This window comes from Qipengyuania sp. RANM35 (assembly GCF_041021145.2).
Taxonomy (GTDB): Bacteria; Pseudomonadota; Alphaproteobacteria; order Sphingomonadales; family Sphingomonadaceae; genus Qipengyuania; species Qipengyuania soli.
Map to the genome: position 1 here is coordinate 1,533,090 of NZ_CM196433.1, position 110,183 is coordinate 1,643,272.

Below are 110,183 nucleotides of genomic sequence, written 5' to 3' on the forward strand. Positions count from 1 at the left end.
ATCCTGATCCTCTTCGCAGTCCTGTCCGTGCTCGGCGCCCTGCTTGGCTGCATCCTGATGTTCCGCCGCCGCAAGGCGCGCGTCGCGGCATGAACAGCGAGGTCCTGACGCCGGTCCTCGACTGGCTCGACCTCGCAGGCGTGGCGATATTTGCTTTGACCGGTGCCCTCGTTGCAGCGCGCGAGAAGCAGACCATGGTCACGCTGTCGTTCTTCGCGCTGGTGACCGGCGTTGGCGGAGGTACGATCCGTGACCTCCTCATAGGGGCACCGGTATTCTGGATCCACGACGCCTGGGTGGCCGCAATCTGTCTCGGCGTCGCGCTCTTTGCCTGGTTCACACCAACGCGCTGGTGGGAAGGAACATTTCTCTCGATCGCGGATGGCCTGGGGCTGGCTGCGTATGCGGTGCTCGGCACGGCAAAGGCGCTTGAATACGGCGTGCCTCCGATCCCCGCGCTGTTGATGGGGATCATCACAGGCTGCGCCGGCGGGATCATCCGCGACGTTATCGCGGGTCGCCCGTCAATCCTGATGAAGCCGGAACTCTATGTCACAGCGGCGGCACTATCGGCGAGCGTCACCGTGCTCGGCGAAACGATCGGGATACCGCGAGAGCTCACATGGGTGCTGGCGACGGGCTCAGGTTTCGGCCTGCGCCTCGCCGCAATCAGGTGGAAGCTCGCGCTCCCGGCCTACGGCAGGGACTAGGCGCCCTTGCCCTGATAGCCAGTGCCGAACTCGATGTCGGCATCGACCGGGGCCCCAGCCGAGGGACCTCCGGGATAGGTGGCGTCCGTCCCACCCTGTGCATCCGTACGCGCCCGTGCGGCGGCATAGTAATCATCGCCGTACTGGCTATCGTCACTGGCCTGGTCGCCGCGATCCTCCTCGTCGCGTTCTTCCCAGGACTGGTCGCCCCGATCGTCGTCGTTGCTGCCCTGGTAGTTGCGATCCTCGCGACCGCGACCATAGTCGATCGCTTCGATCCGGCCGTCCTGGCCGATCGAGCAGGTCCATCCATCGCGATTGTAGAGAGTGCCGGTCACTTCCCACCCGCGCGCGTTGCGATTCACCGTATCGACGGTCTCGATGCGGGCATTGCGTTCGACCTCGTCGACGCAGGTGTTGATCGCGCGATCGATACCGCGCGTGTCGTCGTAGCCCGAATTCCAGTCGCCACGGCGCTGATCGGGATAGGGACGCGGATAGTCGCGGTCGCGATAGCGGCGGTCCTGCGAATTCTTTGCTGCACTGGCGATCGCGGCGATCCCGCCAAGGATCAGCACGCCGGCCAGGATGTCGCCACCATCGACGCGATTGCGACGATAGCGGTACCAGTGGTTGTGAACGACGTCCTCACCCGGGGCCCAAGCCATCGGAGCGTCTACCGACACGGCCGGGACCGGTGCCGGAAGATCGGCGGCGAGAACGGGAGTTGCGGTGAGCGAGAGAGCGGCAAGGATTGCCGGTGCGGCGGAAAGCTTGAAGACCTTGGTCATGGCCCGATTACCCCAGAGTGCCCGCCCCCACCAAGACGCGCGGATGATACGATGGCAAAAAAAATAGGCGGTCCAGGCTGCATGGAGCCTGAACCGCCCGTGGTGGTCATTGCACGGTTCGTCGCTTAGCCGAGACCGCGAATTCCCTTGAAATCGACGTCGGTCACGCGACCACGCTCGATGTAGCAGGTGAACTTGCCACTATCGCGGTCGTTCCACCGGTTGTAGCGGTTGTAGTTGTCGCGATAGCCGTAACGGTCATAGCGTCCGCCGCGATAATTGCCGTCGACCATGATGCGACCCTTTACGCGCCAGCCGTAGCGGGTGTCCTTGACGTCGTTGATGTCGGTGACCTGGGCGTAGTTATAACCATAGCGACGGGCATCCTGGCGAGCCGCATTGACGCAGCGTTCCACGGCAGCGCGCGGATTCCCGCGGCTCGACCAGCGGTCACCGCGATAATCGCGGTCGTTGTAACGGTAGTCGCGGTCGCCATAACGATAGTCGTCATAGCCGTAACCACGGTTCTTGCTGGCGGCACTGGCAACAGCGGCGATGCCGCCGATGATCACGGCCCCGGCGATCACGTCGCCGACGGAGATCCCGTCATTGTCGCGGTGGCCGGCGTAGGCAGGCGTAGCACCCGCAAGCGCCATTGCGCCGACGGCTGCCGTTGCGATCCCACCCTTCGCAAAGGTCTTCAGGTTCTTGGTCATGTGAGGCTCTCCTCGAAAGCACCGTGGCGGGACTGCCTCGGTTGAGCCTCTTCTAGGTGATTCGCTCTGAGGTCACGCTGAACCCGGGCGACAGCCCTTGTTCAGCATTTTGGCAATTTTTATGAATGTCATTTTGTTCTTAGAATCCGATGCTTACCCAAGAAGGCGCTCCGAATGCCCCTCTTCGAAGCCTCCGCGCGGAGCTGTGATCGGTAAGGGCTCTGTTAATATTGGAAGCATTTTATCTGAACTTTACTGCCCTGCACGGACAAAACAAAAGGGCCGGAAGGTTTCCCTTCCGGCCCCGCTTGTCTTGCTACGAAGGCGCCTCAGGCGTCTTCGAACTCTTCCTCGTTCATCACCGGACCCGAATCCTGGCCCTTGGCATCGACGTCGCGATCGACGAGCTCGATGACGGCCATCGGAGCGGCGTCGCCAGCGCGGATGCCGGCCTTGATGATGCGGGTGTAGCCGCCGTCACGGTCCGAATAACGCTCGGCCAGGACGTCGAACAGCTTCTTGAGCTGGGTTTCGTCCTGCAGGCGGCCCTGTGCGAGGCGACGGTTCGAAAGACCGCCACGCTTTGCCAGCGTGATCAGCTTTTCGACATAGGGACGCAGTTCCTTCGCCTTGGGGGCGGTGGTCATGATCTGCTCGTGCTTGATCAGCGCGGCAGCCATGTTGCGGAACATGGCGTTGCGGTGGCCGGTCTTGCGCTGCAGCTTGCGGCCGGAAAGTTTGTGACGCATTTCAATACTTCCTTCGTTCGAAAAGGGCCCGTTTCAGGTAGCCCAGTGCTGGCGGCGCTTCCCCTTGCGGGAGGTGCGCCGCCGGTACCTTGATTAGCCCAGCAGCTCCTGTTCGAGCTTCTTGGCCATTTCCTCGATGTTCTCGGGCGGCCAGCCGGGGATGTCCATGCCGAGGCGCAGGCCCATCGAGCTCAGGACTTCCTTGATCTCGTTGAGCGACTTGCGGCCGAAGTTCGGCGTACGGAGCATCTCGGCCTCGGTCTTCTGGACCAGGTCGCCGATGTAGATGATGTTGTCGTTCTTGAGGCAGTTGGCCGAACGCACCGAAAGTTCCAGTTCGTCGACCTTCTTGAGAAGGTAACGATTGAGCTGGTTGGTGTCGCTTTCCTGCGGCTCCGCAGCCTGGCCGATCATGGCCGAAGGTGCCTGCGGGATGCCGTCCTCGAAGTGGACGAACAGCGTCAGCTGGTCCTGGAGGATACGTGCGGCATACGCCACGGCATCTTCCGGAGCCACGGTGCCGTCGGTTTCGACGGTCAGCGAGAGCTTGTCGTAGTCCAGTTCCTGGCCAACGCGCGCGTTCTCGACCTTGTAGCTCACCTGGCGAACCGGCGAATAGAGCGAGTCGACCGGGATCAGGCCGATCGGAGCGTCCACGGGACGGTTCATCACGGCCGGGCGATAGCCCTTACCGGTGTCGGCGGTCAGCTCCATGTTGAGCGTCGCACCTTCGTCGAGGTGGCAGATCACGAGATCCTTGTTCATCACCTCGATATCGCCCGAGACGGCGATGTCGCCGGCCTTCACTTCGGCAGGGCCGGTGGCGGAAAGCTGCAGGCGCTTCATGCCTTCGCCTTCCATCTTCAGCGCGATCTGCTTCACGTTAAGGACGATGTCGGTGACGTCTTCGCGGACACCGGCGAGCGACGAGAATTCGTGCAGCACGCCTTCGATCTTGATCGAGGTGATCGCGGCACCTTGGAGCGAGCTCAGGAGCACGCGGCGCAGGGCATTGCCGAGCGTCAGGCCGAAGCCACGCTCGAGCGGTTCAGCAACGAAGGTAGCCTTGCGGGCCTTGTCGCCGGAATCCTTGATATCAAGGCTATTGGGTTTCTTGAGTTCCTGCCAGTTCTTGATGTTGACGGACATGAAAATCCCCTGGTTCGGATGCGGGCGGGACCGGAGCTCTTTGGCAAGAGCGCCCGGTCCGTGGAGGGTGTCGGCGGCCCGCTAGCGAGCCGCCAGGCAGGTACGGATCAGACGCGACGACGCTTTGAAGGACGGACCCCGTTGTGCGGGATCGGCGTCACGTCGCGGATCGAGGTGATGGTGAAGCCCACCGCCGCAAGACCGCGCAGCGCGCTCTCACGACCCGAGCCCGGGCCCTTCACTTCGACCTCGAGGGTGCGAACGCCGTGTTCGGCGGCCTTGCGGCCCGCGTCGTCGGCAGCAACCTGCGCGGCATAGGGAGTCGACTTGCGGCTGCCCTTGAAGCCCATCATGCCGGCGCTGGACCAGCTGATAGCATTGCCCTGAGCGTCGGTGATGGTGATCATGGTGTTGTTGAAGCTGGCGTTGATGTGCGCAACGCCCGAAGAAATGTTCTTCTTGTCGCGGCGCCTGATACGGCCGGGTTCGCGTGCCATGGTGTTCTTTCCTTACATTCTCTCAAGAAGGGAAAAGCGTTCGGGACAAAGCCCCGAAGCTTACTTCTTCTTGCCGGCGATCGGCTTGGCCTTACCCTTGCGGGTGCGGGCGTTGGTGTGGGTGCGCTGGCCGCGGACGGGCAGGCCGGCACGATGACGAAGGCCGCGGAAGGACTTGAGGTCCATCAGGCGCTTGATGTTCATCGCGGTGTTGCGGCGCAGGTCGCCTTCGACAGTGTAGTCGGCGTCGATCGTCTCGCGGATGCGCAGCACTTCCTCATCGGAAAGGTCCTGCACGCGGCGAGCGTGGTCGATACCGAGCTTGTCGGCGATCTCGAGGGCCGTGGTACGGCCGATACCGTGAATATAGGTCAGCGCGATGATAACGCGCTTGTTGGTGGGGATGTTTACCCCGGCAATACGAGCCACTTACTTCTCCATGCTCCACAGGGACGTACCGGAAGGCCGGCACCCCTATCTCATCGCTCAATCCACTCGGCGCAGGCGGCATGCTAACGCAAAAAGCCCGGTTGGCGCGCACATTGGCTATCGCCTGCCGGACTCACCGCAAGTGTCGAATGAAAGGCGCGCTTAGGAGGATTCGCCTTGGGCGTCAACCGCCTTGCGCACGCGACACGACGAACCGCCGATATGGGCGGCTCGCCTCGTGTTTCAAGCCTGTTACACCAGCCGCGAGGCGAGGTCAAAAGTCCTCGCGGCCAATTGAACGACAACCGCGCAAATGCTGCAGCTGTTCAATCAATCCTGCCCTAGGCTGTCGATTTCCGCCTCCAGGCTGTCAGGAGAAGGGTTCTCGGTAGCCGCGGGCTCCCGGTCCTCGGCGGTATCTAGCGGCCCGAGGTGATCGCCAAGCGCCCGCAGTTGCTGCGTCATCACGCCGTCAACCGCCTTCGAGATCTCGTCGATCTTGTAGCGCATGGGGCCACCGACATTGTATTCCCACAGCACCCGGGTGCCCCCTTCGACCTCTTTCAGTGTGATGGTGAGGACCCCGGTGGCAGGTTCACCCTGCAGCGGGCCAAGCCCGCCGCGCATGCGCAGGACCTTGAGCGGATAAGACTGGATGACGGTCATGTGCTGGACACTGCCGTCGAGCGAGAAACCATCCTTGCGGTCCTCGCCAGGCACCTTTTCGCAGAAGCAGCCCCCGGCCTGCGGTACCAGAGTCATGTTTGAGGCATCGCCCGACCAGGTATGGGCGTCAGTCCACCAATCACCCGGCTTGGTCAGTGCCAGCCAGGTCTTCATGCTTGTAGCCGCGACCGTAACCGTGTCACGGGTCACGAATCCATCTGCGCGAGTTTCAACGACTTCGGCTGCCACAGGTGCGGCAGAAAACAGCGCTATGGCGGTGGCGAAACGGTGCATCCCTCACTCCCCTCTGGATCGAGGTCCTAAGCGATGGACGCAGGCTTGAAAAGGTCGGCTCGGATCAGCGCGAGAGGATCGCGTCGATCGCGTGCGTCACTTCACCGATAGCGGCCATGCCATCGACACGGCTGACGATGCCGCGCGCTTCGTAGCCGGGCAGGATCGGCGCGGTTTCGTTGCGATAGACCGCCATTCGATTGCGGACGGTCTCTTCGTTGTCGTCGGGGCGACGCTTGAATTCGGTCGATCCGCACTTGTCGCAAACACCGGGCTTCTCGGGTTGCTTGAACGTATCGTGATAGCCTTCGCCACAATTGGCGCAGGTAAACCGACCGGTGATGCGCTCGACGAGCGCGTCTTCGTTCACTTCCAGTTCGATCACATGGTCGAGCTTGCGGCCATGCCTTGAGAGGATACCGTCAAGCATCTCGGCCTGGGCCTCGGTGCGGGGATAGCCGTCGAAAATAGCGCCCGTGTCTGGCCCCATCGCGGTCAGTTCCGCATCGATAAGCTCGCTCACGATGTCGTCCGAAACGAGGTCGCCGCGATCCATGATCGCCTTCGCCTTGATGCCGACCGGGGTCCCTGCCTTCACTGCCGCGCGAAGCATGTCGCCGGTCGACAGCTGGCGCATCCCGTGATGCTCCTCGAGGCGTTGTGCCTGCGTGCCCTTTCCAGCGCCCGGAGGGCCAAGAAGGATAATGTCCATCGCGTTAAATCCCCTTCACCTGCGTTGATGCCTTAACGCAGGCGCCCCTTCAACTTGGCCTTTTTGATGAGATCGCCATACTGATGCGCCAGCAGGTGCGACTGGATCTGGCTGATCGTGTCGACCGTGACGTTGACCACGATCAGCAGGCTGGTCCCGCCGAGGAACAGCGGCACGCCCGTCTGCGCGATGCCCCATTCGGGAATGACGCAGACGATGGTCAGGTAGATCGCGCCGATCACGGTGATACGCGTCAGCACGTAGTCGAGGTACTCCTCGGTCCGCTTGCCCGGACGGATGCCCGGGATGAAGCCGCCATTCTTCTTCAAGTTCTCCGACGTCTCTTCGGGATTGAAGACGATCGCCGTGTAGAAGAAGCAGAAGAAGATGATGCCGATGGCGTAGAGCGCCATGTACAGCGGCTGGCCATGCTGGAGGTACTGCAGCACGGTCTGGAGGATCGAGCCAAAGGTCGTATCGGTGTCCACGGAATTGCCCGCGAACTGGGTGATCGTCAGCGGCAGCAGGAGCAGCGAGCTGGCGAAGATCGGCGGGATGACACCTGCAGTATTGAGCTTGAGCGGCAGGTGCGAACGGTCGGCCTGCATCATTCCGCGCTGCGTCGCGCGCTTGGGATACTGGATGAGAAGGCGCCGTTGGGCGCGCTCGAAGAAGCAGATGCCAAGGATCAGCAGCACCGCCATAACGATGAAGCCGACGATCGTACCGGTCGAAATCGAACCTTCCGAATAGCCCTTGCCCATGTTGCTGACGAATGTCGGGAACTGGGCGACGATACCGGCCATGATGATCAGCGACACGCCGTTGCCGATGCCGCGACTGGTGATCTGTTCACCCAGCCAGAGGAGGAACATGGTCCCGCCGACAAGGCTGATGACGGCACCTACACGGAACATCAGGCCCGGTTCGACGACGGCCTGAAGGCCGCTTTGCGCACCGTAGCTTTCAAGGCCGGATGCAAGGAACCAGCCCTGGATCGCGCACAGGAAGACCGTGCCGTAGCGGGTATACTGGTTGAGCTTCTGGCGCCCTGCCCCGCCCTCTTTCTTCAGCGCGGCGAGACTCGGATGCAGTGCAGCCGCCAGCTGCACCACGATCGAGGCCGTAATGTAGGGCATGACGCCGAGCGCGATGAGACTCATGCGCTCAAGGCTGCCGCCCGAAAAAGTGTTGAACAGGTCGAGGATGCCACCGCGCGTCTGATCATACAGGTCGCTGAGGATGAGCGGATTAACGCCCGGCAGCGGCACGAAGCTCAGGAAGCGGAAGACGATCAGCGCGCCGATGGTGAACCAGATACGGTTCTTGAGCTCGGTGGCTTTCGAGAAATTGGCGAGGCTGAGGTTGCTCGCGATATTGTCGGCGCGTGATGCCATTGGTCGTATTCGATCCTAGCTTGTCGCCGGCCCGTCCCGGCGCTGACCGGACAGATAGGGAGAGGGGGGCGGAATGTCGAACCCCGCCCCCCGCTTTTTTGTCGGTTACTTGGCCTTCTTGGCCTTGTTGGCTTCGGCGCGAGCAGCCTTTTTCTCGTGCTCGGGCTGGGCCTTCTCGATGATCTCGACCTTGCCGCCAGCCTTTTCGACTGCCTCGATCGCGCCCTTCGACGCGCCGGCAACCTTGAAGGTGACCTTGGTCTTCAGTTCGCCCTTGCCGAGCAGGCGGACGCCGTCCTTGCCACCACGTGCGAGGCCGGCAGCCTGCAGCGCTTCGTGGTCGAGGGTCTTCTTGGTGTCGAGCTTCTTGGCGTCGATGAACTTCTGGACCATGCCCAGGTTCACTTCGGCATAGTCCTTGGCGAAGAGGTTGTTAAAGCCACGCTTCGGCAGGCGCATGTGAAGCGGCATCTGGCCGCCTTCGAAGCCCTTGATGGCGACGCCCGAACGGCTCTTCTGGCCCTTCTGGCCACGGCCGCCGGTCTTGCCCTTGCCCGAGCCGATGCCACGGCCCACGCGGATGCGGGACTTACGGGCGCCTTCGTTGTCGCGGAGATCGTTCAGTTTCATAGTGTGCACTCGCTTTCGCTTTAGTTCGCGCTGAAAAATGGAAGCGGCCCGCTATCGCAGCAGGCCGCCTCCGTCAATTGTGCTGTCGCAGATCAGTCGACGATCTGGACGAGATGCGGGATCTTCGCGATCGCGCCACGCACCTCGGGGGTGTCCTGGCGCTCGACGATCTTGTGCATCTTGTTCAGCCCAAGACCGATGAGGATCTTGCGCTGGCTTTCCGGACGGCGGATCGGCGAACCGACCTGCTTGATCTTGATGGTGCTGTTCTTGGCCATCGATCTTACTCCGCGATAGCGGCGGCGTCGGCTTCAGCCTCGGCCTCCGATGCCCCGCCGCGACCCAGGAGGTCGGCAACCTTCTTGCCGCGACGCTGGGCCACCGACTTCGGCGAAGTCTGGTCCTGCAGCGCATCGAAGGTGGCGCGGATCATGTTGTAGGGGTTCGAGGTGCCGACCGACTTGGTCACCACGTCGGCAACGCCGAGGCTCTCGAACACGGCGCGCATCGGACCACCGGCGATGATGCCGGTACCTGGAGGCGCGGTGCGGACGGTGACCTTGCCGGCACCGAAGCGACCGTTGCCGTCGTGATGGAGGGTACGGCCCTCCTTCAGCGGAACGCGGATCATCTTCTTGCGCGCCGAGGCAGTCGCCTTCGAGATGGCTTCCGGCACTTCGCGGGCCTTGCCGTGGCCGAAGCCGACGCGACCCGAGCCGTCACCCACGACGACCAGCGCAGCGAAACCGAAGCGCTTGCCGCCCTTCACCGTCTTGCTGACGCGGTTGATGTGGACGAGCTTCTCGATGATGCCGTCGTCTTCTTCCTCGCGCTTGCCGCGACGGTCATCACGACCGCGACCGCGACCGCGGCCTTCGCCACGCTCGCCACCGCGACCACGGCCACGGCCCTGGCGTTCCTGCGGCTGGCCTTCGTCGCCCTGGGCAGCCGACTGGTTGTCGGCAGCTTCGGACGGCGTGTCGGCGATTGCCGGCTGCTCGTTGGTCACCGCGTGCTCGGTCTCGGCAGCCACGGTTTCTTCGTTCTTGTTTTCGTCAGCCATCATCAGAACTCCAGCCCGCCTTCGCGAGCGGCGTCGGCCAGCGCCTTGACGCGGCCATGGAACAGGAAGCCGCCGCGATCGAACACGACGGTGGTCACACCGGCCTTCTTGGCTGCGGCGGCGATGTCGCTACCAACCTGCTTGGCGGCGTCGACATTGGCACCCGAGTTCTTCGCACCGAGCGTCGAGGCGGCGGCGAGGGTCTTGCCCGCGGCGTCGTCGATGATCTGCGCGTAGATGTGCTTGCCGGTGCGGTGGACCGAAAGGCGCGGCTTGCCGCCCGAAACGCTCTTGAGAGCGGTACGGACGCGGCGGCGGCGGCGTTCGAAGAGGGAAAGCTTTGCCATCTTACTTCTTCTTCCCTTCCTTGCGGAAGATGTATTCGCCGCGGTACTTGATGCCCTTGCCCTTGTAGGGTTCGGGCTTGCGCCAGCGGCGGACTTCGGCGGCAAACTGGCCAACGGCCTGCTTGTCGATGCCGGAAATCTCCACGGTGGTCTGGTCGGGGGTCTTCACTTCGAGACCTTCGGGAACGTCGAGGTCGACGTCGTGCGAATAGCCGAGCTGAAGCTTGAGCTTCTTGCCCTGCGCATTGGCACGGTAGCCGACGCCGGTGATCTCGAGGACCTTGGTGAAACCGTCGGTCACGCCTTCGACGAGGTTCGACACGAGCGTGCGCTGCATGCCCCAGTGGCTGCGGGCAGCCTTGGTGTCGTTCGCCGGCTTGACTGCGATTTCGCCGTCTTCGAGCTTGTACTCGACCAGGTCCGACAGACCCATCGAAAGGGTGCCCTTGGGACCCTTCACGTTGAGCATGCCGTTATCGATGGCGGCAGTGACCCCGCTCGGGATCGCTACCGGCTTCTTGCCGATGCGGCTCATCAGAACACCTCCGCCAGCACTTCGCCGCCGACGTTCTGCGAACGGGCTTCCGCGTCGGAAAGCACGCCCTTCGGCGTCGAGACGATGGTGATGCCAAGGCCATTGCGCACAACCGGGAGTTCCTTCGAACCCGAGTAGACGCGGCGGCCAGGCTTGGAGACGCGAGCGACATGCTTGATCGCAGGTTCGCCCTCGAAATACTTCAGTTCGATCCGCAGCTGCGGGTGCTTGCCCGAGGTGTCGTCGCTGAAGCCACGGATGTAGCCTTCACGCTGGAGCACTTCGAGGACGTTCGCACGCAGCTTGCTGGCGGGCGAAAGGACGCTGTCCTTCTTCGCGCGCTGGCCGTTGCGGATACGGGTGAGCATATCACCCAGGGGATCGGTCATAGCCATCTGTCTTTACCTCACCAGCTCGACTTGGTCAGGCCCGGAATCAGGCCCTTGTTGCCGAGGTCGCGCAGTTCGACGCGGCAAAGCCCGAACTTGCGGTAGTAGCCGCGCGGGCGGCCGGTGGTGGAGCAGCGGTTGCGAACACGCGTCGGGTTCGCATTGCGCGGCAATTCAGCCATCTTGAGGCGGGCCATCAGGCGCTCGGTCTCGTCGGCATTCTTGTCGTCAGCGATAGCCTTCAGCTTCGCGTACTTGTCCGCATACTGCTTGACGAGCTTCTTGCGACGCTCGTTCTTGTTGATCGAACTCAGTTTCGCCATTGGACTTAAGTTCCTCTATTAGCGGCTCACGCCGCTTCCTTCTCTTCCGACGCTTCGGCCGGGAACGGGAAACCGAACAGACGGAGCAGCTCGCGCGCTTCTTCGTCGGTCTTCGCCGTGGTGGTTACGATGATGTCCATGCCCCGGACCTTCTCGATCTTGTCGTAGGAGATTTCGGGGAAGACGATCTGTTCCTTCAGACCCATGGCGTAGTTGCCACGGCCGTCGAACGACTTGGGGTTCAGGCCACGGAAGTCGCGGATGCGGGGCATTGCGACGGTGACGAGACGGTCCATGAATTCGTACATGCGTTCACGGCGCAGGGTGACCTTGCAACCGATCGGCATGCCTTCACGCAGCTTGAACTGCGCGATCGACTTCTTGGCCTTGGTGATGACCGGCTTCTGACCAGCGATCAGAGCCATTTCCTCGGCGGCCGTCTGGACCTTCTTCTTGTCCTGGCTGGCTTCGCCGACGCCCATGTTGAGCGTGACCTTCTCCAGCTTCGGAACTTCCATGGCATTCTTGTAACCGAACTTCTCGGTCATCGCCTTGACGATCACGTCGTCGTAGCGCTTGCGCATGCGGGGGGTATAATCAGCCATCGATGGTCTCCCCGGACTTGACGGCAACGCGCACCTTCTTGCCGTCCTTCGAGGTTTCGAAGCGGACGCGGGTGGGCTTGCCGGACTTGGGATCGGCCAGCGCGACCTTCGAGATGTGCATCGGCGCTTCGAAGCGATCGATGCCACCCTGCGGGTTCTGCTGGGTCGGCTTGCGGTGACGGGCAGCGACGTTCACGCCTTCGACGACGACCTTGCCGTCCTTCGGCATGACCTTCGCGACGGTGCCGGTCTTGCCCTTGTCCTTGCCGGACAGGACGACGACGCTGTCACCCTTCTTGATCTTTGCGGCGGCCATTACAGCACCTCCGGAGCAAGCGAGATGATCTTCATGAAGCCGCGGCCGCGCAGTTCGCGCACGACGGGTCCGAAGATACGGGTACCGATCGGTTCCTCGTTCTTGTTGACGAGAACCGCGGCGTTGCTGTCGAAGCGGATAACGCTGCCGTCGGGACGACGGACGTCCTTCTTCGTGCGCACGATGACGGCGCGATGGACATCGCCCTTCTTCACCTTGGTGCGCGGCTGGGCTTCCTTGACGGAAACCACGATCACGTCGCCCACGGAAGCAGTCCGGCGCTTCGACCCGCCCAGTACCTTGATGCACTGGACGCGCTTTGCGCCGCTGTTGTCCGCGACGTCGAGATTGGATTGCATCTGGATCATCGATCCGGTTCCTTCTCACTGGCTTGCCGGAACCAGTCCGGCAGTTCCTTACGTCTAACTGCTCAGTTACCTGCGGCTGCGACGTCGAGGTCAGCCTCGACAGCCTGCGTGCCACCTGCGGTAACGCGATCGATCACCTGCCAGGTCTTGGTCTTGGAGATCGGCTTGGTTTCTTCGATGCGCACGACGTCACCGAGCTGGTACTCGTTCTTCTCGTCATGGGCATGGTACTTCTTCGAGCGACGGATGATCTTCCCGTAGAGCGGGTGCTTCACCTTGCGCTCGACGAGCACGGTCACGGTCTTGTCGGTCTTGTCGGAGGTGACGGTCCCGATCAGGATACGCTTGGGCATGGTCTACTCCTTAAGCCTTGGCTGCGGCGCTGGCGGCGCGCTCGGTCTGCAGCGTCTTGATCTTGGCGATCGAACGACGCACTTCGCGAATGCGGGCCGGAGCCTCGAGCTGGTTCGTGGCCGCCTGGAAGCGGAGGTTGAACTGCTCGCGCTTGAGCGTGGTCAGTTCCTCGGCCAGCTGGTCGTCCGACTTCTGGCGCAGGTCTTCAATCTTGGCCATCATTCGCCTCCCAGGTGCGAGGTGTCGCCCAGGCGGGCAACGACCTTGGTCTTGATCGGCAGCTTCATCGCTGCGCGCTCGAACGCTTCGGCGGCCAGCGGGCCGGCAACGCCGTCGAGTTCGAACAGGATGCGGCCCGGCTTCACGCGAGCTGCCCAGTATTCGATCGAGCCCTTGCCCTTACCCTGACGGACTTCGGCAGGCTTCTTCGACACCGGCACGTCGGGGAACACGCGGATCCACAGGCGTCCCTGACGCTTGATGTGGCGAGTGATCGCACGACGAGCGGCCTCGATCTGGCGCGCGGTGATCCGCTCGGGCTCCATCGCCTTCAGGCCGTACGACCCGAAGTTGAGCGTGGTGCCGCCCTTGGCGTTGCCATGGATCTTGCCCTTGAACGCCTTGCGGTACTTGGTTTTCTTCGGTTGCAGCATGGTTCTTTCCTAATCCTGCAATCAGCGAGCCGGGCGGACGCCGGAAGTCTGGGCTTCCATCATCAGGCGGTCCTGTGCGGTCGGATCGTGGGCGAGGATCTCGCCCTTGAAGATCCAGCACTTGATGCCGATGATGCCATAAGCGGTCAGAGCTTCGGCTTCAGCGTAGTCGACGTTGGCACGCAGCGTGTGCAGCGGAACGCGACCTTCGCGATACCATTCCACACGGGCGATTTCCGCACCGCCGAGACGGCCGCCGCAGGTGATCTTGATGCCTTCCGCACCGAGGCGGAGAGCCGACTGCACGGCGCGCTTCATGGCGCGACGAAAGGCGACACGGCGGACCAGCTGGTCGGCGATGCCCTGGGCGACGAGCTTGGCATCGATTTCCGGCTTGCGGATTTCGACGATGTTCAGCTTCACTTCGCTGTCGGTCATCTTCGACAGCTGCGAACGCAGCTTCTCGATGTCCGCGCCCTTCTTGCCGATGATGACACCGGGGCGGGCAGCGTATATCGACACGCGGCACAGCTTGGCCGGACGCTCGATCACCACCTTCGAAATCGCCGCCTGGGTCAGGTTCTCGACGATGAACTTGCGGATCTCGATGTCTTCCTTGAGCAGCTTGGCGTAGTCGCGCCCTTCGGCGTACCAGCGGCTGTCCCAGGTGCGGTTGATCTGCAGGCGCAGACCGATCGGATTGCTCTTATGGCCCATCTTACGCCTCTTCCTGCTCGCGAACCACGATACGCAGCCGGCTGAACGGCTTGAGGATGCGCGTGGACTTGCCACGGCCGCGCGTGTGGAAGCGCTTCATGGTGATCGACTTGCCGACCGACGCTTCCGCAACGACGAGTGCATCGACGTCGAGGTTGTGGTTGTTTTCCGCATTGGCGATCGCCGAAGCGAGAACCTTGCTGGCGTCACGCGCCATCGCCCGCTTCGAGAAGGCGAGGATGTTCATGGCCTCTTCGGCCTTCTTGCCACGGATCAGGGCGGCGACGAGGTTGAGCTTCTGCGCCGAACCACGGATCGTGGTACCGACGGCCAGCGCCTCGTTATCCGCAACGCGGCGGGGTGCTTTCTGCTTGCTCATCAGCGCTTACCCTTCTTGTCGGCAGCGTGACCCGGGAAAGTGCGCGTAGGAGCGAACTCGCCGAGCTTGTGGCCGACCATTTCTTCCGAAACGGACACGGGGATGAACTTGTGGCCGTTGTAGACGTTGAACGTGAGCCCAACGAACTGCGGCAGGATCGTCGAACGACGCGACCAGGTCTTGATCGGTGCACGACCACCATTGTCCTGTGCGTCCTCCGCCTTCTTGAGAAGGCTGAGCTCGACGAACGGACCTTTCCAGACGGAACGAGCCATGTCGGATTACCTCTTCTTCTTGGCGTGGCGCGAACGGATGATCATCTTGTCCGTCTGCTTGTTGTTGCGGGTACGGGCGCCCTTGGTCGGCTTGCCCCACGGGGTAACCGGGTGACGGCCACCGCTGGTGCGGCCTTCACCACCACCGTGCGGGTGGTCGACCGGGTTCTTGGCGACACCGCGGGTGAGCGGCTTCTTGCCCATCCAGCGACGACGACCGGCCTTGCCCATGTTCTGGTTCTGGTTGTCGGGGTTCGACACGGCGCCAACGGTGCCCATGCAGTCGGCGCGCAGGTAACGCTGCTCGCCGCTGTTGAGGCGCACGATGACCATGCCGCGGTCACGACCGACCAGCTGGACGTAGGAACCGGCGGCGCGGGCGATCTGGCCGCCCTTGCCCGGCTTCATCTCCACGTTGTGGCAGATGGTGCCGACCGGCATCTGGCCGAGCAGCATGGCGTTGCCGGGCTTGGTGTCGGCCTTCTCGGCTGCGATCACCTTGTCACCGACGGCCAGGCGCTGCGGCGCCAGGATGTAGGCCAGTTCGCCGTCCTCGTACTTCACCAGGGCGATGAAGGCGGTGCGGTTCGGATCGTACTCGAGCCGTTCGACAGTGCCTTCGACGTCCCACTTGCGACGCTTGAAGTCGACGTAGCGGTACTTCTGCTTGTGGCCGCCAGCCATGCCGCGCGAGGTGACATGACCCTTATTGTTGCGACCACCGGTCTTGCGCTTGCCTTCGACGAGCGACTTGACCGGCTTGCCCTTGTAGAGGCCCGACTTGTCGACGAGGATCAGGCCGCGACGGCCCGGGCTCGTGGGTTTGTAGTTCTTGAGTGCCATTTCTCTCTAGCCCCTCAGATACCGCTGGTGACGTCGATGGAATCGCCGTCCTTCAGGGTGACGATGGCCTTCTTCATGTCCGTGCGCTTGTAGGTCTTGCCCTTCCAGCGCTTGGTCTTGCCCTTGGCCACGATCGTGTTCACGCCGGTCACGCCGACACCGAAGATCGCCTCGATGGCTTCCTTGATCTGCGGCTTGGTGGCGTCGTTGGCGACCTTGAAGACAACCGCGTTGTTCTCCGAAGCCAGCGTAGCCTTCTCGGTGATGTGCGGCGCAAGGATCACGTCGTAGTGACGCGCGTCGATTTCCTGCTTCTTAGCCATTGAAACGGGCCTCCAGCTTCTCGACCGCGTCCTTGGTGAGGACGAGCGTGTCATGCTTCAGGATGTCGTAGACGTTGGCGCCCACTGCCGGCAGCACGTTGACGCCGGGGATGTTGCGGGCAGCCTTGGCGAAACCGTCGTTGACGCTCTCACCGTCGATCACCAGCACCTTGCCGCTCCAGCCGTTCTTGCCGAAGGTGGCGACCAGCGCCTTGGTCTTGGCGTCCTTGAGCTCGAGGCTGTCGACGACGACGAGGCCGTCCTTCGCCTTGCTCGACAGGGCCATCTTGAGACCCAGGGCGCGGACCTTCTTGTTCAGCGACTGGTTGAAGTCGCGCTTGCGGGCACCGTGGGCCTTGCCGCCGCCGATGAAGATCGGCGCGGCGCGGTCACCGTGGCGAGCCGTGCCGCCGCCCTTCTGGCGACCCCACTTCTTGCCGGTGCGGGCAACGTCCGAACGCTCGCGCGTCGGGCGGGCAGTTCCGCGGCGGTTTTCGAGCTGCCACGTAACGACGCGGTGCAGGATGTCGGCGCGCGGCTCGACGCCGAAAACGGCATCGTTCAGCTCGACGTCGCCAGCAGCCTTGCCGTCGATTTTCTGGACCTTCACCTTCACGGATCAGCCCTCCTTGTTTTCGTCCGAGCCGGTGTCGGCTGCGGGCGTATCGGTGGTGGTTTCGGTGTCCGCACCAGCTTCCTGAGATTGCAGCAGGGCTTCCTGCTGCTCGGCGGAAATTTCGGTGCCGACTTCATGCTCGGCTGCGCTCTCGACCATGCCGGCAGCAGCTTCTTCCGAAGCGAACTCGTCCTGGTTGCGATACATCACACCCGGGAACGGCAGGTCGGCGTGGTCGATCTTGACCGCGTCCTTGACCAGCAGCCAGCCGTTCTTCGCACCCGGGACCGAGCCCTTGACGAAAAGGAGGCCGCGATCGGCGTCGGTGCGGACGATCTCGAGGTTCTGCTGGGTGCGCTGACGGTCGCCCATGTGGCCGGCCATCTTCTTGCCCTTGAACACGCGACCCGGATCCTGGCGGTTACCCGTCGAACCGTGTGCACGGTGGCTGATCGAGACACCGTGGGTGGCGCGCATACCGCCGAAGCCCCAACGCTTCATGGCGCCGGCGAAGCCCTTGCCCTGCGTGTGACCGGTAATGTCGACCTTCTGGCCAGCAACGAAGTGCTCGGCCGAAATGCGCGCACCAACCGGAAGCAGAGCCTCTTCGGTCTCGACGCGGAATTCGGCGACCTTCATCTTCAGCGAAACGCCAGCCTTCGCGAAAGCTTCGCGCTGCGGCTTGTTGACGTTCTTCTGCTTGGCTTCGCCCGAGCCGACCTGGACTGCGAAATAGCCATCGCGATCTTCGGTACGGTGAGCGGTAACCTGACAATTCTCCAACGCGAGAACGGTGACCGGCACGTGCCGACCGTCCTCCTGGAAGAGGCGGGTCATCCCGACTTTCTTTGCGATAACGCCTGTGCGCATCGTCAAACTCCTAAACAGAGGCACGTGGGGCCCATCCCCAAGTGCTTGCCAGCCCAATTTGTGATGCGTCGCCCCGTCCGGGCTGATTGCCCCCTCGCCAGTGAAGGCTGCGGGAGCGAGACGGGGGACGCAGACCCGGATCAGATCCGGCGGTATCCCGATGTCTTGCCGGTCCTACGGACCAGCGGGGCAATCGAGGGCCCCAGAACTTCCGGCCGGTTTAAGGTCCTGCCGGGGACCGGATCAGCGGCTTAGGCCAGCTTGATCTCGACGTTCACGCCAGCTGCGAGGTCGAGCTTCATCAGCGCGTCGACGGTCTGGGCGTTCGGCTGCACGATGTCGAGCAGACGCTTGAAGGTGCGCACCTCGAACTGCTCGCGCGACTTCTTGTCGATGTGCGGGCCGCGGTTCACGGTGAACTTCTCGATACGCGTCGGCATGGGAATGGGGCCACGAATAAGGGCGCCGGTGCGACGTGCGGTTTCGGCGATTTCGCCAGTTGCCTGGTCGAGAACGCGGTGGTCGAACGCCTTGAGGCGAATGCGAATATTCTGAGCTTCCATTACCTATACCGATGCGAAAGAGCCAAACGGGCCGTTTCCAACCCGCAAAAAAAGAAAGGCCCGCCCTGCTTGACCCCGGTTTCCCGGTACGGGCGACCTTCCCTTGAATTCTTGCGACAGGGACGAATCCCCGTCTGTGGGCGCGCATATACGGAGGAGACCCCCATCTGGCAACCCCCAAATCCAACAGCTTTTCGCCGAGTGGAAACGGGTCAGACGAACCGTGCGCGCGGGCCGTCCAATGCCTTCATTAAAAGCGAAGGCCCGCCCCTCTATCTGAGGAGCGGGCCAACGTTTTTCAATCGCTTGCGCGAAGCTTACTTCGTGATCGAAGCAACAACGCCCGAGCCGACGGTGCGGCCGCCTTCGCGGATTGCGAAGCGCAGACCTTCGTCCATGGCGATCGGAGCGATCAGCTTGACCGAGATAGTCACGTTGTCGCCCGGCATCACCATTTCGGTGCCTTCGGGAAGGATCACTTCGCCGGTCACGTCGGTGGTGCGGAAGTAGAACTGCGGACGGTAGTTAGCGAAGAACGGCGTGTGACGGCCGCCTTCGTCCTTCGACAGGACGTAGACTTCTGCGCTGAACTCGGTGTGCGGGCTAACCGAACCGGGCTTGCAGAGGACCTGGCCACGCTCGACGTCTTCACGGCCGATGCCGCGAATGAGGGCGCCGATGTTGTCGCCAGCTTCACCACGGTCGAGCAGCTTGCGGAACATTTCCACGCCGGTGACGGTGGTCTTCTGGGTGTCCTTGATGCCGACGATTTCGACTTCGTCGCCAACGTTCACGATACCGGTTTCGACACGGCCGGTGACGACGGTGCCACGGCCCGAGATCGAGAACACGTCTTCGATCGGCATCAGGAACGGCTTGTCGACCGGACGCTCCGGCTGCGGGATGTGCTCGTCAACGGCGTTCATGAGCTCGATGATCGAGTTCTTGCCGATTTCGTCGTCACGACCTTCGAGAGCGGCGAGAGCCGAACCCTTGACGATGGCGATGTTGTCGCCGTCGAAGTCGTAGCTCGAGAGCAGTTCGCGGACTTCCAGTTCGACGAGCTCGAGGATTTCCTCGTCGTCAACCTGGTCGACCTTGTTCATGTACACGACGAGAGCCGGAACGCCGACCTGACGGGCAAGCAGGATGTGCTCGCGGGTCTGCGGCATCGGGCCGTCGGCTGCGTTCACGACCAGGATCGCGCCGTCCATCTGGGCAGCACCGGTGATCATGTTCTTGACGTAGTCGGCGTGACCCGGGCAGTCGACGTGCGCATAGTGGCGCGCAGCGGTTTCGTACTCGACGTGTGCGGTCGAGATGGTGATGCCGCGCTCGCGCTCTTCGGGAGCCTTGTCGATGTTTGCGAAATCGACCGCCGAACCGCCGTGCTCTTCAGCCATCACCTTGGTGATCGCCGCCGTCAGCGTGGTCTTGCCATGGTCGACGTGACCGATGGTGCCGATGTTGCAGTGCGGCTTGTTCCGCTGGAATTTTTCCTTCGCCATTTCTCAATTTACCTCTGTCTGAAGAGTTGAATTTCCGTGGTGCGGGCGGTGCCTGACGGAATCAGGCGCCGCCCCTAGACCTTGAAGCTGCCTTAGGCAAGCTTCTCCTTGACTTCGGCCGCGACGTTCGCCGGGACCTCGTCATAGTGGCTGAACTGCATCGTGTACTGCGCACGTCCCTGGGTGAAGGAACGCAGTTCGTTCACGTAGCCGAACATGTTGGCCAGAGGCACATTGGCCTCGACCGCCTGGGCGTTGCCGCGGGTATCGGTACCCTGGATCTGGCCACGACGGCTGTTGAGGTCGCCGATGACGTCGCCGAGGTAATCCTCGGGAGTCACGACCTCGACCTTCATGATCGGTTCGAGCAGCTTGATGCCGGACTTCTCGGCAACTTCGCGCATCGCACCGCGACCGGCGATTTCGAACGCGATCGCGCTCGAGTCGACGTCGTGGTACGCACCGTCATACAGGGTGACGGTGAAGTCGATGATCGGGAAGCCGACGAGGTAGCCGCTCTCGGCCTGCTCGCGGAAACCCTTTTCGATCGCCGGGATGTATTCCTTCGGAATGTTGCCGCCCTTGATCTCGTCTTCGAAGACGAAACCCTGGCCGCGCTCACCCGGGGTGACCTTGACCTTGACGCGACCGAACTGGCCCGAACCGCCCGACTGCTTCTTGTGGGTGTAGTCCACGTCGACCGGACGCGCGAGATACTCGCGATAGGCCACCTGCGGTGCACCGACATTGGCTTCGACCTTGAACTCGCGCTTCATGCGATCGACGAGGATGTCGAGGTGAAGCTCGCCCATGCCCTTGATGATCGTCTGACCGCTTTCGTGGTCGGTCGAAACGCGGAAGCTCGGATCCTCGGCGGCCAGGCGGTTGAGGGCAACGCCCATCTTTTCCTGGTCGGCCTTGGTCTTGGGTTCCACCGACAGTTCGATGACCGGCTCGGGGAATTCCATGCGCTCGAGGATGATCGGCTTGGCCGGATCACACAGCGTGTCGCCGGTGGTCGTGTCCTTCATGCCCGCCAGAGCGACGATGTCGCCGGCGAATGCTTCTTCGATGTCCTCGCGGTTGTTCGAGTGCATCAGCAGCATGCGGCCGATCTTTTCCTTCTTGTCCTTCACCGAGTTCAGGACCGAGCCCTTGGAGAGCTTGCCCGAATAGATGCGGGTGAAGGTCAGCGAGCCGACGAACGGGTCGTTCATGATCTTGAACGCCAGCGCAGCGAAAGGCTCGTCGTCGCTCGACGGACGGGTTTCTTCCTTGTCGCTGTCGGGCAGGACGCCCTTGATCGCGGGAACGTCGAGCGGGCTCGGCATGTAGTCGACGACGGCGTCGAGCAGGGGCTGAACGCCCTTGTTCTTGAACGCCGAGCCGCACAGCACGGGCACGAACGCACGGTCCATGGTACCCTTGCGGATCAGCTTCTTCAGCGTCGCTGCATCGGGCTCGTTGCCTTCGAGATAGGCTTCCATGACGTCGTCATCGAGTTCGACGGCGGTTTCGACCAGCTGCTCGCGGTATTCGGCAGCCTTGTCGGCCAGGTCTTCCGGAATGTCGACGAACTCGTACTTCGCGCCGAGGTCTTCGGCCTGCCAGACGATGCCGCGCATGTTGACGAGGTCGACGACGCCCTTGAGGTTGCTCTCCGAACCGATCGGGAGATAGAGCACCAGCGGCTTGGCGCCGAGGCGGTCGATGATCGACTGGACGCAGTAGTAGAAGTCGGCGCCGGTGCGGTCGAGCTTGTTGATGAAGCACATCCGCGGAACGCCGTACTTGTCGGCCTGGCGCCAGACGGTTTCGGACTGCGGTTCGACGCCGGCGACGCCGTCAAAGACCGCGACCGCACCGTCGAGCACGCGCAGCGAGCGTTCGACTTCGATGGTGAAGTCGACGTGCCCGGGGGTGTCGATGATGTTGATCCGGTGCTTCGGCTGGTTGGCGCGAAGGTCTTCCGGGTTCGAACGCGGATCCATGGTCGGATCCTCGGCGGTCCAGAAAGTGGTCGTCGCGGCCGACGTGATGGTGATGCCGCGTTCCTGCTCCTGCTCCATCCAGTCCATGGTGGCGGCGCCATCGTGGACTTCGCCGATCTTGTAGGACTTGCCGGTGTAGTAGAGGATACGTTCGGTCGTGGTGGTCTTGCCGGCATCGATGTGGGCCATGATGCCGATATTGCGGTAACGCTCCAGCGGATACTCGCGGGCCATGTGGAATTCCTCGGGTTCGGGGGTGAGCTAGCTCGCGCCCCATGTAGGGATTAATGTGACCGCTTGAAGACCCGGGAGAGAGCAGCGCCCTCCCCCGGCCTCCAAAACGGAACGCCTTACCAGCGGTAGTGCGAGAAGGCGCGGTTCGCGTCCGCCATGCGGTGCGTGTCTTCGCGCTTCTTGACGGCGTTGCCGCGGTTGTTGGCAGCGTCCATCAGCTCGCCCGACAGGCGTGCGGCCATGGTGGTTTCCGGACGACCGCGCGCGGCGGTGATCAGCCAGCGGATGGCCAGCGCCTGGGCACGCTCGGGGCGCACCTCGACCGGCACCTGGTAGGTCGCACCACCGACGCGGCGGCTGCGCACTTCGACCTGCGGCTTGATGTTGTCGAGAGCAGCATGGAACAGCTCGACCGGGTTCGCCTTGGCCTTGGCTTCGACGGTGTCGAGCGCGGTGTAGACGATACCTTCGGCGACGGCCTTCTTGCCGTCATACATGAGGTTGTTCATGAACTTCGAAAGGACCTGATCACCGAACTTCGGGTCAGGCAGGATTTCCCGCTTCTCGGGACGACGACGACGTGACATCTTCTATATCTCCTGAGATGCGTTCTTACTTCGGACGCTTCGCGCCGTACTTCGAACGGCTCTGCTTGCGGTCCTTGACACCCTGCGTGTCGAGCACGCCGCGAAGGACGTGGTAACGCACGCCGGGAAGGTCGCGCACACGGCCGCCGCGGATCAGCACGACGCTGTGTTCCTGCAGGTTGTGGCCTTCGCCGGGGATGTAGGAGATGACTTCGCGCTGGTTGGTCAGGCGAACCTTGGCCACCTTGCGCAGAGCCGAGTTCGGCTTCTTCGGGGTCGTCGTATAGACGCGGGTGCAAACGCCACGCTTCTGCGGGTTCTGCTCCATCGCAGGGACCTTGCTCTTGGCCTTCTGCGGGGTGCGGCCCTTGCGGACCAGCTGGTTGATCGTCGGCATGATTACTCACTTCACCGGTTGGTGGTGACACTGATACCGAAGGGTGAGGAGTGTGAGGGTTCGCGCTGCCGTCATCCCCGCGCAGGCGGGGAACCAGCGAACCAAAACATCCGCGAAGCGGACATTTTGCGCGCGAGCCTGAAACGCTCCACCCATCGGCCACGGCCACCGGGTTACTTTGACGGCTGCCCCGAGCGCCCCTTCCCGTCACCCCCGCGAAGGCGGGGGTCCAGCATGGGGAGCTTCAATAGAAAAGAGCCTCATCGCATCAGCGACAGGCCCCCGGGTCATGACCGGCAATGTTCAGCTCTATCTGACCGGAGTTGGACGAATCCTACGCCGGATGGGCGCGCACATAGTGGGGTGATGGGGGGAGGTCAAGGTAACTCGAAGAAATCCGGCTCCAGAACAGGAAGGAACCCGCCACCTTCGATCATTCGCAAGTACGCATCATGGGCCTCTCCCGGGCTACATTCCCCCGCATTTACCAAGTGCTTCAGGAGACCGATACTGCCTGTAACCTGAGCAGCTCCCAGAACTTCACGGCCTACTCGCCGACCTTTTGCATCGTCACAGCATATCGAACCGATGGCATGCTCTGCCAGCGTAATGCACTCAGTTTCGCCAGCACCAAGAAGCCTTTCCTCCTGAATTTGAAGAAACCTTTCAGCAGGGAATCCGTCGTCCCCGAAAAATTCAATTGCGCCGTGAGCCTCCAGGTCAGACAATTGCCCAACAAGCGGTGGATTGCATTCTCCTAACACAATAGGCCCGACTGCAATTCCGTCGTCCCAGCCTATAAGGCTGGCTTCGAGTAGGCCAGAATTCCCCAAATTTATCAGGGAACATGTGTCAGGGAAAATCAAGAGTTAGAACGCCGTTGGCGGTGCAGATCGAGAAGTTGTGAAATTGAAATGTCGAAGTTCTCAGACACCCAGCCTGAGGACACGTCGCCAAGCGAAAGTGCCTCTTCAATTTTGCTCAGGAGCAGTCCACTGAGGCGGGGAAACTCAATGGGTTGCCTCTTAGGCAAACCTAACGATGCTGCTCGCTTCTCAGGAGACCCATGATTTTTCTTTATATGGTTTGAGAGGGAAAATGCTCCTCCTTCAGGTAGCAAGCCTAAATTCTCGCATCGCATCGCGGCGGCATCAAAACTTAGGCCGAAGAAAATAGCTAAGTACAATATTTCGATGTCGCCAAGTTTCTCGTGTTGCATGATTCCCAGTTGCCGACGTAGCGACCGTAAAAACTTAGCCAACGCGAGTTCAGGTAATAAAAAATCTGAAGCAAATTTGTCAGCCAATCGCTCTCGAGTCTTACTCTTGCGTATATTTCCAATTGCGCTTGGCAGATCGAAGATTGGTTCTCCCGCAGCAAAATCTCCGTTAACAGCATGCCCAATTTCGTGAGCAAGAGTAAATAGCATTCGCGGAGAAAATCGCGGCGATACAAAAATAAATAGATAATTACCTTCAATAAGGGACACACCTTCAAACCGAGATTTATTGAGCAAAGATAGAACTATTCCATCTTGTCGTGCGACTCGTTGCGGAAGATCAAACATCGGCATGAATGGATCATCATATCCTAAGTGGAATCTGACATCATCCGCTCCCGAGAAAATATTCTCGAAGTTCGCCAATTCGGGACCAAAATTTCTGACAGGCAGCAGTTTCAATGCCGAAGTTACGAATGCCTCGACCTTGCGAACTGAATGGTCGACCCCTTCCTTACTTTGGGCAGTGGCCCGAAATTGCATGCGGAGTTGTTCAGATCTTTCGCTCTCCGCTGCCGAAAAGTACGATAGTGGCAGTTGCAAGCCAGCCGCTAATGCTCTGAGCTCTCTCATCGACGGAACAGCGCCGTTCAACAACTCAGCTATCCGTGCCCTGGATAGAGAAGTACGCTCAGCAATCTGCTCTGAAGAAAACCCAGTCCGGTGAAGAGCGTTAACTACAGCCATCGGTTAGGCCGATGCGCGGTCTTTCAAGCCCTTGAGCCAATCCAACAAGTCCGCAGATTGTTCACTTTCGAGCTTAGCCCAGCGCCCCATGATGTCGATAGGACGGTTCCCCTTCTTGCCGAAAATGTCCGACAGCTTTTCTAGGGTGTGCTGTCTACCGAGTTCGACTTCCTTCTGAGTATCCAGCGAGACAGGGTTTTTACCGACCACGAAGTTCTTGATCCGATTCTCAAAGGTGGCAGGGTCATGCCTATCAAGCGGGTGTTGCGAACCATCTGAGTTGATGATGATGTTGCCCTTCAGCAGACCATCTTGGCCTATGTGCAGCCTGTTGGCAGGGAATCGCTGATAGGCCTCGATGGCCGATATTTTCTCTGCGACCTCCATACCGCCAACAACATATTGCTGCACGCCGTGGGATGACCCAGACACAACGAAAATATGATCCCCAATATCCACGAAGCGCCGAATATTCGGCATGCACGCCCCTAGGCTTGCGGCGTCGCCAAACAAGGGATCGTTCAGATTGCCATGGGCACCCGGATCGGTACCGGTACCGGTGATGTATATATAGTCAGGCATCTACCCCTGATGAGTCAACGCAGACACAGTGTCAACAAAGGGATTGCTAACGAACAACTTTCGCCTGTTCGGAAACGAAAATTGCCCATGGCAGTTAGTGCAGGTTTTTTCGAGCGTTGGCCGGAATGCAGCAACCCCTTCGTCAAAATGCGGCTCGGTACAATACGGGCAATTGATCGAATGAACCTTTCCACGAAGGTAATACAGTGATTGCTGTGCCATAAAGGTCCGCAATTGCGTTTCGTTCAATTGAATGCCGTCAATTACAACCTCAGCGAACGTATCGTCTTCAGCGGGCTTCGCTTTGTCCTTCCAAGCGTGAACATGGATGCCTTCCTCCTCACGCAATTTTGAGGTCCAAAGGATCGCGGGATTTGATGCCCAAATCTGAAACCCGCCAGGGAAATCGGCAGAGTCGACTATCAGTGTTTTCTTTGCCCTTCGTGGCTTCCGAGACTGTGGCAAACCAAGACTCATCTGCGCAGCGGCAAGAGGGTTCGAGATCGATTTTCGACCGGCTCGGAACAACTGATTACATTTATGACACAGGTGGACACGATGAGGTTTCACAGCAAACCAGTCAGAATCCAGATGTGGGGTTCCGCAATGCGGGCAAAATAGAGAGTCGAGTGGCTGATCGAGAAAACGGCAAAGATAGTAGGCGACTGCCGTATCCCTCGTGATCATCACGGATTTTCTGTCTTCGAGGAGGTTTTCGCGAACAACCAACTCGACAGCATCAAAATTTCGATCGATCGCCTTCTTCTTAGCCCCTGCTTCCAGGCGGGCGTGGACGTGAATTCCGCTTTCAACCCTGCGTTTGCTGGTATTGATTACTGGCTCAACAGCTCCCCAAAGTGCGACGCCACCTTGAAATTTAGATGGGTCAAGACGCAGTTTGTTGGTGGAAGGGATCGTACGGTACGCTCCCTCACAACGATCCATTTTTCCGCCATATCGTGCGGTCGCCGAAGCTTCGTGCGAGAGGCACCAATATTTCGGCCTGCCTTGCCTCGGTCGCGGGATAAGCTCAATTTGACAATCATGTTTACCAGCGTGTGACATAACTAAATCATATAGTATCCGAAATTTGGATTATAAGTAGAAAGCATTTTCCTACTCCGGAGTTTTTTGTTTTCGTCCCTCAAACGCCGGGCGCCGCACGTCCGTGCGGCTTGGCTTCGGCCTAACCGGCCGGCGGGCGGTCGCCCTTGCCTCGCCTGCGGCTCGGTTGATTTCGCCAGTTTGAGAGGTTCCGCTTTTGTCAGACCACCCCGCCCCCACCCGCAAGATCGCCCGCCAGGCCACCTCCGCCGTCGCTTTCACCGCCGAACCGCCTGACGAGGACGACCCGCTCCTCGCTTTCGCGCCCTATCTCCACGCCGCTCCCCGGCGCAATTCGATCACGCCCGATGTGCAGCGGCGCTTCGTCGCGGAGCTGGCTGCGACGGGCATCGTCAAGCAGGCGGCGCTTGCGGTCGGCAAGTCGCTCGAGGCGCTCTACAAGCTGCGTGCGCGGCCCGGGGCGGAAGGGTTTGCCGAGGCCTGGGACGCGGCGCTCGCCTACGGGGTCCAGCGGCTGGAGGATTGCGCGATGGAGCGGGCGATCAACGGCGGGCTGTACAATTTGCGCGCCAATTCGCTGCTGTGCTTCGTCCTCGCCTATCGCGGGCGCTACCGCATCGACGCGCGCGATATCGTGCCGGGGCAGTCGACCTACGAGCGCATTCGCGAGGAAGTGCTGGCCGAATACCACGCGCAGCAGCGCAGCTAGCCGCGCGCGCGAGCGCCTGCTCTACGCGCTCGAAAGCTGGAGCCTCGAAGACCTCATCGCGAAGATCGCCTGGTAGGCGGGCCTAGAACTTCTGCACCAGCGTCGTCGCGAGGAGGACGAGGAAGGTCGCCTCGGCAAAGGTCAGCAGCGCGTTGCGGAAACCGCTCCACAAGCCCACGCCCAGGCTTTTTGCGAACCAGCGGGTCTGCAGCACCATGTACCAGATGAAGGCGACGAACATCACGCCGAGCGCGGTCAGCAGCGCCTCCCCCGTGCGCCCCTGCGCGGAGAATGCCACCACCGGCGCGATGCCGGCGACCGCTGCCCACGGCGCGGCGACGTAGCACTGGGCGTAGAACGGCGGCAGCATCGTCTTTCGGTCGAGCGCAATGCCCTGCTTCCTCAGCAGCCGCACCGTCAGCACCAGCGGATAGACGCTGTAGATGAACATGCGGAAGGCGAGGAGGTTCTGGTCGTCCGCCAGCAGCCCCTTCTGGTCGGAGTTGAGCCCGGTCGACAGCTCCAGCGCATGCGAAATGCCCAGCGTGATGGCGAGGAAGATCGGCGGGCTGAGGCGGTCGGAATAGCGGTCCTCGTCCGCGTCATCGAGTTCCTCGTCGGCATAGGCCATCATCTCGCCCGGGCGGGTGATCACCTTCCACATGGTGAGCGGGTAGAACACCAGCCACACCATCACCTCGTAGAGCGCCTGTTCGAGGCTCTTGAGGATCTTCATGAAGTCCATCTGCGCCACCCTCCCCCTTGCTGGCCTTCGGAGGGTTATCGCCTCGCCCGATGGGAAATTGCAAGCTAGGGTGGGTTCGCGGGTCGCGCTGCGCAGGAGGTGACATGGCCGGAAACGAGCTGCGCTGGCGCGGTGCCTGCGGCGAGGCGTCGATCACGACGCGGCTGGAGGACGGGCGGCCGGTGTGCCTGCGCACGGTCGAGCTGGCGGACGAGCAGCGCCTGCGCGAAGGGATTGCGCGGCTCTCGCCCCGCTCGCGCTATTTGCGCTTCTTCTCCGGCGCCAGGACCCCGCCCGACTGGGTGATCGAGCGCCTCCTCGACGCGGACGGCGTGCTTCACCTCGCCTGGGGTGCGATCGACCTTTCCGACCCCGCGCAGCCCGCAATGGGCGTGGTCCACGCCATGCGCCCCGACCCCGAGGCACAGGTGGCCGAGTTCTCGATTGGCGTGGTCGACGACTACCACGGCCTCGGCGTCGGACGGCTGCTGACGGCGACGCTGCTGCTCGATGCGGAGGACGACGGGATGGACCACCTTGCCGCGCACGTGCTCTACGAGAACCGCGCGGCGATCGAGTTCATCAAGCGGCTGGGTGCGGAAGTGGTCGCCAGCGACGGGCCGACGCTCGAATACCGGCTGGAGATCGCGCAGGCGCTCGACCTGCTACGCGCCGAAACCGACCCGCCCGGCCTCGCCGACGTCTTCGCGCATTTCGAGGGGGTGAAATAACCGAGCCGCAGGCGAGGCAAGGCCGACCGGCCGCCCGCAGCGGGTGCAGCTTGCTGCACGTCTAGCGAGGACGCACCCGCGGAGGCGGGTGCGAAAAACTAGGAAGTAAGGAAACCGACCAGCGCCTTGACCTTCTTGGTCCGCCACTGCGGCGTGGGGGCGACAAGCCAGTAGGCGCGCGTCCCGGTGGTCGGGCCTTCGAGCACTTCGAGCTTGCCCGCTTCGACCGCGTCCTTGGCCAGCAGTTCGGGCAGGATCGCCTTGCCCAGCCCTGCCATCGCGGAGGACAGTGCCTGTCCGGCGTTCGACACGGTGATGTGTGCCGGCGTGTCCTGCTGCAGCGGCAGGCCCCAGTCGATCCACTTGTCGGGCGAACCCGGCGCGGCCACGGTCACGCGGCGCGCGGCATCGAGCTCGACGCCCTGCAGATCGCCCGGCCCGTCGACGAGGCGGATCGCGCAATCGAGGTTCGCCTCGGTGAAATCGGCGTTCTCGTCCGCCACGAAGGTGAACTTGATCTCGGGATTGGCCTTGCCGAATTCGGCGAGACGCGGCGCGAGCCACTGCGCGTAGAATTCGCGCGGGCAGGCGATGGTGTAGCTGTCGGAAGCCTGCCCCGCCTGCATGGCGGACACGCTCTCCTCGAACTTGAGGAAACCTTCGCGCAGCGCATCGAGCCCGGCGGCGCCTTCCTGCGTCAGTTCCAGTCCCTTGCTGGTGCGGCGGAACAGCACCGTGCCGAGGTGATCCTCGAGCGCGCGAATCTGCTGCCCCACGGCGGCAGGCGTGACCGCCAGCTCGTCCGCCGCACGGGTGAACGAAAGGTGCCGCGCGGCGGCATCGTATACGCGCAGGGCGTTCAGAGGCAGGTGCGTACGCTTCATCGGAAGCGCGAGTTAGGCGATGCTGCGTTGCGGCACAAGATGCTTGGCTCGCGAATACGGTTGTCACGCCAGCGTAACATGCGGCAAACAGTGCGCATGGTACGGATTCCAAAAGCGATGAACGACCAGCAGCCCATCGAGGAGGCCCCGCGCCTCGACACGCCCGAGGGCCGCTACGTCAATCGTGAGCTCAGCTGGCTGTCGTTCAACCGGCGCGTGCTGGCAGAGGCGGAGAATGCCGCCTTTCCCCTGCTCGAGCGGCTGCGTTTCCTGTCGATTTCGGCGAGCAACCTCGACGAGTTCACGATGATCCGCATCGCCGGGCTGGAAGGCCAGGCGACCCGCGGGCTGGAGACGCTGGGCATCGACGGGCGCGACCCGCGCCAGCAACTCGAGGCGATCCGCGCCGAAGTGCTCGAATTGGTCCAGCGCCAGCAGGGCATCCTCGACGACCTGCGCCAACTGCTTGCGGTCGAGGATATCTGGATCGCCACGATCGACGATCTCGAACAGGACCAGCTGACCTGGCTGGAAGAGTATTTCGAGAACGACATCCTGCCGATCATCACCCCGCAGGCAATCGATCCCAGCCACCCATTTCCCTTCGTGGCCAACATGGGAATGGGGGTCATCTTCCGGCTGAAGCGCGGCAAGCGCCAGACCGACCTCGTCGAGATGGTGCTGATCCCCAGCGGCGCGCCGCGTTTCGTGCGCGTGCCCGGCGAGAGTGGAAGCAGCCGGGCGATCTACATCTCCATCGAACAGCTGATCGTGCGCTTTGCCGGGCTGCTGTTCCCCGGCTTCAAGATCCTCGGCGATAGCCTGTTCCGCGTGCTGCGCGACAGCGATATCGAGGTCGAGGACGAGGCCGAGGACCTCGTTCGCTTCTTCCGTACCGCCATCCAGCGCCGCCGCCGTGGCCATGTCGTGCTGCTCGAACTCGACGATGAATGCGACGAGATTTCCGAGGCGCTGCTGCGCGAACAGTTCGACATCGATGCGGCGATGATCGTCAAGACGCCGGGCATGCTCGGCCTCTCCGACCTCGCCGCGATTACCGCCGAGCCTCGCCCCGACCTCAAGTTCGAGCCCTTCAGCCCGCGTTATCCCGAGCGCGTGCTGGCGCATGACGGCGACTGTTTCTCGGCCATTCGCGAGAAGGACCTCGTCATCCACCACCCCTACGAAAGCTTCGAGGTGGTGGTCGATTTCCTGCGCCAGGCTGCAGTCGATCCGGCAGTCGTCTCGATCAAGCAGACGCTTTACCGCGCGGGCGACCAGTCGCCGGTCATTGCCGCACTGATCGCGGCGGCGGAAAACGGCAAAGCCGTGACTGCCGTTGTCGAATTGAAGGCCCGCTTCGACGAAGAACGCAACATCCACTGGGCGAACGAGCTTGAACGCGCGGGCGTGCAGGTGATCTACGGCTTCACCGAATGGAAGACCCATGCCAAGGTCAGCCTCGTCGTGCGGCGCGAGGAAGACGGTTACCGCACCTACTGCCACTTCGGCACGGGCAACTACCACCCGGTCAACGCGCGCATCTACACCGACTTCAGCTTCTTCACCGCCGATCCTGCGCTGGGGCGCGATGCGGCCAAGCTGTTCAACTTCGTCACCGGATACATCGAGCCGACCGAGCTCGAGAAGCTGTCGATCTCGCCCATCGGGCTGCAGGACAAGCTCTACCGCCTGATCGACCACGAGATCGCCAATGCCAAGGCGGGCCAGCCGGCGGGAATCTGGGCGAAGATGAACGCGATCACGAACAAGGGGGTGATCGACAAGCTTTACGAAGCCAGCACTGCCGGGGTGCCGGTCACGCTGGTGGTGCGCGGGATCTGTTCGCTGCGTGCGGGCGTCCCGGGCCTCTCGGACAATATCGAGGTCAAGTCGATAATCGGCCGCTTCCTCGAACACAGTCGCATGTGGGTGTTCGCCAATGGCTACAACCTGCCCAGCAAGCGCGCCTCGGTCTATATCACCAGTGCCGATGCCATGAGCCGGAACCTCGAACACCGCGTGGAGGTTATGGTCCCGGTGACCAACAAGACCGTCCACGACCAGCTGCTCGACCAGGTGATGCTGGCCAATATCCTCGATACCGAGCGCAGCTGGCGGCTCGATCCGGATGGCGAGTACCGGCGCATGCGCGTCGATGTCGGCGGGTTCAACTGCCACGAATATTTCATGGCCAATCCCTCGCTGTCGGGTCGCGGCAAGGCCAGCTCGGCATCGGACGTTCCGCGACTGACGCTCAAGGGCAAACGCAAGTGAACCTGCGTCGCGGCGCTCGCCGCAGGCCACCCCCGCCGCCCCGTGCAGTAATCGACATCGGCTCCAACACGGTCCGCCTCGTCATCTACGAGGGTACCGCACGCGCGCCCGAAACCGTGTGGAACGAAAAGGTCGCCGCCCGTCTTGGCCGCGACCTATCCGAAACCGGCCGCATTCCCGAAGAGGCAGCGCAGGAGGCACTGGCGGCGCTTGCCCGATATGCGCTGATTATCGAGGACCTCGGGATCGGGGACGTGCAGACGGTAGCCACCGCCGCGGCGCGCGACGCGGAGAACGGGCGCGAATTCCTCGACCGGGTGGCGGCCCTCGGCCTTCATCCCCGCCTGCTTTCGGGCGAAGAGGAGGCCTGCGCTTCGGCCATGGGCGCGCTGGGCGCCTTCCCGGGTGCGCATGGCGTCGTGGCCGACCTTGGCGGCGGCAGCCTCGAACTGGTGTCGATTCACGGCAACGAATGCCATCGCGCAAATTCGCTGCCTTACGGCACGCTGCGCTTGCCCAAGATGCGCGCGGCAGGCGATTTCGAGGCGCACCTTCACGAAACGCTCGGCGAAGTCGGCTGGGCGGCACACCACGAGGGGCCGCTCTACATGATCGGCGGCACCTGGCGTGCGCTTGCCTCCTACGCCATGCGCGAGATCGACTATCCGCTGACCGACCCGCACGGCTTCGTCCTTTCGGTCGAAGATGCGGACCGGATGGCGGCGGAGCTGGTCAGGGCCAATCCGGTGGACTTGATGGACATCGGCGGCATCAGCGAAATGCGCGCCGGTTACCTGCCCGATGCGGCTGCCCTGCTGCGCCCGTTACTTGCCGAATTCGAGCCCGATTGCCTGGTGTTCTCGAGCTGGGGTATTCGCGAGGGGCTGCTCTATTCGCGGCTCGAGCCGCTGCAGCAGTCGCGCGATCCGCTGCTCGCGGGCATTTCCGCATTTGCCAGCGCGCGCGACGTCCATGTGACCGACGCCACGCTCGTCTCCGCATGGACCGCCGATCTCGTAGAGAATGCCAAGCCGGGGGACGAGAGAAAGCGTATCGCCGCTGCGCAGCTTGCCGCTTCGCTGCGCCGTGTGGAGCCTAATCTCCGCCTTAATTGCGCGATCGAATGGTCGCTCGACAAACGCTGGATCGATCTTAGCCCGCGTGGCAGGGCGATGATCTGCGCCGCGCTTGTCGGCGCACTCGGCCGGACCGAGCTGCCCGACCGCCTGCGCGTCCTCGCCAGCGATGACGACCTGCGCGAAGGCATGACCTGGGGCCTCGGCCTGCGCCTGGCCCAGAGGCTCGGCGGGGGGACGCGGGAATCGCTTTCGAACAGCAGGTTGCGGCGCAAGAAGCGCAAGCTGGTCCTCGAACTCGCAGCCAGCCACGCCGCGCTGGCAGCGGGTCCGGTCGAGCAGGAATTGACGATGCTCGCCGACTGGCTCGGCCTCGAACCCAAGATTAAGGTGGGTGAACTGGAGTAGGCGGAAACCTGCCTGCCTGGCCGACTGCAAAGATCCGCTGCGGAGGTCTGGTGCCGACTGGCCATCGCGTGGCGGAAACATCTTGTGCGCCAATCATTTTTCTAGGCTAAGGGCAGCGGCCTCGCAGCAAGCCCCCCGTGTCGTTCGCCAATGGAGAAAGCGCAGTTTCCGATCATGGCGCCAGTCTGAAACCGGGTGTCTCCGTCAGCTACGCGCTGCCGGCGAGCCCCTTGCGGCGTTACATTTCCACCTATTCGCAAACCGTCGTCGCTCCGGGTTCGCCGACGGTGTTCGACCAGGTCTATCCCGAATGGCCCAATATCCGCCTGACCGCGGGTGGCGACATGGCCGCCTGCACAGGCCCCGGACCGTTGCAGCCATGCAATCCGATCTGCGCGATCGGTCCGACCAGCCATTCGACCCACTTCTCGCTTGCACCGGGCCGTTACTGGACGATCAGCCTGCTCCCGCTTGGCTGGGCGCAACTGGTCGGCATTCGCGCAGCCGAGTTTGCCGACCGGTGGGAGGTCATCGGGCGCGAAAGCCCATTCGCGGCATTCGCTCCCTTGCTCGATTGCGCCGCGGACGGAGACGATTTCACCAGCATAGCGGCGCGCTTCGATGCACATCTGCTGGCGATGCTCAAACGCCCGGCGCGCAGGGAAGAGACCATCCTGAAGGCCCATGACGCCCTGCTCGATCCCGAAGTGACCACGGTCGATGCGTTTGCCGAGCGGGCGGGCACAGGGGTGCGGGCGCTCGAACGGCTGTCGCTTGCGGCGTTCGGCTTCAGTCCCAAGCTGCTGCTGCGCCGCCAGCGGTTCCTGCGAAGCCTCTCGCAGTTCATGCTCGACCCGTCGCTGGCGTGGATCGATACGCTCGATCACCAATATGTCGACCAGGCCCATTTCATCCGCGATTTCCGCCGCTTCATGGATACCACCCCGGGGGCCTTCGCAGCCGCACCTCACCCGGTGCTGTGGGCTGCGGCCGTGGCCCGCACGGCGATTGCGGGCAAGCCGATGCAGGTTCTCCAGCGCCCGGCCGAGAGCGTCTGATCCTGTTGGAATTGCCGCGACAGACCGCAAGCCGGCTATCGCGCGGCCCGGTGCGTGCTCAGTCCGCGGTCGCGGGTGCCGCCAGCGGGAAGAAGGGAATGCGCACCTCGAGCGGTGAGCCGTCTTCGGCGTGGAAGGTGTAGAAGCCTTCCATCGAACCGTGCGGCGTTTCCAGCGGACAGCCGCTGACGTAATCGTGGCTCTGGCCGGGCTTGAGGACAGGCTGTTCGCCGACCACACCGTCGCCGTCGACATGGCTGACCATCCCGCGTCCGTCGGTGATCCGCCAGTGGCGCGTCATCAGTTGCACGCGTTCGTGCGAGCCATTCTCGATACGGATGTGATAGACCCAGAACCACTTGCCTGCCTTGGGCTGGCTCTGCTCGGGAAGGAAGTTCACCGCGACCCTGACGGTAATCCCGTCGGTCGTGGCGGCATGCTGGAAAAGCTCCTTGATCACACCCCTAAACTAGTATCGCGCGCCCCTCGTGCAAGGCGTGCAAGCGGGATTTCCCCCGCAACGATATTTATCGCGCCCTGCCCGACATGGTTAAGATCGGTTTACCGCAAGGGCTGACAATCCGCTAACCGCATGCGGACTAGCCTCCCCGGCAGAATGGCTACCATTTCGCAAACGGGGAACAGGGCATGATCGCAGGTATCGCCAGGATGCTGAAGCGACTCAGGGGCGACGAACGCGGCAACCTGCTGCTGATGGCTGGTGCCGCGCTGACCGGGCTGATCGGTGCCGCCGGTATCGGCGTCGACACCGTGCAATGGTACCTGTGGAAGCGCCAGATGCAGCAGACGGTCGATACCGGGGCCACCGCCGGTGCCATCGCGCTCAGCTTCGGCCGCGACTACGATTCCTCCGCCCGCAGCGAGATCGCCCGCACGGCGAACACGGCCTACACCGTCGAAGCCATCCGCATTCCGCCGACCAGCGGCGCCTATGCCGGCGATACCGGCGCGGTCGAGGTCATCGCGACCACCAGCCGCAAGCTGCCCTTCTCCAGCGTGTTCCTCGCCACCGCACCCACCATCCGTACCCGGGCGGTCGCCACGGCCGTCGCTGTGGGTGACCCCTGCGTACTCGCCCTCGCGACTTCGGGCACGGGCGTGGAAGTCTTCGGTAGTGCAGACGTCTCGCTCGACTGCCCGGTTGCTTCGAACTCGCCGGTGGACGTGTCGGTCGACGTCGGCGGCAGCGCCTTCCTCGATTCAGGCCTGATCTTGAGCGTGGGCGGTATCGACTATTCAACCGGCAACCTGCCTGCTGATGCGGCGATCATCCCTTATGGCCTGCCGGTCAGCGACCCCTTGGCGGGCCGCGACCTCAGCTATTCGAGCGCGTCCTGCAATTACACCAACTACTCCGTCTCACCGAGCCAGAACGTCCAGGCCTATGGTGGGGTCTATTGCAACGGCATGAAGCTGCAGGGCACGGTGCGGATGCACGGCGGCGTCTACATCATTAAGAGCGGCACGTTCCAGGTGAACTCTGGTGCCAATATCTCGCTGTTCGGCGATGGCGGCGTGACCATCATCCTGACGGGCAAGAATTCCAACACAGTCGCCACGGTCTCGATCAACGGCGATGCCAAGCTCGACCTCAGGGCGCCTACCTCGGCGGAAAACTCGAAGTGGGCGGGCATCCTGTTCTACCAGGACCCGATGGGTTCGGCGACGCACACCTTCAACGGGGGTGCGGACATCGATATCGAAGGCATCATCTACATGCCCAAGGGCGACGTCACCTATAACGGCGACGCGACGCAGAACGCGCAGTGCCTGCTGCTGATTTCCGAGCGGGTGCGTTTCGGCGGAACCAACAACATCGAGAACAACTGCAACGTCGACATCGACCCGTGGGCCGGCAAGGCCAAGGTCGTCCGGGTAGTGGAGTAGGAGCGATGATCTACGCCTTCGTCCAGCGCCTGCTACGTGACCAGAGCGGCATCGGGTTCGTCGAACTGGCGCTGGTGGCGCCGCTGCTGGCACTGATGTTCCTCGGCATGATCGACATGAGCAAGGTCATCGCCACGCGCGTCGACCTCGAACAGGCGGCACAGCGCACCACCGACCTTGCACTCGGCAAGCGCCCGCCCAACGGCAATACCGCCTACCTCGTGTCGGAGGCCGTCGCTGCTTCGGGAGTGCCTTCGAGCGATGTAACCGTGACCCTGACCTGCGAATGCGATGGCGTGGTGCAGAACAAGTTCACCAACATGTGCAGCAGCGGCCAGGTGACCCGGCGCTTTGCCACCGTGTCGATCAAGAAGCAGGTTTCTACCGGGTTCAACTGGCGCATCGTCGGCGCCATGTTCACCGGTGGCTCCGCAACCTACACGCCGATCACGGTCATCGGCGACAGCGTAGTGAGGCTCCAGTGATGAAGCGCTTCCTTTCCGACAACCGTGGTTCGATCGGCCTCGAATTCGGCCTCGCCCTGCCGATCCTCGTCGCCATGATCATCGGCGTGCTGCAATTCGGCCTCGTCCTCAACGCCAACGGCGCGATGCGCAATGCCATGGGCGAGGGTCTGCGCCTTGCAAAGGTCAAGCCTACGGCGACGACCGACCAGGTCATCAAGCGGACCAAGGACACGCTGATCGGCGTCGATCACAACGGCATCACCAAGCTGACCTTCAACCGCGGCACGGTGAACAACGTGGCCACGGGCGAGATGACGATGACGATCACGATGAAGCCGATCATCCCCTTCGCACCGATCCCGCCGATCGTGCTGACGCAGACCAAGAAGGTCTACCTCCAGAGCTGAACGCTCTTCGGACCGCCGGCCGCAACGACGGCCTCGAAAATCAGGGTTTCCCGCCGCCGAGATACTCCTCGAGCTGGGCGAGGCGTTCCTTGCCGAACCACATTTCCTCGCCGACGAAATAGGTCGGGATGCCGAAAGTGCCGCGTTCGACCGCACCTTCGGTGTTGTCGATCAGGCGTTGTTTCACCTCTGGATCCTGGGTCGCTTCGAGCAGGCGCTGCGCGTCGAAGCCCGCCGCCGCGAGTTCCGCCGCCACGGCATCGACATCGCCGCAATCGAGCCCGCGTTCCCACACGGCAGGCAGCAGAGCGTCGATGAGGGCTTGCCGCTCCTCTTCGTCCGCAGCCGCCACGAGGACGCGCTGCAGCAGGATCGAATTGAACGGAAAGGCTTTGGGAATGGTGAAGCGCGTCATCCCGTGGCGGTCGAGGAAGCGGTTGAACTCCAGAGAAGCGTAGGCGACCTTCCCCTTCACATCGGCGTCACGCATCATCGGCGGCGAATTGCCGGTCAGCTTGTGCATCCCGCCCAGAAGAACCGGTGTGACCACCAGCGTCGCGCCGGTCCGCTCGACGATCTCCTTGAGCGGATACCACGCGAGGTAGCCGTTGGGTCCGGCGAAATCGAAGATGTATTCGACAGTCTTGGTCATAGTCCGGCCCTCGCAAGCGCCTGGTCGAGATCTTCCTTGACGTCGTCGACATCCTCGAGCCCGACATTGATGCGCAGCAAGCCTTCGGTCACGCCCATTTCGTCGCGCGCTTCCTGCGTCATCCCGGCGTGCGTGGTGCTGGCCGGGTGGCACATCAGGCTGCGGGAGTCGCCGATGTTGTTCGAGATATCGACCAGCTCGAGCGCGTCGAGAACGGCAAAGGCGGTCGCGCGGTCGCCCACGTCGAAGGCGAAGATCGGGCCGGTCGCAGCCATCTGGCGCGTGGCGATGTCGTGGCGCGGGTGACTGGGGAGCCCCGGGTGGAGCATCTTCGGCACGCGCGCCTCGATCGCCCTGCCCAGCGCGACCGCATTCTCGCTCTGGCGGCGGGCGCGCATGTCGAGTGTCTCCAGCCCCTTGAGAACCACCCACGCGTTGAAGGGCGACAGGTTGGGACCCGTGTTGCGCTGGAAGGGCAGCAGGACCTCGTCGATCCATTGCTGCGATCCGCAGACGGCGCCAGCAAGCACCCTGCCCTGCCCGTCCATCAGCTTTGTCGCGCTATAGGCAACGACGTCGGCGCCATAGTCCATGGGGCGTTGCAGCGCGCTGGTGGCGAAGGCGTTGTCGACCACGGTGGTGATTCCGTGCGCCTTGGCGATTCCGCAGACATGTTCGAGGTCGACCACGTCGAGTGTCGGGTTGGCCGGAGTCTCGAAGAAGAACACCTTGGTGTTCGGCCGGATCGCGGCTTCCCACGCGGCATTGTCGGCGCTGTCGACGACGGATGTCTCGATGCCGAAACGCGGCAGCAGGCTGTCGAGCAGCCAGCGGCACGAACCGAAAGCGGCCCGTGCGCCGACGATGTGGTCGCCCGCCGAAAGCTGGCACAACAGAGCCGTGGTCATGGCGGCCATGCCGGTCGCCTGCGCGCGGCAGGCCTCGGCCCCCTCCATCAGCGCGATGCGCTCCTCCAGCATCGCCACTGTGGGGTTCTGCAGGCGCGAATAGGTCATGCCCTCGGCCTCGCCCGCAAAGCGGTCGGCGACGATCTGCGCACTGTCGTAGGTGTAGCCCGAGCTGAGGAACAGCGCCTCGCTGGTCTCGCCGTGCTCGCTACGCCAGGTGCCACCGCGCACGGCCTGCGTCGCGGGGCGCCATTTCGAAGTAAGCGAGCGATCCATTCCGGTGGTCTTTTTCATGGCATGCGGGATAGCACGGCAAGCCCGCGCGGCAAGCGGCACGGCCTTGCAGCACGGCAAGCCCCGCTTCGCCGATAACGCTCGCAGTTTGGCGCGATCTGGATATAGCGGAACGACAAATCATTCCTGGGGGCCGCATGTCGCCTTACGAAATTCTCGCTGCGGGCGGCCTCGCCGCCGTCCTGATCGCTCTCGGTCTTATCGCTTCCGGGCGCCTGTCGGGCGGCAACGCGCTGATTGCCGCGATGTTTGCGGGCGCGTTCGCCGGCTTCACCGCGATCACCGTGTTCAAGGAAGGTGTGCTGCTGGTCTGGGCCAATCACACGACCAGCCTGTGGGGCGTGCAGGTCTGGTGGGACTTGCTGATCGCGGTCACCCTGGCGCTGTTCTTCATCGTGCCGCGTGCGCGGGCTGCGGGCATGAACGTGCTGCCGTGGATTATCTTCGTCGCACTCACCGCCAGCATTGGCCTGCTGGCCATGGCCGCGCGGCTGTTCTGGCTGGAGAAGCAGGCCGCCGCTTCTTAAGCGGCTTGCAGCGCGCGTGGCCATTTTCTAGGCCGTTCGCGATGAGCCGCGCGCCCCAGCAAACCCGCGATCCCCTTGGCTGGAGTGCCGCGATCACGCTGGCATTCTGGCTGCTCTGCCTGCCGTTCTTGACCGCGGTCACCAAACCCTATTTCGACGAGGTCCACTACCTTCCCGCCGCGCGCGAGCTGCTGGCGCTGGGCGAATTCACCAATCGCGAGCACCCGCTGGTCGGCAAGGAGCTGATCGCCGCGGGCATCTGGCTGTTCGGCGACAATCCGTGGGGCTGGCGCCTCATCCCCACCCTGTTCGGCGCGCTCGCCCTGTTCGCCAACATGCGTGCAATGTGGTTCGGCACGACCAGCCGCTTCGCCACCATCGCCTACGGCGTGCTGCTGGCGAGCGGCTTCCACCTGTTCGTGCACGCGCGCATCGCGATGCTCGACATCTTCTATCTCGCCTTCCTGAGCGTGGCTGCCTGGCAGTTCGCCGCCGCGATGCGCCAGCCCGAACAGGGGCGCTGGCGGCTCGCGATAATGGGGGTCGCGCTGGGCCTTGCCATGGGTTCGAAGTGGAACGCGGTGGTGGTGGCCATGCTGCCCGGCCTCGTCTTCCTCGTCGCTCGGTTCACGGCCGGCCGTCGCCGCCTGCTCCTAAGCCGCCGCGGAGCGCCCGTCCCGGGGATCACGCTGGTCGAGGCCGCGCTCTGGCTCGGCGCGGTGCCAGTGCTGGTCTATGCGGCGACCTTCGCACCTGGCTTCTGGTTCAAGATCAATCCGATTACCGAAGGACTGGTCTTCCATCACAGGTTCATGCTCGACCTGCAGGAACAGGTGCTGAGCCCGCACCCCTACCAGTCGACCTGGCCCGAGTGGGTCATCAACTGGCGCGCGATCTGGTACCTTTACGAACCGGTCGATGGCATCCAGCGCGGCATCATCCTGATCGGCAATCCGCTGACCATGCTGCTCGGACTTCCGGCGCTGCTGTGGTGTCTGTGGGCAGCACTGCTGCGACGCAACCACGCGGCATTGGGGGCGGTGCTGGTCTATGTGTCCAGCCTCGGTTTCTGGATCTTCGCGGCGAAGGCGGTGCAGTTCTATTACCACTACACCCTGCCCAGCATGGCGCTGCTCGCCGCGCTGGCGCTGGCATGCGACGCGCTGTGGCAGAAGGGCAGGCGCAAGCTTGCGCTTGCACCCGTGATCGGCAGCGTGCTGGTGTTCGCCTGGTTCTATCCGATCCTCAGCGCCGCGCCGCTCGAAGGGCCGAACAGCTTTGCCGTCTGGACCTGGCTTGCCAGCTGGCGCTGAGCCTCAGTAACGGCCCCAGACGAAGCGGCTCGACAAGGCGTAGTTCCACACCGAACCGATGCCGATGCCGACAAGGGCGGCAAAGACCGTGTGCATGCCGCGGTCGTGCAGCGTGGTCGCCACGGCGACATTGGCGAAGGCGCCGATCGAGCAGGCAACGATGAAGCTGACCCAGCCGAAGAAGACCTTCTTCGCTTCGGTCAGGCGCTTGTCGCGATAGGTCAGGAAGTTGTTGAGCCAGAAGTTGAAGCTCATCGCCCCGAAGGTTGCGACGGCCTGGCTCCAGCTGAAATTTGCCCCGCCGAGCAGCAGGAAGGCATAGAGGATCGCCATGTGCACGCCGACGCCGATGACACCGACGGTGCCGAACAGCGCAAAGCGGGTTGGAATGACCTTGCCGAAACTCTTGTCGTAGAGGCCGGCGAGGAAATCGAGCGCAATGGCGCGGTCGAGCTTCGATTCGCCGGAACGGCGGGCGGAGAAATTCATCGGGAAGTCCTTCACCTTGAGCGGCGTATCGGATGTGGCGAGAAGGTCGAGCAGGATCTTGAAGCCGATACCCGACAGGCCGGGCACCAGCTTGCGCGCGGTCGCTGCAGGCAGCAGGAAGAAGCCGCTCATCGGGTCGGACAGTTCGACACCCGTCAGCTTGCGGGCGAGCGTATTGGCGACCGAGGACAGCTTCTCGCGGTCGGGGCGGCCCCACTCCTCCATGCTCGCGCCGTCGGCGAAGCGGCTGGCGACGGCGACATCCGCCTCGCCCGACCTGACACAGGCGAGCATGTCGACGAGCAGCTTGGGATCGTGCTGGTGGTCGGCGTCCATCACCGCGACGTAGGGCGCGGCAGTGGCGCAAAAACCTTCGATGGCGGCGCTCGAAAGCCCGCGGCGGCCGATGCGCTGGATCACCCGCACGCGCGGGTCGGTCTGGGCGATGCGGCGCGCCTCGTCGGCGGTGCCGTCGGCCGAATTGTCGTCGACGATCAGCACTTCCCATCCGCCATGGCCCAGCGCACCCTCGATCCGCTCGACCAGCGGCTCAAGATTGTCGCGCTCGTTGAGCGTCGGCAGGATGATGGCAAGTTCGAGCGGCGTGGAACCTGCACGGCGTTCACGGACCACGGACGGCTGGCTTTCGGGTGTCATATCCATTGCTTGCCCCGATTAGGGGGCAATTCTCAAGATATGGTTAGCAGGGTGCTAACAATCGCATCGCCGATTTCGCTGGTCGAGGCCGTCCCGCCCAGGTCTCCGCCGCGGGTTTCGGAGGCCAATACCTGCGCCACGGCACGCTCGACGCGGTTGGCCTCCTCCTCGCGCCCCAGCGAATGGCGCAGTAGCATGGCGAGGCTGAGTACGGCGGCGACCGGGTTGGCCTTGCCCTGCCCGGCGATGTCGGGCGCGCTGCCGTGGATCGGTTCGTAAAGGCCGAAAGTGCCGAATTCGGTCTGGCGCTCTCCCAGGCTGGCACTGGCGAGCAGGCCGATCGAACCGACCACCGCACTCGCCTGGTCGGACAATATGTCGCCGAAGAGGTTGCCGGTGACGATAGTGTCGAACTGCCCGGGTGAACGGCACATCTGCATCGCGGCATTGTCGACATACATGTGCTCAAGCTCGACATCGGGGTACTCGGTGGCAATTTCGATCACCGTCTCGCGCCAGATACGACTGGTTTCGAGGACATTGGCCTTGTCGACGCTGGTCAGCTTTTTCCGCCGCTTCTGCGCGGCGCGGAAGGCGGTGTGGGCAATGCGACGCACTTCGGCCTCGTTGTAGGACATGGCGTCCCAGCCCTCGCGGCCCCCTGCGCTGTCGCGTTCGCCCTTGTCGCCGAAATAGACGTCGCCGTTAAGCTCGCGCACGACGAGGAGGTCGATGCCGCGGGCAATCTCAGGCTTGAGCGGGGAAAGGTCTTCGAGGCCCGGAAACCCTGCCGCGGGACGCAGGTTGGCGAACAGGGTCAGCTCGGCACGCAGGCCGAGGATAGCCTGTTCGGGACGCAGGTGGCGGGGAAGATCGTCACAAGAGAAGTCGCCTACCGCGCCGAACAGCACGGCGTCGGCCGCACGCGCCATTTCCAGCGTTTCGGCAGGAAGCGGGTGACCGTGGCGGCGATAGGCGACGGCACCGACATCGCCTTCGAACAAGGTCAGGCCGGGCAGCGAAAGCGCATCGAGAACGCGCAGCGCCTGCGCGGTGACTTCGGGTCCGATCCCGTCGCCGGGTAATACTGCAATCTTCATTCAATCATCCGTGCCAGCCGCTGCCTCAGGAGCTGTCTTGCGGCTAGAACGTCGGTACGCGTGTCGGCAAGCAGGTATCGGGCGATCAGACCCTCCTGCCGGTCGAGAATTTCCAAGGCCTGCCCAAGGTCCGCTATCGCAGGCCGTTCGCCGCCATAGCCAAGCTCGCGCAATAACAGCGCCTCGTAGGCAACCAGCGCCTCTACCCATTGCCGTGCGGAATCGGATGAACAGATCGCGTCGAGCAATCCACCCAGTGCTGCATAAAGGGTGGGATAGGGGTTGCGCTCGGGCAGGGCCGAGGCGGTCAGTGCGGTCGCCCAGGCGATGGCGGCAGCGGGTAGCGGCTCGGACAGCCACGGCCCCCGGCTTCTGACCAGTTCAAGACGGGCAAAGGGCAGCTGGCTGTCGGACTTCGCACGAATATCGGCAGCGACCACATTGCCGGGAATGACCACCGGCCGCAGCACCCTGCCCCGACCGCCCGCGACATAAGCCGCGACAAGCCCGCTCTCCTCGGTCAGCATCCGCGCGATAACTGCAGTCTCGCCATGCGGGCGCGCGGCGACGAGGATGGCGGGGGCGGACAACTGCATGCCCTTCCCCCTAAGCCCCGCAATCCCGAACGCAAAACCTCAATTGGCCGGCGTCTTGCCCTTACGGTAGCGGTCGAACCAGGTGATGATCGCCGATGCCTTGGCTGCACTCTGGCTCGGACGGCCGGCAATGCCATGGTGGCTCGCTTCGGGGACGATCACCAGCGTCGTGGGAACACCGCGTAGCTGGAGCGCGGCGTAATACTGCTCGCTCTCGGATGCCGGGGTTCGGTAGTCGTCCTCGCCCACCACGACCATCGTCGGGGTCTTGACGTTGCCCACCAGCGAAAGCGGGCTGCGCCGCCAGTATTCCATCGGCTGTTCCCACGGCATCGCCCCGAACCAGTAGCGCGGGGCAAAGGTGGCAAGGTCGGCCGTGAGCGACTCGCTGGTCCAGTTGATCACCGGTTTCTGCGTCGCCGCCGCCGCGAAACGATCGGTCTTGCCCACGGTCCAGCTGGTCAGCACCCCGCCGCCCGAACCGCCGGTGACGAACAGGTTGTCCGGATCCGCCACGCCGTCCGCAATCGCTGCATCCACAGCCGCCATCAGGTCGTCATAGTCGGGACCCGGATAGTTCTTGTCGATGAGGTTGGCGAAATCCGCCCCGTAAGAGGTCGAACCGCGCGGGTTGGTGTAGAGCACCGCGTATCCCGCCGCCGCATAGAGCTGGTAATCGGTCGAGAAACCGGGGCCGTATTCGGCATTGGGCCCGCCGTGGATCTCGAGGATCATCGGCACCCGCTCCCCGGGCCTGCGATGCGGCGGTTCGATAAGCCAGGCGTCGATGGCAAGCCCATCGGGGGCCTTCACCGCCAGCTTGCGCATCGGCGCGATGTCCTTGCCCTGAAGCCAGGTTGCGTTGAGGCGGGTCAGCTGGCGTGCCTTGCCTCCCGCGGCCTGCACGATGAGGTCGCCGGGCCGGTCGATCGCGGTGCCGGTGTAGGCGAGAGTGCCGTTCCGGCTCACGCTGAACTCGCCGGCGGCATAGGGACGGTCGGAGATCGCGCCGGGTTGCAACCCTTCGGCCACGACATTGCGCTTCCCGTCGAGCCCGATGCGGGCGAGCTTGGTCACGCCCTCGTCGGCATAGACCGCATAGATCGCGCCGCTGTCGGACCAGGCGAAATCGTTGATCGAGCGGTTGAGGCTGGCCGTGAGCGACCGCGGATTGGACCCGTCGGCGTCCATCACATAAAGCTGGGTGTCCTCGTATGCCTTCACACTGTCGTCGAACCCGAGATAGGCAATCTTGCGGCCATCGGGCGACAGCCTTGGCGCAAAGTCCGGGCCGACGCGATTGGTGACGGCGGTGATCCCACCCGAGGCAAGGTCGACGCGATAGATTTCGGATTCGCGTCCGGCGCGCTCCCAATCTTCCACGCGGTTGCCGGTGAACAGGATCGCACGACTGTCGGGCGACCAGGACAGTGGCCCGCCTGCATCCCATTTCCCGCTCGTGACCCGGCGCGATGCCCCGCCATCTGCACTAACGACGAAGACCTGGTCGAAGCCCGGCTTGGCATAACCGGCATCGTCGAAACGGTAGGTGACCTTGTCGATGATGGTCAGCGGCTTGGCCCACTCGGCGCCCTCTGGCTTGTCCGGAGCCTTGCCAAGGGTCGCCCCCTCGCCGGGCACGCGCATGCTGTAGGCGATTTGCCGCCCGTCGGGCGACCACGCGATCGAGCCGGGACCGTCAGGGAGCCCGGTCACGCGCGCACTGGTGCCGCTGTCGAGCCACATGACGTGAATCTGCGCGCCGTCGCTGCCGGCGGATACATAGGCGATGCGCTTGCCATCGGGGGACCAGCGCGGGGAGAAGTTCGCCCCGCCATCCGCCGCGAGCGGGCGCTGCGCGCCGCTCTTCACATCGACCAGCCACAACGAGGGCCTGTAAGTGTCCTTCATGACGTCGCCCGTCATGCGGACATAGACGATCTGGCTCCCGTCAGGGCTTATCTGCGGGTCCGCCGCACCTTCGAGCTTGAACAGGTCGTTGCCGGTGAATGCCCGCGTCGGCAGGTCTTGCGCCTGCAGACCTGCACCAGTGGCAGCGACCGCCAGTACGATCGCGGAAACTGCGGATTTGGCGATACGATGCATCTCATCCCCCTCCCAAGCGCCGGAACGGCGGCCGAGCGCGTTCTTGCGCCTCCCTACGGGTGAGCGCAAGCACCTGGGATCAGGGTATTTCGGGTGATCGAGGCCTCAGGCCTGCTTGTCGAGACGCGCCTCGAGCGCCGCAACGCGATCGGCCAGCTTGTCGGCCTCTTCCCGTGCCTTGCTGGCCATCATCTTGACCGCGTCGAATTCCTCGCGGCTGACGAAATCCATCCCGCCGAAGGTCTCCTTGGCCCGCTCGCGCGCGGCATCGCGTGCCTCGCGGCCCATGCCGGCAAGCGTACCGGCGGCCGAGTTGGCGAGTTTGACAAAATCGGCGATCAGCGGGTTCTGGCTTTGCATGGCGGCTATCTAGGCGCAGGCACGCGCGACATCAATTCCCGATGCGCACACGCTCCACCTGGCTTCCCCCGCTCGCGCCATCGGCGTCGGGATTGAGCTTGAGGAACTCGTAGTTGAGCAGCGTCGCGAAGCAGACCCAGGCAAGGTAGGGCACGAGCAGCAGCGCGGCGACGCGGCGGACCTTCCAGAACAGCACCATCACGACGAGCAGCGTGACCACGATGGCCGCGAGGATGCCCAGGGCGAGCGTGATCTGGTGCGCGCCGAAGAAGGTTGGCGACCAGGCGAGGTTGAGGAGAAAATGGACGGCGAAAGCGATCAACGCCGCGGTACGACCACGCGCGCCCCAGGCGGAGGCAACGAAGGCCACCGACAGGCCGATCATGATGTAGAGGATTGTCCAGACGATGCCGAACCACTTGGGCTCGGGGTAGATGTCGGGCTTCGCAAGCGACTGGAACCACTCGGACGCGGGACTTCCGACCATCCCGGCGAGAAAGCCAAGCAGCACGATCAGCGGCACCGTGAACAGGGCCCAGCGGATGAAACTAGCGCGCAGCTGCCCGCGCGAAGCCAGCATGTTCATGCAATCTCCCCAGATTGGCGAATCGTTAACCGCGTTTTGGCGAGCGAAGCGCCCCGGCGCAATGCACCCTCTCGTTTAGTCCCGAAAGGGTGCGGTTCAGAAGCGCAGCATCACCTTTCGCGCCAGCGCTGGCGAAGCGGAGTGGACGGCCTTCAACACCTTGACCATGCCCACATTCACTTCTTCGCGGTCCTTCTCGATCCCTTCGCGAATGGCGGTGGCACAGTCGGCGGCCGACATCTTGTTGCCGCCGCGTCCGGCGGTGAGCTGCGTGTCCACTACCGGAGGCAGCGCCTCGATAACGGTCACGCGCGTGCCCGCAAGCTGCGCACGGATGGCCTGCGTGTAGCTGCGCAGCGCTGCCTTGGTCGCGCAGTAGACTGGCCCGCCGGCACGCGGCGCGATGGCAAGGCCGCTGGTCACATTGACGATGGCCGCCTGCGGCCTCTCGCGCAGGCGCGGAACGAGCGCGGTGATCAGCCGGATGGGCGTGTTGAGATTGGCGTAGATGCAGTCGTCCGCATCGTCGACATCGGGCGCAGCTTCGCGAAAGTCGTGGTCGACCCCCTGCCCGGCGTTGTTGACCAGCACGTCGAGCTCGCGGGTTCCCAGCGCCTGCAGGATGCGATCGGCACCCAGGGGCGTGGAAAGGTCGGCCTCGATCGCCTCGAATCCGGCCTTGCGCATGGCGTCGAGCCGCTTGATCGAACGACCGGTCACGATCACTTCGGCTCCGCGATCCTTCAGCTGGCGCGCCAGCTGTTCGCCGATGCCCGCCGTGCCCCCGGTAACGAGGATGCGTTTTCCGTTGATGTCCATCAGGCTTTCACCAGTCCTTTCGCAACAAGGCTGCGAACGGTGTCCTCGATGGTCTGTTCCGCGGAGATGAATTTGAAGCCGAGCACTTCCTCGGTGTGCTTGCCCGAAACATCGCGGACATTGCCGAGCTCTCCCTTGATCTGTTTCATCTCGGGCATGAACGGCGCCAGCAGCTTCACCATGAAATCGGGCATGGGCCTGGAAGGCACCTTCTTCGCATATTCGGGAGTGCGCTGACGCACCGTATCCGCCATCTCGCGGATCCACATGAACTTTTCAGAGGTCGGGAAGCGCTCGCCGGCGACCTGTTCCGCCGGGGCCTCGATCGCGCGGACGTGCGCTTCGGCGACATCGCGAACGTCGGTCACGCAAATGCCCATGTTGGGAATGAGCGGTATCGACCCGTCGATGACCTTCTTGACGATCTGGATGCTGGTCGAAACGTCATCGTCATAGACCGGTCCGAAGACAGCGACGGGATTGACCGAGCAGAACACTATGTCGGGTGCATTCGCGGCGACCCAGTCGCGCGCGGCGCGTTCGGCGACAGTCTTGCTCTCGATATAGGGCGGGACGCCTGCATCGAGATTGGTCCAGTCCGTATGGTCGAAGTGGTCCTTCGCCGGATGGCCATAGGCGATTGCAGCGGCGGAACTGGTCTGGACGAAACGCTTGATGCCGACCGAATTGGCGAAGCGCAGCGCCCGCAGGGTGCCTTCGCGTGCTGGGACGACCAACTCGTCCTTGTCCTTCGGCACTCCGATCGGGAATGGCGAGGCAACATGCGCCACCGCGTTGCAGCCCTTCACTGCTTCCGCCCAGCCCTCGTCGCTCATCAAATCTGCCTGGAAGACCTTGAGCCGGTCACCCGCCGTCGCCCACCGCTGCTTGAGCTTGGGTTCGCTTTTCGCCTTGTTCCTAACGGTGGTGTGAACGGTGTAGCCCTTGGCCAGAAGCTGGTCGATGACTTCGCCGCCGATATAGCCGGTGCCCCCGGTAACGAGTACGGTACCTGCCATACTTTCTCCCCTTTGCGTGCTACCTACGAGTGCGGGTTGCAGCGGGCAACGGAGTTTCGATGGAACAGGTCGATTTCATAGTCGTCGGTGCCGGTATCGCCGGCATGTCCGCCGCCGCGAGGCTCGTCGGCCACGGCTCGGTCGTGGTGTGCGAAATGGAAGGCGCACCGGGCGTCCATTCCTCCGGCCGCAGTGCAGCCTTTGCCCATTTCGACATGGATGCACCTGTCGTCCGCGCCCTGACCGCCGCCAGCATGCCGTTCTTCGAGGAGCCGGCGGCGCACATCCACCCCGCCCTGTTCATCGCGCTGGAAGGACAGGAGGCCGCCCTCGACCGGGTCGAGGCGAACTATCGCGAATGGAGTGCGACGGTCGAGCGACTTAGCGTGGCAGAGGCAAGAACTCTGGTCCCCGTCCTGCGCGAAGGTGAAGGCGGGATCATCGGCGCCGTGCTCGATCGCACGGGGCGAAAGCTCGATGCTCACGCGATGCTCGAAGGGCACCGCAAGTCCTTGTCGGCGGCTGGCGGAAGACTTGCGACTGGTGCTGCCGTGTCCTCACTGCGCCATGAGGGCGGGCGTTGGCTTGTCGAGACCGCACAAGGCGCCTGGTCCGCCCGCGTGGTGATCAATGCAGCAGGTGCCTGGGTAGACGAGGTGGCGACGATGGCCGGGGTCGCGCCGATCGGCATTTCACCCCTGCGCCGCACGGTCATTACCTTCGACGCACCCGAGGGCCTCGACGTTTCGGCATGGCCTTTCACCAAGACGGTCGGCCCGGGCTTCTATATCGAACCGGAGGGACGTGCCCGCTTGCTTGCCTGTCCGATGGACGAGAACCCGACCGAACCCTGCGACGCGCAACCGGAGGAAGAGGATGTCGCCCTCGCCGCGTGGCGCGTTGAAGAAGCGACGACGCTGCAAATCCGCCGCCTTGCAAGCAAGTGGGCGGGCCTCAGAAGTTTCGTGCCAGACCGCAGGCCGGTGGCGGGTTTCCATCCCGATGCACCGGGCTTCTTCTGGCTCGCAGGACAAGGTGGTTTCGGCCTCCAGACCTCGCCCGCAATGGCACTGGCGGTGGAAGCCGTCGCCACGGGTAGCGAATGGCCGGAGGAGTTGCGCGTCGTCGGCGTGGACGAAGCATCCCTTTCGCCGGAGCGGTTTGCGTCATCAATGTGACAGCTATCAGCCGCTGATTGTGCTCAGCGAATTCCGCGGCAGAATCGGCCACATGCTCGTCACTGCCGATTCTCGTGCCGTCCTGAGAGACGCCCTGCGGCAGCGGCTGGGTGGTCAGCGAGCTGCCGAAATCGAAAAGGTCCTGCCCTGCCCTGCGGGGCTCAGCCAGGTCGAAAAGAGCGCGTGGCTGATGCTGCAGAACTGGTCGTCCGACGCGCCACTGCGTGAACAGTACCGGTCACTCGACGACTATTCCCGCGACCGGATGGAGCACCTGCTCGGCGCTCTCGACTGAATCGATCGAGGTTCCACGACTAGCGCCTCTGGAGCATCCGCTTGATCGTCTCGTGACGCCTGCGCCCGGGTAGCTGCGTCGCCACTTCGCGCTCCAGCTCCGTCCTGATTTCCTCGATCTCGCGATCGGTCAGGTGCTCGATCCCGACAAACTCGTTGCGCGCATCGTGGACCGACCGGATCAGCTCGTCGAGCTTGGCCTGGATCGCGGCTGCGTCGCGGTTCTGCGAATTCTGGATCAGGAAGACCATCAGGAAGGTGGCGATGGTCGTGCCTGTGTTCACCACCAGCTGCCATGTGTCCGACCAGCCGAAGTACGGCCCGCTGAGAACCCAGGCGGCAATGACAGTCACCGCGATGACGAAGGCGGAAGGCTGCCCGGTTGCCACGGCGGTGCGGGATGCAAAGGATGTGAAGAATCGGTCCATGGCAATGCCTCGACGTTGCCGGGAACACACAGCCGTGCCCCTTCCTCTTCGAAGCATATTCACCAACAGAGCCTGCGCAATCCGCCGGGCTGCGAAATCCGTGCAATTCGCCCTGGCGGCCCGGCGTGCGCCTAGCGCATGAGAACCAGTTCTTCCGCCATCGTCGGGTGGATCGCGGTAGTCGCGTCGAAATCTGCCTTGGTCAGACCGGCCTTCACCGCGATGGCCGCCGCCTGCATCATTTCCGCCGCATCAGGCGCAATCATGTGTATGCCGACGATCTTCCCGCTCTCGCCGTCGCAGACCATTTTCATCAGGCTGCGCTCGTTACGGCCCGCCAGCACGTTCTTCATCGGGCGGAAATCGGACTGGTAGACCTTGACGCTGCCGAGCTTGTTCTTGGCCTCACCCTCGGTCATCCCGACCGCGGCGATTGGCGGATGGCTGAAGACGGCGCTGGGGATACAGGAGTGGTCGACCGCCACCGGGTCGCCCTTGCCAAAGATGGTGTCGGCAAAGGCCTGGCCTTCGCGAATGGCAACCGGGGTCAGCTGGACACGGTCGGTCACGTCGCCGACGGCATAGATGTGATCGATGTTGGTCTTGCTGAAGCGGTCGACCTTGATCTCGCCCTTGTCGCCCAGCTCCACACCCGCCTTTTCGAGCCCCAGTCCTTCGATATTGGGAACGCGGCCGGTGGCGAACATGACCTGGTCGACATGCTCTTCGTCGCAATCGGACAGCTTCACGAAGAAGCCGCCGTCCTTGCATGGCTTGATATACTCGAACACCGTGTTGAACTTGAAATCTATGCCCTTCATCACCGAGATCTGCAGCAGGCGGTCGATCAGCGCCTGATCGTAGCCGCGCAGCAGCTTGTCGCTCCGGTTGACCAGCGTCACCTTGCTACCGAACTCGTTGAAGATGCCCGCGAACTCGTTGGCGATATAACCACCGCCGGCGATGATGATACGCTTGGGCAGCGCGTCGAGATGGAATGCCTCATTGGAGGTAATCGCATGCTCCGCCCCCTCGACATCAGGAATCTGCGGTCGGGCACCGGTAGCGATGAGGATGTATTTCGCGGTGACCTTCTTCCCGCTCGCCAGCGTGATTTCGTGCCCGCCGGTGATCTCGGCACGTTCGTGGAAGATGGTGACATCGTGGTTCTCGAGCGTGTCGGTATAGGCACCCTCGAGCCGGTCGACATCCTTCAGGACGTTGTCGCGCAGGGTGATCCAATCGAAGTCGCAGGTCTCGGTCTTCCAGCCGAAATTGCGCGCGTCCTTGAGGTCCTCGGCGAAATGCGCACCGTAGACGAGCATCTTCTTGGGCACGCAGCCGCGAATGACGCAGGTCCCGCCGACCCGGAATTCCTCGGCAATCGCGACCTTCGCCCCATGCGCGGCGGAAACGCGGCTGGCCCGCACCCCGCCCGACCCCGCGCCGATGGTGAAGAGGTCGAAATCATAGCTGTCGGACATGGAGCACTCCTTGGTTCGCGGACCGCGATATCGCGATGCGATACGCTTTTGCCAAGGCAGGAGTTACAGGCCGGGTCTAGTTTCGCGATGGTTCCTCAACCGCGAGGCGTCTCGCCACTTGCAGCGTCTGGACGACGAAAAGTGCAACCAGCACCAGTCCCACGCCACCTACGAACAGGTCGAAACCGTTCAACTGCGAGATGATCGGGTGTTCCCGACCAAATCCATACATGGCCAGGGTCAGGGCAATGAGAATGAGCCGCAGTTCTGTCGGTCCGGCATTCATGTAGGACAACCGCAATTCCCCGAGCACGCGCACAGACAGGAAGGCGTGGATCGACATCAGCAGGTACCCTGCAAGGGCCACCAAAGCGACTTCAAGCTGGACGAAAGGGCTTAACCCGATGCCGACCACCAGCAGTGTGGTCGCCAACCCGTCGCAGCTATGATCGAGGAAGTAGCCGTACCGCGGCCGTTCGATCTTGCGGAAGCGGGCGAGGCTGCCATCGAGCGAATCCCCGAACCAGTGCACGACATATCCGGCCACCGACAGCCACAGCCAGTCGCGGTCCAGATTGCTGCCGAGATAACCGGAAAAAACCATCAGAGCGCCAAGCATCCCGAAGGCAGTCAGCATGTCGGGCGATACGCGGCGCGGCAGGCGTGCACACAGCCAGTTCAAGGCGCGCCGTTCGATACGAGCGACGAGGTTTTCCTGGATACGGTCAATCGGGGTAATCTTGGGCTTGAAGGCCGGTTCCATCGTCTGGTGCTCCAAGCAATGCGACTTGGACGCGCTCATGCGCCCAAGCCGATCCAGTGTCCAGCAGCCAAACGATCAGGCTTGGCGACGGGCCCCCGAACGCCGACGGCGATTGCCGCCCCCGCCGGGTCGCTTGCCCTGCGGACGACCGCCGGGTGCCCCGCCCCCGCTTGCGCCATCGCGCTTGGGTGCGCCGGCACGGTTGGGGTGCTTGTTCTTGGGCTTCGGCTTCCTTGCCGCTGCATCGCCGGTGGGGCGGACGTTCGGGCGAGCGAGCTTGGGCTTCTGCTCGCGCTTGGTCGGCCCGACGCCCTCGACCACGGCACGGAAATTGTCCGGCAGCGGCAGGCGCTCGAACTCGGCGTCGGTCTTCTTGCGAATGTCCTTGAGGTAGTCGCGCTCGTCCTCGGCACAGAAGGCGATGGCGATGCCGTCACGCCCGGCGCGCGCGGTGCGTCCGATGCGGTGGACGTACTGTTCAGGCACGTTGGGCAGCTCGTAGTTGATGACGTGGCTGACGCCCGGAATGTCGATCCCGCGCGCAGCAACGTCGGTCGCAACCAGCACAGGCGTGGTGCCGCTGCGGAATTCGCCCAGCGCGCGCTCGCGCTGCGGCTGGCTCTTGTTGCCGTGGATGGCATTGGCGCGCACGCCGACCTGGCCGAGCTTCTTCACCACGCGGTCGGCACCGTGCTTGGTGCGGGTGAAGACGAGCACGCGCTCGAACTCGCCCGGCACGCGGTGGCGACCCTTGAGGATCATCTCGATCAGGGTCTGCTTCTCGTCCTGCTGGACCATGAAGAGATACTGCTCGATGCGCTCCGCCGTGGTGCTCTCGGGCGTCACCGAGACGTGGACCGGCGACTGGCAGTATTGCGCGGCAAGGTCCTTGATCGACTTGGGCATGGTGGCGCTGAAGAACAGCGTCTGGCGCTCCTTCGGCACCAGCTGGCTGATGCGCTTCAGGGCGTGAATAAAACCGAGGTCGAGCATCTGGTCGGCTTCGTCGAGGACGAGGATTTCGACGCCGTTGAGGGCAAATGCCTTCTGGTCGATCAGGTCGAGCAGGCGGCCCGGCGTGGCCACGAGGATATCGGTGCCGCGGTGGAGCTTGTTGCGGTCCTTGTTGACCGAAGTGCCGCCGACGATCGACTGCACCTTGAGTCCGGCGAGCGCGCCGTAGTCCTTGGCCGACTGGGCAATCTGCCCGGCCAGTTCGCGGGTCGGCGCAAGCACCAGCATGCGGCAGGACTTGAACGGGGTCTGCTTCTCCGCCTCGCGCAGGCGGTCGATGGAGGGCAGCATGAAGGCGGCCGTCTTGCCGGTGCCGGTCTGGGCGATGCCCATGAGGTCGCGGCCCGCGAGGACGGGAGGAATGGCCTGCTCCTGGATCGGAGTGGGCGTGTCGTAGCCCTTGAGATCGAGGGCCTGGAGGACGGGCTGCGACAGCCCGAGATCTGAAAACTGAGTCATGTGTACTCGCATCGAATGCGGCGCGCTCGCGGCTCCAGGGCGGAGTCCGGGCGCGGTCGCGGGGTTGAAAACCACCCGCGTGAAAAGGGAAGTCCTTGAAAAACTGGACCGAGGCGCGGCCGGGGCGATGGATGTCTCCACATCGCCGCTTCACGCTGGCTAGCGCGCTTCGATTACGGCCATGTGGATGCTGCAGTGCAAAAAGTCAATCCGCTTCGGGTTGAGAGGTGTCGGACAGGTCCGGCGCTATCGCACTGTCATACGGTGCGGATATCCGCCACACGAGGCCGGCGGGATCGAAGTCCAGCGTCACGTCGGCACGCATGGCGAAGGCGGGATTACGTTCGATAATGGTGGTGCCGAAGCCCTTGCGCTCGGGCTTTTCAACCGGCGGCCCACCTCGCTCGCGCCACTCCATGACAAAGCGCCTGTCTTCGCCTTCGCCTTCGAAGCCCCAGGTAACATCGATCTCGCCCGTGTCGTTTGCGAGCGCCCCGTATTTCGCGGCGTTCGTAGCGAGTTCATGGATGGCGAGGCCCAGCGCCTCGGCAGGGCCGGGCTTCAGCATCACCCGGTCACGGGGACCCGTGTGGATGCGTCCTTCTGCTATGTCCCCGACATGCAGTATCTGCGAAGCAACAATGTCCGCGACGACCGCCCCGACCCAATCTCCTTCGTTGAGCAGGTTCTGGTTGGCCGAGAGAGCCGCGATGCGACGAAGCAATGCATCGGCAAGCTCGCTGTCACTGGCCGATGCCGTGCGATTGACGATCGCCTGAACGGTGGAGAGCATATTGCGCGCACGGTGGTTCACCTCGCGCATGAGCAAGGTGATGCGCTCGCTCGCTTCGCGTTGCTCGGTGATGTCGGTATTGGTCCCGCACCACAGCAGGACGTTTCCTTCATCGTCCTTGAGCGGGTTGGCGCGCGACAGGAACCAGCGAAATTCGCCATCGGCACCCCTTAGCGGGAATGTGTCCTCCCAGTCTTCACCCGTATCCCATGCGTGCTGGATCCGCTCGACTACGCGATCGACGTGATCGGGGTGGTGGACATTCTTCCAGCCCCACCCCTGCATCTGCTCGAGTGTGGTACCGGTGTAATCGTACCAACGCTGGTTGTACCAGAAGATCCAGCCCTTGCTGTCCGCCATCCAGGCAAGCTGCGGTATGTATTGGGCCAGCGCCACGAACTGTTGCTGGCTTTCGCGCAGTTCCTGGCGGAGCGTGCTGTGTTCACGCAGGTCGTGCGCGATCTTGGACGCGCCCACCACCGCACCGGTGGCATCCCGGATCGGTGAGACCGTAACTGCGATGGGAATGACAATTCCCGCCTTGGTTTGCCGGAGGGTCTCGAACTTCTTCACCAGTTCGCCTGCCCGGACCCGAGCAAGGATGGCGTTTTCCTCATCCTGGCGGTCGGGCGGAATGATGCGCCGGATGCTTTCGCCGATCATTTCTTCCGCGGTCCAGCCAAACAGCCGCTCGGCCGCAGCGTTCCAAGAGATGACCACGCCATTGAGATCCTTGGAAACGATGGCGTCGGTCGAGTTGGCGACGATCGCGGCAAAGTGCGCATCGCGGAATGATTGGTCAGCAAGCTCGTTCATCGATTGCTTCCAATTATCACGACTACGCCGAACTGGAATGAAAAAATCGACCTAACCCAACCCAGCTGCCTTGAGCAGAGCGTCGGTGCTGGCGTCGAACTGTTCTCCGCCCTTCTCGATCGCCTTGGCCATCTGCTTGCCCAGTTCGACGCCGAACTGGTCGAAGGGGTTGATGCCCATCAGCACGGCGTTGGCGAAGGTGCGGTGTTCGTGGAAGGCAATCAGCGCGCCCAGGGTCGCCGCGTCGAGGTCGTCGCACAGCATTGTCGCGGAGGGCCGATCGCCAGGGTAGTTGCGCGCCGGGTCCTCGCCCGCCTTGCCCGCCATCAGTGCCGCACCCTGCGCAAAACAGTTCATCAGCAGGATGCGGTGGTGTGCGGCGTCAAGGTCGTCGCCGGGCGCTATGCTGGCTATGAAGTCGACCGGAATCAGGTGGGTACCCTGGTGGAGCAGCTGGAACACCGCGTGCTGCGCATCGGTGCCGACTCCGCCCCAGGTGATCGGTGCCGTCGGACCTTCGACCGGCTGCATCTCGGCAGTAACACGCTTGCCATTGGATTCCATCTCGAGCTGCTGGAGGTAATCCGGGAAGAGGCCCAGCCGCTCGTCATAGGCGAACACGGCGCGGGTCTGGCATCCGCGCACGCGCGAATAATAGAGATCGGCAAATGCCGCGCGCAAAACGAGGTTGGCCGCCCCGTCGGTATCGCGGAAATGCTCGTCGATTGCCCTCGCGCCTGCAAGCATCGCGCGGAAATCGTCCATGCCGACCGCCATTGCGATCGGGAAGCCGATGCTCGACCAGATCGAATAGCGGCCGCCGACACTTTCCTGGAACGGCAGGATGCGGGTTTCATCGACACCCCATTCGACTGCCTTTTCGGGTGACGCGGTCAGCGCGATCACGCGCCCGCCCGGGTCCGAAACGCCATTGTCGCGCAGCCACTTCAGCGCGCTTTCAGCGTTGGTCATGGTCTCGATCGTGGTGAAGGTCTTGCTTGCCACCGCAACCAGCGTCTTGGCCGGATCGCAGGCAGCGAACGCCTGCTCCAGCGCGACGCCGTCGATGTTCGAGACGACATGGACGTCGCAATAGCTGAGGTCGCGGCTCAACGCATCGACCCCCAGCGCAGGGCCCAGAGCACTGCCACCGATACCGATGTGGATCAGGTGCTCTATCTCGCCCAGTGCGCCCGCATGGATAGCTTCGACCAGCATGCCCATGCGGTCGATCAGAGCCGCGGCTTCCTCGACCTTGGCGGGATCGCCCGTTCCGCGCAGCGTCGCATGGTCGGCGGCACGGCCCTCGGTCGGATTCACGACCTCTCCGGCAAACAGCTTGGCGCGCATTCCGCCGAAATCCATCGCCTCGGCCAGTTCCTCGAAGGCGGCAATGACGTCGCGGTCGAGGTGGGTCTTGGACCAGTCAAACAGGATGCCCCCGTCGCCCAGTTCGATCCGGCCGGAGAGCATGGCGACGCGTTCTGCACCCGCAGGCTCGTCGGCGCCCTCGCCGCCGTCACGCTGGGCGCTGAACAGTTCTCCCAGCGTCGGGCGCGGCAGGGATGCCAGTTTGTGCCAGAGCTCGGTCGGGGTGGTCATCGCGCAAAAATCCTTTCGTGTGCCGACTGCCGCGACTAGGGAACTCGGCGATGATTGAGAACCCCGCATGACAGATCAGGTGATGGATACGAATGCCGTCGAGGGCGGCGAGCGCAAGGAGCAGGAAAGCTGGGGCAGCTTCCTGTGGTTCTGCACCAAACTCGTGCTCGCGGTGCTGATTTTCCGCACGTTCCTGTTCAGCTTCTTCACCATTCCCAGCGAGAGCATGTTGCCCGGCCTGCAGACCGGCGACTACCTGATCGCGGCCAAGTGGCCCTATGGCTACAACGAGAATTCGCTGCCCCTGGGGATTCCGGGCCCCAGGGACCGCGTATTCGGAAGCCTGCCTACCCGCGGCGACGTGGTGGTGTTCAAGCACCCGGTCGACGGCACCGAATACGTCAAGCGGGCCATTGGCCTTCCCGGAGATACGATCGCGATGCGCAACGGCGTGCTGGTCATCAACGGCGAGATGGTCCCTAAGAGGAAGATCGCCGACTTCCTGATGCCGGTAAGCGCAAACACCCGCTGCCACCCGCGCGGACAACTAATGCGCTACCCGAGCGGCAACGAAGCCTGCCGCTATTCCCGCTTCGAGGAGACGCTGCCGGGTGGCAAGAAAATCCAGGTGCTCGACTTCGGTGCTACCATCCAGGACGATTTCGGCCCTGTCGTCGTGCCTGAGGGGCAGGTATTCATGATGGGCGACAACCGCGACAACTCGATGGACAGCCGCTTTCCTGCAGTTCCCGGGGGCGGCGTGGGGCTGGTCGACCAGAACGCGCTGGTCGCACGCGCCAGCGTGGTGCTGTTCTCCACCGATGGCAGCGCCGAATGGTTGCTCCCCTGGACATGGTTCACCGCCGCGCGCTGGGACCGGATCGGGCACGGCATATGAGCAGGGGCATGTCCGACGATACCCGCGCATGGCTTGAAGCGACCGGCTTCACCGTGCGTGACGAGGAAATGTGGCTCGCCGCGCTGACCCACGGCAGCATGGGCGAAAAGCGCGATTACGAGCGGCTGGAGTTCCTCGGCGATCGTGTTCTCGGCCTCTCGATCGCCAACTGGCTCTATCGCCAGAGCACCGCGCCCGAGGGCAAGCTCGCACAGCGCCTCAATGCCATCGTCAGCCGCGAGATGTGCGCCGAAGTCGCCCGCGGCATCGGCCTGCCGGCACATATCCGCATCTCGAAGCAGGCCCATGCCGATGGCGGCCGCAACAGTGACAACATCCTGGGCGACGTTGTCGAAAGCCTGCTCGGCGCGCAGTATCTCGACAACGGTTTCGAAGCCTCCCGCGAGGTCGTCGAACTGCTGTTCCGGCCCGCACTCGAAAGCGGAGCCGGCAAGGCCAAGCATCCCAAGAGCGCATTGCAGGAATGGGCCGCGGGTAACCAGCGCAAGCCGCCCGAATACGAGATCATCGACCGTTCGGGCCCCGACCACGCGATGACCTTCACGGTGCGCGTACGCGTTCACCGCGTCGGCGAGGCGGAAGGGACTGCAAGCAGCAAGGGCGAAGCTGAGAAGGCCGCAGCCAAGGAATTCATGGAGAAATACGGGTGAGCGATAGCGCAACCACAAGGTGCGGCGTCGTGGCCGTGCTCGGTGCCCCCAATGCGGGCAAGTCGACGCTGGTGAACCAGCTCGTCGGCCAGAAGGTGGCCATCACCAGTGCCAAGGCGCAGACGACGCGGGCGCGGATGATGGGCATTGCCCTCGAAGGCGACACGCAGATGATCCTGGTCGACACGCCGGGCATTTTCGCGCCCAAGCGCCGCCTCGACCGCGCCATGGTCAGCGCGGCGTGGGAAGGCGCGGAAGCTGCCGATGCGGTCCTGCTGCTGGTCGACCCGGTCAAGCAGCGCCGGCACGAACTCGAACCGCTGGTCGAACAGATTGCCGGCCGGCCCGAGCGCAAGATTCTCGTCCTCAACAAGGTCGATGTGGCCAAGAAGGAGCCGCTCCTCGCACTGGCGCAGGAACTGGGTAAAAAAGTCGACTTCGCCGAGGTGTTCTTCGTCTCCGCCCTTACCGGCGACGGCGTGCCCGAGATGAAGGCCGCGCTTGCCGCAATGATGCCCGAGGGTCCCTGGCACTATCCCGAGGACCAGGTCAGCGACGCCAGCGAGCGCCTGCTTGCCACCGAGATCACCCGCGAACAGCTCTACAAGCAGCTGCACGAGGAACTTCCCTACGACAGTGCGGTGCGGCCCGAGAAGTACATCCAGCGCAAGGATGGCAGCGTCGAGATCCACCAGCAGATCGTCGTCACCCGCGACAACCAGCGCGCCATCGTGCTCGGCAAGGGCGGTTCGAAAATCAAGGCCATCGGCGAGGCGGCGCGCAAGGAACTGTCCGAAGTACTGGGCCAGAAGGTCCACCTCTTCCTTCATGTGAAGACCGACGAGCGCTGGACCGAGGACAAGGAAATGTTCGAGGAAATGGGCCTCGACTGGGTGCGCTAAATGGGAGGGGCCTCAATTAGCCTCGGCCCCACGTCCCTGACGCTCGGCGCGGCGTTTGCCGTCGGCCTGCTGATTGGCATCGAGCGCGGCTGGAAGTTGCGTTCAGCTGCCGACGGGTCGCGAGTTGCCGGAATCAGGACCTTTACACTGCTCGGACTCGGTTCAGGCGTGGCAGGCCTGCTGCAGTCACTTGGCTACTCGCTCGTTGCCGGTTTGATCGTCGCCGGCCTTGCTGGCGTTACAGCCCTCGGATACTGGCGCGATATGCAGTCCAGCGGGCGCGCAGATGCTACCACCGCCGTCGCGGCGATGGTGACGATCGTTCTCGGTTTTCTCGCAGGTATTGGCCAGCCGGCTCTTGCAGTAGCGGGCGCGGCAGTGGCGACTTTCGTCCTGGCGCTGCGGAGCGAGACGCATCGGCTGATCCACCTGCTCGACGAGGAGGACATCAAGGCGCTCGCCCGCTACGCCGTGATCGCGGCGGCGGTCTATCCCTTCCTGCCCAACGGACGTTTCGGCCCCTACGACGCCTGGGATCCACACGCGCTGTGGCTGGTGGTGATCGTCGTCACCGGCTTCTCCTTCGCCGGATACGCCGCCAACCGGGTGTTCGGGGCGAAGCGCGGGACCATCGCGACCGCCATCATCGGCGGGGCCTACAGCTCGACGGCGGTGACGTATTCCTTCTCGCAGAAGCTTGGCGCAGGAGAAGGTGGCGGGGCGGAGAATGCGGGTATCGCGCTGGCCACGGCAGTCATGTACCTGCGGGTGATCGTGCTGGTCGCGATCCTCGCGACGAGCCTGCTGGTGCCCTTCGTGATCATCGTGGCTCCGGCACTCGTGACGGGTTTCGCTGTCAGCTGGTGGCTCTATCGCCGGGCGCCGCACAGCACCGGCGCGGCCCCGCCGGGCAACCCGATTGCCCTGCTTCCCGCCTTCACCTTCGTCGCCTTCGTCGCGGTCGCTGCCGTCGTCGCGCGCTGGGCCGAGGGGACCTTCGGCGAACAGGGCATAGCGGTCCTGCTGCTGGTCATGGGCACGATGGATGTCGATGCGGCGATCATCACCGCCGGGGGACTGGAGCCGGGCACCATCGCCCCTCACCTCGCCGCGCTGGCAATCGGCGGGACTATCCTTGCCAACATGACCGTGAAGCTCGGTACCACCCTCGCCTATGGCAAAGGCGCCGCGCGACCCGCAGCACTGGCCCTCGGCGCGAGCATGGCGGTACTGGCGGGGAGTTTGGTGGTAGGGTACTTGCGGCTCTAGTGGGAGAGCGGGATAGTGGTAACCAGCGACGGTCCGCACAGGCGAGGGAAATCGAAGCTCACGAGAATGGCGCTTGTCCTGGTCTTGATTTTGGCCGCACTTGCGGTGCTGGGGCTGACGCTCAAGTTTGCCAATCCCTTGCCGGCCCGGGATCGCTTTCCACAGGACGCATCGGTCACAAGGTCCGACAGCTCCCTTGTAGACCGTCTCGCGCCCCTCGCCAACGGCAATCCGGGCAAATCGGCGGTCATGCTGCTAACGACCGGACTGGATGCCTTCGCCATGCGCATCGCGATGGTGCGCAGGGCGGAACAAACGATCGATGCCCAGTATTACATCTGGGAAGACGACCTTTCCGGCTCGCTGCTCCTCTCCGAGATCGTCAAGGCTGCGGATCGCGGAGTGCGCGTTCGCGTGCTGATCGACGACAATCCCACCGCCGGACTCGATCCGATGTGGGCATCGGTTGTGACCCACCCGCTCATCGATGTGCGCATTTTCAACCCGATGACGATCCGTAGGCCGCGGCTCGCCAATTACCTCTTCGACTTTCCGCGCCTCAACCGCCGGATGCACAACAAGTCGCTGACGGTCGACAATGCCATTACCGTGGTCGGCGGGCGCAATGTCGGCGATGTCTATTTCGGTGCGGCGAGCGAAGGGCTGTTCATCGACCTCGATGCCCTCACCTTTGGAGCGATTGTCCCGGAAGTCTCAGCGGAGTTCCAGCGTTACTGGACGAGCGATGCGGCGTATCCCGCCGAGCTTATCCTCGGGGGCGTGGAGCCAGAAAGAACCGAACGGTGGCGCAACCCCCAATTCGCCGATAGCCCGCTGGCTCAGGCATATGCCAGCGCCACCGCTGCCGCTTATGCCGAGCTCGAGACAAGCTTTGCCGAAGGTGGCTTCACCTGGGCGGCCGTTGAATTGCTCGCAGATGATCCGCGCAAGGCTGAAGGACGTGTCCGCGAGGACGAGTTGCTCGTGGCGCGCCTCGCGCCGATCATCACCGGTGCACGAAAACGGTTCGACATGATCTCGGGCTATTTTGTGCCCGCCTCGCGAGGCACGGAATGGCTCTCCTCGCTCGCCCGAAGTGGCGTGACGACGCGGGTCGTCACGAACAGCGTGAGCGTGACCGACGTTCCCGTCGTGCATGCGGGATATGTCCCAAGCCGCAAGCCGCTCGTCGCTGCCGGCGTTCAGTTGTTCGAACTCCGCCCGCTCGGCGAAGACGCGCGGCTCGAAATGAAGCAGTTCGGCACTTCTCGCTTCAGCGGCGGTGGCGAGAGCCTGCATGCCAAGACGTTTGCGGTCGACGCGCAGCAGTTGTTCGTCGGCTCCTTCAACTTCGATCCCCGCAGCGCCCTGCTCAATTGCGAAATGGGCTTCGTGATCGAATCCCCTGAACTTGCGGGAGAACTTGTCGCGCGCCTGGACAAGCGACTGCCGGGTGGCGCCTACAAGATTAGTGCCCGGGACGATGGTGAACTCATTTGGACAGCCTCGATCAAGGGGCAATCACGAGAGTACCGGACCGAACCAGGCACCAGTGCGCTTGGGCGGTTCTTGATCTGGGCCCTCTCCAAGCTGCCGATTGCATGGCTGCTGTGAGGCCAGGCTAACGCTTCTTGGCAATTCCGATCTTGTTCTTCTTGGCGAAGTCCTTGGTCGATTCCTCGCTGCGATTGAGCGCCTTGGCGATTTCCTTCAGCCCTTTGCCCTTGGCTGCCAGCGTGCGCAGCTGACCGGCCTCGTCGCTGGTCCAGGGCTGCTTGTGGCGCTCGAAATGTTCCTTGGCCATCAGCTGGCTGCCTTCTTCGCGGCTGCCTTCTTCTTCGGAGCAGCCTTCTTCTTGGCCGGAGCCTTGCGGCCCTTTTTCTTGGTCGGGCCCTTGGCAGCACGAGCGTCGATCAGTTCGATTGCCTGCGCTTCGGTCAGGTCCTCGGGCTTCACGTCCTTGGGGATCGTCGCATTGGTCGTGCCGTCGGTGACATAGGGGCCGTAGCGGCCCGGCATGACCTTCATCTCGCCGCCGCTGGTCGGGTGCGCGCCGAGGGTCTTGATCGGCTCGGCCTTGGCGCGCCCGCCTGCCCCGCCGCGATTGGCGGCCTGGGCAAGAATATCGACCGCACGGTTCATGCCGACATCGAACACTTCGCGCGTGCCCGACAGCTTGCCGTACTTTCCGTCATGGCGCAGATAGGGACCGTAACGTCCTATATTTGCTTCGATTTCCAGACCCGTTTCGGGATGCGCCCCGACGATGCGCGGCAGGCTCAACAGCTTCAGCGCCCACTCAAGGTCGAAGTCGTCGAGGTCCTTGGGAATGCTCGCGCGCTTGGCCTCCTTGCCCTCGCCCAGCTGGACGTAGGGACCGAAGCGGCCGCTCTTGCGCTCGACCGGCAGGCCGGTCTCAGGATCGTTGCCGAGCACCGCGTCCTCGCCCCCGTCACCGTCCGCGCCGCCCGGCTTGGCAAACTGGCGGGTATACTTGCACTCGGGGTAATTGGCACAGGCGACGAAGGCGCCGAATTTGCCGCCACGCAGGGCCAGCCTGCCGTTCTCGCGCCCCTCAACCTCGCACAGCGGGCAATGGCGCGGGTCCTTGCCGTCGGCACGTTCGGGGAAGAGGTAGTCGGCGAGGAAGTCGTCGAGTTCCTCGGTCACTTCCGAGGGCTTCTTCTCCATTACCTCTTCGGTCTTGGGCTTGAAGTCCTTCCAGAACTCGGCGAGCAGCGCCTTCCAGTCCTCGCGCCCGTCGGAAACGGTGTCGAGTTCCTCCTCCATCCCGGCAGTGAAGTCGAAGGCGACGTAACGCTCGAAGAAACGTTCGAGGAAGGCCGTCAGCAGGCGCCCGCTTTCCTCGGCGAAAAAGCGGTTCTTTTCCATCCGGACATAATTGCGGTCGCGCAGCGTCTGGATCGTGCTGGCATAGGTCGAGGGACGGCCGATGCCGAGTTCCTCCAGCCGCTTGACGAGGCTGGCTTCGGAGAAACGCGGCGGCGGCTGGGTGAAGTGCTGGTTGGCCTCGACGCCCTTCTTGAGCGGCGCATCGCCCTTGGCGAGCGTCGGGAGCAGGCCGTCCTCGTCGTCCTCGGGGTCGTCGCGGCCTTCCTGATAGACGGCAAGGAAGCCGGGATACTTCACCACCTGGCCGCTGGCGCGCAGCTCGTGGCGGCCGGTCGGATCGCGCAGCGTGACGGTCGTCCGCTCGAGGCTGGCGGCGGCCATCTGACTCGCCATCGCACGCTTGAAAATGAGGTCGTAGAGCTTGCCCTCGTCACCCGATCCTGCGCGGTCGCGGTTGAAGTCGGTCGGGCGGATGGCCTCGTGCGCTTCCTGCGCGTTCTTCGCTTTGGTCTTGTACATCCGCGGACTGTCAGGGAGCGCGTGGCCACCGTAACGGTCGGCCACGGCCTTGCGACAGGCGGCAATGGCGCTGCCGTCCATGCTCACCCCGTCGGTACGCATGTAGGTGATCGCGCCCGCTTCGTAGAGCGACTGCGCCAGGCGCATGGTGTGGCTGGCCGAGAAACCCAGCTTGCGCGCCGCCTCTTGTTGCAGCGTCGAAGTGGTGAACGGCGGCGCCGGATTGCGCTTGAAGGGCTTGGTCTCGACCTCCTCGACCGTGAAGCTGGACGCCTCGACCGCCTTCTTCGCGGCCATGGCACTGCCCTCGTTGCCGAACGTCATCTTGTCGAGCTTGTCGCCGTCGAACTTGACCAGGCGCGCGTCGAACTCTGTCCCGTCATGCTGGAGCTTGGCGATGACCGACCAGTATTCTTCTGCACGGAAATGCTCGATCTCGATCTCGCGGTCGACGATCAAGCGCAGCGCCACCGATTGCACGCGGCCCGCGCTCTTGGCCCCGGGCAGGCGTCGCCACAGTACCGGGCTCAGCGTGAAGCCGTAGAGATAGTCGAGCGCCCGGCGCGCGAGGTACGCGTCGATCAGCGGCTGGTCGAGCTCGCGCGGTGACTTCATGGCGTCGGTCACCGCCTGCTTGGTGATCGCGTTGAAGGTCACGCGCTCGACCTTGTCGGGAAGCGCCTTCCTCTTCTGTAGCAGTTCGCGAACATGCCAAGAAATCGCCTCTCCCTCGCGGTCGGGGTCGGTGGCGAGGATCAGGCGGTCGGCCTTCTTGGCATTGTCGGCGATATCCTTGAAGCGGCTTTGCTTGTCGCGATAGAGCTCCCAGTCCATCGCGAAATCCTCGTCCGGACGAACGCTGCCGTCCTTGGGCGGCAGGTCGCGCACGTGGCCGTAGGAGGCCAGGACCTTGAAGTCCGAACCCAGGTATTTCTCGATAGTTTTCGCCTTGGCGGGCGATTCAACGATGACCAGTTGCATGGGGTAAGATGCAGTCCCTTACGTGTGTACGTGTACGTACGCGCGAAAATGGGGCCGGGGATTCGGCCGCGTCAAGTCGTGGAGCGCACCATCTTGCGCCATGCCACGAAGAACAGCGCAAAGAGCACCAGGTCGATCGCGCCGAAGATGCCGGTCATCGGTTCGTTCTGCCCGGTGAGAGCGAAGGCAACCGCCGGTATGCCGAAGCACAGTTTCTCGAAGAAGGTTACCGGCATGAGCGGCTGGAAGCGACGCGGATCGCGGGCGATGACGAGAAACACGCCTTGGAAGACCAGTGCTGTGCCGGCAAATCCGAGATGCGCAAGGTGCCACGGATCGGGTACGGGCTGGAAGTAGGCGAGCAGCAGGACGGGAAAGCCGTAGATTGCCGCCCAGCGATAGACCCGGCTGGCGAACTGTTCCTCTGGCGTCATATGGCCTCCCCCGCGCAGCTTTTGCTTCGCGAAGGTCGCAGCGGTCAAGCGGCATGAAGTTGCCGGCTATCCACGAGGTCATGCATTCGCGCGAGGGCGGGAACAAGGTGGGCCATCCCCGGGCCTATCCCGCCCTCCATTCCGTCATTGTTGGGCCTGGAGTGCCCCCACGACCATTTCGTTGGCAAGGCTGGCCGCCTTGCCCGCCCCTTCCTCGTAATTGCCCAGCTTGGCGGTGAACTGGAACTTGCGCGTCTTGCCGAAGCGCAAGCCGCCAAAGCCGAGGGCAGCGGCTACGCCGCCCGCGACATTAGCCGCTGCCTGCGTGGTTTTTTCGGTCCCGCTACTGGCATCGGCAACTTCGATGAAGTCGCCATCGACCGACACGGGCTGGCCGAAGGAAACGGTGTTGGTCTTGCCATTTGCGCCGATAACGGTGACCTGCGAGAAGCCCGGGACCACGGACAGGTTGGCATTGACCTTGAGGCCTCCGAAGCTGAACGCACCGGGCCGCTTCTGGTCGGAGAAGTCGATGAGGTACGTGACGTCGATTACCGGAGTAGCCGCGCCCTTGGCATAGGTTGCCAACTGGTAGCTGTTCTGGCCGGCGGTCATGTTCAAGCCCATGCTGCTCATGCCGCTTCCGGTAAAATCGCCCGGAACCAGCACCTGGATCGGAAGCTGGCTGGGCTTGTAGTAAACCGCCTTGCCTTTGCTCTTCTTCTCGAGAGCAATGTTGATTTCTGCCGGGGTGTCGACACCCTTCACCTTGGCGAAACCGGCGTCATTGAAAACGGCCGAAGGGTCGGCAACGGCAAAGCCAGCCGCCGACAACCGGGAAACGAAGTCGCCATATGCCGCGTCGGCGATCTGCTGCATCATCTCGGGCGTGACACCGACAAGTTCACTCTTGGCCTTGGTCGTGCCGCCAAATGCTCCGAGCATCCCGCCCGTCGCAGCCGTGGCGTCGATGGATTCGAAAATGAAGCCTATGTTGAAGGCAACGACCGCAATCTGCGATGCCCCCTGCAGTGCGCCCTTGTCCTTTACCTCGATCGGTGGCTTCTCCTTCGCCTCGATAGCGACAGGTGCCGACAGCGCCAGCGCGAGCGCGCCGGCCGCAATAATTCTCTTCATGCATTCCCCCATTTGGATCCGGCGCAGAAGCGCCGGACCATCAATTACCGGATTCGAGCGACAAGGCCTTGGAAGGAAGCGACTTTCGTCAGGAAGCCGTTATGGAACGGGCCGCCCGTACAGGAGGTACGAAGGCGGCCCGTCGCGAGAGCGCCGGGGGCGCGCCCGCTATGAAAACTGGCGATGGTTGCGACCGGGTTACGAGACGGCGGGGGGCCTCTGCGCGGTGCCCTGTTGCGCCTGCGAAGGCGATTCGCATTGCATCAATGCGTCACAGAGGGGTCATCGATGTCGAATATGTACAATTGTCCCAAATTGGGATTACGCGATCAGGGACACCCGCCCGCCAGCATGACGCTCGAGCCGACCTGCTATTTCGAGTTCCAGCAATGCAAGCTGAACCGAGGCAGTACTTTCGCCCGACTGCCTGATGAGTTCGTCGATGCCGACCGGGGCAGTAGTCAGGAGTGAAGCCACGTCGGCGGGTTCGGCGTTAGCCAGTTCTTCCGGTTCGAAGTCGAACGCCGATGCCGCTTCCCGGAAGCGTGAGCGCGGCGTTCCATCGAAACCCGACAGCAGTTCGACAACATCCTCGGGCGAGTTCACCAGCACAGCTCCTTCGCGGATGAGGTGGTTGCAGCCATGGCTGCGCGGTTCGAGCGGGCTGCCCGGTATGGCCATAACCTCGCGCCCTGCCTCCCCCGCCAATCGCGCAGTGATGAGCGAGCCCGATTTCACCGCTGCCTCGACCACCAGCGTGCCGAGCGACAGGCCGGCAATGATGCGATTTCGACTGGGGAAGTGGCTGCCGCGCGGTTCAGTGCCGGGTGGCTGTTCGGCAATGAGCAAGCCCTCGGCCGCGATCCGTTCCTGCAGATCGGTGTGCTGCGGCGGGTAGGCGATGTCGATCCCGCTGGCGATCACGCCGACGGTGCGCGGAAACGCGCCCTCGTGCGCCGCCCCGTCGATGCCCCGGGCGAGGCCGGACACGACCGTGAAGCCCGCTTCCGCCCGCGCCGCGCCGAAATCGCGGGCCAGCTTGACCGCGGCCGCGCTCGAATTACGTGCGCCGACCATCGCGACGCAGGGCTGACCGAGCAGCGACACATCCCCGCGCCAGGTCAGGATCGGCGGTGCACCGTCGATCTCGCCGAGCAGGGCCGGATAGGAGGGTTGGTCGTGGAACAAATACTTCGCACCCGCCGCGCGCACCGCCTCGACTTCGCGCTCGATCGCTTCGACCCTGGCGGGACGATACTGCCGCCCTCCCCGCGCCGAAAGCTCCGGCAACGCCTCGATCGCCGCACCGGCATTGCCGAAGCGCTGCAGCAACATGGCGTAGCTGACCGGCCCGATATTGGGCGAGCGCAACAGGCGGATGCGCGCAAACGCCTCCTCCTGCGTCAGTACCGGATGCGCCGGAGCGTTCACTCTTCGGGCTTGGCCTTCGATCCGCCGACCCTGGGTTCGGTGCCTGCCATCAGCCGCTTGATGTTTTCACGATGCAGCCAGATCACCAACACGGCGATGATCGCCATTACCTTGGCAAAGGTTGGCTGGCCGATGAGGAATGCGGCAACGGCTGCGGCGACCACCGCGCTCATGCCCGCAAGCGAGCTGATGCGCGTGATTGCCAGCATCCCGATCCACACCACGGCGTAGGTCAGTCCGAGCGGCACGGCGAGGCCAAAGGATACGCCGGCATTGGTCGCCACGCCCTTGCCACCCTTGAAGCCCAGCCACACGGGGAAGCAATGCCCGAGTACGGCGAACAGCGCGGTCCAGCCCATGTCCTCCCAGAACAATTGCTTGGCAATGAGGACCGGGATCAGCCCCTTGGCAAGGTCGAGCAGCAATGTCGCGGCAGCCAGCCCCTTGCTGCCGGTGCGCAGCACATTGGTTGCGCCGATATTGCCGCTGCCGATCGAGCGGATGTCGCCCTTCCCGCCCAGTTTGGCGATGATCAGGCCGAATGGGATCGAGCCGAAGGCATAGCCGAGCAGCGCGGCATAGAGCGTCGTGATGGTCAGGTCCGTCGGCACAATTCACCCCGCAATTTCCGCGCAAGCTTGCTGAATGCCCGCACTATCTACTAGCGCAGCATCTAGAGTGATCCGGTGTAGTTCGACAAGCACCGGCACGGTGGAAAAGGACCGTTGTGAACGCATCCGCACCAATCCTGCTGTTCGATTCCGGAGTCGGCGGCCTCACCGTGCTGGCCGAGCTGCGGAAAGCCCTGCCCGAGGCGCCGGTCATCTATGCCGCCGACATGGCCGGCCTGCCCTATGGCACCAAGAGCGAGGCGGAAATCGCCGCGCGCGTTGCCGGTCTGCTCGGGCGCATGGCCGAACGCTGGCAACCGCGCCTGATTTGCATCGCCTGCAATACGGCCAGCACCATTGCGCTCGGCATGGTGCGCGACGTGCTCGAAATTCCCATCGTCGGGACTGTCCCGGCCATCAAGCCCGCCGCTTCATTGACGACAACCGGTACCTTCGGCCTGCTCGGGACCGAGGCGACCATTCGCCAGGCCTATGTCGACAATCTCGAGCGCGAGTTTGCGGGCGGCAAACGCTTGCTGCGCCACGGCGCGAACGGACTTGTCCCGTTGGCCGAAGCCAAGCTGCGCGGCGAGGACGTGAGCGTCGACGCAGTGGCTCGCGAAATTGCAGGGCTGCTGGCGCAGGACGGCGCGGATTCGATCGACACGCTGGTCCTCGCGTGCACGCACTTCCCGCTGCTCGAGGACGAATTGAGGCAGGCAATCGGCCGTGACGTAAGGTTCGTTCACGGGGCCGAGGGCATCGCCCGGCGTGTCGCCTATCTCACCCAAGGCCAGTCGTTCGAGCGGGATGGTCCGGACCGGGCCGTGACCACCGGCGACCTTGCCGATTTCCATCGCCTCGGACCTACCTTCGCCCGGTACGGTATCCAGCGGCTGGAGAAGTTCTAGGGCAATGGCGGAAGATCGCGTCACGCTCGCGGAACGCAGCCTGCAGCGTCTGGCAGACGAGCGCGGCGACGTGACCGGGGAGGTGATCGACGCCTATTATCGCCGGCATCCCGACGCCCGCGCCTCGTTCGAGCACCATGGCCTCGGACTTACGCACGAGCTCGAAGCGCGAATGGCGACGGAGGCGCTCTTCCTGCTCCTGCAATGGGTCGAATCCCCGCCCACAGCACGGATCGATCATGGGACGGCAATCGTCCATCACAACGACACCATGCTCATCCCTCCGCGCTGGTACCTTGGCCTGGTCGACGCCGCGCTGGAGATCCTTTTCGAGACGATACCGGCTGATTGCGACGACGAGAGGGCGATGTGGCTGGAGGTCAGGCAGGAATTCGCATCTTTCGTCGAAAGCCTGCGACAGGACTTCTTCCGCAGCGACGGCGGGGCACCCCTCCCCGACTTCCACCCGCCTAATACTTAAGAACCATTCGCAAAGATCGCGGTGGAATTCCGCGGTTTTCCGCCCTATGGGCAGAGCCATTCCAGGCCGCGGACGGGCGGTGTTGAGACGGGCGGACCCCGCGTGAACTACGACCAGATTTTCGACCAGGCTATCGACCGCCTTCACGAGGAAGGCCGCTATCGCGTCTTCATAGATATCCTGCGCAACAAGGGCGCGTTCCCGAACGCACGCTGCTTCGCCGGACACAACGGACCCAAGCCGGTCACCGTCTGGTGTTCGAACGACTATCTCGCCATGGGCCAGCACCCCAAGGTCATCGCAGCCATGGAAGAGGCGCTGCACGACGTCGGCGCGGGTTCGGGCGGTACGCGCAACATCGGCGGCAACACCCATTATCACATCCAGCTCGAGCAGGAACTGGCCGACCTGCACGGCAAGGAAGGCGCGCTGCTGTTCACCAGCGGCTATGTCTCGAACGATGCGACGCTCTCGACGCTGGCCAAGCTGCTGCCGGGCTGTGTCATCTTCTCGGACGAGCTCAACCACGCCAGCATGATCGCCGGCATCCGCAACGCAGGTTGCGAGAAGCGGGTGTGGCGCCACAACGATGTCGAGCACCTCGAAGAACTGCTCGCCGCCGAAGACCCGGATACGCCCAAGCTGATCGCTTTCGAGAGCGTCTATTCGATGGACGGCGACGTTGCCCCGATCCACGCGATCTGTGACCTCGCCGAGAAGTACAATGCGCTGACCTACATCGACGAGGTCCACGCGGTCGGCATGTATGGCAAGCGCGGTGGTGGCATTTCGGAGCGTGACGAGGCCGCGCACCGCATCGACATCATCGAAGGCACGCTGGGCAAGGCGTTCGGCGTTATGGGCGGCTACATCGCTGCCGACACCCGCATCATCGACTGCATCCGCAGCTATGCCCCGGGCTTCATCTTCACAACCTCGCTCTCCCCGGTGCTGGTCGCAGGCGTGCTCGCCGCAGTCCGCCACCTCAAGTCCTCGAGCGAGGAACGCGAAGGCCAGCAGGCCGCAGCCGCCACCCTCAAGCAGAAGATGCGCGATGCGGGCCTGCCGGTGATGGACAGCGTCACGCACATCGTGCCCGTCATGGTCGGCGATCCGGTGCGCGCGAAGAAGATCAGCGACATCCTGCTCGCCGAATACGGCGTCTATGTGCAGCCGATCAACTTTCCGACCGTGCCGCGTGGAACCGAGCGCCTGCGCTTCACCCCGGGCCCAGCCCACACGCCTGCGATGATGGACGAACTCGTCGCTGCGCTGGTTGAAATCTGGGGCCGCGTCGAACTGCAGCTGCAGAAGGCGGCGTGAAGCTCGTGACATTGGCGCTGCCGATCCTGGTGCTGGCAGCTCCCCTCGCAGCAAACGATGACGCAAAGCTGGCACTCGCACGCGAGATCGCCGGCCATTCGCTGCTGGCGACGCTGGGTCCGCTGCAGACCGCTGCGGAGGTCGAGCAAATCATTGCCGATGCGCCCGATCTTGCTGCTGAAGAACAGGATGACTTGCGCACCATCGGACGCGAGAAGGCGGATGAGATCGGCAAGCGCGCGATCGAGGCTGAAGCGCAGGCGATGGCAGTAGTCCTGACTCTCGAAGATCTCGATGCCATCGCCAGCTTCGAACGCTCGCCCGCTGCAGCGCATCGCCGCGAGGTGATGCCGATGATCGTCGGTTCGGTCATGCAGGAACTTGCAGGGCTCGACTACAAGGGCGAGGTACGCGCGGCCTTCTGCGAAAAGTCGGGCAAGCTCTGCGAGTGACGTTCGCCGAGGGGTGTAACGGGCCTCGCTCAGTCCTATCTAACCGCGATGTTCGGTAGGAACGCTACGACTTTTCGCGAAAATGCGCCCCTGCTCGGGGTGGTCGCCCTCTTGTTGGCGACCTTTGCGCTGCTCGCCATGTTCGGGCATCCAGATGCGACGGCGAAAATAGCGCGCGAACGGGCCGAAACCAGCCTTATCGACACACTGCCCGCAACCGGCGATGACGTCGGCACCATCGTCTCCGCGCTCGCCCCCGACGATGCCAAGGCGCGAAACGAGTCCGTGCCTTTCGCCGACGACGCGCCGCCGCCTGCCAAACCGTTCGCGTTTCGCGGCAACGGCATCGACCGCCAACGGGCGCGTGACTGCCTTGCCCTCGCCGCCATGGCCGAGGCAGGTAGCGGCGACGAGGACCAACGCGCCGTGATGCAAGTCGTCCTCAACCGTGTACGCCACCCGGCCTTTGCAAAGACCGTCTGCGGGGTCGTGTTCGAAGGCTCCGAGCGCCCCACAGGCTGCCAGTTCACCTTCACCTGCGACGGATCGCTCAACCGGACCTATTCCGAATCCATGTGGCGCTCGGCTCGCGAACGGGCGCAGGAGGCCCTGGGCGGCTACGTCGACACAAAGGTTGGCAGCGCCACCCACTACCATGCGAACTATGTCTATCCCTATTGGTCCGGTTCGCTCGACAAGATCGCCGAAGTCGGACCTCACCTCTTCTTCCGCTGGCGCGGCGCATGGGGGATGCCGCAGGCGCTTTCGGCACGTTACAGCGGCGGCGAGCCGGACCCCCTGGCGCTCCGGGAAACCGCACAGGAAGTCGAACGCCCAGAAGACCTGCTTCCCCGTCTGGCGCAACAGGGCACGGCCGTCCGAAGCATCACGGCTTCGGATATCCCGCGCGACCCGAGTTTGGCTGTAACGAGGCCGAGTACCCCCGATTCGCCTGCTCCCGGAGTACATTTTGTGCTGGTGTCAGGCGGAGATGCGCCTGGTGCACTGGTCGAGAAGGCGCGCACGCTTTGCCCGGGCGACCGCTATTGCCAGGTCTATGGCTGGGACGATGCAACCGCAATTCCCGCGCGATTGCCCCTGGGCGAAGATGCGCGCAGAGCCTTGCGTTTCAGTTACTTGCCCGCACGTTCAGGCAATCCGGAAGTCGTCTATTTCGACTGCAGGGTCTTTATCGCTCCTGAAAGCGGGGCCTGTTTGCCAAGAGCGATCCGTTGATCACTCAACCTCTACTGCGCATTTTTCCGTAAGTACTTCCGTCACAATAGCGAACACAGTTGCACGACATTCAAGAATCGGCGACGTCGTTTTGGAAGGGCGGCCGGGACTGCCCATGAGGGAAGGGTCGTCTCCATGAAATTTTCCAAGGCATCCACCCTCGCCCTTGCGCTTGCCCTCTGCGCGTGTGGCGGGGGAGACGGCAGCTCACCGCCACCCACAGGCGGTGGCGGCAGCAGCAGTGGCGGTGGGACCCCCACGCCAACGCCATCACCGGTAACCTATAACAAGTTCGCCGACCTTATGGGACAGCAGGCTTTTGCATCGACCTGTGGCGGCGAAGAAATCTTCAACGGCCAGACCTTTACGAATGGCGCCACCGGTTTCGGTGAAGGGATCGCGATCAATTCCGACCGCTCGGGTCCGAGTTACGACATCACGGTCCAGCAGATGGGCTTCAACCCGCCATTCAGCCTGTCCTTCACCCAAGCCGACCGCGACCCTGCCGCCCCTGCCGGGACCGAGCGCTACAAGAAGACCGATGCGAGCGGGAACACGCAGCGCTTCGGTGTTTCCGTGGTTACAATCGCCGGAGTGGCCCAGGATTATGTACGGCTTGCGACTTTAAGCTCACCCACCGGCGTCGGGTTCGTCAGCATCGGATGCGCTTTCGGGGTTCCGACAGTGCTGAGCGATGTTCCGTCAGCTACCAAGTCCTATAGCAAAGCGGTAGCGACCGGCATTCTCAGGCTCGTGGAAAACGCAGGTACCCTCGGAATGGGACCGGTCCACACTTATTCCACCAGTCCCACGACGATGACCGCGACTGCAAATCCGGCGAACGGACAGATTTCTTTTACCCTCAACCTGAAGGGCCAGGAAGTGGTTGCCGGTACGGTTTCGGACACGGTGACCGACCTTGGAACCTACACCGGAAGTACGACGATAGACGGATCGAAGCAGTCATTTTCCGGGATCGTCTCGACCTCCGGCGGCTTAGTCGTCGGCAATTTCGGCGGCTGGTTCTTCGGACCGCAGGGGGCGACGATGGCGGTCTCCTTCAAGATGACAGAACGGCGACCCGACAACAGCGACGTCACCTATGGCGGCGTGACCTTGCTCAGCCCCTGAGGAAGGGCTGAGGGCGCTCCCGGGCCGCACTTACTCTCCCGCCAGTCTATCGGCCCGGGCGATTGCATGTCCGAGGGACTCGCATGCCCCTGCCTTGCATGATAGCCTCTCCTCGAGAGGGAGAGGCACATGGCGACAGTGATCGACAAGAGCGGGCTTGATACCGGGGCACTCGATGTCCAGCCGATGACGCCTGCCATCGGGGCGGAGATTTACGGCGTCGACCTTGGCGCGGACGACATCGCCGAACGTATTCCGGAAATTCGCGCGGCGCTGCTCAGGTACGGGGTGATCTTCTTCCGCGACCAGCAACTGACGCAGGAACAGCACATCGCCTTCGCGCGCCATTTCGGCGAACTGGAAATCCACCCCGCCACTCCCAAGAGCCAGGCCAATCCGGAAGTGCTGCGCATCGCCCATGGGCCGGACAGCCGCGGGAGCGAGAACAACTGGCACTCCGACGTTACCTGGCGCGAATGCCCCTCGCTCGGTTCGATCCTTTATGCGCGCGAAGTCCCGCCTGTCGGTGGCGACACGCTTTTCGCCAACATGCACCTCGCCTACGAGCGCCTGTCCGAACAGATGCAGCGGTTCTGCGAAGGCCTCACCGCCGTACACGACATCGCACGCGTCTTCGCAAAGCGGCTCGGAAAGTCGGTCGAGGAACTGCACGAGAAATATCCGCCGATGCGGCACCCGGTGATCCGCACGCACCCCGAGACCGGCGAGCGCGCGATCTACGTCAACACCGGCTTCACCAGCCACATCGAGGGCCTCTCGAAAACCGAAAGCGACTGGCTGCTCCAGCACCTTTACGCCACCGCCATGGACGTCGAGATCCAGTGCCGCTTTCGCTGGCGCGAAAACTCCATCGCCTTCTGGGACAATCGCGTCTGCCAGCACCTTGCGGTGAGCGACTATTTCCCCGCACGGCGCGTGATGGAGCGAGTCACGATCGCCGGCGACCGGCCCTATTTCACCCCGTAAGAGCGCGCTTGACGTAGCGTATTTTGCGCAAGCCAAATGCCGCGCTAATCCTCCCCTCCAGATACGAGGAGAGAGTGGATGAGCGGCAATCCGGACATGACGTTTGCGGAGGTGGTGCGCGGGCGGCGTTCGATCCGCGGCTATCTCGACAAGCCAGTCCCGCGCGAGGTGATCGAGGAAGTGCTCGAGATCGCCATGCGCGCGCCTTCTTCCATGAACACGCAGCCGTGGCATTTCCACGTCATCACTGGCGAACCGCTCGACAAGATCCGCAAGGGCAACACCGAGAACATCCTCGCCGGAGTGCCCGACAGCCGCGAGTTCCGGCGCGGTAGCGCCTTCGAGGGTGTCCATCGCGAACGGCAGATTTACGTCGCCAAGCAGCTGTTCGGCGCCATGGGTATCGAGCGTGACGACAAGGAACGGCGGCAGGACTGGGTCTTGCGCGGCTTTCGCCAGTTCGACGCGCCGGTCTGTGTCATCATCACCTACGACCGCGTGCTCGACGACGGCGACGACAGCAAGTTCGACTGCGGTGCAGTGACGACCGCCCTCGTCAATGCCGCATGGAGCCGTGGCCTCGGCTGCGTCATCAACTCGCAAGGCATCATGCAAAGCCCGGTCGTGCGCGAACATGCCGGCATCCCCGACGACCAGATCATCATGAAGGCCGTCGCCATGGGCTGGCCCGACGAAAGCTTCCCCGCCAATGCCGTGGTCAGCACGCGCAAGAGCGTGGAGGAAGCGGCACGTTTCGTGGGGTTCGAGGGATAGTATTGCCCGCTCGCGGGTTCATCATCCGCAACAGGGAGACACTGGCATGAGCGACACCCTCGTCCGTCTTGCGGAGAATTTCTGGACCGTCCGCGGCGAATTCCGCATCGGCGGCATGCTCGACGTCGGCACGCAATGCGCGCTCGTGAAGCTGGCAGATGGCGATTTCGTCTTTCTCGACAGCTATACGCTCACCGATCCCATTCGGGAGGAGATCGACGCGCTTACCGATGGCGGGGCAAAGGTGAAGGCCATCCTCAACCTCCATCCCTTCCACACGGTCCATTGCGAGTGGATGCACAAGGCCTACCCGCATGCCGATCTCTACGGCACGGCGCGCCACCTGGCGAAATTCCCGCAGCTGTCGTGGCAGGAGACCAAGTGCGAAGATGCGGCTCTGGCCGAGCGGTTCGGCGCCGACTTCGACTTCTCGGTGCCGCAGGGCGTTCCACTGGTCTGCGACGACGAGAGCGTACATTTCTCCTCCGTGCTGGCGCTGCACCGGGAAAGCGGCACAATTCACGTTGACGACACGTTCAACTACCTCAGGAAGGGCTTCCCGCTTTCGCTCCTGCCCATCACCGGGCGGCTGGGTTTCCACCCCACCCTGGCCAAGGCGCTGGAAAAGCGGGCCGGAGCAGCGGACGAATTCCGCGAATGGGCGATCGATCTGGGAACCCGCTGGTCCGACGCCCGCCGCATCGCTGCCGCTCACAATGCCGTGCTGGAAATTTCCTCGGGCAGTTTCCCAGACCTGGTGGGCGAAGCATTGGGTCGTGTGAAGCCTATCCTGGACAAGCACCGCGCCCAGTACGGGTGAAGGCATTAACTCTCGGAGTGCGCCAGCACCCTCGAATGTGCGCTCACCGTGAAGACAAAGCGCCCTGTCACAACAACCTTGCTTGATGACCCGAAATTAAGCCCAACTTCCGATCACGAGCACTGAGCCGCTAATTGGCAGGACTCGCGTCTGGAGGTCGCCTCATGAAATATACTACCCCGGTGGCACTGGCCGCCGTACTCGCACTCGGCATTGCCGGTCAGACTGCAATCGCCCAGGACACGGGCACCGACACAGGTACCGAAGTTGAAGAACCTGCCGGCAACGGTGCTATCGTCACCCGCGGCGACCTGACCGAAGATCGCGCAGTGCTCGACGAAGAGGGCAATCCCGTCCTCGACGAAGCCGGCAATCCGGTCATGGAAACTGTCGTGATCGGTCGTTCGCAGACGGTCGAAACCCCCTCGGGCAATGTCCACACCATCGCCAAGGCCGATGGCGAGCATGCCGTCGTGACCCATGAACGTGCCGAACGTCCCGAACGCAGCGCCCGCGTCGAAAAGGCCGAGCGCCCCGAACGTCCCGAAAAGCCCGAGAAGCCGGAAAAGCCGGAAAAGCCCGGCCGCGGCGGCTAACATCGACGATGAAATACGAAGCCCTGCCCCGCGCGTGCGGAGGCAGGGCTTCCTGTCAAAGGGACACACGACCATGAGGATCACCACCGCGGCAGCGATAACCGCCATTGCGCTTGCGTACGCCACGCAGGCAGCGGCCGATGACTATGTCCAGTTCAGCACCGGGATCGACTATTCGAGCGGCGACTATGGCGACACCGTCGACACCGACATGCTTGCCGTACCTTTCTCGGTGAAGGTCCAGCGCGGCAATTTCGACGTCAAGCTGACACTGCCCTATGTCGATGTCACAGGCCCGGAAGGCGTCATTCCTGGTGACGGAGGGGTGCGCGGGCCGGGCAATGGAAACGGAAACGGCAATGGCGGTGGCGGGACTGCCAATCCCGTTGTGTCTTCGCGCTCAGGGCTCGGCGATGCCGTCCTGTCGGCTACCTATTCAATGCCGATCGGCGAGAGCACCTGGTTCGACACGACGGGCAAGGTGAAGTTTCCGACCGCTTCGGAAGCGAAGTTCCTCGGAACCGGCACCACCGATTTCACTCTTCAGGGCGAATTGCTGCATGCCTTCGGTCCGTTGAGCGCATCGGTGCGCGGCGGACGTCGTTTCAACGGTTCGAGCGACGCCTATCCGCTCGCGGACGTCTGGCAGGCGGGCGGAGGGCTCTACCTTGCTTCCGGCAACAGCACCTTCGGCCTCGACTACGACTGGCGCGAAGGATCGCTCGCCACCTCGCCCGACCGAAGCGAGATCACCGGATCGCTGACCCAGAAGCTCAACGATAGGCTCAGGCTGCAAGGCTATGCCTATACCGGACTCGCCGACGGCAGCCCCGATATCGGCGCCGGCGCGCAAATCCTCTACCGCATCGGCGGCTAGGACAATTGTTCGACCTTCTGCCGCACAAGCGGCAGCTGGTCGTTGCCGAAATACATGTTCTCCTCGCCCACGAAGATCGTCGGGGAGCCGAAGGCGCCGCGATGGATTGCTTCGTCGGTGTTGACGCGCAGGCGCTCCTTGATTTCAGGGTCGGTCGACTGTTCTGCCAGCGCCGACCCGTCGAAGCCCGCCTCGTCGGCTATGGCGACCAGCACTTTGGGATCGTCGAGATTGCGCATGCCGGTGAAATAGGCCTCGAATGCCGCGTGGGCGAAGCGTTCAAGCGCCTCCTGGTCGTCTTCCAGTGCGCAGCAGAAACGCATGGCGTGGACCGATTTGACCGGATGATGTTCGGAAGGGAAATTCATCTCCACCCCGGCAAGCCGCGCCCATTGCTTAAGCCAGACGAAGCTGCGTGCCAGCCGCGCCGCATTCTCCGGCTTGCGGCTTTCGTAAACGGCCGGATTGACCGCATTGAAGACTCCGCCGACCAGGAACGGACGCCATGTGATCGCATAGTCGAGACCTTCGAGCTTCGATCGGATGTTGGCGAAGGCGAGCCGCGTCCACGGGCTCGACAGGTCGAAAAAGAATTCGACATCCACGCTCATAGCAGTTTCGCCTTCCCCGTTCCGAAGAGGTTGCGTCGCTCCTCCTCGCTCATTTCACCCTGCCTTCGCATGTCGCTGCCGAGCGCCACTCCGCGCCGCAGGCCTTCGCGAGCCTTCAGCGTGTCGTACCAGCGCTTCACGTGCGGGAATTCGTCGAGCGGAACTCCTTGCGCCTTCCACGTCCGCACCCACGGGAAACAGGCCATGTCCGCGACCGTGTAGTCCGGCCCCGCGATGTATTCTTCCTGCCCCAATTGGCGATCCATCACGCCGTAAACGCGCAGCGTCTCGCGGTGGAAACGCTCGATGGCGTAGGGGAGCTTCTCCTCCGCGTAGAGGTGGAAGTGTCCGTGTTGCCCCAATGTAGGGCCAAGGTGGCCGACCTGCCAGAACAGCCACTGCCGCACCCGCGACATGCCGCGCAGGTCGGTGGGAAGGAACTGCCCCGACTTTTCGCCGAGATAGAGCAGCACCGCGCCGGATTCGAACACGGTGACCGGATCGCCCCCGTCACCGGGCGCATGATCGATGATTGCCGGAATCCGCCCGTTGGGATTGATCGCGAGATATTCCTCGGTGTGCTGGTCTCCGGCGGCAAGGTTCACCCAGCGCGGTTCATAGGCGAGCCCGCACTCCTCCAGCATGATCGCGACCTTCCACCCGTTTGGCGCAGGCGCGGTGAAGAATTCGATCATTGGCTGGCTCTCTCCCCTGTCCGGAGGGCACCATCATGAGCGGAGAGTGGCGATGCAAGAAAAAACCCCCGGCGGGCGGTGGCCTGCCGGGGGTCGTTGTCCGTTTCGGGTCTTCGCCGCTTCAGCGAAGGCTCACCACATTGTCCGCTTCCGGACGGGTGCGGCTGCCGTCGTAGAGGCTCGCCATGGGCTCGTCGGTGACGATGATCCGCTCGGCCGCGCCGAAGCCGTTGAAGTCGGTCTTCATCGCGGCACCGTATGCGCCGAGCATGCCGATCTCGAAATAGTCGCCGGCCTGGATGTCCTCGGGCAGCGGGAACGGGCCCTGCATGTAATCGGCATCGTCGCAGGTCGGGCCGTAGAAGGCGAAGTCCATCTCCGGCTTGATGAGGTCATCCTCGAGCGCGCGGACCGGAAACTTCCAGTCCACGTGCGCGGCATCGAACAGCGCGCCATAGGCGCCGTCATTGATGTAGAGTTCGTCACCGCGGCGCTTCTCGACCTTGACGATCAGCGAGGAATACTCGGCGCACAGCGCACGACCCGGCTCGCACCAGAGTTCGGCGTTGTAGGCGATCGGCAGGTTGTAGAAGTGCTGGTGGATGACCTGGAAATAATCCTCCAGCGGCGGAGGTTCCATGCCCGGATAGACACTCGGGAAGCCGCCGCCGACATCGACCATGTCGATGACCACCGAAGCCTCGGCAATCGCGGCGCGCACGCGCTCCAGCGCCTGGACATAGGCGAAGGGGGTCATCGCCTGGCTTCCGACGTGGAAGCAGACGCCGAGCCAGTCGGCATGCTGGCGGGTTTCCTGCAGCAGCGCGGGCGCTTCGGTCAGGTCGCAACCAAACTTGGAAGCGAGGCTGAGTTCGGAATATTCGCTAGACACGCGCAGGCGGATGCAAAGGCGCAGGTCCTGCGCTGGTTCGCCCGCAGCGTCACGGCAGGCATCGACGATCTTCGCCAGCTCTTCGACCGAATCGAGGCTGAAGGTGCGCACGCCGTGCTGGTGATAGGCCTCGCGGATGGCGCTGGGCGCCTTGACCGGGTGCATGAAGCACAGCGTCGCTTCGGGGAGCGTCGCGCGAACCAGACGCACCTCGGCGATCGAGGCGACGTCGTAATGCGTCACGCCGTTGTCCCAGAGGATCTGGAGCAGGTCGGGCGAGGGATTCGCCTTCACCGCATAGAGCGAGCGACCCGGAAACTTCTCGACGAAGAAGCGGGCGGCGCGCGCGGCGGCGTGCGGACGATTGAGAATGACGGGTTCGTCGGGCGCGAGAGCGCGAACTACAGACCGTGCGTCAGGGAAATGCTGCAACTCAAGGGACCCCCTAAACAGTCCTTGCGGACCATGAAACGACAAGCTGCCTTGCGGTTAGGAAGTCCCCTTGGGGCAGCGGGAGCGGCGCATATAAATCGTGGGGCATGAAACGCAAGTGAATACGCGCGAAAAATGCGCAACCCCGACGCAGGGCACATCGGCCGCGAGATGCGACGGGCCGCGTCCCGCACGCCATGGCTCCCCGATCGCGCGACGAATTGACTTTACCCCCGGCGGGAGCACTATCGATCTTTCAGATTTGGGGGAGGCGCACCTTGCGAAAACCAGCAATTCTAACCGCCGTTGCGCTTGCCGCGATACAGCCCACACAGGCCTCGACAAGGCCGGTAGAGCCGGCCGACCTGCTAATGGTCGCCACCGTGTCCGATCCCTCGATCTCGCCCGATGGCACCCAGGTGGTCTACTCGGTTTCAACACCCGACATCGAGCAGGACAGAAATTCGAGCGACATCTGGATTGCTGCGACCGATGGGTCGGGCGAAAGACGTCTCACCGGGCGCAAGGGAGAAAGCGCTTCCACGCCCCGTTTCAGTCCTGACGGGAGCTACGTGGCATTCCTTTCGTCGCGCGGAGGCAAGGATGATGCACCGGACCGGCTGTGGTTGCTGCCCATGGCAGGCGGCGAGGCGATGCCGATCGAGGGCATGAAAGGTTCGGTCAGCGACTACGCCTGGGCGCCCGATGGTCGATCGATCGTGCTCGTCGTGACCGATCCCAAGCCCGAGCCGGTGGGAGCGACCGACGAGGAAAAGACCCGCCCGAGGCCGATCGTCATCGACCGCTATTGGTACAAGGAAGACAATACCGGCTTTCTCGACAACCGCCGCTCGCGCTTGTTTCATTACGACCTGCGAAACAAGACCGCCCGGCGGCTGACCGATGGCGATTTCGATGAGCGGCTACCCGCCTTTTCCCCCGACGGCAGCCATATCGCCTTCGTCTCTAACAGGCAGGACGATCCGGACCGAACCACCAATACCGATATCTTCGTTGCCCGCGTGGCGGCCCTCGGCGCAACGCCGCGGCAGTTGACCACCTTCAAGGGCGCGGACAGTCCCACCTCCCCTCCCGCTTGGAGCCCGGACGGCAGGCGCATCGCCTATGTCCGCAGCGGCGAGCCCGAAACCATCTGGTACGGTGTGAGCCCGCTCGCAGTCGTCGATGCGGAGGGAGGCCCTCCGACAATCCTTACGGGCGAGCTCGATCGCAACATCTTTTCGCCCGTGTGGACCGAGAACAGCCGCGCCGTGCGTTTCATCGTCGAGGACGACGGCAAGGAGTACCTCGCACAGGTCCCCGCGTCCGGCGGCGAGATAACGAGGCTCGCCGAGGGCGAATACGTCCTCGCCTCGCCCAGCGCGGTCGCGAAGGGCAGGATGGCACTGCTCCGGACATCAAGCTTTGCTCCGGCAGAAGTCTATGCCTTTGCCGATGGCCGGTTCACCCAGCTGAGCAGGCGAAATGACAGCTGGCTCAAAGACCTGGAATTCGGATCGGTCCGCAAGTCGAGCTTTGCCAGTGCAGACGGCACCCGAATTTCGGGCTTCGTCTACATCCCGATCGGACATCGCGAGGGTCAGCGTCACGCAACGGTGCTCAATCTGCATGGCGGGCCCACCGCGCAGTTCAATTATGGCTGGGACGCAGAAATCCTCTGGCAGCTCGCCGCAGGATACGTCGTCCTTGCCCCCAATCCGCGGGGCAGCACCGGACGCGGCGAGCAATTCGCCCTGGGCATCGACGCGGCGTGGGGCTCGGTCGACGTGGCCGACGTGCTCGCGGCAGTCGATCACGCGGTGGCAGAAGGGATCGCCGATCCCGATCGCCTTGGAGTGAGCGGCTGGTCCTATGGCGGGATGCTGACGAATTACGTCATCGCCAGCGACACGCGCTTCAAGGCTGCAGTCAGCGGCGCGTCGATCTCCAACGTGATCACCGGCTTCGGGCATGACCAGTACCTGCGCGAATATATCGCGGAGTTGGGCGCGCCCTGGGAAAACCTCCAAGGGTGGCTGCGGGTCAGCTATCCCTTCTTCGAAAACCAGCGCATCAAGACCCCGACGCTGTTCCTGGTCGGCAAGGAAGACGTAAACGTCCCCACCATCGCGAGCGAGCAGATGTACCAGGCGCTGCGCCACCGTGGGATCGACACGCAGCTGGTGATCTATCCCGGCGAATTCCACACGATACGCCGACCCAGCTTCTATCGAGACCGCATGGAACGCTGGAATGCTTGGCTGAACCGCTTTTTGAAGAACTGAAGTTGCGTGCTCAGCTCAACCGGTCGCGGAAGGTCTCGTAGCCGAACTCCTTCACCAGCTCGAGCTGGTCGGTGTCGCTGTCCCAGAGGTAGATCGAAGGCAGCTGCACACCGTTGAAAGTGTTGGTCTTGACCATCGAGTAGTGGGCCTGGTCGAGGAAGGCGAAACGGTTGCCGACCTCGGCCCCGCCCGGAATGCGATAGTCGCCGATGACATCGCCAGCGAGGCAGGAGGGGCCACCGATGCGGGTCGGGGTGACGTCAGGATCCTGCAACTCGCCAAGCATCGCCGGGCGGTAAGGTGCCTCGATCACGTCGGGCATATGGCAGGTCGCCGACACGTCGGAGACCGCCACCGGCAGGCCGTTCCACCCGGTATCGAGGATGGTGCCGACGAGGATGCCCGCGTCGAGCGCCACAGCTTCACCCGGTTCGAGGTAAATTTCCGCGCCGGTATCGTCCTTCGCGTCCTTGAGGAACTCGACCAGTTCCTCGCGCTGGTAGTCGGCGCGGGTGATGTGGTGACCGCCGCCCATGTTGATCCACTTCAACTGCCCGAACCATGGCTCGAGCGCGTCGAAGACCACGTCCCACGTTGCCAGGAGCGGCTCGAAATCCTGTTCGCAGAGATTGTGGAAGTGGATGCCGTCGACCTGCGCCATGATTTCCGGCGTCAGCTGGTCGATCGGGAAGCCGAGGCGACTGCCCGGGCTCGAGGGATCGTAGCGCGGGACTTCGCCCTGGGGGCTAAGCGGATTGACGCGCAGGCCGATATCGAAGTCCTGCCCGCTCGCGCGTGCATTCTCGAGGATGAGCGATGCGCGTTCGAGTTGGCCCGGCGAGTTGAAGATGACGTGGTCCGACAGTCGGCAAACCTCGTCCAGTTCCTCCGGCTTGTAGGCAGCCGAATAGGTCGCGATCTCGCCGTCGTAGAACTCGCTGGCCAGCCTCGCCTCCCACAGGCCCGAGGTGCACACACCGTCGAGGTATTCGCCGATGATCGGCGCGGTCGACCACATGGAGAAGGCCTTCAATGCGGCCAGCACCTTAATGTCCGCCGCGTCGCGGATGTCGGCCAGCACCTGGCAGTTTGCGCGAAGCTTTGCAGCGTCCACCACGAAAGCGGGGCTGCTGACGCGATTGAGGTCGAAGTGCGCGAAGGCGCCCGGGTCGCCGGCTCTGGTTTCCATGGCCGCCCCCTAGCCGCTCAGGCGGGCTTGGGCGAGACCCAGATTTGTTCGTTCCCGGATGCGCTGCGTACCGAATAGCTGAACCCGGCATCGTCCCAGCCGACCTGCGCCCCACCGTGCGTGCCGTCGATCGCGATTGCCGCAATGCCTCCGCCGAACTTGTAGCCCTTGTCGGTAATCCGCTTCAGCGCTGTCGCGGCGGCGATATCGGGCGGCATGCCCTGCCGCATCAGCTCGACCGTGTGATAGGTTGGCAGGAAGCGCATCATCACGTCGCCATTACCGGTCGCGACCGCTCCGCCAACGGCCTGGTCGCCATAGGCACCCGCGCCGGGGATCGGGGAATCGCCGACGCGGCCCGGTATCTTGAACTCGCGTCCGTTGGTCGAGCAGCCGACGCACAGGTTTCCGGCCGCATCGACAGAGATCGAGCCGACCGTGTCGTGCCCCGGCAAATGATCCTCGGCAAACGGCTCGGGCAGGAAAGCATCGGTGCGCTCGCCCTTGGCCGCCCACTTCTCCCATGCCTCCTGCGAGCGCAGATTGGTGAGCGATGTCTCTTCAAACCCCATGCGCACCGCAAAGCGCGTCGCATCGTCGCCGACGATCAGCGAGTGCTGCGTTTCCTCCATCACCTTGCGTGCGACCGAGATCGCCTTCTTGACCCGCTTGAGGCAGCCTACACCGCCGAAATCGTGGCGCGGCCCCCAGAAGATCGTCGCGTCGAGCGTGGTTTCACCGACCTCATTGGGCACGCCGCCGTAGCCGACCCAGTATTCGTCGGGCAGCAGTTCGACGTGGTTGATCGAGCGCTCGACCGCATCGATCGAAGACCCGCCACCGGCGAGGATCGGCCAGGCCGCCTCATTGGCGCCGGGTCCGAAGTCCCAGGTCGTGAGAACGAAGGGTCCGCGGACCTTGCCCGAGGCACGCGGCGCGGCGATCGAAGGGCTGGCTACAACCGATGCCGCGACTGCGGCTCCACCAATAAAACCGCGTCTTGTCGTTGCCATGGTTCTTCCCTTCCCCTCATGCATTCCCGTCCCCGAGGACCGGACCAGCGTCTTCTGACCGTCAGTTCCCTTGTGCCACCAGTGCATCGACCTGGCGAGAAATCGATCGGCGGACGGCGACGAGTTGCTCAGGCCCGATGTCCCGCCATTTCATTATCGATTTCGACACGCGCCTGCCGTTTGTGAAGGCGATGAGGTTCGAAATCAGCATCAGGGCGTCCAGTCGTTCGTCATCCCCCGGATCGGCATAGCCGCGTGCCGCAGCGATCAGGCGCGCCGCCAATTCCGTGCCCGGCTGCCACAGGCTGTCGTAGAGGATCGCGAAGGCATCGCCCGGGGCGTTCATCTCGCGCGCAACGAAGCCTGCCCAGATCGCGGCATCCTCGTTGGCGACAAGCGTATCGACCAGCGCGTCCATCAGCTGGCGCAGGCGAACAAGGGCAAGATCGGGATCAACCCTTCCACCACTCCCCAGTAGAGCGATTGCCGGACCCGAAGCCGATGCGGTTCCTGCTGCGAACCGCTCGACAATGGCCCTTGCACATTCGACGTAGAGCGCATCCTTGGACCCGAAGTGATAGTTCAGGGCTGGCTGGTTGACCCCGGCAGCGGCAGCGATCGTGCGCGTGCTGGCCCCGTCAAGCCCGCTCTCCCCGAAAGCCACGATTGCCGCATCAAGGATGGCACGCCGCGTGTCCGCACTCTTTGCATAGGCACCGCGGCTGGCAGGTTCGGTCTGAGCCATGTCCGCGGGATAGGCCAAGAGCGAGTTTAGCTCCAGAGGTCCCTCAAAGAATTCAGACCGATGGTTTGTACTTGCTCGCGTCGGTGATGAAGTCGGCATGGCCGTAGGTCTTGAGCAGCCTGGCCAATTTGCGAACCAGGCGACGGTCCGCCCATTCTCGTGTGGCCGGAATTGCATCGAGCAGTTTGAACCACCGGATCCGGCCATGGACGAAGGCCACTGCCGTCAGTGCGGCGAGCTTGTCGATCGCGCTCATGGTCACGCCCACGCTGGCGGCCAGCGCCCGGTCGCCGCCCATGAAATGTTCGATGAAGAAGAGCTTGGAAAAGCCGCCCTCCATCCACCGCCTGACCCCGGCCATTGGACCTCGGCCCTGCGTCATTTCCGCCGCCATTGTTGCGCGCAGCAGGGCACCGCAGGTCTCCGGGTCGAATTCCGCGCGCAAGGTCGCCTGGCGGGTAAGCCAAAGCTTCTCGATCCCTCGCGGTGTGTCGCTCAGCAGGTCTTCGGGCAGGCCGAGGAGGAAGCAACGGTAGCGCGCCAGTTCAACCTTGGCGCGTTCTTCGGGCGTGAATGTCTCGCGCCCGCTGTCGAGCACTTCGCGTGCCATCAGATAGGTGCCGATCAACCCAGCGGGCATCTGGTCGACCTGGGGTATCGGTATGCCGAACACCGAGACGTCCCAATTGCCGCTTCGCATGATGTTGGCCCGCACCATCGAATGCATCAGGCGAACCTTGGCCGCCGCCTTGAAGCCCGCGCCATCGCGCCTCAGGGCACCGGGCATCAACGTGGAGGTGAAGAAGCTGCCCGTCTCGTACGCACGGCGCGCGGCGGTGTTGTTCGAAAGCGTGCCGGTGAGCGCCATGGGGAGCGCGCTGTACTTGTTCATGAAGGTCGCGATGAAAGCACCGCGCAGCACGAAGGGTGTCAGGTGGACGTGGGCATTGCGCTCCTGCCGGGCACCTTGCTCCACCATCTCCATGTCGAGCCAATCGGGCTTTTCTTCCATTGCGCCGATGAATGCGCACAGCTCTGCAGGTGCGTCCTCGACAGCCTCGAGCCCTTCGTCGCATGCGAGGTCGAGCATGTCGACGAGACGGCGGAACCCGAACTCGGGCATCAGCGCGGCATAGGCGTCGGCCGTCCGGTCACCCGTCATGGTGTAGGCCCTGATCGTCTCGAGGCAGTCTTCGTCCGCAAGCAGTTCCGCCCGGCGCGAGAGGAATCGCGGAGGCATTTCCACTTTGTCCGCCAGATCGATGGAGAACCGCTCGGGCATGACGGCGAAGTCCACGTTGCCATAGATGCGCGGAATGTCATCGCGCTGCGCCAGCACCTCGGCGGGCAGCGGATTGTTTTTGGGCGCAAAGTCGGAATCGAGTGCGAGCGTAGCCATGGCGGCTCCTTTCCCGATTCAAATTATATCACTTGATAAAATCGTCAAGCAGGTGCTGCGAGTTCACTACGGCAGAGAGAAACGAGCCACGCGACCGCCGGGCACGTCGGTGACGTAGGCCTTGCCGTCCGCTCCGACCGCGAGGTCATGGCCAAGGCTCGCATCCACACCCGGCAAGCCGACATCAAAGGAACGCTCGATCGCCCCGTCGGGGGCGTAGATGCGGATGACAGCACCCTTGCGATCCGCTCCGTCCCGGCCCTCGACCGCCAGGAGTCGACCGTTGCCAAGCGGCTTAATCGAATAGGTGTGGTTGCCGCCAGACGAGACGCGGCTCTCGACCAGTTTCCCGTCGAAGGAGTAGATCTGGATGCGCCCGTTCTCGCGGTCAGCGACGTAAATGTGCCTGTCATCCACCGCGACCGCGTGGGCGATATTGAAGTCGCCCCAGTCCCTGATGAAGTGCCCCTCGCGGTCGAACTCGGCAATGCGGGTGTTCACATAACCATCGGCAACGAGCACATTGTCCCCCAGAAACGCCACGTCCGCGGGTCGGCCGAAATGTGTCGCGTCCTGCTTGCTGACTCCGCGTTCGCCGATCACGAGCTCCTGCTGCCCGTCGTGGCTGAAGCGGAATACCTGCTCGCGTCCGACATCTGTGATCCAGACCTTGTCATCGGCGTCGATGGAAATGCCGTGGGGCATGACGAACAAACCCGCGCCCCAGCGAGCCAGAAGCTTTCCTTCCGGCGAGAACATGAAGACCGTCGGTTCGGCGATGGGTTCTGCGGGGAAGGGTTCCTCCCACACCCGCCCGGCGCGATGCAGGACGAAGATGTTTCCTTCCTTGTCGACATCGACCGCGCTGACTTCGCCGAACTTGGCATCGGCGGGGATCGTCGGCCAGCCGGCATCGACCGCGAGCTTGGGCACCTCCTCCTTGGGAGGAGCCTGGTTGCAGGCCGCGAGCGTCAGAATCGCGGTAGCGGCCCACATGCGCCGCATCAGAACTCGACCGGTCCGTCGAGTTCCTCGACAGTCCACGGCAGGCCATGCCGGTTGAGCATGTCCATGAACGGATCGGGATCCATTTCCTCGACGTTGAACACACCCTCGCCCTTCCAGATGCCCTGCACCACCATTGCGCTGCCGATCATCGCCGGAACGCCGGTGGTGTAGCTGACCGCCTGGTTGCCGGTCTCTTCGTAAGCGGCCTCATGGCTGCAGATGTTCTTGATGTAGAACGTCTTCTCGCCCGACCCGTCGAGCGCCTCGCCGGTGGCGATGCAGCCGATGTTGGTGTTGCCCTTGGTCGTTTCGCCCAGCGTTTCGGGCTTGGGCAGCACCGCGGCGAGGAACTGGAGCGGGATGATCTCTACGCCCTTGTACTTCATCGGCTCGATGCTGGTCATGCCGACGTTCTGGAGCACGGTGAGGTGCTTGATGTACTCGTCGCCGAATGTCATCCAGAAGCGCGCGCGCTCCATCTCCGGATTGAACTTGGCGAGGCTCTCCAGCTCCTCATGGTACATCATGTACATGTTCTTGGGGCCGACGGCCTCGAAGTCGAACTCGACGCGCTTGCCCATTGCCGGGGTCTCGACGAACTCGCCGTTCTCCCAGTGGCGCGCAGGTGCGGTCACTTCGCGAATGTTGATTTCGGGGTTGAAGTTGGTGGCGAAGGCCTGCCCGTGGTCGCCGCCATTGCAATCGAGAATGTCGAGCGTGCGGATCGTCTTCAGCTTGTGCTTCTTGAGCCACATGGTGAAGATGCTGGTGACGCCCGGGTCGAAGCCCGAGCCGAGCAGCGCCATGATCCCCGCTTCCTTGAAGCGATCATGGTATGCCCACTGCCAGCTGTATTCGAACTTTGCCTCGTCCTTCGGTTCGTAATTGGCCGTGTCGAGGTAGTCGACGCCGGCAGCAAGGCAGGCATCCATGATCGGCAGGTCCTGGTACGGCAGCGCCAGGTTGACGACGAGGCTGGGGCCGATCTTCTTGATCAGGTTGATCATCGCCGGGACTTCCTCGGCATCGATCTCGTAGGTGGCGACATCCACGCCGGTGCGCTCTTTCACGCTGGCGGCAATCGCGTCGCACTTGGAACGCGTGCGGCTGGCGAGATGGATGTCCCCGAAGATATCCTTGTTCATCGCCATCTTGTGGACGCAGACCGAGCTGACGCCACCGGCACCGATCACGAGGACTGTCGACATGTTTCACTTCTCCGAATTCGAATCTTGGCGCTCCCCTAGCGAAATGCGCTAAGCGCGCCAAATGATCCGAGACTCTTCACGCAAGCCGACCCGCGAAGGCGTCGCCGAGGCCTATGAAAAGATTGCTGCGATCCTGCCGCCGACGCCGCTAATGCCGGTCGACATCGGCGGCGTGCAATGCTGGGCCAAGGCTGAGGTGCTGCAGCCCGTGGGCGCGTTCAAGATCAGGGGGGCGTGGCATCGCCTGTCCGCGCTGTCGGAGGAGGAACGGGAGCGTGGTGTGGTTGCCGTGTCCTCCGGCAACCATGCGCAAGGTGTGGCCTGGGCCGCGCGGCGTCTGGGGATACCAGCCACCATCGTCATGCCGCGTAACGCGCCACAGGTGAAACTCGATGCGACCCGCGCGCTTGGTGCCGAAGTCGTGCTCTATGAAAGGCCGGGCGAGGACCGCGACGAAGTTGCCGCGCGGCTCATCGGGGAAAGCGGTGCGACACTGGTCCATGCATTTGCCGATGCCTGGGTAATCGAGGGACAGGGGAGTGCCGGAATCGAGGCAGAAAAGCAGCTCGGTCGCACACCCTCACGGTTCATCGCGTGCTGCGGTGGGGGTGGCCTTGCGGCAGGCCTCGCCCTCGCCTGCCCGACCAGTGCAATCCATCCCGTCGAGCCGGAAGGCTGGGACATGGTCGGCCAGTCTCTTGCTGCGGGCGAGATCGTCCGCGTTGCCGCCGATCCGCCCAAGACCATCTGCGATGCCCTACAGCCCGACGCCACAAAGGACATCAACCTTACCGTCCTGCTTGGCCGTGCGGAGCCCGGGGTGGCGGTGACCGACGACGAAGTGCGCGAAGCCCAGCGTTTCGCGTTCCGCAACCTTCGCCTGGTCGTGGAACCGGGCGGCGCTGCAGCACTGGCGGCGGCTCTGTCCGGCAAGGTGCCGGTCGATGCCGATACTGTCATCATGCTGACCGGCGGCAATACCGACATGCAGAGCTTCGCGCAGACGCTCGCCAGCGGATAGGTTGCGTTTGACAATCCCCCCGCTCCATCGCAGATTCCTGCCAAGGGTCGGATAGGAGGGGAAAAAACAATGCAAGCCCAGATGCTGGCACCCGCAGCGGTGCTCATTGCGTGGTCGCTCGTCATGCTGTTCTGGACCGCGGGAACGCGCTTTCCGGCCATGTCGAAGAGCGGCATGGACATCTCCAAGGCCAAGCCGGGCGGTCGCGGCCAAGACCTCGAAGGCGTCCTGCCCGACAGCGTGCAGTGGAAGTCGCACAATTACGCCCACCTGATGGAACAGCCGACCATCTTCTACCCGGCGGTCGTGATTATCGCTCTGATGGGTGCAGGCGCTGTCGATACGCTAGCCGCATGGATCTATGTAGCCCTGAGGATCATCCACTCGATCTGGCAGGCAACCGTCAACGTGGTCGCGATCCGCTTCATGCTGTTCCTGCTGTCCACCTTCGCTTTGGTCTACCTCGCCTACCGGGCGGTCATGCTGACCGTCTTCGCCGATCCGGGAGCTCTCGCATGATCCAGTCAGCAATCCTGCAACCCGTCGTCGCACTCGCCGGCTGGACGATGATCATGTGGTGGTGGATGTATCTCACCCGCATCCCGGCGATGAGCAAGGCGGGCATCGATGGTACCAAGATGGTTGGTTCAACCGGTGCCAGCCTGCGCGCGGAACTTCCCGACAGCGTGAGCTGGAAGGCCGACAACTACAATCACCTGCACGAAGCGCCGACGGTTTTCTATGCCATCGCGATCGTGCTCGCGATCATCGGTCAGGGCGAAGGGCTGAATGCCCTGCTGGCGTGGATTTACGTCGGCCTGCGCGTCGCGCACTCGCTGGTCCAGGCGACCGCCAATCGCGTACTCGTGCGGTTCGTGTTGTTCGCGCTGTCCAGCCTGGTGCTGATGGCTCTGGTGCTTCACGCCGCCATCGCGGTGTTCTGACGCACCTCGAGGCGTTTACTCGGCGGCCACGCTTTCAACTTTCTGAGCGTGGCCGTCGGCATCGATTTCCAGGCCCGCGAGAAAACGCTCTGCGTCGAGCGCGGCCATGCAGCCCATGCCCGCGGCCGTAACGGCCTGGCGATAGACATGGTCGGTAACGTCGCCGGCCGCGAACACGCCCGGGATGGCGGTCTTCGGTGAGCCCGGCTCGGTCAGCAGGTAACCGCTTTCGTCGAGCGGCAGCTTGCCCTTGAACAGCTCGGTCGACGGGGCGTGGCCAATCGCCACGAAGGCTCCGTCCGCTTCGAACTGGGAAGTCTCGCCCGTGACCGTGTCGCGCAGGTTAAGGTAGCCAAGGGTTCCCGTCGCGCCAGCCTCGAAACTGTCGACGGTCTTGTTCCACAGGACCTTGATCTTGGGATGCTTGAACAGGCGTTCCTGCAGGATCTTTTCGGCCCGCAGCTCGTCACGGCGGTGGATCAGCGTCACGTCGTCCGAATGGTTGGTGAGGTAGAGCGCTTCCTCGACCGCAGTATTGCCGCCGCCGATCACCGCGACCTTCTTGCCGCGATAGAAGAACCCGTCGCAGGTCGCGCAGGCAGAGACGCCCTTACCACCGAGTTCCATTTCTCCCGGGACACCGAGCCACTTGGCCTGCGCACCGGTAGCAATGACCAGCACATCGGCGATGTATTCATCGCCGCTGTCGCCAATGGCCTTGAAAGGCGAGCCGTTTGCGAGGTCGACGTCGACGATCGTGTCCCACATCATCCTCGTGCCGACATGTTCGGCCTGCTTCTGCATCTGCTCCATCAGCCATGGGCCCTGGATGACGTCGGCGAAGCCGGGATAGTTCTCGACATCGGTGGTAATGGTCAGCTGGCCGCCGGGCTGCAGGCCCTGCACCACGATCGGCTCCATCATCGCGCGCGCGCCATAGATGGCGGCGGAATATCCAGCGGGGCCGGAGCCGATGATGAGCATCTTTGTGCGGTGGGTAGCCATATCTAGTCTCGTAAGGTCAGAATTTCGGTGCGTTCGGCTATATGGGAAGCCGCGCACCCAGAGTCACGCGAGGAACCGGTCCTTGAGCCGTTCGCGCAGCGGTTCATCCACACCTATGACATCGGTCAGGTACCTGTCGAAGTCGCCATAGTCGCGGCGCACCTCTGCATGGAAGGTGTCGAGGTATTCGGTGCGCACTTCCAGGAGGTCGCGGACCTGTTCCACTTCCAGCTTGCGGCCGAGGCGTTCCTCGATACCCGGCAATGACTGCTGGACGAGGACATCGAACGTCGGGCTCTTGTTGGTGCGCAGGAATTCTTCGCGCTGCAATTCCTCAGGCACGCCAAGGATGTGGAGCAGCATGCTCGCCGCGATGCCGGTGCGGTCCTTGCCGGCAAAGCAATGGACAAGGCTCGCACCGTCCCGTTCAGCCAAAACGTTAAGGTAACGTCCGAACATGTCGATCATCGCGGGATTGTGGGGCATGCGCGTGTAGACGGCGATCATCCGCTGGCGGGCGAAATCCGATGCAGTGGCGCCCGGTTCGACATCCATATGCGGTGGGCTGGAAGTGGTTTCGCCATCATAGAACAGCACTTCGCCGTCGAAGCCTTCGACCCGCCGACACGGATTGCGTTCACGCTCCGACGTGCCGCGCAAGTCGATGACCGTGCGAATGTCGAGTTCCGCTATCGCCTTGAGGTCTTCATCGGTCGCATCGACGTGCTGGCCGGAGCGGAACAGCAGCCCGCTCTTCACCCGCTCACGCCCACGCGTCTCCCAACCGCCATAGTCGCGGAAGTTGTGAATGCCTTGAGTGACGAGGAAAGGATCGCGAATCATCGGGAGACAAGTGGCACTCGTGCGGGCCGCCCGCAATGTCTGCGCGCCGACCTAGCGCGCAATATTACGTAGCCAACCGGATAGGCGGAACGAACCCTCCGCAGGTAAGCCACTGGAATATCGAAAGACCGGAGTATTGCCCATGGCGCATATCCTGATCGTCGACGACGATGAAATCGTGGCCGAGCTCGCCGCCAACATCCTGATAGAGGCGGGTCACGCCTGCGGATGGGTGACGGATGGCGACAAGGTGCTGCAGTTGCTCAAGTGGCGCAGGCCCGACCTGCTGCTGCTGGACCAGGACATGCCGGGGATGAGTGGACGGCAGGTGCTGCGTGAAGTGCGCCAATCGGCGCGCAACTATGACCTGCCCGTCATTATGTTTACCGCGATACAGGGCGCCGAGGACGAAGCCGCGGCAATGTACGGCGGCGCGCAGGCGTATGTCCGCAAACCCTTCGACCGAAGGTTTCTGCTCCACACGGTGAAGCTGGTGCTGCATTCGCGCGAGGGACGCCCTGCCCACCGTGAACTCCGCGAGGTCATGGAATACAATTCAGGTCGCGGGCGGGAAGACGGCTTCGTCACCCGCGCCGTCTGAGGATCAATCGATCCGATCAGCAGCCTTGGGCACGAGGATCAGCGTCCCCTCCTCGACCCGCCATGCCCCCAGTCGTGCAAGCACATTCATCCCGATAACATTGAAGTCGCCGAAGTTCGCCGCAACTGCGGCATCCGTACCACTGGCGTTGATGTTGCCGAAGGTGAGACTCTCTACCGTCGAAACATAGGCCTGCACTGTGCCGTTGGCGGTACCCAGTATGATGGGTATCCCTCCCCTGCGCGGTTCAAGTCCGGCACGCTCGGCAAGCGGCTCGGAAATCGCGGTCAGGGTAGCCCCGGTGTCGATCATGAAGTTGCCCGGAACGCCGTTGACTTGGGCCCGGACCCAATAATGGCCGTCGGGAGAAATCGGGATTCGGGTCTCGCCGCCGGCCACGACCTGTTCCGGCAGGCCGATCTGCGGAACGGCGACATCGAAACGGGGATCGAAGCGGGAGAGCTGGAGTACCACCGTTAGCAGTATGGCGCCCAACGCCACGGAACTTGCCGTCTTCAAGATACCACCAAGCGCGGTTCGCTTTGCGACGAGAGCGCCTATCCAGCCGATGACCATCGCCGCAACGGCTGCCATCAGCAATTCGGAGCGCGGTATTGCTCTCAGCGTGTCCGCGGCGGCAGAGAAAACGGGTCCGATGTCCATGGCGAAGATATAGGAAGCCGGGTCTGGCGCGTCCATGAATGTCAGGGCGCGTCGCGGTGTTCGGTCGCACGGGCAAGGATCAGCGAGAACCGTTCGCCCTTGTCGAGCCAGCGTTCCAACGGTGTCCAGCCGCCGGCCAGCAACAGTATGTTCGCGCTACGCCGGGTGAACTTGTGACTGTTCTCCGTATGGATGGTTTCGCCCTTCCTCATGAAGAAGCGCCGCCCGGACACTTCGAAGGCGATGTCGCGCTTTGCTTCGAGATGCATTTCGATGCGTGCGAAATCATCGTTCCAGCGCGCAACGTGGGCGAAGGCATCGACGGGGATCGTGCCGTCGAGCTCCCGATTGATGCGATGGACGAGGTTCAGGTTGAATGCGGCCGTTACGCCTTGTGAATCGTCGTAGGCTGCCTCGAGGGTTGAGGCGTCCTTTACCAGGTCCATCCCAATCAGCAGCAGCGGTGCCTCGCCATCGTCGGCGCCCAGCGTGGCGCGCATCGACCGCAACAGGTCGACAGCCGTCCGCGGAACCATGTTGCCGATGGTGGAGCCGGGGAAAAACCCTAGCTTCTTCAGCGGCGCGACATCGTCGGGCAAGGTGACGCGGCGCATGAAATCCGCCTCCACCGGATAAACCGGCAGGCCGGGGAACTTCTCGCCAAGCGCGGCGGCGCTCTCGCGCAGGAAATCGCCCGAGATATCGAGGGGGACGTAAGCAGCGGGCTCGATTGTCTCGAGCAAAAGCGGCGTCTTGACCGAACTACCCGAGCCGAACTCCACCACTGCTCGATCGGGCCCGATGAGATCGGCAAACTCGGTTCCTCGAGCTTGGAGGATTTCGGTCTCGGCACGCGTCGGGTAGTATTCTTCGAGCCCGGTGATCTGTTCGAATAGCTGCGAACCCACCTCGTCGTAAAACCAGCGAGCGGGCACAGCCTTCTGCTGCTGGCGCAGGCCGGCGAGGACATCTGCGCGGAATGCGCGGTCGACGCCGTCCTCGTCACGGTCGACGATGGCAATGCCTTGTTCGGTCCGCATCACACGTCCCTCGCCAACCGCAGGCCGGTGAACTGCCAGCGCTGGTGCGGATAAAAGAAGTTGCGATAGCTCGGGCGCGAATGGCCGCGGGCGGTGGCGCAGCTGGCGCCCTTTAGGACGAACTGGCCGCTCATGAACTTGCCGTTGTATTCGCCCACGGCACCCCCGGCAGGCTTGAAGCGCGGGTAAGGCAGGTAGGCCGAGCGGGTAAATTGCCAGCAGTCGCCAAACAGCCCGGAACTGCCCACAGGCAATGGCGGTGCGGCCCTGTCGAGCTGGTTGCCGCCGCCAGGATCATGCGCCTGTTCCTCCCCTTCCTGCCCGCGGGCGATGGCTTCCCATTCGAATTCGGTGGGAAGACGGTTACCGGACCAGGTCGCGAAGGCGTCCGCCTCGAAATAGGAAATGTGTGTGACCGGTGCTTCGGCATGGCGAGGATGCCAGCCGGAATGGGTGAAGTGCTCTTCCTCCCGCCAGTAGAGCGGCGCGCAGATATTTTCGCGGCGAACCCAAGCCCAACCATCGGAAAGCCAAAGGGTCGGTGTCTCGTAGCCGCCGTCGGCTATGAACTCCGCCCACTCCGCATTCGTCACGAGACGAGAGGACAGGGCAAAAGGTTCGAGCAGGACGCGATGTGCGGGTCCCTCATTGTCGAAGGCGAAGCCAGGTTCCTGGTGACCAATCCGCGCCACCCCGCCCGGGTGTCCGAACCATCCGTCGCACCGGACCTCTGCCACGGCTCCGGTGTCCTCCCACATCGCCACATCGAGCGGGTTCTGGAAGAGCGCATGCTTGATGTCGGTGAGCAGCAGTTCCTGGTGTTGTTGTTCGTGCGCAAGACCGAGTTCGATCAGCGGCTGCAACTCCTCACGATCGAAAAGCGACTCCATCGCCGCGTCGACATGGGCGCGCCACTTGAGCACTTGCGCCAGCGTCGGGCGGGACAGCATCCCGCGCGAGAAGCGCGCGATCCGCTCCCCCTCCGCCTCGTAATATGAGTTGAAAACAAAGGGCCAGCGCTCGTCGAACAGCGCATAGCCGGCCAAGTGGTCGCGAAGCAGGAAGGTTTCCCAGAACCACGTGACATGCGCCAGGTGCCACTTGGCGGGAGACGCATCTTCCATCGACTGGATGGTGGCATCGGCTTCGGACAGCGGGGCGACGAGTGCTTCGGACATCGCGCGCACGGCGCGGTAGCGCGCCTTGAGTGGCGCGTCGGCGAAAGCAGGGACTTGCTCAGGATGGGGCATGGGGTCCCCCTCGGCGCAACGGCTGCCAGGTCGCGGCAACCATTTGCGATGATGGCGCATATCGGTGACGGTTTAAAGGCTTCCGCGAAAATTCTTTCGTCAATCAATCATTTGATACATCATGCTGCGAGCGCGACGCGATTGCGTCCGCCCCTTTTTGCCGCATACAGCGCCTCATCCGCACGGGCGAACAAAGTCAGGCTCGTGTCGCCCGGCCCGAGCATAGCCTGCCCCACGCTGACCGTGACGTTCGGCAGCGGAGCCATGCTCGTCCCGGCTTCGATCGCCAATCGCAAACGCTCGGCCGCACCAGTCACGGCGAGTTCCGGCGCCCCAGCGAGAATCATCAGGAATTCCTCGCCCCCGATTCTCGCGGCAAGCTGCCCGTCGCGCGCGTTCCGGGCCGCAATCCGACCCACTTCGGCGAGCACACGATCGCCGATGGTGTGGCCATACTCGTCGTTGACCTGTTTGAAATGGTCAATGTCGAAGACGATCAGACCCAATTCCCCCCTGCACCGCCGCGCAGTCATTATTGCGCGATCTAGCGTCGCCATGGCGGCGCGGCGATTGGCCAAGCCGGTAAGAACATCCGTGTTGGCGAGGAGCTGTGCCTCTTCCTCGCGCGCGACAGCTTCGGCACGTTCGCGTTCCGCGGCCGCGACGCGGAGGTATTCGTAGGTCGCATCCTGGACGACCATGAATACCTGTTCGCGCGCTCCCTCGGCCGAGAAGGAGTTGCTGGCCCTGGCGCGCAGGATTCGCGTTCCACGGAGCGGATTTTCCACCTCGAATTCGACGATAAAGGGCTCGCGATCGGTGCGGTGGGAATAGAAGGTGGTCTCCATTTGCTTCAGTCCGTCGACCAGCAATCCCGCGAGCAGCTCTTCGGTCGGCGGAGTGCCCGGCGGCACGCCAACGATGGTGCAGACTTCCTCGGACCAGCGATGACGCCGGGTGGCGATGTCGACACTCCAGCGACCGACACCGGCAAGCTGTTCGGCCAGCTGGAGCTGGGTGACCTTTTCCTGCAGTTCCCGGTTCCGACGGTAGAGACGCGACGACAGCGCGAAGTGACGGAGCAACATGACGCCGATCGGCAGAGCGGTCGCGACCATCAGCAGCGGAAGTGCGTGACGCTGATCCCGGGCGAGCGCCATCGTCGCCGGCAGGACGAAAATTGCCCAGAGGCTGAACAGTCCCGTTATGCAAAGCCGGCGCAAGCGCAATCGAACCTCCGGGGGTTGGGAGGCCCGCATAGACTTCTAGGTCAAAACACGGCTCGCAAGCCGGCCTCGGTAGAATCCCCTAGGCCGCGTCGGCGCGGCGGACAGATTGTTCCTCGTTCAACATCTCGGCGATGAGAAAGGCCAATTCGAGCGACTGCGCCGCATTGAGGCGCGGGTCGCAATGCGTGTGGTAACGGTCCGCGAGGGCTTCGTCGGTAATCGCAACCGCACCGCCCACGCACTCGGTCACGTCCTGGCCGGTCATTTCGACATGGACACCGCCCGGATGTGTGCCTTCCGCACGGTGTACGGCGAAGAAACCCTTCACCTCGCTCAATATGCGGTCGAACGGTCGCGTCTTGTAACCGCTGTCCGACTTGACGACATTGCCGTGCATCGGGTCGCAGCTCCAGACCACCGGGTGGCCTTCGCGCTTCACTGCGCGCACGAGCCGCGGCAAGCCATCCTCGACCTTGTCGTGGCCAAAGCGGCTGATCAGCGTGATGCGTCCCGCTTCGCGCGCCGGATTGAGCGTGTCGAGCAGGCGCAGCAGCGCGTCGGTCTCGAGGCTCGGCCCGCACTTCATGCCGAGCGGATTGCCAATGCCGCGGCAGAATTCGATATGCGCACTGCCGTCGAACCGGGTGCGGTCGCCGATCCAGACCATGTGCGCGCTGGTGTCGTACCAGTCGCCGGTCAGGCTGTCGCGACGGGTCAGCGCCTGTTCGTAGGGGAGCAGCAGCGCCTCGTGACTAGTGTAGAAGCTGGTGCCGCGAAGCTGCGGTAGCGTCTCGGGGCTGATCCCGCAGGCTTCCATGAAGTCGAGCGCCTCGCCGATGCGGTCAGCAACGTCGCTGAACTTGTCCGCCCAAGGGCTACGGCCCATGAACTCGAGCGTCCACTGGTGGACCTGCCGCAGGTTCGCGTAGCCGCCGTTGGCAAAGGCGCGGAGCAGGTTCAGCGTGGCGGCGGCCTGCGAATAGGCGCGCACCATGCGCTGCGGATCAGGGATGCGCTGGTCGGGGTCGAAGTCGATGCCGTTGATATTGTCGCCGAGGTAGCTCGGCAGGGTGACATCGCCCTGCGTTTCCGTGGGCGAGCTACGCGGCTTGGCGAACTGGCCAGCCATGCGCCCGACCTTCACCACCGGCTTCTTGCTGGCGAAGGTCATGACGACCGCCATCTGCAGCAGCACGCGGAAGGTGTCGCGGATGTTGTTCGGGTGGAATTCGGCGAAGCTTTCGGCGCAATCGCCGCCCTGCAGCAGGAACGCCTTGCCCTCGGCCACCTCGGCAAGGTCGGCCTTCAGCGCGCGCGCCTCGCCGGCGAAGACCAGCGGCGGATGCGTTTCGAGTGTCGAGGTGGCGGCATCGAGCGCGCCTGCGTCGGGATATTCGGGCAAGTGCCTTGCCTCGAATTCCTTCCAGCTATCGGGTGCCCAGTTCGTCGCCATTACCAATTCCAGTTGTGGCGCGGGAATTCGCGCCGATTTGCCCGCTCACAGCAGACGAGCAGGCATAATGGAGCAAGCAGCTTTTGCTTGGCCAGCCCAAAAAGCCGATTGCCGTGCTCGGATCAGCGTCCGGCTTCCGCCGGCGTCGCCGTAACCCGTGTCGCCAGCTTCTGACCTTCGGGGATCACGGCAAGGCGCCAGCCCGCCGTCCCGAAATACTTCTGTGCCAGCGCCTGCATCTTCTCGGGCGTGGTCTCGGTGAAATCGACGAGGAGCGAGCGCAGCAGGGCGATGCGCATGGGTTCCTGGGTCGATCCCTCGAGTTGGTAGAGCCAGAAGAGGTTCCCGGTCGAAACGCGGTTGAGGTACTGCAGCAGCGGTTCGGTCACGCGCTGGAGCTCGTCGGTGGCTGGCGGCGTGGTGGCAAGGTCCCGGGCAATCTTGTCGGCTGCCTGGAAAAACGCCGGAACGTCCTCGGGCCGGAGCTGGGCGAAGGCGGTGATGCGGCCACCGCTGTCGACGTCGGTCGGCCACTGGTTGTTCACCACCGGCGCATAGCTGGCGCCCGCCCGCTCACGCATGGCGTCGAGCAAGCGGTTGTTGAACAGCTGGGTGAGGATTTCGAGCTGGCGCGATTCGCGCAGGTTCTCCACCCCGGCCCCGCCTGGCCACGCTATGGCGGCCGCAGCCTGGTTGGCTTCGCCCATGTGATGAAGGACGACCGTTTCGCCCGACTTCGGGAAGGTCGCTTTGTTGGAAAGCACGGCGGCTGGCAGCGGTTCGCGCGGCGGCAGTGCGCCGAACGTCTTGGTCAGCGCCGCAATTGCTTCGTCGCGGTTGAAATCGCCGAAGACCAGTACTTCGACCGGCCCCTGCTTCAACAGGGGCTCCCACATCTTGCGGAAGCCTTCGGGAGTGGCCTTGGCGAGCATCTCCGGATCGGGCGTCTTGTAGCGCGGATCGCCTGCGCGCAGCAGGTATTCGAGGTCGCGATTGATGACGCCGGCCGGAGTGCCAGCATAGCTTTCGTATGCGAGCCTCGCGCCTGCCTGCGCACGCACGATCGGGTTCGCGTCCCAGCGCGGCATGGCGAGCTTGGCGGCGAAGAGATAGAGCTGATCGGCAAGGTCCTGACCGCGGGTCTGGCCGAAGAAGGTGAAAACCCCGTCGCCGATCGCAAAGTCGAAACCCATGCGGCGCCCGGTCGTGATCCGGTCGAGCTCTTCCTGCCCGAGTTCACCCACGCCCGCTTCGACCAGCGCCATCTGTCCAAGAGTCGCGTAGGCGGCGTCGTCAGGTCCGATCGAACGCCAGCCACCGCCGAAGCGAACTTTCACGGACACGCGTCCCGGTTCGGCATCGTTGGCCCAGAGGATGGTCCGCACACCGTTGGCGAAATCGACCCGCTCGATGTCGAGCACGCCGAGAGCACCCTGCTGGGTGATCGTGCCCGGTGCACCGATGGCAGGCAGGTCTGCGAACGATATTTCCTGCGCTGCGATCCGCGCGTCCGAAGCCGCCTCGATCGGAGCCTTGAGTGCGTCACGGATTGCAGCCTCGCTTGCCTCGCCCGTTTCGGGCGTGAGGTAAGCGGCGCGGATGACACTCCCCGAGAAGAGCTGACGCGTATGATCGAGAAGCTGCTGCGGAGTAAGTGTCTTCTTCATCGATTCGAAAACTGTCAGGACCGTCTCCGGCGCGGCAACGGTTTCGCGTATGTCGACTGCATTGACGATGTCATCGGCAAGCTTCGCACCCGCCATGACGCGACGTTGTTCGACCGAGCTCGCAAAGATCGAGGCAAACTCCGCAACCTCGCGGTCGATCTCTTCCTGCGTCGGCGGATTGATCAACGCGTCGGCAATGACCGCGCGTACATCTGCCAGTGCAGCCTTCCAGTCTCCGGTGAGCGGAGCGAAAGCCACGAAGGTCGCATCGGTGGACCGGCTCACATCGTCCTGCTGGACCTGCGCGAACAGGTAGTCGCCCCCTGCACGCGCCCGCGCCTCGAGGCGGCGGTTGATCAGCGCCTGGGCAAGCGTGTCGCGCAGCAGCCCTTCGTTATAGGCGATGGTATCCTGTACCGGACGCCACGGCCGCATGATCGCATAGGTGAAATTGCGCTGCGTGCCGGGCTCCACGATCGCAGCCACTTCGCCAACCGGATTGGCCGGATCCGCGCCCTTGGGTGCCTTCGGATCGCCGAAATCAGGTGCGGGGCGCGACGGACCAGAGCCCTTCCAGTCGCCGAAATACTTTTCGACCTCTGCGGCAAGTTGCATCGGATCGATATCGCCGACTGCAACGATGACCGTGTTTTCCGGTCGATACCACCGCTTGTAGAATGCACTCACCGTCGCGCCGGTCGCGGCATTGAGCGTCTCGTCGATCCCGATCGGCAGCCGGTCGGCAAGCTGCTGGCCGGCGAACAGGGTCTCGCGGGTCTTTTCCGCCGCGCGCTGCTGAGGTCCCCCGCGCTCGCGCTTTTCCGCAAGGACGATGGGCACTTCGGCTTTCACATTGGCATCGGACAGCACGGGCGCGCGCACCATGCCCGAAAGGATCTTCATGCTCTCCGCCAGCTTCTTCGCATCGATATTGGGCAGGTCGAGCTTGTAGACCGTGTGCGTCGGGCTGGTTTCGGCGTTGGTGTCGCTGCCGAAGGTTGCGCCGAGACGCTGCCATGTCGGGATCGCCATCGCCGGTCCGAGGTACTGGCTTTCGCGGAACAGCAAGTGTTCGAGCAGGTGGGCGAAGCCGCGTTCGCTATCGTCCTCGTAGAGCGAGCCGGCATCGATGCGCACGCGGATGGAGACCTGGTCGGGCGGAACCCCGTTCTTGCGCACGGCGTAACGAACGCCGTTGGGCAGCTTGCCGAAAATCCACTCCTCGTCGCGAGGGACGTCGCTGCCCTCGTAAATCCACGGCGTCTGCCCTTCCTTGGTCAGGTAGGCCGGAGTTGCCGGCGCAGGGTCCTGCGCGTGAATCGCCTGCGGGGCGAGCAGCGCGAGGGGAAGGACGAGCGCGAGACGCCGGACGGCGCGCGTTAGAATAGCCATGACGGGAGTTATAGGGTCCGTTGAAGTGAAGGGACAGTGAACATTGAACAAACGCTTCTTTGCTTGTCCGGTGCCCTGCCCGCTCCTACATCGCAGTCCATGTTCATCGAGACCGAAACGACGCCGAACCCGGCGAGCCTGAAGTTCCTGCCCGGCCAGGAGGTCATGGGCAGCGGAACGCGCGAATTCTCCACTCCGGAAGCAGCCGAAGCCAGTCCGCTGGCGCAGGCCATTTTTGACACCGGCGAAGTCACCAACGTGTTTTTCGGCAGCAATTTCATCTCGGTTACCATCGCTCCGGGCGCCAGCTGGTCGGAAATGAAACCGCAAGTGCTCGCGATCCTGCTCGATCACTACGTATCCGAAGCCCCGCTTTTCGCCCCCGGCACCGCCGGCGGAATCTCGGTCCCTGCCGACAGCGAAATGCTGGTGGAAGAGCGCGAAGAAGACGCCGACATCGTCGCGCAGATCAACGAACTGCTCGAAACGCGCGTGCGTCCGGCCGTGGCCGGCGACGGCGGCGATATCCAGTATCGCGGATTCCGCGACGGGATCGTCTACCTGCAGATGCAAGGTGCCTGTTCGGGCTGCCCCTCCTCGACCGCGACGCTCAAGCACGGCATCGAAGGGCTGCTGAAACACTACGTCCCCGAGGTCGTTGAAGTCCGCGCCGCCTGACCTCCCCTTCCCGCCCGAGGACCTTCATGACCACGCAGTACCACGACAATACCCTTCCGGATTCCGCGCTCGACCAGCTATTCCGCGATGCGCGCAGCTACAACGACTGGCTCGACAAGCCGGTAAGCGACGAGCAGATCCACGCGATCTACGAGCTGATGAAGATGGCGCCGACCTCGGCCAACATGCAGCCCTCGCGGATCGTGTGGGTCAAGTCCGACGAGGCAAAACAGAAGCTCGCAGACCTCGCCTCGGAAGGAAACAAGGCCAAGATCCTTGCCGCTCCCGTCACGGCGATCATAGGCTACGACATCGATTTCCACGAAGAGCTGCCCTGGCTGTTCCCGCACACCGACGCCAAGAGCTGGTTCGAAGGCGACGAGGAAGGCCGCAAGACCGGTGCTTTCCGCAATTCCTCACTCCAGGGCGCATACCTTATGCTGGCCGCACGCGCGGTCGGCCTCGACTGCGGGCCTATGTCCGGCTTCGACAATGCAGCGGTCGACAAGGCCTTCTTCGCCGACGAGCCGCGCCATCGCAGCAACTTCATCTGCTCGATCGGCTATGGTGATCCGGCAAGCATCTTTGATCGCAGCCCGCGGCCCGATTTCGACAAGTTCAACCGCATCGACTGACTTGAAGCGCGCCGTCCACTCGGGCAGGGCGGGGCGATGCGTATTCTCGCGATAGAAACGGCGACAGAAGCCTGTTCGGTGGCACTGTTCGAGGACGGCCAGCTCCTCGACGCGCGCCACGAAGTGCTCGGTCGCGGCCATGCCGAGCGTCTGGTACCGATGATCGCGGAACTGCCAGGAAAGGGGCGCGCCGACGCGATCCGCGTGTCGCTTGGCCCCGGCAGCTTCACCGGTGTCCGCATCGGCCTCGCAACCGCGCGGGCGCTGGCGATCGCGTGGGGTGCAGAGGTGCTGGGCTATCCCACATTGGCGCTTGTGGCGGCGATGGCGGGTCGCGGCGCCACAGTCTGCATGAACGGAGGTCATGGCGAATTCTTCGTTCAGAACTTCGACAGTCGCGGAGAGGCTATGGACAAAGTCCGCTCGCTGCCCCCGGAAGACGCTGCGAATGCGGTTCTGCAACCCCTCATTGTCGGCAATCGCGCCTCAGCACTACGCGATTCAACCGGAAACACTTACGAAATTTCTGAAATACTTCCGGACGCACGACATCTATTACAAATTGATCCAGGACAATTTACCCCGCTGCTCAGTCCGCTTTACGGGCGGAGCCCAGACGCGAAGCTGCCCGGGTCGTGAGCGAGATCGACCAGTTGATGGCCGTCATGGGGACCGCCTTCGATCCGCACTGGCGCGAAGCCTGGACCCGTAGCCAGGTCGAGAGTTCGTTGACGCTGCCCCACACCTATGCCCTCCTGATGGATGAGGAACAGCAACCCCTTGAAGGCGATGCAAAAGCTGCCGGCTTCATCCTCGCCCGGCGGGCACCGGGCGAAGAAGAACTCCTGCTGGTTGGTGTGCGCCCCGAATTTCGCCAAAGGGGTATCGGCAAGGCGTTGATCGAGTGGTTTTTCCGCACTGCGCGCGCCAATGGAGCCGACCAGGTTTTCCTCGAGATGCGCGACAATAATCCTGCAGCGAGTCTTTACTCGTCCTGCGGATTCGAACCCATCGGAAGGCGCCGCGCCTACTACCGGACAGCCGATGGCGAGAGCCTCGATGCCATCACTTTCGGGCGGAAATTGTAACCACGCGACACGAAAGTTGTAGATTTGCGCCAAAAATATCAATGGATATTGGTGTTTACTAAGTCTTGTCGATTTTATACAATCTCATGCAGAAACCGGGGTCGCACCAATAATTCTGTGTGAAGAGGATTAAGACTCGATGGATAATTTCGAGACGGACATGGCGGAGACGCTCATTACGCTCACTTCTGATATCGTCGCGGCACACGTGAGCAACAACAGCGTCTCGGTAGACGAGGTGCCTGCCCTGATTTCCAATGTCTATTCGGCCCTTGCGGGTCTTGGCGGCAATTCGACTGTCACTGTCGAGACGCCCGACCCCGCCGTTTCGGTTCGTTCTTCAGTGAAGAAAGATCACATCGTCTGTCTCGACTGCGGTAAAAAGATGAAAATGCTCAAGCGACATCTTTCAACCGAGCACAACATGACCCCGGAAGAGTATCGCGCACGCTGGAACCTTTCGTCCGACTATCCGATGGTAGCACCCGACTATGCGGCAACCCGCCGTGACTTGGCGGTGAAAATCGGACTTGGCCGCAAACCCGGCCAGAAGCGCGGTCGCAAGAAAAAGGCCGCATAAGGCCCTTCGGTTCGCCTTGAGGAAGACGCCCCGGCCCGATAAGGGTACGGGGCGTTTTTCATTCGGGAAGCATCATTGCACCAGAAGATCGATCTTGAGCAGTTGTGCGCGGACAGGGGGCTGCGCATCACCGAGCAGCGGCGAGTAATCGCCCGCGTACTGTCCGAAAGCGAAGACCACCCGGACGTCGAGATGCTGCACGAACGCGCGAACAAGATCGATTCAGGCATTTCGATTGCGACCGTTTACCGCACCGTGCGCCTGTTCGAAGAGGCAGGCATCCTCGACCGCCACGATTTCGGTGACGGGCGTGCCCGCTATGAAGCCGCGCCCGAAGCGCATCACGATCACCTGATCGACGTGGAAACCGGAAAGGTCATCGAATTCGTCGACCCCGAGATTGAGGCGCTTCAGAAGCAGATCGCCGAAAAACTCGGCTACCGCCTCGTCGACCACCGGCTTGAGCTCTATGGCGTCCGCCTCGACCGCGAAGGCTGAGCGGCGCCTCGCGCGCTACACCGAGAAGCGACTTGCGGCCGCGCGCGGTGAGCCGACCGTGCTATCGCCAATGGGCTGGGTGCGCTTCGGACTGCGCATGTTCGCCATAGTCGCTGTCTTGGTCGTGCTTGTTCCGCTCCACTACCTATATCGTGTTTTCGCCTATGGCTCCCCCTTTCCCATGTGGTTCCTGCGTTTTGCGGCGCGCATTGTTGGTGCAAGGGTGCGCACCGTCGGGACGCCGCTGCGGCGCGATGTCTTCTTCATCTCGAACCATATCTCATGGATCGACATCTTGGCACTGGCCGGTGCCAGCGGCACGGCATTTGTCGCCAAGCAGGAGCTTTCCGAAGTACCGGTCATCGGCTGGCTTTGCCGCCTTAACCGGACTGTCTTCGTCAAGCGTGAAAACCGCATGGGGGTTGCCGAACAGATCAACGCGCTGAAGGAGGCGCTGCAGGACAACTGGTCGGTCACCGTGTTTCCCGAAGGAACGGTGACGGATGGTCATTCCCTATTGCCGTTCAAATCGTCCATGCTGTCGGTCCTCGAACCGCCTCCGCCAGGCGTGATGGTCCAGCCGGTGATGCTCGACTACGGCCCGGTCGCCGAGGAAATCGGCTGGATCGGGGAGGAAACCGGGGTCAACAATGCCAAGCGGATCATGGCGCGACGAGGAACATTCCGCTTGACCATAACCTTCCTCGAACCCTTCAGCCCCGAGGATCACCGCGGACGCAAGGCGATTGCGTCGAAGGCGCGCGAGGAAATCGAAGCGGCACTGGTCGCGACGCTGGGCAAGCCCTTGCGCGATTTCGAGCATGTAGTCGATGCTGTGCGCTATCGCCCCAAGGCGGTCGACACGACCGAAAGCTAGAGACCCGCGCCGACCAGCCAGTCGTGGAATAGTCTCACTGGCCGTTCTTCGAGCGCAGTAGGCTTGCACACAAACCAGTAGCTGTAGGGGCTTTCGACCTCGATGTCGTAAACCTGCGCCAGCCGGTTGTCGTGCGCACGGCGAAGGTGATCGTCGTGCATGATAGCGATGCCGAGACCTTGGGCTGCGGCCTCAAGCATGATCTGGCCGGAGTCGAAATGGTCGATGGCGGCCGGTTCGAGATCCGGCATTTCAAGTTCGGCCTTCCAGGCGGAAAAGCTTTCGGGCAGTTCGTTGTGCACCAGGAAGGTCTGCTTCGCGAGCAGCTCCGCCGTCGGCGCGTCGCCCAGCTTCTCCTTCATCTCGCGACTGCAGATTGCGTGGACCTTGTTGTAGTCAAGCCGAACAGCGTGAAGTCCTCGTTCCGGTCCGCGTGACAGGATTATGGCGGCATCGAGGACATCGCCCACCCGGTCTTCGAGATGCGGACCCGTGTCGATGTCGATGTGCAGGAGAGGATGCCGCGCGCGGAGCTCGCCGAGCCGCGGAAACAGTCGCTGGGTTCCGAACAGAGGCAGCACGCCAAGATGCAGGCGCAGGAGTGAGAGGTTTTCCGACTGGCTCTCCACTGCCCGGGCCAGAGCCTCGAGCTGCGGGTTGACCGCCTCGTAAAAGGCATGTCCGTCATCGGTCAGCTGCATCGACTGGCGGGCGCGGGTGAACAGCTTCTTGCCGACGAAATCTTCAAGGTTGCCGATCCGACGCGAGAGCGCCGAAGGGCTAAGCCCAAGTTCGTCGGCCGCCGCGCGTGCCGAGCCGAGCCGGACAGTGCGGACAAAGGCTTCGAGGGCGCGCAATGGAGGAAGACGACGGGTTGCCATGCGGCTTGCGGACTATTGCTCGCAAGCCCGCCTGTCGACCCTCAATGTACGATTTTCTGCAAGCGTCGATTACTTGACGTCGAGCGCCTCTTCCGGCTGGTGGAGACGCAGGCGCGTTACGTGGGTCTCGTCACCGTCGGTGACCTCGATCCGCCAGCCACTCTTGTGTTCAAGGATGGCACCTACTTCCGGCACCTGTTCCGCAAGGACGAAGGCGAGGCCGCCAAGCGTGTCGACCGACTCCTCGACCTCGGCGAGCGCCGGGTCGACCTTTTCGGCGACATCGTCGAGCTCTGCGCGGGCGTCGCAATCCCACATGCCTGCCCCGATGGGAACGATCCATTCCTCGGGTGCGTCATCATGCTCGTCCTCGATATCGCCGACGATTTCCTCGACCAGATCCTCGATCGTGATGAGGCCGTCGGTACCCGAAAATTCGTCGACCACGATGGCAAGGTGGATGCGTTGCTGGCGCATGTCGGCGAGCACGTCGAGCGCGTTGCGCGTCTGCGGCACATACAGCGGCTGGCGCATGAGCACCGTCCAGTCGGCCGGCGGAGTATCGCCCGTCGCCAGGAACGGGAAAATATCCTTGATGTGGACCATGCCAATCACGGAATCGAGCTGGTCGCGATAGACCGGCATGCGCGAATGGCCGTGTTCGGCGAAGGTCGCGACGAGTTCGTCCCAGCTGGCATCGGCGTTCATCGCCACGATCTCGCCGCGCGGTACGGCGACGTCGTCGGCATCATGCTCGGAGAAATGCAGCAGGTTGCGCAGCATCTGGCGTTCGACCTGCGACAGGTCGCCGGTGCCGCTGTTCTGGGGCGCGGCATGGCCGTTCTCGCCCTCGTGCTCGTCGATCGCTTCTTCCAGCTGCGCGCGGAGGGACCGCTCGCCAGCGTCGGGATCGAACAATTTCCGGATTGCGAGCCACAGCCCGCTTCTACTGTCCGCGTCTCCCGCGGGTGATGGCGAATCGGGCATGGCCCTAACAAAGCGCTCCAGTCAGTTGCGGTCCCCATATGGGTCGGCGATGCCCAGTTTTGCAAGCGCCGCGATTTCAAGCGCCTCCATCGCCTCGGCCTGCTCGTCGGAGTCCACATGATCATGGCCGGCAAGGTGAAGCAGGCCATGCACGATCAGGTGGGCGGCATGTTCGGCGAGCGGAACACCCTTATCGAGCGCTTCATTCGCACAGGTTTCATAGGCAAGAGCCAGATCGCCTAGCATTTCCGGCGGCCCTTCGGGAGCGAGACCGAGCAACTCTTCCCGATCCAACATGGGGAAGGACAGCACGTTTGTCGGCTTGTCCTTGTCCCGCCATTCGCGGTTGAGATCGTGAACCTCGGCATCGCTGGTGAAGAGCAGGCTGGCGCTCAGGCGAGGATTGCCCAAGGCGGATTCCACCTCCGCAGCAGCAAGAGCAACCCGCTCCGCGAGTCCGGCCCAGTCGGTGCCAGACGGCCAGTCATCTATCTCGATGTCGAGTTCCACCTCAGGACGCGGGTCCCTCGTACGCCTCGACGAT

At 63.2% G+C, this 110,183-nt stretch carries 126 protein-coding genes (2 of these 126 cut by a window edge); 42 read left to right on the forward strand and 84 right to left on the reverse strand.

Features of this window, described 5'->3' with window-relative positions; translation table 11 throughout:
* On the forward strand, positions 1–93 hold the final stretch of the coding sequence (locus RAM60_RS07605; RefSeq protein ID WP_369027261.1) for a PepSY domain-containing protein. The gene continues 606 nt to the left of window position 1, outside the view; 93 of the gene's 699 nt are visible here — the last part of the coding sequence; its start codon lies beyond the left edge, outside the window; it ends in the stop codon at positions 91–93.
* Positions 90–710 carry a trimeric intracellular cation channel family protein gene (locus tag RAM60_RS07610; RefSeq protein ID WP_369027260.1) on the forward strand — a complete coding sequence of 207 codons (621 nt, stop codon included), beginning with the start codon at positions 90–92 and terminating at the stop codon, positions 708–710. The genes RAM60_RS07605 and RAM60_RS07610 overlap by 4 nt, the downstream gene beginning before the upstream one ends.
* Here the strand turns inward: RAM60_RS07610 and RAM60_RS07615 are convergent.
* From RAM60_RS07615 to RAM60_RS07800, 38 genes are all read right to left on the reverse strand, one after another.
* Positions 707–1,501, reverse strand: a complete 795-nt coding sequence (locus RAM60_RS07615; protein ID WP_369027259.1) for a hypothetical protein — start codon at positions 1,499–1,501, stop codon at positions 707–709. The genes RAM60_RS07610 and RAM60_RS07615 overlap by 4 nt on opposite strands.
* Positions 1,502–1,626: 125 nt before the next feature.
* Positions 1,627–2,217, reverse strand: a complete 591-nt coding sequence (locus tag RAM60_RS07620) for a hypothetical protein (protein ID WP_369027258.1) — start codon at positions 2,215–2,217, stop codon at positions 1,627–1,629.
* Positions 2,218–2,546: 329 nt separating this feature from the next.
* Positions 2,547–2,966 (reverse strand): 50S ribosomal protein L17, encoded by a 420-nt coding sequence (gene rplQ, locus RAM60_RS07625; RefSeq protein ID WP_200980803.1) that lies wholly within the window; start codon positions 2,964–2,966, stop codon positions 2,547–2,549.
* Between the two features lie 93 nt (positions 2,967–3,059).
* Positions 3,060–4,115 carry a DNA-directed RNA polymerase subunit alpha gene (locus RAM60_RS07630; protein WP_200980804.1) on the reverse strand — a complete coding sequence of 352 codons (1,056 nt, stop codon included), beginning with the start codon at positions 4,113–4,115 and terminating at the stop codon, positions 3,060–3,062.
* Positions 4,116–4,222: 107 nt separating this feature from the next.
* A complete protein-coding gene (gene rpsK, locus RAM60_RS07635) occupies positions 4,223–4,612 on the reverse strand; it encodes a 30S ribosomal protein S11 (RefSeq protein ID WP_160607305.1) in 390 nt (129 codons plus the stop codon).
* Between the two features lie 60 nt (positions 4,613–4,672).
* Complete coding sequence (gene rpsM / locus RAM60_RS07640) at positions 4,673–5,041, reverse strand: 30S ribosomal protein S13 (protein ID WP_200980805.1); 369 nt, start codon at positions 5,039–5,041, stop codon at positions 4,673–4,675.
* 330 nt (positions 5,042–5,371) lie between these two features.
* Entirely contained in the window at positions 5,372–6,001 is a 630-nt protein-coding gene (locus RAM60_RS07645) for an SRPBCC family protein (protein WP_369027257.1), read from the reverse strand.
* A gap of 64 nt (positions 6,002–6,065) precedes the next feature.
* Positions 6,066–6,713: an adenylate kinase gene (locus RAM60_RS07650; RefSeq protein WP_369027256.1), complete on the reverse strand. Its 648-nt coding sequence runs from the start codon at positions 6,711–6,713 to the stop codon at positions 6,066–6,068.
* A gap of 32 nt (positions 6,714–6,745) precedes the next feature.
* Positions 6,746–8,110: a preprotein translocase subunit SecY gene (gene secY / locus RAM60_RS07655; RefSeq protein WP_369027255.1), complete on the reverse strand. Its 1,365-nt coding sequence runs from the start codon at positions 8,108–8,110 to the stop codon at positions 6,746–6,748.
* A gap of 105 nt (positions 8,111–8,215) precedes the next feature.
* On the reverse strand, positions 8,216–8,740 hold the full coding sequence (rplO, locus tag RAM60_RS07660; protein WP_369027254.1) for a 50S ribosomal protein L15: 525 nt from the start codon (positions 8,738–8,740) through the stop codon (positions 8,216–8,218).
* A gap of 92 nt (positions 8,741–8,832) precedes the next feature.
* Positions 8,833–9,018 (reverse strand): 50S ribosomal protein L30, encoded by a 186-nt coding sequence (rpmD, locus tag RAM60_RS07665; RefSeq protein ID WP_200980810.1) that lies wholly within the window; start codon positions 9,016–9,018, stop codon positions 8,833–8,835.
* 5 nt (positions 9,019–9,023) lie between these two features.
* A complete protein-coding gene (gene rpsE, locus RAM60_RS07670) occupies positions 9,024–9,803 on the reverse strand; it encodes a 30S ribosomal protein S5 (protein ID WP_425504519.1) in 780 nt (259 codons plus the stop codon).
* A gap of 2 nt (positions 9,804–9,805) precedes the next feature.
* Complete coding sequence (gene rplR / locus RAM60_RS07675) at positions 9,806–10,150, reverse strand: 50S ribosomal protein L18 (protein WP_200980811.1); 345 nt, start codon at positions 10,148–10,150, stop codon at positions 9,806–9,808.
* A 1-nt stretch (position 10,151) separates the two neighbouring features.
* On the reverse strand, positions 10,152–10,685 hold the full coding sequence (rplF, locus tag RAM60_RS07680; RefSeq protein WP_200980812.1) for a 50S ribosomal protein L6: 534 nt from the start codon (positions 10,683–10,685) through the stop codon (positions 10,152–10,154).
* The gene (rpsH, locus tag RAM60_RS07685; RefSeq protein ID WP_369027253.1) at positions 10,685–11,080 is read right to left on the reverse strand and encodes a 30S ribosomal protein S8; all 396 of its coding nucleotides are present in this window, start codon (positions 11,078–11,080) and stop codon (positions 10,685–10,687) included. The genes rplF and rpsH overlap by 1 nt, the downstream gene beginning before the upstream one ends.
* Positions 11,081–11,091: 11 nt before the next feature.
* Positions 11,092–11,397: a 30S ribosomal protein S14 gene (gene rpsN / locus RAM60_RS07690; protein ID WP_200980814.1), complete on the reverse strand. Its 306-nt coding sequence runs from the start codon at positions 11,395–11,397 to the stop codon at positions 11,092–11,094.
* A 26-nt stretch (positions 11,398–11,423) separates the two neighbouring features.
* Positions 11,424–12,002 (reverse strand): 50S ribosomal protein L5, encoded by a 579-nt coding sequence (rplE, locus tag RAM60_RS07695; protein ID WP_200980815.1) that lies wholly within the window; start codon positions 12,000–12,002, stop codon positions 11,424–11,426.
* Positions 11,995–12,318 (reverse strand): 50S ribosomal protein L24, encoded by a 324-nt coding sequence (rplX, locus tag RAM60_RS07700; RefSeq protein ID WP_200980816.1) that lies wholly within the window; start codon positions 12,316–12,318, stop codon positions 11,995–11,997. Before rplX ends, rplE begins: the two co-directional genes overlap by 8 nt.
* Entirely contained in the window at positions 12,318–12,686 is a 369-nt protein-coding gene (rplN, locus tag RAM60_RS07705) for a 50S ribosomal protein L14 (protein ID WP_006831888.1), read from the reverse strand. The genes rplX and rplN overlap by 1 nt, the downstream gene beginning before the upstream one ends.
* 62 nt (positions 12,687–12,748) lie before the next feature.
* A complete protein-coding gene (gene rpsQ, locus RAM60_RS07710) occupies positions 12,749–13,039 on the reverse strand; it encodes a 30S ribosomal protein S17 (protein WP_200980817.1) in 291 nt (96 codons plus the stop codon).
* A gap of 10 nt (positions 13,040–13,049) precedes the next feature.
* Positions 13,050–13,259: a 50S ribosomal protein L29 gene (gene rpmC, locus RAM60_RS07715; protein ID WP_200984232.1), complete on the reverse strand. Its 210-nt coding sequence runs from the start codon at positions 13,257–13,259 to the stop codon at positions 13,050–13,052.
* Positions 13,259–13,693, reverse strand: a complete 435-nt coding sequence (gene rplP, locus RAM60_RS07720; protein WP_200980818.1) for a 50S ribosomal protein L16 — start codon at positions 13,691–13,693, stop codon at positions 13,259–13,261. The genes rpmC and rplP overlap by 1 nt, the downstream gene beginning before the upstream one ends.
* A gap of 21 nt (positions 13,694–13,714) precedes the next feature.
* A complete protein-coding gene (rpsC, locus tag RAM60_RS07725; RefSeq protein WP_200980819.1) occupies positions 13,715–14,410 on the reverse strand; it encodes a 30S ribosomal protein S3 in 696 nt (231 codons plus the stop codon).
* A gap of 1 nt (position 14,411) precedes the next feature.
* Positions 14,412–14,789, reverse strand: coding sequence for a 50S ribosomal protein L22 (rplV, locus tag RAM60_RS07730; RefSeq protein ID WP_200980820.1), 378 nt, complete (start codon positions 14,787–14,789; stop codon positions 14,412–14,414).
* Entirely contained in the window at positions 14,789–15,064 is a 276-nt protein-coding gene (gene rpsS, locus RAM60_RS07735; RefSeq protein WP_200980821.1) for a 30S ribosomal protein S19, read from the reverse strand. The genes rplV and rpsS overlap by 1 nt, the downstream gene beginning before the upstream one ends.
* A 6-nt stretch (positions 15,065–15,070) precedes the next feature.
* Positions 15,071–15,907, reverse strand: coding sequence for a 50S ribosomal protein L2 (gene rplB / locus RAM60_RS07740; protein WP_200980822.1), 837 nt, complete (start codon positions 15,905–15,907; stop codon positions 15,071–15,073).
* 14 nt (positions 15,908–15,921) lie between these two features.
* A complete protein-coding gene (locus RAM60_RS07745) occupies positions 15,922–16,230 on the reverse strand; it encodes a 50S ribosomal protein L23 (RefSeq protein ID WP_200980823.1) in 309 nt (102 codons plus the stop codon).
* Positions 16,223–16,846 (reverse strand): 50S ribosomal protein L4, encoded by a 624-nt coding sequence (rplD, locus tag RAM60_RS07750; RefSeq protein WP_200980824.1) that lies wholly within the window; start codon positions 16,844–16,846, stop codon positions 16,223–16,225. Before rplD ends, RAM60_RS07745 begins: the two co-directional genes overlap by 8 nt.
* A gap of 3 nt (positions 16,847–16,849) precedes the next feature.
* The gene (gene rplC, locus RAM60_RS07755; RefSeq protein ID WP_200980825.1) at positions 16,850–17,716 is read right to left on the reverse strand and encodes a 50S ribosomal protein L3; all 867 of its coding nucleotides are present in this window, start codon (positions 17,714–17,716) and stop codon (positions 16,850–16,852) included.
* A gap of 251 nt (positions 17,717–17,967) precedes the next feature.
* Positions 17,968–18,279 (reverse strand): 30S ribosomal protein S10, encoded by a 312-nt coding sequence (gene rpsJ / locus RAM60_RS07760; protein WP_086436159.1) that lies wholly within the window; start codon positions 18,277–18,279, stop codon positions 17,968–17,970.
* 317 nt (positions 18,280–18,596) lie between these two features.
* Entirely contained in the window at positions 18,597–19,787 is a 1,191-nt protein-coding gene (gene tuf / locus RAM60_RS07765; protein WP_369027252.1) for an elongation factor Tu, read from the reverse strand.
* 92 nt (positions 19,788–19,879) lie between these two features.
* On the reverse strand, positions 19,880–22,012 hold the full coding sequence (fusA, locus tag RAM60_RS07770; RefSeq protein WP_200980827.1) for an elongation factor G: 2,133 nt from the start codon (positions 22,010–22,012) through the stop codon (positions 19,880–19,882).
* A gap of 116 nt (positions 22,013–22,128) precedes the next feature.
* The gene (gene rpsG, locus RAM60_RS07775; protein WP_200980828.1) at positions 22,129–22,599 is read right to left on the reverse strand and encodes a 30S ribosomal protein S7; all 471 of its coding nucleotides are present in this window, start codon (positions 22,597–22,599) and stop codon (positions 22,129–22,131) included.
* A 25-nt stretch (positions 22,600–22,624) separates the two neighbouring features.
* On the reverse strand, positions 22,625–22,996 hold the full coding sequence (gene rpsL, locus RAM60_RS07780; RefSeq protein WP_007164630.1) for a 30S ribosomal protein S12: 372 nt from the start codon (positions 22,994–22,996) through the stop codon (positions 22,625–22,627).
* A 377-nt stretch (positions 22,997–23,373) separates the two neighbouring features.
* Complete coding sequence (locus tag RAM60_RS07785) at positions 23,374–23,862, reverse strand: PIN domain-containing protein (protein WP_510639547.1); 489 nt, start codon at positions 23,860–23,862, stop codon at positions 23,374–23,376.
* Positions 23,859–24,962: a helix-turn-helix domain-containing protein gene (locus RAM60_RS07790; RefSeq protein ID WP_369027251.1), complete on the reverse strand. Its 1,104-nt coding sequence runs from the start codon at positions 24,960–24,962 to the stop codon at positions 23,859–23,861. Before RAM60_RS07790 ends, RAM60_RS07785 begins: the two co-directional genes overlap by 4 nt.
* Positions 24,963–24,965: 3 nt before the next feature.
* Positions 24,966–25,544, reverse strand: coding sequence for an Nmad2 family putative nucleotide modification protein (locus tag RAM60_RS07795; protein WP_369027250.1), 579 nt, complete (start codon positions 25,542–25,544; stop codon positions 24,966–24,968).
* Positions 25,545–26,489, reverse strand: coding sequence for a hypothetical protein (locus RAM60_RS07800; protein ID WP_369027249.1), 945 nt, complete (start codon positions 26,487–26,489; stop codon positions 25,545–25,547). It abuts the gene before it with no gap.
* A 316-nt stretch (positions 26,490–26,805) separates the two neighbouring features.
* Between RAM60_RS07800 and RAM60_RS07805 the strand changes: the two genes are divergently transcribed.
* Positions 26,806–27,318, forward strand: coding sequence for a hypothetical protein (locus RAM60_RS07805; protein WP_369027248.1), 513 nt, complete (start codon positions 26,806–26,808; stop codon positions 27,316–27,318).
* A gap of 82 nt (positions 27,319–27,400) precedes the next feature.
* On the opposite strand, the gene RAM60_RS07810 is transcribed toward RAM60_RS07805, so the two are convergent.
* The gene (locus tag RAM60_RS07810; RefSeq protein WP_369027247.1) at positions 27,401–28,063 is read right to left on the reverse strand and encodes a hypothetical protein; all 663 of its coding nucleotides are present in this window, start codon (positions 28,061–28,063) and stop codon (positions 27,401–27,403) included.
* Between the two features lie 104 nt (positions 28,064–28,167).
* On the opposite strand from RAM60_RS07810, the gene RAM60_RS07815 reads away from it, so the two are divergent.
* A complete protein-coding gene (locus tag RAM60_RS07815) occupies positions 28,168–28,794 on the forward strand; it encodes a GNAT family N-acetyltransferase (RefSeq protein ID WP_369027246.1) in 627 nt (208 codons plus the stop codon).
* 98 nt (positions 28,795–28,892) lie between these two features.
* On the opposite strand, the gene RAM60_RS07820 is transcribed toward RAM60_RS07815, so the two are convergent.
* Positions 28,893–29,678, reverse strand: coding sequence for a LysR family transcriptional regulator (locus RAM60_RS07820; RefSeq protein WP_369027245.1), 786 nt, complete (start codon positions 29,676–29,678; stop codon positions 28,893–28,895).
* A gap of 117 nt (positions 29,679–29,795) precedes the next feature.
* On the opposite strand from RAM60_RS07820, the gene RAM60_RS07825 reads away from it, so the two are divergent.
* The 3 genes from RAM60_RS07825 (at position 29,796) to RAM60_RS07835 (ending at position 34,497) form a co-directional block, all read left to right on the forward strand.
* A complete protein-coding gene (locus tag RAM60_RS07825; protein WP_369027361.1) occupies positions 29,796–31,955 on the forward strand; it encodes an RNA degradosome polyphosphate kinase in 2,160 nt (719 codons plus the stop codon).
* Positions 31,952–33,439 carry a Ppx/GppA phosphatase family protein gene (locus RAM60_RS07830; protein ID WP_369027244.1) on the forward strand — a complete coding sequence of 496 codons (1,488 nt, stop codon included), beginning with the start codon at positions 31,952–31,954 and terminating at the stop codon, positions 33,437–33,439. The genes RAM60_RS07825 and RAM60_RS07830 overlap by 4 nt, the downstream gene beginning before the upstream one ends.
* A gap of 137 nt (positions 33,440–33,576) precedes the next feature.
* Complete coding sequence (locus RAM60_RS07835) at positions 33,577–34,497, forward strand: helix-turn-helix domain-containing protein (RefSeq protein ID WP_369027243.1); 921 nt, start codon at positions 33,577–33,579, stop codon at positions 34,495–34,497.
* A gap of 58 nt (positions 34,498–34,555) precedes the next feature.
* On the opposite strand, the gene apaG is transcribed toward RAM60_RS07835, so the two are convergent.
* Entirely contained in the window at positions 34,556–34,954 is a 399-nt protein-coding gene (apaG, locus tag RAM60_RS07840) for a Co2+/Mg2+ efflux facilitator ApaG/CorD (RefSeq protein ID WP_369027360.1), read from the reverse strand.
* A 191-nt stretch (positions 34,955–35,145) separates the two neighbouring features.
* Between apaG and RAM60_RS07845 the strand changes: the two genes are divergently transcribed.
* Genes RAM60_RS07845 through RAM60_RS07855 form a run of 3 tightly spaced genes read left to right on the forward strand, consistent with a single transcriptional unit; the run spans position 35,146 to position 37,279 of the window.
* Positions 35,146–36,405, forward strand: a complete 1,260-nt coding sequence (locus tag RAM60_RS07845) for a TadE/TadG family type IV pilus assembly protein (protein ID WP_369027242.1) — start codon at positions 35,146–35,148, stop codon at positions 36,403–36,405.
* Between the two features lie 5 nt (positions 36,406–36,410).
* On the forward strand, positions 36,411–36,890 hold the full coding sequence (locus RAM60_RS07850) for a TadE/TadG family type IV pilus assembly protein (RefSeq protein ID WP_369027241.1): 480 nt from the start codon (positions 36,411–36,413) through the stop codon (positions 36,888–36,890).
* Positions 36,890–37,279: a TadE/TadG family type IV pilus assembly protein gene (locus RAM60_RS07855; protein ID WP_369027240.1), complete on the forward strand. Its 390-nt coding sequence runs from the start codon at positions 36,890–36,892 to the stop codon at positions 37,277–37,279. Before RAM60_RS07850 ends, RAM60_RS07855 begins: the two co-directional genes overlap by 1 nt.
* 40 nt (positions 37,280–37,319) lie before the next feature.
* Here RAM60_RS07855 and RAM60_RS07860 read toward each other — a convergent pair whose 3' ends face one another.
* Both RAM60_RS07860 and RAM60_RS07865 read right to left on the reverse strand, forming a co-directional pair.
* Positions 37,320–37,931, reverse strand: coding sequence for a 2-hydroxychromene-2-carboxylate isomerase (locus RAM60_RS07860; protein WP_369027239.1), 612 nt, complete (start codon positions 37,929–37,931; stop codon positions 37,320–37,322).
* Positions 37,928–39,133: a trans-sulfuration enzyme family protein gene (locus RAM60_RS07865; RefSeq protein WP_369027238.1), complete on the reverse strand. Its 1,206-nt coding sequence runs from the start codon at positions 39,131–39,133 to the stop codon at positions 37,928–37,930. Before RAM60_RS07865 ends, RAM60_RS07860 begins: the two co-directional genes overlap by 4 nt.
* A 137-nt stretch (positions 39,134–39,270) precedes the next feature.
* On the opposite strand from RAM60_RS07865, the gene RAM60_RS07870 reads away from it, so the two are divergent.
* Positions 39,271–39,660, forward strand: coding sequence for a hypothetical protein (locus tag RAM60_RS07870; protein WP_369027237.1), 390 nt, complete (start codon positions 39,271–39,273; stop codon positions 39,658–39,660).
* 41 nt (positions 39,661–39,701) lie between these two features.
* Entirely contained in the window at positions 39,702–40,973 is a 1,272-nt protein-coding gene (locus RAM60_RS07875) for a phospholipid carrier-dependent glycosyltransferase (protein WP_369027236.1), read from the forward strand.
* Between the two features lie 3 nt (positions 40,974–40,976).
* Here RAM60_RS07875 and RAM60_RS07880 read toward each other — a convergent pair whose 3' ends face one another.
* From RAM60_RS07880 to RAM60_RS07915, 8 genes are all read right to left on the reverse strand, one after another.
* Entirely contained in the window at positions 40,977–42,119 is a 1,143-nt protein-coding gene (locus RAM60_RS07880) for a glycosyltransferase family 2 protein (RefSeq protein WP_369027359.1), read from the reverse strand.
* Between the two features lie 32 nt (positions 42,120–42,151).
* Complete coding sequence (leuB, locus tag RAM60_RS07885) at positions 42,152–43,219, reverse strand: 3-isopropylmalate dehydrogenase (RefSeq protein ID WP_369027235.1); 1,068 nt, start codon at positions 43,217–43,219, stop codon at positions 42,152–42,154.
* Entirely contained in the window at positions 43,216–43,815 is a 600-nt protein-coding gene (gene recO, locus RAM60_RS07890) for a DNA repair protein RecO (RefSeq protein ID WP_369027234.1), read from the reverse strand. Before recO ends, leuB begins: the two co-directional genes overlap by 4 nt.
* A 39-nt stretch (positions 43,816–43,854) precedes the next feature.
* Positions 43,855–45,921, reverse strand: a complete 2,067-nt coding sequence (locus RAM60_RS07895) for a prolyl oligopeptidase family serine peptidase (protein ID WP_369027233.1) — start codon at positions 45,919–45,921, stop codon at positions 43,855–43,857.
* Between the two features lie 105 nt (positions 45,922–46,026).
* Positions 46,027–46,281, reverse strand: a complete 255-nt coding sequence (locus RAM60_RS07900) for an accessory factor UbiK family protein (protein WP_200980846.1) — start codon at positions 46,279–46,281, stop codon at positions 46,027–46,029.
* 31 nt (positions 46,282–46,312) lie between these two features.
* Entirely contained in the window at positions 46,313–46,867 is a 555-nt protein-coding gene (locus tag RAM60_RS07905) for a TspO/MBR family protein (protein WP_369027232.1), read from the reverse strand.
* A 96-nt stretch (positions 46,868–46,963) separates the two neighbouring features.
* Entirely contained in the window at positions 46,964–47,686 is a 723-nt protein-coding gene (locus RAM60_RS07910; RefSeq protein ID WP_369027231.1) for an SDR family oxidoreductase, read from the reverse strand.
* Positions 47,686–48,705 carry an NAD-dependent epimerase/dehydratase family protein gene (locus RAM60_RS07915; RefSeq protein ID WP_369027230.1) on the reverse strand — a complete coding sequence of 340 codons (1,020 nt, stop codon included), beginning with the start codon at positions 48,703–48,705 and terminating at the stop codon, positions 47,686–47,688. Before RAM60_RS07915 ends, RAM60_RS07910 begins: the two co-directional genes overlap by 1 nt.
* A gap of 59 nt (positions 48,706–48,764) precedes the next feature.
* On the opposite strand from RAM60_RS07915, the gene RAM60_RS07920 reads away from it, so the two are divergent.
* Together RAM60_RS07920 and RAM60_RS07925 are read left to right on the forward strand one after the other, a co-directional pair.
* Complete coding sequence (locus RAM60_RS07920) at positions 48,765–49,883, forward strand: NAD(P)/FAD-dependent oxidoreductase (protein ID WP_369027229.1); 1,119 nt, start codon at positions 48,765–48,767, stop codon at positions 49,881–49,883.
* A 52-nt stretch (positions 49,884–49,935) separates the two neighbouring features.
* Positions 49,936–50,178, forward strand: a complete 243-nt coding sequence (locus RAM60_RS07925) for a hypothetical protein (RefSeq protein WP_510639558.1) — start codon at positions 49,936–49,938, stop codon at positions 50,176–50,178.
* A gap of 19 nt (positions 50,179–50,197) precedes the next feature.
* Here the strand turns inward: RAM60_RS07925 and RAM60_RS07930 are convergent, their stop codons facing one another.
* The 6 genes from RAM60_RS07930 to pgi form a co-directional block, all read right to left on the reverse strand.
* Entirely contained in the window at positions 50,198–50,605 is a 408-nt protein-coding gene (locus tag RAM60_RS07930; protein ID WP_200980852.1) for a low affinity iron permease family protein, read from the reverse strand.
* A 131-nt stretch (positions 50,606–50,736) separates the two neighbouring features.
* Positions 50,737–52,089, reverse strand: coding sequence for a glutathione-disulfide reductase (gorA, locus tag RAM60_RS07935; RefSeq protein ID WP_369027227.1), 1,353 nt, complete (start codon positions 52,087–52,089; stop codon positions 50,737–50,739).
* Between the two features lie 76 nt (positions 52,090–52,165).
* A complete protein-coding gene (locus RAM60_RS07940) occupies positions 52,166–52,852 on the reverse strand; it encodes a CDP-alcohol phosphatidyltransferase family protein (RefSeq protein ID WP_369027226.1) in 687 nt (228 codons plus the stop codon).
* 75 nt (positions 52,853–52,927) lie between these two features.
* Positions 52,928–54,325 (reverse strand): DEAD/DEAH box helicase, encoded by a 1,398-nt coding sequence (locus RAM60_RS07945; protein ID WP_200980855.1) that lies wholly within the window; start codon positions 54,323–54,325, stop codon positions 52,928–52,930.
* Between the two features lie 205 nt (positions 54,326–54,530).
* A complete protein-coding gene (locus tag RAM60_RS07950; RefSeq protein WP_369027225.1) occupies positions 54,531–55,934 on the reverse strand; it encodes a PAS domain-containing HWE histidine kinase family protein in 1,404 nt (467 codons plus the stop codon).
* Positions 55,935–55,985: 51 nt separating this feature from the next.
* Positions 55,986–57,536 carry a glucose-6-phosphate isomerase gene (pgi, locus tag RAM60_RS07955; RefSeq protein ID WP_369027224.1) on the reverse strand — a complete coding sequence of 517 codons (1,551 nt, stop codon included), beginning with the start codon at positions 57,534–57,536 and terminating at the stop codon, positions 55,986–55,988.
* A gap of 67 nt (positions 57,537–57,603) precedes the next feature.
* Between pgi and lepB the strand changes: the two genes are divergently transcribed.
* The 5 genes from lepB (at position 57,604) to RAM60_RS07980 (ending at position 62,890) form a co-directional block, all read left to right on the forward strand.
* Positions 57,604–58,434 carry a signal peptidase I gene (lepB, locus tag RAM60_RS07960; protein WP_369027223.1) on the forward strand — a complete coding sequence of 277 codons (831 nt, stop codon included), beginning with the start codon at positions 57,604–57,606 and terminating at the stop codon, positions 58,432–58,434.
* A gap of 8 nt (positions 58,435–58,442) precedes the next feature.
* Complete coding sequence (gene rnc, locus RAM60_RS07965; RefSeq protein ID WP_369027222.1) at positions 58,443–59,105, forward strand: ribonuclease III; 663 nt, start codon at positions 58,443–58,445, stop codon at positions 59,103–59,105.
* Positions 59,102–60,007 carry a GTPase Era gene (gene era, locus RAM60_RS07970; protein ID WP_369027221.1) on the forward strand — a complete coding sequence of 302 codons (906 nt, stop codon included), beginning with the start codon at positions 59,102–59,104 and terminating at the stop codon, positions 60,005–60,007. The genes rnc and era overlap by 4 nt, the downstream gene beginning before the upstream one ends.
* Entirely contained in the window at positions 60,008–61,276 is a 1,269-nt protein-coding gene (locus RAM60_RS07975; RefSeq protein ID WP_369027220.1) for an MgtC/SapB family protein, read from the forward strand.
* Positions 61,277–61,342: 66 nt separating this feature from the next.
* Positions 61,343–62,890, forward strand: a complete 1,548-nt coding sequence (locus RAM60_RS07980) for a phospholipase D family protein (RefSeq protein WP_369027219.1) — start codon at positions 61,343–61,345, stop codon at positions 62,888–62,890.
* 7 nt (positions 62,891–62,897) lie between these two features.
* Here the strand turns inward: RAM60_RS07980 and RAM60_RS07985 are convergent, their stop codons facing one another.
* The 6 genes from RAM60_RS07985 to plsY form a co-directional block, all read right to left on the reverse strand.
* Entirely contained in the window at positions 62,898–63,080 is a 183-nt protein-coding gene (locus RAM60_RS07985; protein ID WP_369027218.1) for a hypothetical protein, read from the reverse strand.
* Complete coding sequence (gene topA, locus RAM60_RS07990; RefSeq protein ID WP_369027217.1) at positions 63,080–65,629, reverse strand: type I DNA topoisomerase; 2,550 nt, start codon at positions 65,627–65,629, stop codon at positions 63,080–63,082. Before topA ends, RAM60_RS07985 begins: the two co-directional genes overlap by 1 nt.
* A 71-nt stretch (positions 65,630–65,700) precedes the next feature.
* Positions 65,701–66,063, reverse strand: a complete 363-nt coding sequence (locus RAM60_RS07995; protein WP_369027216.1) for a hypothetical protein — start codon at positions 66,061–66,063, stop codon at positions 65,701–65,703.
* A gap of 144 nt (positions 66,064–66,207) precedes the next feature.
* Positions 66,208–67,200, reverse strand: coding sequence for a hypothetical protein (locus RAM60_RS08000; RefSeq protein ID WP_369027215.1), 993 nt, complete (start codon positions 67,198–67,200; stop codon positions 66,208–66,210).
* Positions 67,201–67,521: 321 nt separating this feature from the next.
* The gene (gene dprA / locus RAM60_RS08005; protein WP_369027214.1) at positions 67,522–68,631 is read right to left on the reverse strand and encodes a DNA-processing protein DprA; all 1,110 of its coding nucleotides are present in this window, start codon (positions 68,629–68,631) and stop codon (positions 67,522–67,524) included.
* Positions 68,628–69,224, reverse strand: coding sequence for a glycerol-3-phosphate 1-O-acyltransferase PlsY (gene plsY / locus RAM60_RS08010; protein ID WP_510640403.1), 597 nt, complete (start codon positions 69,222–69,224; stop codon positions 68,628–68,630). Before plsY ends, dprA begins: the two co-directional genes overlap by 4 nt.
* A 134-nt stretch (positions 69,225–69,358) precedes the next feature.
* On the opposite strand from plsY, the gene murI reads away from it, so the two are divergent.
* From murI to RAM60_RS08065, 11 genes are all read left to right on the forward strand, one after another.
* Positions 69,359–70,153 (forward strand): glutamate racemase, encoded by a 795-nt coding sequence (gene murI, locus RAM60_RS08015; protein WP_369027212.1) that lies wholly within the window; start codon positions 69,359–69,361, stop codon positions 70,151–70,153.
* 4 nt (positions 70,154–70,157) lie between these two features.
* Positions 70,158–70,634: a hypothetical protein gene (locus tag RAM60_RS08020; RefSeq protein WP_369027211.1), complete on the forward strand. Its 477-nt coding sequence runs from the start codon at positions 70,158–70,160 to the stop codon at positions 70,632–70,634.
* Positions 70,635–70,736: 102 nt separating this feature from the next.
* On the forward strand, positions 70,737–71,957 hold the full coding sequence (gene hemA, locus RAM60_RS08025; protein ID WP_369027210.1) for a 5-aminolevulinate synthase: 1,221 nt from the start codon (positions 70,737–70,739) through the stop codon (positions 71,955–71,957).
* Positions 71,954–72,409, forward strand: a complete 456-nt coding sequence (locus RAM60_RS08030) for a DUF2059 domain-containing protein (RefSeq protein WP_369027209.1) — start codon at positions 71,954–71,956, stop codon at positions 72,407–72,409. The genes hemA and RAM60_RS08030 overlap by 4 nt, the downstream gene beginning before the upstream one ends.
* 48 nt (positions 72,410–72,457) lie before the next feature.
* Positions 72,458–73,645, forward strand: coding sequence for a cell wall hydrolase (locus RAM60_RS08035; protein ID WP_510639567.1), 1,188 nt, complete (start codon positions 72,458–72,460; stop codon positions 73,643–73,645).
* 135 nt (positions 73,646–73,780) lie between these two features.
* A complete protein-coding gene (locus RAM60_RS08040) occupies positions 73,781–74,776 on the forward strand; it encodes a hypothetical protein (RefSeq protein WP_369027207.1) in 996 nt (331 codons plus the stop codon).
* Between the two features lie 129 nt (positions 74,777–74,905).
* Entirely contained in the window at positions 74,906–75,763 is an 858-nt protein-coding gene (locus RAM60_RS08045; RefSeq protein WP_369027206.1) for a TauD/TfdA dioxygenase family protein, read from the forward strand.
* A 78-nt stretch (positions 75,764–75,841) separates the two neighbouring features.
* Complete coding sequence (locus RAM60_RS08050) at positions 75,842–76,537, forward strand: nitroreductase (protein ID WP_369027205.1); 696 nt, start codon at positions 75,842–75,844, stop codon at positions 76,535–76,537.
* Positions 76,538–76,583: 46 nt separating this feature from the next.
* Complete coding sequence (locus tag RAM60_RS08055) at positions 76,584–77,357, forward strand: hypothetical protein (protein WP_369027204.1); 774 nt, start codon at positions 76,584–76,586, stop codon at positions 77,355–77,357.
* 164 nt (positions 77,358–77,521) lie between these two features.
* The gene (locus RAM60_RS08060) at positions 77,522–77,953 is read left to right on the forward strand and encodes a hypothetical protein (RefSeq protein WP_369027203.1); all 432 of its coding nucleotides are present in this window, start codon (positions 77,522–77,524) and stop codon (positions 77,951–77,953) included.
* Between the two features lie 73 nt (positions 77,954–78,026).
* The gene (locus RAM60_RS08065) at positions 78,027–78,830 is read left to right on the forward strand and encodes a hypothetical protein (protein WP_369027202.1); all 804 of its coding nucleotides are present in this window, start codon (positions 78,027–78,029) and stop codon (positions 78,828–78,830) included.
* On the opposite strand, the gene RAM60_RS08070 is transcribed toward RAM60_RS08065, so the two are convergent.
* The 3 genes from RAM60_RS08070 to RAM60_RS08080 form a co-directional block, all read right to left on the reverse strand.
* A complete protein-coding gene (locus tag RAM60_RS08070) occupies positions 78,827–79,441 on the reverse strand; it encodes a 2-hydroxychromene-2-carboxylate isomerase (protein WP_369027201.1) in 615 nt (204 codons plus the stop codon). The genes RAM60_RS08065 and RAM60_RS08070 overlap by 4 nt on opposite strands.
* Positions 79,438–80,136, reverse strand: coding sequence for a glutathione S-transferase N-terminal domain-containing protein (locus tag RAM60_RS08075; protein ID WP_369027200.1), 699 nt, complete (start codon positions 80,134–80,136; stop codon positions 79,438–79,440). Before RAM60_RS08075 ends, RAM60_RS08070 begins: the two co-directional genes overlap by 4 nt.
* Before the next feature lie 121 nt (positions 80,137–80,257).
* Positions 80,258–81,460 carry a type III PLP-dependent enzyme gene (locus RAM60_RS08080; RefSeq protein ID WP_369027199.1) on the reverse strand — a complete coding sequence of 401 codons (1,203 nt, stop codon included), beginning with the start codon at positions 81,458–81,460 and terminating at the stop codon, positions 80,258–80,260.
* Between the two features lie 278 nt (positions 81,461–81,738).
* On the opposite strand from RAM60_RS08080, the gene RAM60_RS08085 reads away from it, so the two are divergent.
* The gene (locus RAM60_RS08085) at positions 81,739–83,745 is read left to right on the forward strand and encodes a S9 family peptidase (RefSeq protein ID WP_510639569.1); all 2,007 of its coding nucleotides are present in this window, start codon (positions 81,739–81,741) and stop codon (positions 83,743–83,745) included.
* 10 nt (positions 83,746–83,755) lie between these two features.
* Here the strand turns inward: RAM60_RS08085 and RAM60_RS08090 are convergent, their stop codons facing one another.
* The 6 genes from RAM60_RS08090 to RAM60_RS08115 form a co-directional block, all read right to left on the reverse strand.
* On the reverse strand, positions 83,756–84,934 hold the full coding sequence (locus RAM60_RS08090; RefSeq protein WP_369027197.1) for a carboxynorspermidine decarboxylase: 1,179 nt from the start codon (positions 84,932–84,934) through the stop codon (positions 83,756–83,758).
* A 17-nt stretch (positions 84,935–84,951) separates the two neighbouring features.
* A complete protein-coding gene (locus RAM60_RS08095; protein ID WP_369027196.1) occupies positions 84,952–85,947 on the reverse strand; it encodes a glycosylasparaginase in 996 nt (331 codons plus the stop codon).
* Between the two features lie 61 nt (positions 85,948–86,008).
* Positions 86,009–86,692, reverse strand: a complete 684-nt coding sequence (locus tag RAM60_RS08100; RefSeq protein ID WP_369027195.1) for a CerR family C-terminal domain-containing protein — start codon at positions 86,690–86,692, stop codon at positions 86,009–86,011.
* 52 nt (positions 86,693–86,744) lie between these two features.
* A complete protein-coding gene (locus tag RAM60_RS08105; RefSeq protein ID WP_369027194.1) occupies positions 86,745–88,091 on the reverse strand; it encodes an oxygenase MpaB family protein in 1,347 nt (448 codons plus the stop codon).
* 66 nt (positions 88,092–88,157) lie between these two features.
* The gene (locus tag RAM60_RS08110) at positions 88,158–89,096 is read right to left on the reverse strand and encodes a peptidyl-alpha-hydroxyglycine alpha-amidating lyase family protein (protein WP_369027193.1); all 939 of its coding nucleotides are present in this window, start codon (positions 89,094–89,096) and stop codon (positions 88,158–88,160) included.
* Positions 89,096–90,307, reverse strand: coding sequence for a saccharopine dehydrogenase family protein (locus RAM60_RS08115; RefSeq protein WP_200980890.1), 1,212 nt, complete (start codon positions 90,305–90,307; stop codon positions 89,096–89,098). The genes RAM60_RS08110 and RAM60_RS08115 overlap by 1 nt, the downstream gene beginning before the upstream one ends.
* A 61-nt stretch (positions 90,308–90,368) precedes the next feature.
* Here RAM60_RS08115 and RAM60_RS08120 point away from each other — a divergent pair, with 61 nt between their 5' ends.
* The 3 genes from RAM60_RS08120 to RAM60_RS08130 all read left to right on the forward strand — a co-directional run bounded on the left by RAM60_RS08120 (position 90,369) and on the right by RAM60_RS08130 (position 92,272).
* Positions 90,369–91,328 (forward strand): threonine ammonia-lyase, encoded by a 960-nt coding sequence (locus RAM60_RS08120; protein ID WP_369027192.1) that lies wholly within the window; start codon positions 90,369–90,371, stop codon positions 91,326–91,328.
* A 69-nt stretch (positions 91,329–91,397) separates the two neighbouring features.
* Complete coding sequence (locus RAM60_RS08125) at positions 91,398–91,847, forward strand: MAPEG family protein (protein ID WP_369027191.1); 450 nt, start codon at positions 91,398–91,400, stop codon at positions 91,845–91,847.
* Positions 91,844–92,272: an MAPEG family protein gene (locus tag RAM60_RS08130; protein ID WP_200980893.1), complete on the forward strand. Its 429-nt coding sequence runs from the start codon at positions 91,844–91,846 to the stop codon at positions 92,270–92,272. Before RAM60_RS08125 ends, RAM60_RS08130 begins: the two co-directional genes overlap by 4 nt.
* Before the next feature lie 15 nt (positions 92,273–92,287).
* Here RAM60_RS08130 and trxB read toward each other — a convergent pair whose 3' ends face one another.
* Positions 92,288–93,277, reverse strand: a complete 990-nt coding sequence (gene trxB / locus RAM60_RS08135; protein ID WP_369027190.1) for a thioredoxin-disulfide reductase — start codon at positions 93,275–93,277, stop codon at positions 92,288–92,290.
* Positions 93,278–93,340: 63 nt separating this feature from the next.
* Positions 93,341–94,120 (reverse strand): tyrosine-protein phosphatase, encoded by a 780-nt coding sequence (locus RAM60_RS08140; RefSeq protein ID WP_369027189.1) that lies wholly within the window; start codon positions 94,118–94,120, stop codon positions 93,341–93,343.
* 142 nt (positions 94,121–94,262) lie between these two features.
* Between RAM60_RS08140 and RAM60_RS08145 the strand changes: the two genes are divergently transcribed.
* The gene (locus RAM60_RS08145) at positions 94,263–94,721 is read left to right on the forward strand and encodes a response regulator (protein ID WP_369027188.1); all 459 of its coding nucleotides are present in this window, start codon (positions 94,263–94,265) and stop codon (positions 94,719–94,721) included.
* A gap of 3 nt (positions 94,722–94,724) precedes the next feature.
* Here the strand turns inward: RAM60_RS08145 and RAM60_RS08150 are convergent, their stop codons facing one another.
* The 6 genes from RAM60_RS08150 to RAM60_RS08175 all read right to left on the reverse strand — a co-directional run bounded on the left by RAM60_RS08150 (position 94,725) and on the right by RAM60_RS08175 (position 103,415).
* Positions 94,725–95,420: a retropepsin-like aspartic protease family protein gene (locus RAM60_RS08150; RefSeq protein ID WP_369027187.1), complete on the reverse strand. Its 696-nt coding sequence runs from the start codon at positions 95,418–95,420 to the stop codon at positions 94,725–94,727.
* Positions 95,421–95,425: 5 nt separating this feature from the next.
* Positions 95,426–96,424 carry an L-histidine N(alpha)-methyltransferase gene (egtD, locus tag RAM60_RS08155; protein ID WP_369027186.1) on the reverse strand — a complete coding sequence of 333 codons (999 nt, stop codon included), beginning with the start codon at positions 96,422–96,424 and terminating at the stop codon, positions 95,426–95,428.
* Positions 96,424–97,674 carry an ergothioneine biosynthesis protein EgtB gene (egtB, locus tag RAM60_RS08160; protein ID WP_369027185.1) on the reverse strand — a complete coding sequence of 417 codons (1,251 nt, stop codon included), beginning with the start codon at positions 97,672–97,674 and terminating at the stop codon, positions 96,424–96,426. Before egtB ends, egtD begins: the two co-directional genes overlap by 1 nt.
* Before the next feature lie 119 nt (positions 97,675–97,793).
* Positions 97,794–98,897 carry a GGDEF domain-containing protein gene (locus RAM60_RS08165; RefSeq protein WP_510639576.1) on the reverse strand — a complete coding sequence of 368 codons (1,104 nt, stop codon included), beginning with the start codon at positions 98,895–98,897 and terminating at the stop codon, positions 97,794–97,796.
* 85 nt (positions 98,898–98,982) lie between these two features.
* Positions 98,983–100,356: a class II 3-deoxy-7-phosphoheptulonate synthase gene (locus RAM60_RS08170; RefSeq protein WP_369027183.1), complete on the reverse strand. Its 1,374-nt coding sequence runs from the start codon at positions 100,354–100,356 to the stop codon at positions 98,983–98,985.
* Between the two features lie 122 nt (positions 100,357–100,478).
* On the reverse strand, positions 100,479–103,415 hold the full coding sequence (locus RAM60_RS08175; RefSeq protein WP_369027182.1) for a M16 family metallopeptidase: 2,937 nt from the start codon (positions 103,413–103,415) through the stop codon (positions 100,479–100,481).
* A gap of 99 nt (positions 103,416–103,514) precedes the next feature.
* Between RAM60_RS08175 and RAM60_RS08180 the strand changes: the two genes are divergently transcribed.
* The 7 genes from RAM60_RS08180 (at position 103,515) to RAM60_RS08210 (ending at position 107,771) form a co-directional block, all read left to right on the forward strand.
* Positions 103,515–104,093, forward strand: coding sequence for a NifU family protein (locus RAM60_RS08180; RefSeq protein WP_200980902.1), 579 nt, complete (start codon positions 103,515–103,517; stop codon positions 104,091–104,093).
* A gap of 26 nt (positions 104,094–104,119) precedes the next feature.
* Positions 104,120–104,728, forward strand: coding sequence for a malonic semialdehyde reductase (locus tag RAM60_RS08185; RefSeq protein ID WP_369027181.1), 609 nt, complete (start codon positions 104,120–104,122; stop codon positions 104,726–104,728).
* A 36-nt stretch (positions 104,729–104,764) separates the two neighbouring features.
* A complete protein-coding gene (tsaB, locus tag RAM60_RS08190; protein ID WP_369027180.1) occupies positions 104,765–105,367 on the forward strand; it encodes a tRNA (adenosine(37)-N6)-threonylcarbamoyltransferase complex dimerization subunit type 1 TsaB in 603 nt (200 codons plus the stop codon).
* Positions 105,364–105,816 (forward strand): GNAT family N-acetyltransferase, encoded by a 453-nt coding sequence (locus RAM60_RS08195; protein WP_369027179.1) that lies wholly within the window; start codon positions 105,364–105,366, stop codon positions 105,814–105,816. Before tsaB ends, RAM60_RS08195 begins: the two co-directional genes overlap by 4 nt.
* Before the next feature lie 139 nt (positions 105,817–105,955).
* Positions 105,956–106,396, forward strand: coding sequence for a Ros/MucR family transcriptional regulator (locus RAM60_RS08200; RefSeq protein ID WP_200980905.1), 441 nt, complete (start codon positions 105,956–105,958; stop codon positions 106,394–106,396).
* 75 nt (positions 106,397–106,471) lie between these two features.
* Entirely contained in the window at positions 106,472–106,894 is a 423-nt protein-coding gene (locus RAM60_RS08205) for a Fur family transcriptional regulator (protein ID WP_200980906.1), read from the forward strand.
* Positions 106,866–107,771, forward strand: coding sequence for a lysophospholipid acyltransferase family protein (locus RAM60_RS08210; RefSeq protein WP_369027358.1), 906 nt, complete (start codon positions 106,866–106,868; stop codon positions 107,769–107,771). Before RAM60_RS08205 ends, RAM60_RS08210 begins: the two co-directional genes overlap by 29 nt.
* Here RAM60_RS08210 and RAM60_RS08215 read toward each other — a convergent pair.
* The 4 genes from RAM60_RS08215 to RAM60_RS08230 form a co-directional block, all read right to left on the reverse strand.
* Positions 107,768–108,652, reverse strand: a complete 885-nt coding sequence (locus tag RAM60_RS08215; protein WP_200980908.1) for a LysR substrate-binding domain-containing protein — start codon at positions 108,650–108,652, stop codon at positions 107,768–107,770. The genes RAM60_RS08210 and RAM60_RS08215 overlap by 4 nt on opposite strands.
* Before the next feature lie 69 nt (positions 108,653–108,721).
* Positions 108,722–109,639, reverse strand: a complete 918-nt coding sequence (locus RAM60_RS08220; RefSeq protein ID WP_369027178.1) for a hemolysin family protein — start codon at positions 109,637–109,639, stop codon at positions 108,722–108,724.
* A 21-nt stretch (positions 109,640–109,660) separates the two neighbouring features.
* A complete protein-coding gene (gene ybeY, locus RAM60_RS08225) occupies positions 109,661–110,149 on the reverse strand; it encodes an rRNA maturation RNase YbeY (RefSeq protein ID WP_369027177.1) in 489 nt (162 codons plus the stop codon).
* 1 nt (position 110,150) lies between these two features.
* Positions 110,151–110,183 carry the 3' end of a PhoH family protein gene (locus tag RAM60_RS08230; RefSeq protein WP_246449613.1) on the reverse strand. The gene runs 999 nt beyond the window's last position, so the window shows 33 of its 1,032 coding nt (coding positions 1,000–1,032); its start codon lies off the right edge, out of view; the stop codon is at positions 110,151–110,153.

Coding starts and splice junctions, on each gene's coding strand:
- RAM60_RS07610 (WP_369027260.1), top strand. CDS start 90: ATGAACAGCGAGGTCCTGACGCCGGTCCTCGACTGGCTCGACCTCGCA.
- RAM60_RS07615 (WP_369027259.1), bottom strand. CDS start 1,501: ATGACCAAGGTCTTCAAGCTTTCCGCCGCACCGGCAATCCTTGCCGCT.
- RAM60_RS07620 (WP_369027258.1), bottom strand. CDS start 2,217: ATGACCAAGAACCTGAAGACCTTTGCGAAGGGTGGGATCGCAACGGCA.
- rplQ (WP_200980803.1), bottom strand. CDS start 2,966: ATGCGTCACAAACTTTCCGGCCGCAAGCTGCAGCGCAAGACCGGCCAC.
- RAM60_RS07630 (WP_200980804.1), bottom strand. CDS start 4,115: ATGTCCGTCAACATCAAGAACTGGCAGGAACTCAAGAAACCCAATAGC.
- rpsK (WP_160607305.1), bottom strand. CDS start 4,612: ATGGCACGCGAACCCGGCCGTATCAGGCGCCGCGACAAGAAGAACATT.
- RAM60_RS07645 (WP_369027257.1), bottom strand. CDS start 6,001: ATGCACCGTTTCGCCACCGCCATAGCGCTGTTTTCTGCCGCACCTGTG.
- RAM60_RS07650 (WP_369027256.1), bottom strand. CDS start 6,713: ATGGACATTATCCTTCTTGGCCCTCCGGGCGCTGGAAAGGGCACGCAG.
- secY (WP_369027255.1), bottom strand. CDS start 8,110: ATGGCATCACGCGCCGACAATATCGCGAGCAACCTCAGCCTCGCCAAT.
- rplO (WP_369027254.1), bottom strand. CDS start 8,740: ATGAAACTGAACGATCTCCGCGACAACGAAGGCGCCCGTAAGTCCCGC.
- rpmD (WP_200980810.1), bottom strand. CDS start 9,018: ATGGCCAAGAACAGCACCATCAAGATCAAGCAGGTCGGTTCGCCGATC.
- rpsE (WP_425504519.1), bottom strand. CDS start 9,803: ATGGCTGACGAAAACAAGAACGAAGAAACCGTGGCTGCCGAGACCGAG.
- rplR (WP_200980811.1), bottom strand. CDS start 10,150: ATGGCAAAGCTTTCCCTCTTCGAACGCCGCCGCCGCCGCGTCCGTACC.
- rplF (WP_200980812.1), bottom strand. CDS start 10,685: ATGAGCCGCATCGGCAAGAAGCCGGTAGCGATCCCGAGCGGGGTCACT.
- rpsH (WP_369027253.1), bottom strand. CDS start 11,080: ATGGCTATGACCGATCCCCTGGGTGATATGCTCACCCGTATCCGCAAC.
- rpsN (WP_200980814.1), bottom strand. CDS start 11,397: ATGGCGAAACTGAGTTCGATCAACAAGAACGAGCGTCGCAAGAAGCTC.
- rplE (WP_200980815.1), bottom strand. CDS start 12,002: ATGGCTGATTATACCCCCCGCATGCGCAAGCGCTACGACGACGTGATC.
- rplX (WP_200980816.1), bottom strand. CDS start 12,318: ATGGCCGCCGCAAAGATCAAGAAGGGTGACAGCGTCGTCGTCCTGTCC.
- rplN (WP_006831888.1), bottom strand. CDS start 12,686: ATGATCCAGATGCAATCCAATCTCGACGTCGCGGACAACAGCGGCGCA.
- rpsQ (WP_200980817.1), bottom strand. CDS start 13,039: ATGCCCAAGCGTATCCTGATCGGGACCGTCACCTCCGACAAGACCGAC.
- rpmC (WP_200984232.1), bottom strand. CDS start 13,259: ATGGCCAAGATTGAAGACCTGCGCCAGAAGTCGGACGACCAGCTGGCC.
- rplP (WP_200980818.1), bottom strand. CDS start 13,693: ATGCTGCAACCGAAGAAAACCAAGTACCGCAAGGCGTTCAAGGGCAAG.
- rpsC (WP_200980819.1), bottom strand. CDS start 14,410: ATGGGCCATAAGAGCAATCCGATCGGTCTGCGCCTGCAGATCAACCGC.
- rplV (WP_200980820.1), bottom strand. CDS start 14,789: ATGAGCAAGCAGAAAGCACCCCGCCGCGTTGCGGATAACGAGGCGCTG.
- rpsS (WP_200980821.1), bottom strand. CDS start 15,064: ATGGCTCGTTCCGTCTGGAAAGGTCCGTTCGTCGAGCTCAGCCTTCTC.
- rplB (WP_200980822.1), bottom strand. CDS start 15,907: ATGGCACTCAAGAACTACAAACCCACGAGCCCGGGCCGTCGCGGCCTG.
- RAM60_RS07745 (WP_200980823.1), bottom strand. CDS start 16,230: ATGGCTAAGAAGCAGGAAATCGACGCGCGTCACTACGACGTGATCCTT.
- rplC (WP_200980825.1), bottom strand. CDS start 17,716: ATGCGCACAGGCGTTATCGCAAAGAAAGTCGGGATGACCCGCCTCTTC.
- rpsJ (WP_086436159.1), bottom strand. CDS start 18,279: ATGGAAGCTCAGAATATTCGCATTCGCCTCAAGGCGTTCGACCACCGC.
- tuf (WP_369027252.1), bottom strand. CDS start 19,787: ATGGCGAAGGAAAAATTCCAGCGGAACAAGCCGCACTGCAACATCGGC.
- fusA (WP_200980827.1), bottom strand. CDS start 22,012: ATGGCCCGCGAGTATCCGCTGGAGCGTTACCGCAATATCGGCATCATG.
- rpsG (WP_200980828.1), bottom strand. CDS start 22,599: ATGTCACGTCGTCGTCGTCCCGAGAAGCGGGAAATCCTGCCTGACCCG.
- rpsL (WP_007164630.1), bottom strand. CDS start 22,996: ATGCCGACGATCAACCAGCTGGTCCGCAAGGGCCGCACCCCGCAGAAG.
- RAM60_RS07790 (WP_369027251.1), bottom strand. CDS start 24,962: ATGGCTGTAGTTAACGCTCTTCACCGGACTGGGTTTTCTTCAGAGCAG.
- RAM60_RS07795 (WP_369027250.1), bottom strand. CDS start 25,544: ATGCCTGACTATATATACATCACCGGTACCGGTACCGATCCGGGTGCC.
- RAM60_RS07800 (WP_369027249.1), bottom strand. CDS start 26,489: ATGGATCGTTGTGAGGGAGCGTACCGTACGATCCCTTCCACCAACAAA.
- RAM60_RS07810 (WP_369027247.1), bottom strand. CDS start 28,063: ATGGACTTCATGAAGATCCTCAAGAGCCTCGAACAGGCGCTCTACGAG.
- RAM60_RS07815 (WP_369027246.1), top strand. CDS start 28,168: ATGGCCGGAAACGAGCTGCGCTGGCGCGGTGCCTGCGGCGAGGCGTCG.
- RAM60_RS07820 (WP_369027245.1), bottom strand. CDS start 29,678: ATGAAGCGTACGCACCTGCCTCTGAACGCCCTGCGCGTATACGATGCC.
- RAM60_RS07825 (WP_369027361.1), top strand. CDS start 29,796: ATGAACGACCAGCAGCCCATCGAGGAGGCCCCGCGCCTCGACACGCCC.
- RAM60_RS07845 (WP_369027242.1), top strand. CDS start 35,146: ATGATCGCAGGTATCGCCAGGATGCTGAAGCGACTCAGGGGCGACGAA.
- RAM60_RS07850 (WP_369027241.1), top strand. CDS start 36,411: ATGATCTACGCCTTCGTCCAGCGCCTGCTACGTGACCAGAGCGGCATC.
- RAM60_RS07855 (WP_369027240.1), top strand. CDS start 36,890: ATGAAGCGCTTCCTTTCCGACAACCGTGGTTCGATCGGCCTCGAATTC.
- RAM60_RS07860 (WP_369027239.1), bottom strand. CDS start 37,931: ATGACCAAGACTGTCGAATACATCTTCGATTTCGCCGGACCCAACGGC.
- RAM60_RS07865 (WP_369027238.1), bottom strand. CDS start 39,133: ATGAAAAAGACCACCGGAATGGATCGCTCGCTTACTTCGAAATGGCGC.
- RAM60_RS07870 (WP_369027237.1), top strand. CDS start 39,271: ATGTCGCCTTACGAAATTCTCGCTGCGGGCGGCCTCGCCGCCGTCCTG.
- RAM60_RS07875 (WP_369027236.1), top strand. CDS start 39,702: ATGAGCCGCGCGCCCCAGCAAACCCGCGATCCCCTTGGCTGGAGTGCC.
- RAM60_RS07880 (WP_369027359.1), bottom strand. CDS start 42,119: ATGACACCCGAAAGCCAGCCGTCCGTGGTCCGTGAACGCCGTGCAGGT.
- leuB (WP_369027235.1), bottom strand. CDS start 43,219: ATGAAGATTGCAGTATTACCCGGCGACGGGATCGGACCCGAAGTCACC.
- recO (WP_369027234.1), bottom strand. CDS start 43,815: ATGCAGTTGTCCGCCCCCGCCATCCTCGTCGCCGCGCGCCCGCATGGC.
- RAM60_RS07895 (WP_369027233.1), bottom strand. CDS start 45,921: ATGCATCGTATCGCCAAATCCGCAGTTTCCGCGATCGTACTGGCGGTC.
- RAM60_RS07900 (WP_200980846.1), bottom strand. CDS start 46,281: ATGCAAAGCCAGAACCCGCTGATCGCCGATTTTGTCAAACTCGCCAAC.
- RAM60_RS07905 (WP_369027232.1), bottom strand. CDS start 46,867: ATGAACATGCTGGCTTCGCGCGGGCAGCTGCGCGCTAGTTTCATCCGC.
- RAM60_RS07910 (WP_369027231.1), bottom strand. CDS start 47,686: ATGGACATCAACGGAAAACGCATCCTCGTTACCGGGGGCACGGCGGGC.
- RAM60_RS07915 (WP_369027230.1), bottom strand. CDS start 48,705: ATGGCAGGTACCGTACTCGTTACCGGGGGCACCGGCTATATCGGCGGC.
- RAM60_RS07920 (WP_369027229.1), top strand. CDS start 48,765: ATGGAACAGGTCGATTTCATAGTCGTCGGTGCCGGTATCGCCGGCATG.
- RAM60_RS07925 (WP_510639558.1), top strand. CDS start 49,936: ATGCTCGTCACTGCCGATTCTCGTGCCGTCCTGAGAGACGCCCTGCGG.
- RAM60_RS07930 (WP_200980852.1), bottom strand. CDS start 50,605: ATGGACCGATTCTTCACATCCTTTGCATCCCGCACCGCCGTGGCAACC.
- gorA (WP_369027227.1), bottom strand. CDS start 52,089: ATGTCCGACAGCTATGATTTCGACCTCTTCACCATCGGCGCGGGGTCG.
- RAM60_RS07940 (WP_369027226.1), bottom strand. CDS start 52,852: ATGGAACCGGCCTTCAAGCCCAAGATTACCCCGATTGACCGTATCCAG.
- RAM60_RS07945 (WP_200980855.1), bottom strand. CDS start 54,325: ATGACTCAGTTTTCAGATCTCGGGCTGTCGCAGCCCGTCCTCCAGGCC.
- RAM60_RS07950 (WP_369027225.1), bottom strand. CDS start 55,934: ATGAACGAGCTTGCTGACCAATCATTCCGCGATGCGCACTTTGCCGCG.
- pgi (WP_369027224.1), bottom strand. CDS start 57,536: ATGACCACCCCGACCGAGCTCTGGCACAAACTGGCATCCCTGCCGCGC.
- lepB (WP_369027223.1), top strand. CDS start 57,604: ATGACAGATCAGGTGATGGATACGAATGCCGTCGAGGGCGGCGAGCGC.
- rnc (WP_369027222.1), top strand. CDS start 58,443: ATGTCCGACGATACCCGCGCATGGCTTGAAGCGACCGGCTTCACCGTG.
- RAM60_RS07975 (WP_369027220.1), top strand. CDS start 60,008: ATGGGAGGGGCCTCAATTAGCCTCGGCCCCACGTCCCTGACGCTCGGC.
- RAM60_RS07980 (WP_369027219.1), top strand. CDS start 61,343: ATGGCGCTTGTCCTGGTCTTGATTTTGGCCGCACTTGCGGTGCTGGGG.
- RAM60_RS07985 (WP_369027218.1), bottom strand. CDS start 63,080: ATGGCCAAGGAACATTTCGAGCGCCACAAGCAGCCCTGGACCAGCGAC.
- topA (WP_369027217.1), bottom strand. CDS start 65,629: ATGCAACTGGTCATCGTTGAATCGCCCGCCAAGGCGAAAACTATCGAG.
- RAM60_RS07995 (WP_369027216.1), bottom strand. CDS start 66,063: ATGACGCCAGAGGAACAGTTCGCCAGCCGGGTCTATCGCTGGGCGGCA.
- RAM60_RS08000 (WP_369027215.1), bottom strand. CDS start 67,200: ATGAAGAGAATTATTGCGGCCGGCGCGCTCGCGCTGGCGCTGTCGGCA.
- RAM60_RS08020 (WP_369027211.1), top strand. CDS start 70,158: ATGGCGGAAGATCGCGTCACGCTCGCGGAACGCAGCCTGCAGCGTCTG.
- RAM60_RS08035 (WP_510639567.1), top strand. CDS start 72,458: ATGTTCGGTAGGAACGCTACGACTTTTCGCGAAAATGCGCCCCTGCTC.
- RAM60_RS08040 (WP_369027207.1), top strand. CDS start 73,781: ATGAAATTTTCCAAGGCATCCACCCTCGCCCTTGCGCTTGCCCTCTGC.
- RAM60_RS08045 (WP_369027206.1), top strand. CDS start 74,906: ATGGCGACAGTGATCGACAAGAGCGGGCTTGATACCGGGGCACTCGAT.
- RAM60_RS08050 (WP_369027205.1), top strand. CDS start 75,842: ATGAGCGGCAATCCGGACATGACGTTTGCGGAGGTGGTGCGCGGGCGG.
- RAM60_RS08055 (WP_369027204.1), top strand. CDS start 76,584: ATGAGCGACACCCTCGTCCGTCTTGCGGAGAATTTCTGGACCGTCCGC.
- RAM60_RS08060 (WP_369027203.1), top strand. CDS start 77,522: ATGAAATATACTACCCCGGTGGCACTGGCCGCCGTACTCGCACTCGGC.
- RAM60_RS08065 (WP_369027202.1), top strand. CDS start 78,027: ATGAGGATCACCACCGCGGCAGCGATAACCGCCATTGCGCTTGCGTAC.
- RAM60_RS08070 (WP_369027201.1), bottom strand. CDS start 79,441: ATGAGCGTGGATGTCGAATTCTTTTTCGACCTGTCGAGCCCGTGGACG.
- RAM60_RS08075 (WP_369027200.1), bottom strand. CDS start 80,136: ATGATCGAATTCTTCACCGCGCCTGCGCCAAACGGGTGGAAGGTCGCG.
- RAM60_RS08090 (WP_369027197.1), bottom strand. CDS start 84,934: ATGGAAACCAGAGCCGGCGACCCGGGCGCCTTCGCGCACTTCGACCTC.
- RAM60_RS08095 (WP_369027196.1), bottom strand. CDS start 85,947: ATGGCAACGACAAGACGCGGTTTTATTGGTGGAGCCGCAGTCGCGGCA.
- RAM60_RS08100 (WP_369027195.1), bottom strand. CDS start 86,692: ATGGCTCAGACCGAACCTGCCAGCCGCGGTGCCTATGCAAAGAGTGCG.
- RAM60_RS08105 (WP_369027194.1), bottom strand. CDS start 88,091: ATGGCTACGCTCGCACTCGATTCCGACTTTGCGCCCAAAAACAATCCG.
- RAM60_RS08110 (WP_369027193.1), bottom strand. CDS start 89,096: ATGCGGCGCATGTGGGCCGCTACCGCGATTCTGACGCTCGCGGCCTGC.
- RAM60_RS08115 (WP_200980890.1), bottom strand. CDS start 90,307: ATGTCGACAGTCCTCGTGATCGGTGCCGGTGGCGTCAGCTCGGTCTGC.
- RAM60_RS08120 (WP_369027192.1), top strand. CDS start 90,369: ATGATCCGAGACTCTTCACGCAAGCCGACCCGCGAAGGCGTCGCCGAG.
- RAM60_RS08125 (WP_369027191.1), top strand. CDS start 91,398: ATGCAAGCCCAGATGCTGGCACCCGCAGCGGTGCTCATTGCGTGGTCG.
- RAM60_RS08130 (WP_200980893.1), top strand. CDS start 91,844: ATGATCCAGTCAGCAATCCTGCAACCCGTCGTCGCACTCGCCGGCTGG.
- trxB (WP_369027190.1), bottom strand. CDS start 93,277: ATGGCTACCCACCGCACAAAGATGCTCATCATCGGCTCCGGCCCCGCT.
- RAM60_RS08140 (WP_369027189.1), bottom strand. CDS start 94,120: ATGATTCGCGATCCTTTCCTCGTCACTCAAGGCATTCACAACTTCCGC.
- RAM60_RS08145 (WP_369027188.1), top strand. CDS start 94,263: ATGGCGCATATCCTGATCGTCGACGACGATGAAATCGTGGCCGAGCTC.
- RAM60_RS08150 (WP_369027187.1), bottom strand. CDS start 95,420: ATGGACGCGCCAGACCCGGCTTCCTATATCTTCGCCATGGACATCGGA.
- egtD (WP_369027186.1), bottom strand. CDS start 96,424: ATGCGGACCGAACAAGGCATTGCCATCGTCGACCGTGACGAGGACGGC.
- egtB (WP_369027185.1), bottom strand. CDS start 97,674: ATGCCCCATCCTGAGCAAGTCCCTGCTTTCGCCGACGCGCCACTCAAG.
- RAM60_RS08170 (WP_369027183.1), bottom strand. CDS start 100,356: ATGGCGACGAACTGGGCACCCGATAGCTGGAAGGAATTCGAGGCAAGG.
- RAM60_RS08175 (WP_369027182.1), bottom strand. CDS start 103,415: ATGGCTATTCTAACGCGCGCCGTCCGGCGTCTCGCGCTCGTCCTTCCC.
- RAM60_RS08180 (WP_200980902.1), top strand. CDS start 103,515: ATGTTCATCGAGACCGAAACGACGCCGAACCCGGCGAGCCTGAAGTTC.
- RAM60_RS08185 (WP_369027181.1), top strand. CDS start 104,120: ATGACCACGCAGTACCACGACAATACCCTTCCGGATTCCGCGCTCGAC.
- tsaB (WP_369027180.1), top strand. CDS start 104,765: ATGCGTATTCTCGCGATAGAAACGGCGACAGAAGCCTGTTCGGTGGCA.
- RAM60_RS08200 (WP_200980905.1), top strand. CDS start 105,956: ATGGATAATTTCGAGACGGACATGGCGGAGACGCTCATTACGCTCACT.
- RAM60_RS08210 (WP_369027358.1), top strand. CDS start 106,866: ATGGCGTCCGCCTCGACCGCGAAGGCTGAGCGGCGCCTCGCGCGCTAC.
- RAM60_RS08215 (WP_200980908.1), bottom strand. CDS start 108,652: ATGGCAACCCGTCGTCTTCCTCCATTGCGCGCCCTCGAAGCCTTTGTC.
- RAM60_RS08220 (WP_369027178.1), bottom strand. CDS start 109,639: ATGCCCGATTCGCCATCACCCGCGGGAGACGCGGACAGTAGAAGCGGG.